The sequence below is a fragment of the Aeromicrobium sp. Leaf350 genome, assembly GCF_916858655.1.
Lineage (GTDB): Bacteria > Actinomycetota > Actinomycetes > Propionibacteriales > Nocardioidaceae > Aeromicrobium.
Genome location: NZ_CAKASL010000001.1, coordinates 1,519,841 through 1,629,887 on the forward strand (window position 1 = coordinate 1,519,841; position 110,047 = coordinate 1,629,887).

At 70.8% G+C, this 110,047-nt stretch carries 116 protein-coding genes, 3 tRNA genes and 1 riboswitch (1 of these 120 only partly in view); of the genes, 57 read left to right on the forward strand and 62 right to left on the reverse strand.

Annotated features, from left to right (window positions below):
- Positions 1-28 precede the first annotated feature (28 nt).
- Entirely contained in the window at positions 29-1,108 is a 1,080-nt protein-coding gene (locus LO931_RS07645) for a glycerophosphodiester phosphodiesterase (RefSeq protein WP_229052689.1), read from the forward strand.
- Here LO931_RS07645 and LO931_RS07650 read toward each other — a convergent pair.
- From LO931_RS07650 to LO931_RS07660, 3 genes are read right to left on the reverse strand one after another with little or no spacing between them, the layout of a single operon-like run.
- A complete protein-coding gene (locus tag LO931_RS07650) occupies positions 1,031-1,834 on the reverse strand; it encodes a crotonase/enoyl-CoA hydratase family protein (RefSeq protein ID WP_229052692.1) in 804 nt (267 codons plus the stop codon). The genes LO931_RS07645 and LO931_RS07650 overlap by 78 nt on opposite strands.
- A gap of 9 nt (positions 1,835-1,843) precedes the next feature.
- Positions 1,844-2,821, reverse strand: a complete 978-nt coding sequence (locus tag LO931_RS07655) for a MerR family transcriptional regulator (protein WP_229052694.1) — start codon at positions 2,819-2,821, stop codon at positions 1,844-1,846.
- Positions 2,766-3,485 carry a hypothetical protein gene (locus tag LO931_RS07660; RefSeq protein ID WP_229052696.1) on the reverse strand — a complete coding sequence of 240 codons (720 nt, stop codon included), beginning with the start codon at positions 3,483-3,485 and terminating at the stop codon, positions 2,766-2,768. The genes LO931_RS07655 and LO931_RS07660 overlap by 56 nt, the downstream gene beginning before the upstream one ends.
- 138 nt (positions 3,486-3,623) lie before the next feature.
- On the opposite strand from LO931_RS07660, the gene LO931_RS07665 reads away from it, so the two are divergent.
- A complete protein-coding gene (locus tag LO931_RS07665) occupies positions 3,624-3,875 on the forward strand; it encodes a hypothetical protein (protein ID WP_229052698.1) in 252 nt (83 codons plus the stop codon).
- 136 nt (positions 3,876-4,011) lie between these two features.
- Here LO931_RS07665 and LO931_RS07670 read toward each other — a convergent pair.
- Positions 4,012-4,094 (reverse strand) — tRNA-Leu (locus tag LO931_RS07670).
- A 116-nt stretch (positions 4,095-4,210) separates the two neighbouring features.
- On the opposite strand from LO931_RS07670, the gene LO931_RS07675 reads away from it, so the two are divergent.
- The 6 genes from LO931_RS07675 (at position 4,211) to pknB (ending at position 11,347) form a co-directional block, all read left to right on the forward strand.
- The gene (locus LO931_RS07675; RefSeq protein ID WP_229052700.1) at positions 4,211-4,933 is read left to right on the forward strand and encodes a DUF3662 and FHA domain-containing protein; all 723 of its coding nucleotides are present in this window, start codon (positions 4,211-4,213) and stop codon (positions 4,931-4,933) included.
- Positions 4,933-5,424, forward strand: a complete 492-nt coding sequence (locus LO931_RS07680) for an FHA domain-containing protein (RefSeq protein WP_229052702.1) — start codon at positions 4,933-4,935, stop codon at positions 5,422-5,424. The genes LO931_RS07675 and LO931_RS07680 overlap by 1 nt, the downstream gene beginning before the upstream one ends.
- A gap of 8 nt (positions 5,425-5,432) precedes the next feature.
- Positions 5,433-6,722 carry a PP2C family serine/threonine-protein phosphatase gene (locus LO931_RS07685; protein ID WP_229052704.1) on the forward strand — a complete coding sequence of 430 codons (1,290 nt, stop codon included), beginning with the start codon at positions 5,433-5,435 and terminating at the stop codon, positions 6,720-6,722.
- Positions 6,719-8,104 (forward strand): FtsW/RodA/SpoVE family cell cycle protein, encoded by a 1,386-nt coding sequence (locus LO931_RS07690; RefSeq protein ID WP_229052706.1) that lies wholly within the window; start codon positions 6,719-6,721, stop codon positions 8,102-8,104. The genes LO931_RS07685 and LO931_RS07690 overlap by 4 nt, the downstream gene beginning before the upstream one ends.
- Entirely contained in the window at positions 8,101-9,570 is a 1,470-nt protein-coding gene (locus LO931_RS07695) for a penicillin-binding protein 2 (RefSeq protein WP_229052708.1), read from the forward strand. Before LO931_RS07690 ends, LO931_RS07695 begins: the two co-directional genes overlap by 4 nt.
- A 64-nt stretch (positions 9,571-9,634) precedes the next feature.
- Positions 9,635-11,347 carry a Stk1 family PASTA domain-containing Ser/Thr kinase gene (gene pknB / locus LO931_RS07700; protein ID WP_229052710.1) on the forward strand — a complete coding sequence of 571 codons (1,713 nt, stop codon included), beginning with the start codon at positions 9,635-9,637 and terminating at the stop codon, positions 11,345-11,347.
- Between the two features lie 33 nt (positions 11,348-11,380).
- On the opposite strand, the gene LO931_RS07705 is transcribed toward pknB, so the two are convergent.
- Entirely contained in the window at positions 11,381-12,109 is a 729-nt protein-coding gene (locus LO931_RS07705; protein WP_229052712.1) for a DUF881 domain-containing protein, read from the reverse strand.
- 114 nt (positions 12,110-12,223) lie between these two features.
- Here LO931_RS07705 and LO931_RS07710 point away from each other — a divergent pair, with 114 nt between their 5' ends.
- Positions 12,224-12,670 (forward strand): cell division protein CrgA, encoded by a 447-nt coding sequence (locus LO931_RS07710; protein WP_229052715.1) that lies wholly within the window; start codon positions 12,224-12,226, stop codon positions 12,668-12,670.
- A 73-nt stretch (positions 12,671-12,743) separates the two neighbouring features.
- On the opposite strand, the gene LO931_RS07715 is transcribed toward LO931_RS07710, so the two are convergent.
- Together LO931_RS07715 and LO931_RS07720 are read right to left on the reverse strand one after the other, a co-directional pair.
- Positions 12,744-13,484 (reverse strand): rhomboid family intramembrane serine protease, encoded by a 741-nt coding sequence (locus LO931_RS07715; RefSeq protein ID WP_229052717.1) that lies wholly within the window; start codon positions 13,482-13,484, stop codon positions 12,744-12,746.
- A 117-nt stretch (positions 13,485-13,601) separates the two neighbouring features.
- Positions 13,602-14,126, reverse strand: coding sequence for a peptidylprolyl isomerase (locus tag LO931_RS07720; protein ID WP_229052719.1), 525 nt, complete (start codon positions 14,124-14,126; stop codon positions 13,602-13,604).
- Between the two features lie 100 nt (positions 14,127-14,226).
- Here LO931_RS07720 and LO931_RS17555 point away from each other — a divergent pair, with 100 nt between their 5' ends.
- Together LO931_RS17555 and LO931_RS07725 are read left to right on the forward strand one after the other, a co-directional pair.
- Positions 14,227-14,349 carry a hypothetical protein gene (locus LO931_RS17555; protein ID WP_255657798.1) on the forward strand — a complete coding sequence of 41 codons (123 nt, stop codon included), beginning with the start codon at positions 14,227-14,229 and terminating at the stop codon, positions 14,347-14,349.
- Entirely contained in the window at positions 14,346-15,125 is a 780-nt protein-coding gene (locus tag LO931_RS07725; protein ID WP_229052721.1) for an enoyl-CoA hydratase/isomerase family protein, read from the forward strand. Before LO931_RS17555 ends, LO931_RS07725 begins: the two co-directional genes overlap by 4 nt.
- Before the next feature lie 24 nt (positions 15,126-15,149).
- Here LO931_RS07725 and LO931_RS07730 read toward each other — a convergent pair whose 3' ends face one another.
- Genes LO931_RS07730 through LO931_RS07745 form a run of 4 tightly spaced genes read right to left on the reverse strand, consistent with a single transcriptional unit; the run spans position 15,150 to position 18,302 of the window.
- Positions 15,150-15,521, reverse strand: a complete 372-nt coding sequence (locus LO931_RS07730) for a DUF3817 domain-containing protein (RefSeq protein ID WP_229052723.1) — start codon at positions 15,519-15,521, stop codon at positions 15,150-15,152.
- Positions 15,518-16,339 carry an SURF1 family protein gene (locus tag LO931_RS07735; RefSeq protein WP_229052725.1) on the reverse strand — a complete coding sequence of 274 codons (822 nt, stop codon included), beginning with the start codon at positions 16,337-16,339 and terminating at the stop codon, positions 15,518-15,520. The genes LO931_RS07730 and LO931_RS07735 overlap by 4 nt, the downstream gene beginning before the upstream one ends.
- Before the next feature lie 3 nt (positions 16,340-16,342).
- The gene (glyA, locus tag LO931_RS07740) at positions 16,343-17,617 is read right to left on the reverse strand and encodes a serine hydroxymethyltransferase (protein WP_229052727.1); all 1,275 of its coding nucleotides are present in this window, start codon (positions 17,615-17,617) and stop codon (positions 16,343-16,345) included.
- Positions 17,618-17,663: 46 nt separating this feature from the next.
- Positions 17,664-18,302 carry a response regulator transcription factor gene (locus LO931_RS07745; protein ID WP_229052729.1) on the reverse strand — a complete coding sequence of 213 codons (639 nt, stop codon included), beginning with the start codon at positions 18,300-18,302 and terminating at the stop codon, positions 17,664-17,666.
- A gap of 314 nt (positions 18,303-18,616) precedes the next feature.
- Here LO931_RS07745 and rfbA point away from each other — a divergent pair, with 314 nt between their 5' ends.
- The 4 genes from rfbA to LO931_RS07765 are packed head-to-tail and all read left to right on the forward strand — an operon-like array spanning position 18,617 to position 23,625.
- Entirely contained in the window at positions 18,617-19,486 is an 870-nt protein-coding gene (gene rfbA, locus LO931_RS07750) for a glucose-1-phosphate thymidylyltransferase RfbA (RefSeq protein ID WP_229052732.1), read from the forward strand.
- A 3-nt stretch (positions 19,487-19,489) separates the two neighbouring features.
- On the forward strand, positions 19,490-20,488 hold the full coding sequence (gene rfbB, locus LO931_RS07755) for a dTDP-glucose 4,6-dehydratase (RefSeq protein WP_229052733.1): 999 nt from the start codon (positions 19,490-19,492) through the stop codon (positions 20,486-20,488).
- Entirely contained in the window at positions 20,489-21,889 is a 1,401-nt protein-coding gene (locus tag LO931_RS07760; RefSeq protein WP_229052735.1) for a bifunctional dTDP-4-dehydrorhamnose 3,5-epimerase family protein/NAD(P)-dependent oxidoreductase, read from the forward strand. It abuts the gene before it with no gap.
- A 26-nt stretch (positions 21,890-21,915) separates the two neighbouring features.
- Positions 21,916-23,625, forward strand: a complete 1,710-nt coding sequence (locus LO931_RS07765) for a D-alanyl-D-alanine carboxypeptidase family protein (protein ID WP_229052736.1) — start codon at positions 21,916-21,918, stop codon at positions 23,623-23,625.
- Positions 23,626-23,698: 73 nt separating this feature from the next.
- Here LO931_RS07765 and LO931_RS07770 read toward each other — a convergent pair whose 3' ends face one another.
- From LO931_RS07770 to arsB, 4 genes are read right to left on the reverse strand one after another with little or no spacing between them, the layout of a single operon-like run.
- Positions 23,699-24,184, reverse strand: coding sequence for a hypothetical protein (locus tag LO931_RS07770; RefSeq protein ID WP_229052738.1), 486 nt, complete (start codon positions 24,182-24,184; stop codon positions 23,699-23,701).
- Between the two features lie 41 nt (positions 24,185-24,225).
- A complete protein-coding gene (locus LO931_RS07775; protein ID WP_229052740.1) occupies positions 24,226-25,518 on the reverse strand; it encodes an FAD-dependent oxidoreductase in 1,293 nt (430 codons plus the stop codon).
- Positions 25,511-25,930 (reverse strand): arsenate reductase ArsC, encoded by a 420-nt coding sequence (locus tag LO931_RS07780; protein ID WP_229052742.1) that lies wholly within the window; start codon positions 25,928-25,930, stop codon positions 25,511-25,513. Before LO931_RS07780 ends, LO931_RS07775 begins: the two co-directional genes overlap by 8 nt.
- Positions 25,927-27,006, reverse strand: coding sequence for an ACR3 family arsenite efflux transporter (gene arsB, locus LO931_RS07785; protein WP_229052743.1), 1,080 nt, complete (start codon positions 27,004-27,006; stop codon positions 25,927-25,929). Before arsB ends, LO931_RS07780 begins: the two co-directional genes overlap by 4 nt.
- A gap of 84 nt (positions 27,007-27,090) precedes the next feature.
- Between arsB and LO931_RS07790 the strand changes: the two genes are divergently transcribed.
- Positions 27,091-27,447 carry a metalloregulator ArsR/SmtB family transcription factor gene (locus LO931_RS07790; RefSeq protein ID WP_229052745.1) on the forward strand — a complete coding sequence of 119 codons (357 nt, stop codon included), beginning with the start codon at positions 27,091-27,093 and terminating at the stop codon, positions 27,445-27,447.
- A gap of 2 nt (positions 27,448-27,449) precedes the next feature.
- A complete protein-coding gene (locus tag LO931_RS07795) occupies positions 27,450-27,953 on the forward strand; it encodes a GNAT family N-acetyltransferase (protein ID WP_229052747.1) in 504 nt (167 codons plus the stop codon).
- On the opposite strand, the gene LO931_RS07800 is transcribed toward LO931_RS07795, so the two are convergent.
- Entirely contained in the window at positions 27,942-29,195 is a 1,254-nt protein-coding gene (locus LO931_RS07800) for an APC family permease (protein ID WP_229052749.1), read from the reverse strand. The genes LO931_RS07795 and LO931_RS07800 overlap by 12 nt on opposite strands.
- A 379-nt stretch (positions 29,196-29,574) precedes the next feature.
- A complete protein-coding gene (locus LO931_RS07805) occupies positions 29,575-29,802 on the reverse strand; it encodes a hypothetical protein (RefSeq protein WP_229052751.1) in 228 nt (75 codons plus the stop codon).
- Positions 29,803-29,888: 86 nt separating this feature from the next.
- On the opposite strand from LO931_RS07805, the gene LO931_RS07810 reads away from it, so the two are divergent.
- Positions 29,889-30,134: a hypothetical protein gene (locus tag LO931_RS07810; protein WP_229052753.1), complete on the forward strand. Its 246-nt coding sequence runs from the start codon at positions 29,889-29,891 to the stop codon at positions 30,132-30,134.
- Positions 30,135-30,247: 113 nt separating this feature from the next.
- On the forward strand, positions 30,248-30,583 hold the full coding sequence (locus tag LO931_RS07815) for a hypothetical protein (protein WP_229052754.1): 336 nt from the start codon (positions 30,248-30,250) through the stop codon (positions 30,581-30,583).
- A gap of 86 nt (positions 30,584-30,669) precedes the next feature.
- On the opposite strand, the gene LO931_RS07820 is transcribed toward LO931_RS07815, so the two are convergent.
- From LO931_RS07820 to gyrB, 5 genes are all read right to left on the reverse strand, one after another.
- Positions 30,670-30,745, reverse strand: a tRNA-Ala gene (locus tag LO931_RS07820).
- Positions 30,746-30,904: 159 nt separating this feature from the next.
- Positions 30,905-30,982: transfer RNA gene (locus LO931_RS07825), tRNA-Ile, on the reverse strand.
- 49 nt (positions 30,983-31,031) lie between these two features.
- Positions 31,032-31,811 (reverse strand): DUF3566 domain-containing protein, encoded by a 780-nt coding sequence (locus LO931_RS07830; RefSeq protein WP_229052755.1) that lies wholly within the window; start codon positions 31,809-31,811, stop codon positions 31,032-31,034.
- On the reverse strand, positions 31,808-34,363 hold the full coding sequence (gyrA, locus tag LO931_RS07835; RefSeq protein WP_255657802.1) for a DNA gyrase subunit A: 2,556 nt from the start codon (positions 34,361-34,363) through the stop codon (positions 31,808-31,810). The genes LO931_RS07830 and gyrA overlap by 4 nt, the downstream gene beginning before the upstream one ends.
- A gap of 47 nt (positions 34,364-34,410) precedes the next feature.
- Positions 34,411-36,417, reverse strand: coding sequence for a DNA topoisomerase (ATP-hydrolyzing) subunit B (gyrB, locus tag LO931_RS07840; RefSeq protein WP_229052756.1), 2,007 nt, complete (start codon positions 36,415-36,417; stop codon positions 34,411-34,413).
- A 243-nt stretch (positions 36,418-36,660) separates the two neighbouring features.
- On the opposite strand from gyrB, the gene LO931_RS07845 reads away from it, so the two are divergent.
- Entirely contained in the window at positions 36,661-37,491 is an 831-nt protein-coding gene (locus LO931_RS07845; RefSeq protein WP_229052757.1) for a phosphatase PAP2 family protein, read from the forward strand.
- A 129-nt stretch (positions 37,492-37,620) separates the two neighbouring features.
- On the opposite strand, the gene LO931_RS07850 is transcribed toward LO931_RS07845, so the two are convergent.
- From LO931_RS07850 to dnaA, 5 genes are all read right to left on the reverse strand, one after another.
- A complete protein-coding gene (locus LO931_RS07850; RefSeq protein WP_229052758.1) occupies positions 37,621-38,145 on the reverse strand; it encodes a DUF721 domain-containing protein in 525 nt (174 codons plus the stop codon).
- The gene (gene recF, locus LO931_RS07855) at positions 38,138-39,274 is read right to left on the reverse strand and encodes a DNA replication/repair protein RecF (protein WP_229052760.1); all 1,137 of its coding nucleotides are present in this window, start codon (positions 39,272-39,274) and stop codon (positions 38,138-38,140) included. The genes LO931_RS07850 and recF overlap by 8 nt, the downstream gene beginning before the upstream one ends.
- A gap of 1 nt (position 39,275) precedes the next feature.
- On the reverse strand, positions 39,276-40,205 hold the full coding sequence (gene gnd / locus LO931_RS07860; RefSeq protein ID WP_229052762.1) for a phosphogluconate dehydrogenase (NAD(+)-dependent, decarboxylating): 930 nt from the start codon (positions 40,203-40,205) through the stop codon (positions 39,276-39,278).
- A gap of 23 nt (positions 40,206-40,228) precedes the next feature.
- Positions 40,229-41,371 carry a DNA polymerase III subunit beta gene (gene dnaN, locus LO931_RS07865; protein ID WP_229052764.1) on the reverse strand — a complete coding sequence of 381 codons (1,143 nt, stop codon included), beginning with the start codon at positions 41,369-41,371 and terminating at the stop codon, positions 40,229-40,231.
- A gap of 425 nt (positions 41,372-41,796) precedes the next feature.
- On the reverse strand, positions 41,797-43,242 hold the full coding sequence (gene dnaA / locus LO931_RS07870; RefSeq protein ID WP_229052767.1) for a chromosomal replication initiator protein DnaA: 1,446 nt from the start codon (positions 43,240-43,242) through the stop codon (positions 41,797-41,799).
- Between the two features lie 354 nt (positions 43,243-43,596).
- Here dnaA and rpmH point away from each other — a divergent pair, with 354 nt between their 5' ends.
- The 8 genes from rpmH to LO931_RS07910 all read left to right on the forward strand — a co-directional run bounded on the left by rpmH (position 43,597) and on the right by LO931_RS07910 (position 48,318).
- Positions 43,597-43,734 carry a 50S ribosomal protein L34 gene (rpmH, locus tag LO931_RS07875; protein WP_229052769.1) on the forward strand — a complete coding sequence of 46 codons (138 nt, stop codon included), beginning with the start codon at positions 43,597-43,599 and terminating at the stop codon, positions 43,732-43,734.
- 76 nt (positions 43,735-43,810) lie between these two features.
- Positions 43,811-44,158 carry a ribonuclease P protein component gene (gene rnpA, locus LO931_RS07880; RefSeq protein WP_255657803.1) on the forward strand — a complete coding sequence of 116 codons (348 nt, stop codon included), beginning with the start codon at positions 43,811-43,813 and terminating at the stop codon, positions 44,156-44,158.
- 7 nt (positions 44,159-44,165) lie between these two features.
- On the forward strand, positions 44,166-44,408 hold the full coding sequence (gene yidD, locus LO931_RS07885) for a membrane protein insertion efficiency factor YidD (protein ID WP_229052773.1): 243 nt from the start codon (positions 44,166-44,168) through the stop codon (positions 44,406-44,408).
- 42 nt (positions 44,409-44,450) lie between these two features.
- Complete coding sequence (yidC, locus tag LO931_RS07890) at positions 44,451-45,356, forward strand: membrane protein insertase YidC (RefSeq protein ID WP_229053112.1); 906 nt, start codon at positions 44,451-44,453, stop codon at positions 45,354-45,356.
- A complete protein-coding gene (locus LO931_RS07895; RefSeq protein WP_229052775.1) occupies positions 45,356-45,829 on the forward strand; it encodes a R3H domain-containing nucleic acid-binding protein in 474 nt (157 codons plus the stop codon). Before yidC ends, LO931_RS07895 begins: the two co-directional genes overlap by 1 nt.
- Entirely contained in the window at positions 45,829-46,449 is a 621-nt protein-coding gene (gene rsmG, locus LO931_RS07900; RefSeq protein ID WP_255657805.1) for a 16S rRNA (guanine(527)-N(7))-methyltransferase RsmG, read from the forward strand. Before LO931_RS07895 ends, rsmG begins: the two co-directional genes overlap by 1 nt.
- A gap of 70 nt (positions 46,450-46,519) precedes the next feature.
- The gene (locus LO931_RS07905; protein WP_229052778.1) at positions 46,520-47,422 is read left to right on the forward strand and encodes a ParA family protein; all 903 of its coding nucleotides are present in this window, start codon (positions 46,520-46,522) and stop codon (positions 47,420-47,422) included.
- Positions 47,419-48,318: a ParB/RepB/Spo0J family partition protein gene (locus LO931_RS07910; RefSeq protein WP_229052780.1), complete on the forward strand. Its 900-nt coding sequence runs from the start codon at positions 47,419-47,421 to the stop codon at positions 48,316-48,318. Before LO931_RS07905 ends, LO931_RS07910 begins: the two co-directional genes overlap by 4 nt.
- 90 nt (positions 48,319-48,408) lie before the next feature.
- Here LO931_RS07910 and trxA read toward each other — a convergent pair whose 3' ends face one another.
- The 4 genes from trxA to murJ all read right to left on the reverse strand — a co-directional run bounded on the left by trxA (position 48,409) and on the right by murJ (position 55,315).
- A complete protein-coding gene (gene trxA, locus LO931_RS07915) occupies positions 48,409-48,732 on the reverse strand; it encodes a thioredoxin (protein ID WP_229052782.1) in 324 nt (107 codons plus the stop codon).
- A 33-nt stretch (positions 48,733-48,765) separates the two neighbouring features.
- A complete protein-coding gene (trxB, locus tag LO931_RS07920) occupies positions 48,766-49,755 on the reverse strand; it encodes a thioredoxin-disulfide reductase (protein ID WP_229052785.1) in 990 nt (329 codons plus the stop codon).
- 68 nt (positions 49,756-49,823) lie between these two features.
- The gene (locus LO931_RS07925; protein WP_229052787.1) at positions 49,824-51,401 is read right to left on the reverse strand and encodes a protein kinase family protein; all 1,578 of its coding nucleotides are present in this window, start codon (positions 51,399-51,401) and stop codon (positions 49,824-49,826) included.
- A 62-nt stretch (positions 51,402-51,463) separates the two neighbouring features.
- On the reverse strand, positions 51,464-55,315 hold the full coding sequence (gene murJ / locus LO931_RS07930) for a murein biosynthesis integral membrane protein MurJ (protein ID WP_229052789.1): 3,852 nt from the start codon (positions 55,313-55,315) through the stop codon (positions 51,464-51,466).
- A gap of 55 nt (positions 55,316-55,370) precedes the next feature.
- On the opposite strand from murJ, the gene LO931_RS07935 reads away from it, so the two are divergent.
- Positions 55,371-56,807: a CCA tRNA nucleotidyltransferase gene (locus tag LO931_RS07935; RefSeq protein ID WP_229052791.1), complete on the forward strand. Its 1,437-nt coding sequence runs from the start codon at positions 55,371-55,373 to the stop codon at positions 56,805-56,807.
- Positions 56,808-56,830: 23 nt separating this feature from the next.
- Here the strand turns inward: LO931_RS07935 and LO931_RS07940 are convergent, their stop codons facing one another.
- Both LO931_RS07940 and LO931_RS07945 read right to left on the reverse strand, forming a co-directional pair.
- Positions 56,831-57,298 carry an ASCH domain-containing protein gene (locus LO931_RS07940; RefSeq protein ID WP_229052793.1) on the reverse strand — a complete coding sequence of 156 codons (468 nt, stop codon included), beginning with the start codon at positions 57,296-57,298 and terminating at the stop codon, positions 56,831-56,833.
- Between the two features lie 5 nt (positions 57,299-57,303).
- A complete protein-coding gene (locus LO931_RS07945; RefSeq protein WP_229052795.1) occupies positions 57,304-57,924 on the reverse strand; it encodes a LysE family translocator in 621 nt (206 codons plus the stop codon).
- A 68-nt stretch (positions 57,925-57,992) separates the two neighbouring features.
- Between LO931_RS07945 and LO931_RS07950 the strand changes: the two genes are divergently transcribed.
- Complete coding sequence (locus LO931_RS07950; RefSeq protein ID WP_229052797.1) at positions 57,993-58,646, forward strand: TetR/AcrR family transcriptional regulator; 654 nt, start codon at positions 57,993-57,995, stop codon at positions 58,644-58,646.
- Positions 58,647-58,656: 10 nt separating this feature from the next.
- Positions 58,657-58,956: a DUF2470 domain-containing protein gene (locus tag LO931_RS07955; protein ID WP_229052799.1), complete on the forward strand. Its 300-nt coding sequence runs from the start codon at positions 58,657-58,659 to the stop codon at positions 58,954-58,956.
- A 246-nt stretch (positions 58,957-59,202) separates the two neighbouring features.
- On the opposite strand, the gene LO931_RS07960 is transcribed toward LO931_RS07955, so the two are convergent.
- Positions 59,203-60,294: an inositol-3-phosphate synthase gene (locus LO931_RS07960; RefSeq protein ID WP_229052800.1), complete on the reverse strand. Its 1,092-nt coding sequence runs from the start codon at positions 60,292-60,294 to the stop codon at positions 59,203-59,205.
- A gap of 44 nt (positions 60,295-60,338) precedes the next feature.
- Entirely contained in the window at positions 60,339-60,938 is a 600-nt protein-coding gene (locus tag LO931_RS07965) for a PadR family transcriptional regulator (protein ID WP_229052801.1), read from the reverse strand.
- A gap of 248 nt (positions 60,939-61,186) precedes the next feature.
- Here LO931_RS07965 and LO931_RS07970 point away from each other — a divergent pair, with 248 nt between their 5' ends.
- On the forward strand, positions 61,187-63,598 hold the full coding sequence (locus LO931_RS07970) for a transglycosylase domain-containing protein (protein WP_229052802.1): 2,412 nt from the start codon (positions 61,187-61,189) through the stop codon (positions 63,596-63,598).
- 77 nt (positions 63,599-63,675) lie between these two features.
- The gene (locus LO931_RS07975) at positions 63,676-64,566 is read left to right on the forward strand and encodes a siderophore-interacting protein (RefSeq protein ID WP_229052803.1); all 891 of its coding nucleotides are present in this window, start codon (positions 63,676-63,678) and stop codon (positions 64,564-64,566) included.
- Between the two features lie 36 nt (positions 64,567-64,602).
- On the opposite strand, the gene LO931_RS07980 is transcribed toward LO931_RS07975, so the two are convergent.
- Entirely contained in the window at positions 64,603-65,046 is a 444-nt protein-coding gene (locus LO931_RS07980; RefSeq protein WP_229052804.1) for an HNH endonuclease, read from the reverse strand.
- Between the two features lie 215 nt (positions 65,047-65,261).
- On the opposite strand from LO931_RS07980, the gene LO931_RS07985 reads away from it, so the two are divergent.
- The 3 genes from LO931_RS07985 to LO931_RS07995 are packed head-to-tail and all read left to right on the forward strand — an operon-like array spanning position 65,262 to position 68,733.
- Entirely contained in the window at positions 65,262-66,941 is a 1,680-nt protein-coding gene (locus LO931_RS07985) for a circularly permuted type 2 ATP-grasp protein (protein WP_229052806.1), read from the forward strand.
- Positions 66,941-67,882 (forward strand): alpha-E domain-containing protein, encoded by a 942-nt coding sequence (locus LO931_RS07990; RefSeq protein ID WP_229052808.1) that lies wholly within the window; start codon positions 66,941-66,943, stop codon positions 67,880-67,882. Before LO931_RS07985 ends, LO931_RS07990 begins: the two co-directional genes overlap by 1 nt.
- On the forward strand, positions 67,879-68,733 hold the full coding sequence (locus LO931_RS07995) for a transglutaminase family protein (RefSeq protein ID WP_229052810.1): 855 nt from the start codon (positions 67,879-67,881) through the stop codon (positions 68,731-68,733). The genes LO931_RS07990 and LO931_RS07995 overlap by 4 nt, the downstream gene beginning before the upstream one ends.
- 124 nt (positions 68,734-68,857) lie before the next feature.
- On the opposite strand, the gene LO931_RS08000 is transcribed toward LO931_RS07995, so the two are convergent.
- The gene (locus LO931_RS08000; RefSeq protein ID WP_229052812.1) at positions 68,858-70,405 is read right to left on the reverse strand and encodes an adenylate/guanylate cyclase domain-containing protein; all 1,548 of its coding nucleotides are present in this window, start codon (positions 70,403-70,405) and stop codon (positions 68,858-68,860) included.
- A 54-nt stretch (positions 70,406-70,459) separates the two neighbouring features.
- Here LO931_RS08000 and LO931_RS08005 point away from each other — a divergent pair, with 54 nt between their 5' ends.
- Positions 70,460-71,560, forward strand: a complete 1,101-nt coding sequence (locus LO931_RS08005) for an aldo/keto reductase (protein WP_229052813.1) — start codon at positions 70,460-70,462, stop codon at positions 71,558-71,560.
- 19 nt (positions 71,561-71,579) lie between these two features.
- Positions 71,580-72,092 carry a DUF664 domain-containing protein gene (locus LO931_RS08010; protein WP_229052815.1) on the forward strand — a complete coding sequence of 171 codons (513 nt, stop codon included), beginning with the start codon at positions 71,580-71,582 and terminating at the stop codon, positions 72,090-72,092.
- A 17-nt stretch (positions 72,093-72,109) separates the two neighbouring features.
- Here LO931_RS08010 and LO931_RS08015 read toward each other — a convergent pair whose 3' ends face one another.
- On the reverse strand, positions 72,110-72,727 hold the full coding sequence (locus LO931_RS08015; RefSeq protein ID WP_229052817.1) for an LON peptidase substrate-binding domain-containing protein: 618 nt from the start codon (positions 72,725-72,727) through the stop codon (positions 72,110-72,112).
- A gap of 152 nt (positions 72,728-72,879) precedes the next feature.
- Between LO931_RS08015 and rpsF the strand changes: the two genes are divergently transcribed.
- From rpsF to LO931_RS08055, 8 genes are all read left to right on the forward strand, one after another.
- Positions 72,880-73,170, forward strand: a complete 291-nt coding sequence (rpsF, locus tag LO931_RS08020) for a 30S ribosomal protein S6 (protein ID WP_229053114.1) — start codon at positions 72,880-72,882, stop codon at positions 73,168-73,170.
- Positions 73,171-73,262: 92 nt separating this feature from the next.
- Complete coding sequence (locus tag LO931_RS08025; protein WP_229052818.1) at positions 73,263-73,808, forward strand: single-stranded DNA-binding protein; 546 nt, start codon at positions 73,263-73,265, stop codon at positions 73,806-73,808.
- 59 nt (positions 73,809-73,867) lie between these two features.
- Entirely contained in the window at positions 73,868-74,104 is a 237-nt protein-coding gene (gene rpsR / locus LO931_RS08030; RefSeq protein WP_229052820.1) for a 30S ribosomal protein S18, read from the forward strand.
- Between the two features lie 16 nt (positions 74,105-74,120).
- Positions 74,121-74,567, forward strand: a complete 447-nt coding sequence (rplI, locus tag LO931_RS08035; protein WP_229052822.1) for a 50S ribosomal protein L9 — start codon at positions 74,121-74,123, stop codon at positions 74,565-74,567.
- 5 nt (positions 74,568-74,572) lie between these two features.
- On the forward strand, positions 74,573-76,192 hold the full coding sequence (locus LO931_RS08040) for an ABC transporter substrate-binding protein (protein WP_229052824.1): 1,620 nt from the start codon (positions 74,573-74,575) through the stop codon (positions 76,190-76,192).
- A 416-nt stretch (positions 76,193-76,608) separates the two neighbouring features.
- Complete coding sequence (gene dnaB, locus LO931_RS08045; protein ID WP_229052826.1) at positions 76,609-78,024, forward strand: replicative DNA helicase; 1,416 nt, start codon at positions 76,609-76,611, stop codon at positions 78,022-78,024.
- Positions 78,025-78,074: 50 nt separating this feature from the next.
- Positions 78,075-78,917, forward strand: a complete 843-nt coding sequence (locus tag LO931_RS08050) for an SDR family NAD(P)-dependent oxidoreductase (RefSeq protein ID WP_229052828.1) — start codon at positions 78,075-78,077, stop codon at positions 78,915-78,917.
- Positions 78,914-79,462, forward strand: a complete 549-nt coding sequence (locus LO931_RS08055; RefSeq protein ID WP_229052830.1) for a TetR/AcrR family transcriptional regulator — start codon at positions 78,914-78,916, stop codon at positions 79,460-79,462. The genes LO931_RS08050 and LO931_RS08055 overlap by 4 nt, the downstream gene beginning before the upstream one ends.
- Before the next feature lie 4 nt (positions 79,463-79,466).
- Here LO931_RS08055 and LO931_RS08060 read toward each other — a convergent pair whose 3' ends face one another.
- The gene (locus LO931_RS08060; RefSeq protein WP_229052832.1) at positions 79,467-79,961 is read right to left on the reverse strand and encodes an FBP domain-containing protein; all 495 of its coding nucleotides are present in this window, start codon (positions 79,959-79,961) and stop codon (positions 79,467-79,469) included.
- 52 nt (positions 79,962-80,013) lie between these two features.
- On the opposite strand from LO931_RS08060, the gene LO931_RS08065 reads away from it, so the two are divergent.
- Entirely contained in the window at positions 80,014-80,583 is a 570-nt protein-coding gene (locus tag LO931_RS08065; RefSeq protein ID WP_229052834.1) for a TetR/AcrR family transcriptional regulator, read from the forward strand.
- A 248-nt stretch (positions 80,584-80,831) separates the two neighbouring features.
- Positions 80,832-82,523: an ATP-binding cassette domain-containing protein gene (locus tag LO931_RS08070; protein ID WP_229052836.1), complete on the forward strand. Its 1,692-nt coding sequence runs from the start codon at positions 80,832-80,834 to the stop codon at positions 82,521-82,523.
- Between the two features lie 111 nt (positions 82,524-82,634).
- Here LO931_RS08070 and LO931_RS08075 read toward each other — a convergent pair whose 3' ends face one another.
- The 3 genes from LO931_RS08075 to LO931_RS08085 form a co-directional block, all read right to left on the reverse strand.
- Positions 82,635-83,684, reverse strand: a complete 1,050-nt coding sequence (locus LO931_RS08075) for an adenylate/guanylate cyclase domain-containing protein (RefSeq protein ID WP_229052838.1) — start codon at positions 83,682-83,684, stop codon at positions 82,635-82,637.
- Positions 83,677-84,078, reverse strand: a complete 402-nt coding sequence (locus LO931_RS08080; protein ID WP_229052840.1) for a Crp/Fnr family transcriptional regulator — start codon at positions 84,076-84,078, stop codon at positions 83,677-83,679. Before LO931_RS08080 ends, LO931_RS08075 begins: the two co-directional genes overlap by 8 nt.
- A 111-nt stretch (positions 84,079-84,189) precedes the next feature.
- A complete protein-coding gene (locus tag LO931_RS08085; protein ID WP_229052842.1) occupies positions 84,190-85,710 on the reverse strand; it encodes a hypothetical protein in 1,521 nt (506 codons plus the stop codon).
- Between the two features lie 4 nt (positions 85,711-85,714).
- Here LO931_RS08085 and LO931_RS08090 point away from each other — a divergent pair, with 4 nt between their 5' ends.
- Positions 85,715-86,386: a DedA family protein gene (locus LO931_RS08090; protein WP_229052843.1), complete on the forward strand. Its 672-nt coding sequence runs from the start codon at positions 85,715-85,717 to the stop codon at positions 86,384-86,386.
- A gap of 17 nt (positions 86,387-86,403) precedes the next feature.
- Positions 86,404-87,282, forward strand: a complete 879-nt coding sequence (locus LO931_RS08095; protein ID WP_229052845.1) for an ABC transporter substrate-binding protein — start codon at positions 86,404-86,406, stop codon at positions 87,280-87,282.
- Positions 87,283-87,346: 64 nt separating this feature from the next.
- Here LO931_RS08095 and LO931_RS08100 read toward each other — a convergent pair whose 3' ends face one another.
- The gene (locus LO931_RS08100) at positions 87,347-88,081 is read right to left on the reverse strand and encodes a PaaX family transcriptional regulator C-terminal domain-containing protein (protein WP_229052847.1); all 735 of its coding nucleotides are present in this window, start codon (positions 88,079-88,081) and stop codon (positions 87,347-87,349) included.
- 65 nt (positions 88,082-88,146) lie between these two features.
- On the opposite strand from LO931_RS08100, the gene LO931_RS08105 reads away from it, so the two are divergent.
- The 3 genes from LO931_RS08105 to LO931_RS08115 all read left to right on the forward strand — a co-directional run bounded on the left by LO931_RS08105 (position 88,147) and on the right by LO931_RS08115 (position 92,265).
- On the forward strand, positions 88,147-89,109 hold the full coding sequence (locus LO931_RS08105; protein ID WP_229052849.1) for a crotonase/enoyl-CoA hydratase family protein: 963 nt from the start codon (positions 88,147-88,149) through the stop codon (positions 89,107-89,109).
- Positions 89,106-90,749 (forward strand): acyl-CoA dehydrogenase family protein, encoded by a 1,644-nt coding sequence (locus LO931_RS08110; RefSeq protein WP_229052852.1) that lies wholly within the window; start codon positions 89,106-89,108, stop codon positions 90,747-90,749. Before LO931_RS08105 ends, LO931_RS08110 begins: the two co-directional genes overlap by 4 nt.
- Positions 90,750-90,810: 61 nt before the next feature.
- Positions 90,811-92,265 carry an NAD-dependent succinate-semialdehyde dehydrogenase gene (locus tag LO931_RS08115; RefSeq protein ID WP_229052855.1) on the forward strand — a complete coding sequence of 485 codons (1,455 nt, stop codon included), beginning with the start codon at positions 90,811-90,813 and terminating at the stop codon, positions 92,263-92,265.
- 105 nt (positions 92,266-92,370) lie between these two features.
- On the opposite strand, the gene LO931_RS08120 is transcribed toward LO931_RS08115, so the two are convergent.
- The 5 genes from LO931_RS08120 to LO931_RS08140 all read right to left on the reverse strand — a co-directional run bounded on the left by LO931_RS08120 (position 92,371) and on the right by LO931_RS08140 (position 96,309).
- Positions 92,371-92,937 carry a hypothetical protein gene (locus tag LO931_RS08120; RefSeq protein ID WP_229052856.1) on the reverse strand — a complete coding sequence of 189 codons (567 nt, stop codon included), beginning with the start codon at positions 92,935-92,937 and terminating at the stop codon, positions 92,371-92,373.
- A gap of 61 nt (positions 92,938-92,998) precedes the next feature.
- A complete protein-coding gene (locus LO931_RS08125) occupies positions 92,999-93,559 on the reverse strand; it encodes a nuclease (protein ID WP_229052858.1) in 561 nt (186 codons plus the stop codon).
- A 54-nt stretch (positions 93,560-93,613) separates the two neighbouring features.
- Positions 93,614-95,512 (reverse strand): ABC transporter ATP-binding protein, encoded by a 1,899-nt coding sequence (locus LO931_RS08130; RefSeq protein ID WP_229052860.1) that lies wholly within the window; start codon positions 95,510-95,512, stop codon positions 93,614-93,616.
- Position 95,513: 1 nt separating this feature from the next.
- Positions 95,514-95,828, reverse strand: coding sequence for a YbaY family lipoprotein (locus LO931_RS08135; protein WP_229052862.1), 315 nt, complete (start codon positions 95,826-95,828; stop codon positions 95,514-95,516).
- A 13-nt stretch (positions 95,829-95,841) separates the two neighbouring features.
- Complete coding sequence (locus LO931_RS08140; protein ID WP_229052864.1) at positions 95,842-96,309, reverse strand: hypothetical protein; 468 nt, start codon at positions 96,307-96,309, stop codon at positions 95,842-95,844.
- Between the two features lie 50 nt (positions 96,310-96,359).
- Here LO931_RS08140 and LO931_RS08145 point away from each other — a divergent pair, with 50 nt between their 5' ends.
- Positions 96,360-96,992: a TetR/AcrR family transcriptional regulator gene (locus LO931_RS08145; RefSeq protein ID WP_229052865.1), complete on the forward strand. Its 633-nt coding sequence runs from the start codon at positions 96,360-96,362 to the stop codon at positions 96,990-96,992.
- Here LO931_RS08145 and LO931_RS08150 read toward each other — a convergent pair.
- From LO931_RS08150 to LO931_RS08175, 6 genes are read right to left on the reverse strand one after another with little or no spacing between them, the layout of a single operon-like run.
- Entirely contained in the window at positions 96,985-99,159 is a 2,175-nt protein-coding gene (locus LO931_RS08150; RefSeq protein WP_229052866.1) for a cation-translocating P-type ATPase, read from the reverse strand. The genes LO931_RS08145 and LO931_RS08150 overlap by 8 nt on opposite strands.
- Positions 99,159-99,395: a heavy-metal-associated domain-containing protein gene (locus tag LO931_RS08155; protein WP_229052867.1), complete on the reverse strand. Its 237-nt coding sequence runs from the start codon at positions 99,393-99,395 to the stop codon at positions 99,159-99,161. The genes LO931_RS08150 and LO931_RS08155 overlap by 1 nt, the downstream gene beginning before the upstream one ends.
- Positions 99,396-99,420: 25 nt before the next feature.
- Positions 99,421-99,714, reverse strand: coding sequence for a metal-sensitive transcriptional regulator (locus LO931_RS08160; RefSeq protein WP_229052868.1), 294 nt, complete (start codon positions 99,712-99,714; stop codon positions 99,421-99,423).
- Between the two features lie 60 nt (positions 99,715-99,774).
- Positions 99,775-100,332: a DUF305 domain-containing protein gene (locus LO931_RS08165; protein ID WP_229052869.1), complete on the reverse strand. Its 558-nt coding sequence runs from the start codon at positions 100,330-100,332 to the stop codon at positions 99,775-99,777.
- Between the two features lie 32 nt (positions 100,333-100,364).
- Positions 100,365-100,913: a DUF4142 domain-containing protein gene (locus tag LO931_RS08170; protein ID WP_229052870.1), complete on the reverse strand. Its 549-nt coding sequence runs from the start codon at positions 100,911-100,913 to the stop codon at positions 100,365-100,367.
- Positions 100,913-101,515, reverse strand: coding sequence for a DUF305 domain-containing protein (locus tag LO931_RS08175; protein WP_229052871.1), 603 nt, complete (start codon positions 101,513-101,515; stop codon positions 100,913-100,915). Before LO931_RS08175 ends, LO931_RS08170 begins: the two co-directional genes overlap by 1 nt.
- Before the next feature lie 78 nt (positions 101,516-101,593).
- Here LO931_RS08175 and LO931_RS08180 point away from each other — a divergent pair, with 78 nt between their 5' ends.
- Together LO931_RS08180 and serA are read left to right on the forward strand one after the other, a co-directional pair.
- Positions 101,594-102,022: a PaaI family thioesterase gene (locus tag LO931_RS08180; RefSeq protein WP_229052873.1), complete on the forward strand. Its 429-nt coding sequence runs from the start codon at positions 101,594-101,596 to the stop codon at positions 102,020-102,022.
- Positions 102,023-102,026: 4 nt separating this feature from the next.
- A riboswitch (ZMP/ZTP riboswitch) is annotated at positions 102,027-102,114 on the forward strand.
- A gap of 59 nt (positions 102,115-102,173) precedes the next feature.
- Positions 102,174-103,418 (forward strand): phosphoglycerate dehydrogenase, encoded by a 1,245-nt coding sequence (gene serA / locus LO931_RS08185; RefSeq protein ID WP_229052875.1) that lies wholly within the window; start codon positions 102,174-102,176, stop codon positions 103,416-103,418.
- Here serA and LO931_RS08190 read toward each other — a convergent pair.
- From LO931_RS08190 to LO931_RS08210, 5 genes are all read right to left on the reverse strand, one after another.
- Positions 103,411-103,854, reverse strand: coding sequence for a hypothetical protein (locus LO931_RS08190; RefSeq protein ID WP_229052877.1), 444 nt, complete (start codon positions 103,852-103,854; stop codon positions 103,411-103,413). The genes serA and LO931_RS08190 overlap by 8 nt on opposite strands.
- A complete protein-coding gene (locus LO931_RS08195) occupies positions 103,851-104,267 on the reverse strand; it encodes a hypothetical protein (protein WP_229052879.1) in 417 nt (138 codons plus the stop codon). Before LO931_RS08195 ends, LO931_RS08190 begins: the two co-directional genes overlap by 4 nt.
- A gap of 91 nt (positions 104,268-104,358) precedes the next feature.
- Positions 104,359-104,802: a hypothetical protein gene (locus LO931_RS08200; protein WP_229052882.1), complete on the reverse strand. Its 444-nt coding sequence runs from the start codon at positions 104,800-104,802 to the stop codon at positions 104,359-104,361.
- Between the two features lie 64 nt (positions 104,803-104,866).
- On the reverse strand, positions 104,867-105,511 hold the full coding sequence (locus LO931_RS08205; protein ID WP_229052883.1) for a hypothetical protein: 645 nt from the start codon (positions 105,509-105,511) through the stop codon (positions 104,867-104,869).
- Positions 105,512-105,520: 9 nt separating this feature from the next.
- Complete coding sequence (locus LO931_RS08210; protein WP_229052886.1) at positions 105,521-106,342, reverse strand: NAD-dependent protein deacetylase; 822 nt, start codon at positions 106,340-106,342, stop codon at positions 105,521-105,523.
- Positions 106,343-106,435: 93 nt separating this feature from the next.
- Between LO931_RS08210 and LO931_RS08215 the strand changes: the two genes are divergently transcribed.
- Positions 106,436-106,639 carry a hypothetical protein gene (locus LO931_RS08215; RefSeq protein ID WP_229052888.1) on the forward strand — a complete coding sequence of 68 codons (204 nt, stop codon included), beginning with the start codon at positions 106,436-106,438 and terminating at the stop codon, positions 106,637-106,639.
- A 5-nt stretch (positions 106,640-106,644) separates the two neighbouring features.
- Here the strand turns inward: LO931_RS08215 and LO931_RS08220 are convergent, their stop codons facing one another.
- From LO931_RS08220 to LO931_RS08230, 3 genes are all read right to left on the reverse strand, one after another.
- On the reverse strand, positions 106,645-107,178 hold the full coding sequence (locus LO931_RS08220; protein WP_229052890.1) for a DUF1697 domain-containing protein: 534 nt from the start codon (positions 107,176-107,178) through the stop codon (positions 106,645-106,647).
- Positions 107,175-108,218, reverse strand: coding sequence for an NADP-dependent oxidoreductase (locus LO931_RS08225; RefSeq protein WP_229052892.1), 1,044 nt, complete (start codon positions 108,216-108,218; stop codon positions 107,175-107,177). Before LO931_RS08225 ends, LO931_RS08220 begins: the two co-directional genes overlap by 4 nt.
- A 192-nt stretch (positions 108,219-108,410) precedes the next feature.
- A protein-coding gene (locus LO931_RS08230) for an NADPH-dependent 2,4-dienoyl-CoA reductase (RefSeq protein ID WP_229052894.1) crosses the window boundary here: on the reverse strand, positions 108,411-110,047 show its 3' portion. Its footprint extends 403 nt past the window's final position; the window shows 1,637 of its 2,040 coding nt (coding positions 404-2,040); its start codon lies beyond the right edge, outside the window; it ends in the stop codon at positions 108,411-108,413.

The following is a 110,047-nucleotide window of genomic DNA, read 5'->3' on the forward strand; positions in this document are numbered from 1 at the left end:
TCGTTGCTCTTTCCGGGGCGATGACGGCATGAGCATCCGTGAGGTTGCTGTACCCGGCCCGGCGGTCGCCGCGCCGTCCGTCCGCCGCGTCGACGTCTTCGCCCATCGCGGGGCCTCCGGCTACCGGCCGGAGCACACGATCGAGTCCTACCGCCTCGCGATCGAGCTGGGTGCGGACATCATCGAGCCCGACCTCGTCAGCACGCGCGACCACGTCCTGGTGGCCCGTCACGAGAACGAGATCAGCGGCACGACCGACGTCGCCGACCGGCCCGAGTTCGCCGACCGGCACGCGACGAAGGTCGTCGACGACCGCGAGGTGACCGGGTGGTTCACCGAGGACTTCAGCCTCGCCGAGCTCCGCACCCTCCGCGCCCGCGAGCGCCTGCCGCAGGTGCGCCCCGGCAACACGCTCTACGACGGCCTCTACCAGGTGCCGACGTTCGACGAGATCGTCGACCTCGCCCGGTCCGAGTCCTTCCGCACCGGTCGCATGATCTCCGTGGCGCCCGAGACCAAGCACCCCTCGTACTTCGCCTCGATCGGCCTGGAGCTGACCGGGCCGCTCGTCGCCACGCTGCAGCGGGTGGGGTGGACGCACCGGCAGGCACCGGTCGCGATCCAGTCGTTCGAGGTCGGCAACCTGCGTGACCTGGCGACACGGGTGCGCGTGCCGCTCGTGCAGCTCACCTCGGCCTCCGGCGCCCCGTACGACCTCGCCGCCTCCGGGGACCGTCGGACGTACGCCGACCTGCTGAGCCCGTCGGGTCTGCGTGAGATCGCGACGTACGCGACCTGGCTGGGTCCGGAGAAGAGCCAGGTCCTGCCGCGCGACGCCGCGGGCGCGATCGGGGCCCCCAGCACGCTCGTCCCGCAAGCACACGCGGCCGGCCTCAAGGTCGTCGTCTACACCGTGCGGGCCGAGCCGCAGTTCCTGCCGACCAACACCGACGTCCGCGGTGAGCTCGACGCGCTCATCGCGGCCGGGGTCGACGGCGTGTTCGCCGACCAGCCGGACCTCGCGGTGGCCTCAGCCGAACGTGCGCGGGCCGAACTCGGGCTTCTCACCCTTGGTGCCGGCCGACCGCGCGATCTTCGTGTTGGGTGACCGGAACATCGTCAGCTGCAGCCGGCGCTCGAGCCGGAGCTGGGCCCGCAGCCCACGACGGGCGGCCTCGTTGAGCAGCGTCTTGCTCGCACTGACCGAGTCGGGCGAACGCTCGATGAGCTGATCGGCGAGCTCGCGCGCGAGCTTGTCCGGGTCGACGTCGCTGCCGGTCGCCAGGCCCCACTCGGCGGCCTGCTCGCCGGAGAAGATCTCGCCCGTCATCGTGAGCCGCTTGGCGAGGTCGAGGGGGATCTGCTCCACGAGCGGGATCGTGCCGCTCATGTCGGGCACGAGTCCCCACTTCGCCTCGAGGATCGACCACTTCGCGTCCGGGGTGGTGAAGCGGAAGTCGGCGGAGAGCGCGAGCTGGATCCCGGCGCCGAACACGTGGCCCCGGGTGATGGCGATGACCGGCACGGGCAGACGGCGCCAGGCCCACAGCGACTGCTGGAACCGGTTCGTGCCGCGCAACGGGTTCGGGATGAAGTTGGCCACGACCTTGCGCGGCGTCTTGTTGACCGACGGGAAGTCGAGGCCGGCGCAGAACGACTTGCCCTCACCCGACAGCAGGACGACCCGCACGTCCCGGTTGCCGGCGATCTCGGCGGCGCTCGAAAGGAGGCCGTCGAGCAGCGGCAGGTCCACCGCGTTCAGCTTGTCGGGGCGGTTCAGGCGCACGTGGGCGACGGGGCCATCGATCGTGGTGATCACCCGGGATTCAGTCATGCGGCGATGCTACTCGCCAGTACGGTCCGCCAGGCGCGCCAGCACGACGTCGACCGTGCCCGCCAGGTTCACCGGTCGGGCGACGCGCGCGGCCGACTCGTGGTGCATCCGCGCCGGCCAGCCCGGGCCACCGAGCACGACCAGGGCGTCGGCGCGGGCCGCCGACGAGACCTGCCAGACGTGGTCGTCGGCCTCCTTGGGCGACGACGACCACAGGGAGACGACGGCCGGGTGCACCGAGGCGATGACGTTCGCCAGCGCTCCGGCCGGCAGACGCGCGCCGAAGGAGTGGCAGGCCACGCCCCGACCGGCCAGCGCCGCCTGCAGGGCGACGACGGGCAGCGAGTGCGGGTCGTCGTCGACCGTCGCGAGGATGACGCCGGCGTGGCTCCGGTCGAGGTCGGGCGAGGCGCGGACGTAGGCCCGCAGCTCGGTCGCGAGCGTGTCGCTGACGAGGTGCTCCGCGTCGAGCCCGATGATGCCGTCGACCACGGCCTGGCGGACGTGGTGAAGCGCTGGCTGGAGGTAGGCGTCCCAGGCGTCGATGACGCCGACCTCCACCACCACGGCCGCGAGCAGGCGTCCGAGCCGCACGCTGTCGAAGCGCGCGGCCGAGGTGAACACGTCCGCCGCGAACAGCTGCGGCGCCTCGAGGGCGTCGTGCACGTCGGCCGACGGGGTGGGGTGGGCCACCGGGGTGGCATCGTGCGTGGCCGCCAGGGTGGCGGCGGTCCGCGGGGCCACGCCTCGACCGATCAGGCCGTGGAGCAGCTCGACGCGCGAGATGTCGGACTCGGAGTAGCGCCGGTGGCCGCCCTTGGTGCGATCGGTCGGACCGAGTCCGTACCGGCGCTCCCACGTGCGCAACGTCGACGGCGAGACGTGCAGACGTCTGGCCACCGCCCCGACGCTCCACGTCAGCGCGCTGCCCTCATCGTGTGCCGGCTCGCCGGGGTGCTCCAGCGTCGGTTCGTCGTGCGTCGTCATGATTCGTGGTCGAGCGTAGGCCGTGGGCCACGAACCGCATCCCGAGCACCGCGAGCACCAGTCCGGCGGCCAGGCCGACGGCATAGGTGACGACCGGTCCGCCCGGCTCCAGGTCCACGGGGAGCGCGGCCAGGACCAACGCGTACGCCGACCAGGTCGCGATGACCGCCGAGCTGCACCACAGCACCACGACGACCGGACCCGACCGGCGCGACCAGCGCCCGCCCCACCGGGCACGGGCATGGGTCAGGAATGCGGTCGCCAGCACCAGCGCCTGGGCCGACAGGCTCGAGTAGACGGTCGCGAACACCCACCCCCGCAGCGGGGAGTCCGCGTCGGTCGCGGTCAGCGTTCCCTGAGGCAAAGCGACCGCGACGGCGACCACGATCGGCAGCAGCAGGCCGGTCGCGACCCACGCGGGCGGCAGCAGCAGCCACGCCGGAAGTCGGCGGCGCGATCCGGTCAGCGCCGCCACGAGGATGACGAGCGTCAGGTCCATCGCCAGCGTCGCGGCGTTGAGTCCCCACATCGCCGCACCGTCGCCGAAGCTCGGGTCGACGATCCCGGTGCGGCCGCCGAGCAGCCAGTGCACCTTGAGCGCGGCATAGGGAAGCGTCACCAGCAGGGCGACGACGGTCAGGACCGAGGGACGGAGACGAGGCATGCCTCCACGCTCGCCTCCCGCGCACCTGCTGGCCATGGGTGACGTCCCCCGTCCGTCCCCGAGACCGACCCTGACCGGACGTGCTGGTGCCGGTCACCGGTCGGGCGGCCCGGCGACGCCGCGGATAGTGTCGAGCGCATGGATCCGGTCGGGATGCTCATCTGGGGCGCGGGCCTCGTGGGCATCGGCGTCCTCCTCGGACTGGCCCACCGCTGGCTGTCGCTCGAGGTGGTCGTGGCCGTGCTCGCGGGGGCCGGATGCCTCGCGATCGGCGTGATGGGCCGGATGGAGGGCGACGACCTCTCGGTGCGCTGGGCCGCCCTGCCGGTCGCCGCCGGCTCCGTCGTCCTGGCCGTGGCGCTCGTGGGATGGGTGCGGCGAGCTGCGTGACTGAGCGCGGCCATCCGGTCCCTGAGGTGCGAGCGAGGACCGAGCGAGCCTCGAAGGGCGCTCCTTTGCACATACCGAAGTGCGCACAGACAACAGATGCCGGGCCCCAAGAACGGGGCCCGGCATCTGTCGTCTGTGCGCGAGGGGGGATTTGAACCCCCACGCCCTTGCGGACACTGGCACCTGAAGCCAGCGCGTCTACCATTCCGCCACTCGCGCGACATCGTTCGGCGCAGCCGAACGGAGACCGAGTCTAGCACCGGCCCGAGGCGTCACAGACCTGGAGTCGATACGATCGACGGAGGTGCACGACCTACTTGCGGAAAGGGGGAGACATGGCCGGAGTTCTTCAGCGGTTCGAGCAGCGGCTCGAGGGCGTCGTCACGAGCGCCTTTGCCCGGGCGTTCCGCAGTGCTGTCCAGCCCGTCGAGATCGCTGCAGCCCTGCAGCGCGAGATCGACAACTCCGCACAGATCCTCTCCCGTGACCGTCGGCTCGTGCCGAACGACTTCACGGTCGAGCTCTCGCCGAGCGATCACGAACGACTCGTCCCGTTCGGTGAGACGCTCACGGGCGAGCTCAGCACCCTGGTGCGCGAGCACGTCCACGAGCAGCGCTACACGCTCGCCGGTGGCCTGACGATCGAGTTCGTCCAGGCCCCCGAGCTCGGCACCGGCCGCTTCCGCGTCCGCAGCCGCACCAACGCGTCCGTCCGCCCTGCGGCCGGCGCCAAGATGAGCGACTCGGCCGCCCGCCGCGCCGAGGCCTACCTCGAGATCGGCGGACAGCGCCACCCCCTGACCCCGCCCGGCCTGGTCATCGGCCGCGGCTCGGAGTCGGACCTGCGCATCGACGACCCGGGCATCTCGAGGCGGCACTGCGAGCTGCGCATCCACGACACGGGTGAGACGGTGCAGATCACCGTGGCCGACCTCGGCTCCACCAACGGTGTCGTCCTCAACGGTCACCGCGTCTCGTCGGCGACCGTCCCCGACGGGTCGGAGATCCGGCTCGGCAACACCACCGTCGTGGTCCGACTCTCGGAGCGTGAAGCCTGATGTCGGAGCTGACCCTGACCCTCATCAAGCTCGGCTTCCTCGCCGTGCTCTGGATCTTCGTGCTCTCGGCGGTCTCGGTCATCCGCACCGACATCTTCGGCACCAAGGCACCCGAGACGCCCGAGGCCCGCGTCGCGCCCCGCACGGCGCGGCCCACCCCCAAGCCGAAGGCCGCCAAGACGCGCCGCCCGCAGCGCGGCAAGGCGAGCCTGCTCTACGTGGTCGACGGTCCCAATGCCGGCCAGAGCGTCCCGCTGGGTGACCAGCCGATCCTGCTCGGCCGCGGCACCGACGCCGCCATCCGCCTCGACGACGACTACGTCTCGACCCGCCACGCGCGGTTCGCGACCAACGGCGCGGAGTGGTTCGTGGAGGACGTCGGCTCGACCAACGGCACCTTCATCGGCAGCCAGCGCGTCACGAGCCCCGTGGCGATCACGCTGGGCGTGCAGGTCCGCATGGGCAAGACCATCGTCGAGCTGCGGAAGTGACGGCCGCCGTGTCGAACACTGGCCTCGCGCTGCGCTACACCGCGCTCACCGACGTCGGCCTGCGCCGGTCGAACAACCAGGACTCGGGCTACGCCAGCTCGCACCTGCTGCTGCTCGCCGACGGCATGGGCGGCGCCGCCGCCGGTGACCTCGCCTCGTCCGAGGCGGTCACGATCATCCGCGCGGTCGACGACGACCGTGGCGGCGACGCGCTGACGCACCTCAACGACGCCGTCGACGCCGCCAACCGCCGCCTCGGCGACCTCATCCAGGCCGACCCCGCCGTCGAGGGCATGGGCACCACGATCGAGGCGATGCTGTGGGACGGCGAGAAGTTCGCGGTCGGCCACGTCGGCGACTCCCGGGCCTACCGGCTGCGCGAGGGGCGGCTCACCCAGCTCAGCGCCGACCACACGTTCGTGCAGAGCCTGGTCGACGAGGGCCGCATCACCCGTGAGGAGGCCCGCCACCACCCGCATCGCTCGCTGCTGCTGCGAGCCATGCTCGGTCGTGACGACTTCGAGGCCGACTACTCCTGGCTGCAGCCCCAGCTCGGCGACCGCTACCTGCTGTGCAGCGACGGCCTCTCCGACATGGTCGAGGACGAGGCGATCACGAGGGCCCTCGCCTCGGCGTCGATCGACGTCGCCGCGACCGAGCTCGTGCGCCTGGCCCTGGAGGGTGGCGGCGCCGACAACGTCACCGTCGTGATCGGCGAGATGGTCGCGGCCGACACCCTCGACGAGGAGTCCGAGCTCGCGTGCGCCGACGGCGTCCCGCAGCTCGTCGGCGCCGCCGCCGAGTCGCCGCAGCCCCGTCGCGGCGCCACGGTCGACGTGCACGACTCCACCGCCAGCTTCTCGGCCGACCCCGAGGAGCTGCGCTACGCACCGCTGGCCCCCTCGCGCTGGCGCTTCGCCCGCTGGGGCGCCGCACTCGTGGTGCTCCTGGTCGCCGTCGGCGCCGCCGGTTGGTACGCCTACCAGTGGACACAGGACCAGTACTTCGTCAGCGAGAGCGACGGCAGCGTGGCGATCTACCGTGGCGTCGACGCCGACCTGCCCTTCATCACGCTCCGCCACCTGGAGTCCACCTCCGACGTCGAGGTCGACTCCCTGCCCTCGTTCCAGCAGGGTCAGATCCGCGACGGCATCGAGGCCACCGACCTGGCCGACGCCGAGCAGATCGTGCGCGACCTCCGGGAGGACGTCGTGCCCGACCCGACCACCACGCCGACCCCGACCCCGGCCGTCCCCACCGAGACCCCGCTCGCGCCCGGGACGACGGTGGCCCCGTGAGCAGCTCCGTGAGCAGCGAGGCCACCTGGGTCCCCCGCAAGCGCCGCGGGGCCGAGCTCGTCCTGACGGTCATGGCCGTCGGCCTGGCGATCTTCGCCTACTGCGCCGTCGGGCTCGGCGCCGAGGGTCGCGTGCCCGCCGGCGTCGTCGGTCTCTCCGTCACGCTCATCGCCGTCGCCGTGGCGGCCAACCTCCTGATCCGGCGGTTCGCCCCGTACGCCGACCCGGTGCTGCTGCCGCTCGTGCTGTGCCTCAACGGCCTCGGACTCGCGATGATCTACCGCATCGACCTGGGCTACGAGGAGCGCCGCGACAGCTGGGCGTCCCTCGCGCCGAACCAGCTCATGTGGACCGCGCTCGGCCTCGTCGCGTTCGCGATCGTGCTGCTGGTCATCCGCGACCATCGCCGACTGCAGACGCTGACGTACAGCTTCGGCCTCGCGGCCGTCGTGCTGCTGATCCTCCCGCTCGTGCCGGGCATCGGCGAGAACATCCGCGGCGCCCGCATCTGGATCTCGCTCGGACCGTTCAGCTTCCAGCCCGGCGAGGCCGCCAAGATCTGCCTGGCCATCTTCTTCGCCGGCTACCTTGCCGAGAAGCGCGAGGCCCTGGCGCTCGCCGGACGCCGCGTCATCGGCATCGACCTGCCCCGCGGTCGCGACCTCGGGCCCATCATCGCGGCCTGGCTCGTCAGCATCGGCGTGCTGGTGCTGCAGCGCGACCTCGGCTCGTCGCTGCTGTTCTTCGGCCTGTTCGTGGTGCTGCTCTTCATCGCGACCGAGCGCCCCGGCTGGATCTTCGTCGGCGGCCTGCTCTTCGTGCTCGGGGCGTGGTTCGGCTACCTGCAGTTCGGTCACGTCCGGGCGCGGTTCGACGTCTGGCTGCACCCCTTCGACAACCCCGACCAGAACTTCCAGGTCATCAGTGCGCTGTACGGACTCGCCCACGGCGGGCTGCTCGGGCGCGGCTGGGGGCAGGGCAGCCCCGAGATCACCCCGTTCGGCTACTCCGACTTCATCGCCGCCTCGATGGGCGAGGAGCTCGGCCTGACCGGGCTCATGGCGATCCTGCTGATCTACGGGCTCATCGTCGAGCGCGGCCTCCGCATCTCGCTGACGTGCCGCGACGCCTTCGGCAAGCTGCTCGCCGCGGGCCTGGCGATCTCGCTCGCGCTGCAGGTCTTCGTCGTGATCGGCGGCGTCACCCGCCTGATCCCCCTGACGGGCCTCACCACACCGTTCCTGTCACAAGGCGGGTCGTCGATCGTCATGAACTGGGCGATCATCGCGATCCTGCTGCGCATCAGTGACCAGACCCGTCGCCCGGCGCCCGCCGTGCAGACCGTCGGCGAGGACGAGGCGACGCAGGTGGTGAAGCTGTGAACACCCCCATCCGACGGCTCGCCGTCGCCTGCCTGGTGCTGTTCGTGGCCCTCATGGGCAACGCGACCTACGTGCAGTACGTGCAGGCCGGCGACCTCAACGCCAAGTCGAACAACAAGCGCGTCATCGACGACGAGTACGCGCGCGAGCGCGGCGCGATCCTCGTCGGCGGCGAGCCGGTCGCCGAGAGCGTCCCGTCCGACGACCAGTTCGAGTTCCTGCGCACCTACCCGAACGGTCCGCTGTACGCGCACCTCACCGGGTTCTTCTCCTACACGTACGGGCGCTCGGCGATCGAGGACACCGAGAACCCGCTCTTGTCGGGCAGCGACAACCGCCTCTTCGTCAACCGCGTCGTCGACCTGATCGCCAACAAGCAGCCCAAGGGCGGCAGCGTCGAGCTGACCATCGACGGCGCGGGCCAGCAGACCGCGGCCGCGGCCCTTGCCGCGCTGCCTCCGGGCACGAAGGGCTCGGTCGTCGCGCTCGACCCCACGACCGGTGCGGTGCTGACGATGGTCTCGCAGCCGTCGTACGACCCGAACGCCCTGGCCTCGCACGACTTCCCGGCCGTCAACCAGGCCTGGCAGACGCTCAACGACGACCCGGCCAACCCCCTCCTCAACCGGGCCACGCAGGAGATCCAGCCGCCCGGTTCGACGTTCAAGCTCGTCACCGCGTCAGCGGCGCTCGAGACGCTCGACCTGAACCCGGGCTCGGTCGTCCAGGGCGGCTCCGAGCTGGCCTTCCCCGGCATCGAGTACACGCTGCCGAACTCCGGCGGCGGCAACTGCGGCGGCGACCAGATCACGCTCGAGCGGGCCCTCAACGTCTCCTGCAACGTCTCGTTCGGCTCGCTCGCCACGCAGATCGGTCAGGGCGCGCTCGACGAGCAGGCCGCGAAGTTCGGCTTCGGCGACCGCGTCATCGAGAGCATCGCGTCGAACGCCAGCCGCTTCACGACCGAGGGCACCGAGCTCGAGCTGCCGCAGCTCGCGCAGACCGGCATCGGCCAGTACGAGGTCGCGGCCACCCCGCTGCAGATGGCCATGGTCGCCGCGGGCATCGCCAACGACGGCGTCGTGATGCAGCCCTACGTCGTGCAGACCGTCCGCGATCCCAGCCTGCGCGTCCTCGACGACGCGGGTGACGGCGAGGAGTACAGCACCGCGCTGACCCCCGATCACGCCACGATGATGCAGCAGATGATGATCAGCACCGTGCAGAGCGGCACCGCGTCGTCGGCCCGCATCAACGGCGTCGAGGTCGGCGGCAAGACCGGCACGGCCCAGCGCGGCAACGGACTCCCGAACCTGGCGTGGTTCGCCTCGTTCGCGACGTCCGGGGACCAGCAGGTCGCCGTCGCGGTCATGGTCGAGTCCGCGGAGGCCACCGACGACATCTCGGGCGGCCGCCTCGCCGGCCCCATCGCCCGGTCGGTCATGGAGGCGTTGCTCGCGCCATGACCCCACCACTTCGTGACCTCGTGGCTTCGGCCCGAATCGCCCTCGACTTTGGGAGAGTGTCCTCATGACGGATTCCGACAGCTCGGCCCTGCTCGGCGGCCGCTACCAGCTCGGTGACGTGCTGGGCCGCGGCGGCATGGCCGACGTCCGGATCGGCCAGGACCTCCGCCTCGGGCGCACGGTCGCGGTCAAGCAGCTGCGACCCGACCTGGCCTCGGACCCCACCTTCCAGGAGCGGTTCCGTCGTGAGGCGCAGTCGGCCGCCGCGCTCAACCACCCCTCGATCGTCGCGGTCTACGACACGGGCGAGGCCCCGAACGAGCAGGGCACCTCGATCCCCTACATCGTGATGGAGCGGGTCGAGGGCCAGACCCTGCGCGAGGTCCTGCGCGACGGGCGCAAGATCCTGCCCGAGCGCGCGATGACGATCACCGCCGACATCCTGGCGGCGCTCGACTACAGCCACCGCTCCGGCATCATCCACCGCGACATCAAGCCCGCGAACGTCATGCTGACGCCGTCGGGCCAGGTCAAGGTCATGGACTTCGGCATCGCCCGGGCCATCGCCGACGCCTCGTCCGCGATGACGCAGACCGCGGCCGTCATCGGCACGGCGCAGTACCTCTCGCCCGAGCAGGCGCGCGGCGAGACCGTCGACGCCCGCAGCGACATCTACTCGACGGGCTGCCTGCTCTACGAGCTCCTCACGGGTCGCCCGCCGTTCGTCGGCGACAGCCCTGTGTCGGTCGCGTACCAGCACGTCCGCGAGGAGGCGCGACCCCCGTCGCAGCTCAACCCCGACGTCTCCATGTCGATCGACCACATCGTCGCCAAGTCGCTGGCCAAGCGGGTCGACGACCGCTACCAGTCGGCCGGCGACATGCGCCGCGACATCGAGCGAGCCATCGCCGGCCAGCGGGTCGACGCACCCACCACGACCGTGCCGCCCGTCGGCGCCACGCAGGTCGCTCCGGCCGTCGCCGCACCGCGCGAGCCGGGCGCTCGCCGTGCCGTCGACGAGGACGAGTCGGGCGGCAAGGGCAAGTGGTGGGCCATCGGCGCGCTCGTCGTGCTGCTGCTCGCCGGCGCCGCGTTCGGCATCTGGAAGCTCACCGAGCCCGAACCGGCCGCCACCCCGACCGTCGAGATCCCCGACACGGCGGGGCAGACCGTCGACGCCGCCACGGGCCGCCTCACCGAGGCCGGTCTGACCGTCTCGGCCGAGCCGCAGGAGCGGGCCGACGCCACCGTGCCGGCCGGCCAGGTCATCGGTACCGACCCGGAGGCCGGCGAGACGGTCGACGAGGGCACCGAGGTGACGCTGATCGTCAGCACCGGGCCCGAACCCTTCGACATGCCGGACGTCCGCGACCTCACCTACGACCAGGCCGCCGCCAACCTGCAGGCCCAGGGGCTCCAGGTCACACGCGAGGACCGCGACTCCGAGCAGCAGAAGGACACCGTCATCCAGTCGAACCCGCCCGCCGGCACCTCCGTGCTGCCGGGGCAGACCGTGACGCTCATCGTGTCGAAGGGTCAGATCCAGGTGCCCGACGTGACGGGCATGGACGTCGCCACGGCGATCTCGACGCTGACGACCGCCGGGTTCGACCCGGCGAAGATCGCCCAGCAGACCGAGGCCACGCTGACCGATCCGCCCGGAACCGTGCTCGAGCAGTCGCTCAGCCCGGGCAGCCGGGTCTCGCCCGACTCCTCGATCGCCCTGACCGTCGCGGCGGCGGTCGGTGACCCGGGCACCGACACCGACGCAGGCTGACCCCAGCCGTCCGGCTGGGCGCGACGCCCGTGCTCAGCCGGCGGTGGGGACCGTGGCGTGGCGCAGGTCGACCTGACCCGTGTACGTGGGTGCGGTGATCGTGCCGTCGACCTCGGTCGACAGGCCCAGGCCGAACTTGCGCACGTACTCGCGGTAGACCTCGACCTGTGAGGACTCGTCGAGCGCGTTCTGCAGGCGTGACGTCGTGCCGATCGCCTCGATGACGTACGGCGGGGAGTACGGGACGCCGTCGACGACGACCGTGCTGCCGACGCACTTGATGCCCGAGGTCGACACGAGGCGCTGACCCTGCAGCGTCACCGCGCGGGCGCCGCCGGCCCACATCGCGTTGACGAAGCCCTGGATGTCCTGCTGGTGCACGACCAGCTGGTTCGGATCGGTGGCGCTGGCGTCGGCCGAGCGCGGGGCGTCGGTCAGCGTGATGCGGAGCCCTGAGCCCTGCAGCTCGACCATGCCGGCCTGTGCGGCCGCGGCGTCGCCGGAGGCGAGCAGCTGGTCGAGCTCGGGAGCGCCGACCGCCGCCGAGAGTCCGGCGATCTGGTCCTCGAGCGAGGAGGCGGACGAGCGCTTGAGCTCGACCTCACGGGCACGGTCCTGCAGCAGGGTCGCGATGTCGCCACCCGCGGGACGCAGGTCGGAGCCCTGCGAGGTGACGGCGCTCGAGACGAAGGCGTAACCGGCCAGGACGCTGACGCACAGCGCACCGATGCGCCACGCGCCCGGTCGCACCGACACCGCCACGTCGACCTCCTCGAGTGCCCCTGCGGGACACCCTGTTCCGCAGTGACTACGCTAGCGGAGGTGCCGGAGCCCGGCCCGACCCACGCCGCACGCCCACCGAGACCGAGGTACCCCGTGAGCAAGTCCCCGTCGACATCCCGTATCCGCGGCGGCTGGTGGCACCCGGCCGCGATCCTCCTGGGCCTGCTCGGCGCCGGCTGGGCGATCATGTGGCTGTTCTGGAAGCTCGACACGAACCTGCCCGGACCCGAGGTGCCGCAGGCCATCACCGACCTCGGCAACTGGAACTGGGCCATCGCGGGCGTGCTCGTGCTCGTCGCCTCGTTCGTCGCCTCGGGCACGGCCCCCGAGCCGGAGCCCGGTGCGACCCTCGGCTGGCGCTACGCCCCGCAGCTCATGATCGCCAGCGCGCTCATCGGGCTGCTGTGGATCGTGACGTTCTACACGATCTCCAACACCGACGTGGACCTGCCGGTCATCACCGACCTCGGCAACTGGAACCTCGTCATCGGCATGGGCTTCATCGTCGCGGCGTTCGGCTTCGCGACCAAGTGGGAGTGAGCGCCTGACGGCGCGACTTACACCGGTGTAACTCTCCACATGTGGGGAGAAGGCTGTGGAAAAGTGTGCTCGGTCAGATGTCGAGGGACAGGGTGCGGAGCACGGCGATCGCGACGGCGAGCACGACGAGCAGCACGACGCCGATGGTCTGGGCGATCGCGCCCTTGCCGCGGGGGGCCACCGAGAGCGCGAGACCGAACAGCACGCCGGCGACGAACCCGCCGAGGTGTCCCTGCCAGCTGATGCCGTCGCGCAGGCTCAGCACCGCGTTGATGGCGATGAGCACCACGAGCGTGCGGACGTCCTGGCGCGCCTTCAGCAGCATGACCAGCGCGAGACCGAGCAGCGCGAACACCGCGCCGGACGCCCCGACCGTGACGCTGCGCGGGTCGGAGAGCAGGTAGACGACGGCACCGGAGAACACGGCCGAGGCGAGGTAGAACGCCACGAACCGCGCCGTGCCGAGGATGTTCTCGAGGAACGCCCCGAAGAAGTAGAGCCCCAGCATGTTGAACGCCAGGTGCAGGAAGCCGGCGTGCAGGAACGCCGACGTCAGGAGCCGCCAGTACTCACCGCCGGAGACTCCCTCGACCACGACGCCGTCGTAGATGACGGGCTGGCCGATGAGCGAGCCGTAGATCTCCAGCTCGCGCAGCGCCGGGAGCGTGCTGAGCAGGTACACCACGACGTTGATGCCGATGAGGCTCATCGTCGCCGCGCCCTCGCGGCCGGGGATCGCACCCCCGGCCACGGTGCGCGGCTGACGAACGGCCTTGGCGCCCTTCGCCAGGCACTCCGGGCACTGGAAACCCACCGAGGCGTCCCTCATGCACTCCGGACAGATCGGGCGCTCACACCTCTGGCACGAGATGTAGGCCTCCCGGTCCGGGTGCCGGTAACAGACGGACGGGCTACTCACGATCGGTCACGCTCACGCGCGGGTGATGCTGACCTTCTCGATCGTCACCGGCTCGAGCGGGCGGTCGAAGCCATCGGTGCGGACGGCCGCGATCGCGTCGACGATCTTCTGGCCCTCCGGATCGGTGACCTCACCGAAGATCGTGTGCTTGCGGTTCAGGTGCGGGGTCGGCGTGACCGTCACGAAGAACTGCGAGCCGTTCGTGCCCGGACCGGCGTTGGCCATGGCCAGCAGGTAGGGACGGTCGAACTTCTTCTCCGGGTGGAACTCGTCACCGAACGTGTACCCCGGGCCACCGGTGCCGGTGCCGAGCGGGCACCCGCCCTGGATCATGAAGCCGGAGATGATGCGGTGGAAGGTCAGGCCGTCGTAGAACGGCTCGGTGCTCACCGAACCGGAGTTGGGATCGACCCATTCCTTGGTGCCCTCGGCAAGCCCGACGAAGTTCTCCACCGTCGCCGGCGCATGGTTCGCGAAGAGCTCGACGGGGACGTCGCCGAGGTTGGTGTGCAGGGTCGCGATCAGCTGGGCGGCCACGTGTGTCCTTTCGGGGGGGAAGTACGCGGCTATTCTCCCACGTCACACCAATCACGCGCCGACTCGGTCCACGGGCGCGTCCCGTCGGTAGGTTGGCGTCATGATCTCCTCCCGCCCGCGACGTGCGCTGCTGCTCCTGGCCGCCGCAGCGCTCGTCGCCGCCGTGTTCCGTCTCGCCACCGCTGACGCCGGCGGCGTCTACGACCCGGCGGACGTCCGATGAGCCCGCAGGTCACCGTCACTCGGGAGGGCGGGGTCGCCGTCGTCACCTTCACCGACGGCGGCGTGAACCTCTACTCGCTGGAGATGCACGACGCGTTCGACGCCGCGCTGGACGCGATCGAGGCCGACCTGCCGCGCGCCGTCGTGGTGCGGGCCGAGGGCAAGCTCGTGTCGGGCGGTGTCGACGTCGCGCAGTTCTTCGCGCGCAAGACCAAGGCCGACACCAAGGCGCTCTACGACCGCATGATGGAGCTGCCCGACCGTTTCGCGGCGCTCGACGTGCCCACGATCTTCGCCGCCCACGGTCTGACGCTGACCTGGGCGCTGGAGGTCGCCCTGGCGTGCGACGTGCTGCTGGCCTCCCCGCGCGCGAAGTTCGGCCTGGTCGAGCGGGTCATCGGCCTGACCCCCACGATGGGTGGCACGCAGCGGTTCGCAGCGCGCGCCGGTGTGGCGCGGGCGAAGGAGTTCGTCTTCACGGGCGACCTCTACGACGCCGCCACCCTCGAGCGCTGGAACGTCGTCAACCGCGTTCTCGACGGCGACGACTTCGACTCCGAGGTCCTCGCGTTCGCCGAGCACCTGGCCGTCGGCCCGACCAAGGCATTCGGCGCCGCGAAGCAGATCCTGCGCCTGCTCGAAACCGAGGGGCTGGCGTCCACCAACACCGGCACCACGGCGATCGCCGCCGAGCTGTTCGACACCGAGGACCTCCACGGCGGCATGGTCTCGTTCCTGGAGAACGGCCCCGGCAAGGCCACGTTCAACGGCCGCTAGAAGGCCGTGGCGGGGGGGACCCTCTCAGCTGGCGGAGGCCGGGGTGCCGGCCTGCACGACGCGGGTCGTGCGGCGCTCGGCCCAGAAGCTGACGACGGGGATGGTCGCGAGCAGCATCGTCGTGATCGTCATCTTCGGCTGCCACCGGTAGCGGCTGGCGATGATCGCGATGAGCACCAGCAGCGCCATGAACAGCACGCCGTGCACCTGGTCGATCGTGAAGATCAGGTCCTCGTTCAGGTTCCACCACGACGTCGGATCGGTGACGCGCTGCGCGACGGCCGCCGTGATGACGAAGATCAGGTTGAGACCGACCACGGTCGCGACGACCTGGTAGGCGCGCAGGATGCCGGGAGTGCTGTGCTGCTCCGACGGGGATCCGGGGTTCTCGCTCACGAGGTCAGGCTATCGACCGGGTCGGAACGCACGGGTTCCGCGTCGTCCGCCGGAGCCGAGCCGCGCTCACGCCGGGCGCGCTCGTTGGCCACGACGTCGCGCCCCATGCGCCACCACATGAAGAGCGCGAAGAGCCCGAAGACCCACCACTGCATCGAGTACGCGAGGTTGCGCATGCCGACGGTCCAGGAGACCTCCGGCTGCGGCACGTCGGCCAGCGCGAGACCTCCGGCCACCTCGGTCGAGGTCGAGATGCCGAACCCGGGGAAGAGCGCGTAGGGCAGCTCGTTGACGAGCGACGGCACCCGGACCGCCGCGATGACGACGGCGTCGGCACCCGAGGTGGTGTCGCCCGGGTCGGCCGGCTCCCCAGGCTCCAGCACGACCCGCATCGACTGCTCGCCGGTGGGCGGCTCCGGGAGCTCGCCCGCCTCGGGGCTGAAGCCCCGCACGACCAGCAGCGCGGTGTCGTCGGCGCCGTCGAGCAGCAGCGGGGTCAGCAGCCAGTACCCGTCGGTGCCGTCGGTGACCCGTCCGGAGACCCAGTGCTGCTCGTCAGCGGGGGCGAACGTGCCGGTGACCGTGACCGGTCGGTGGTTCATGGTGTCGAGGAACGGGTCGCCCGGCGTCCAGACCTCGGCGACCGGCACCGTCGGCACCTCCTGCCGGTCGGCACGCTCGTTCTCCTGGCGCTGGTCGTACGCGCCGAACTGCCACGAGCCACCGACGAAGCAGATGACCGCCGCGACGACTGCCAGCGCGTGCAGCCCCCACATGGGGGGCCGCACCCACAGGCGGAACGTGCTGTCGCGGCGCACGGGTCAGGAAGCGGCGTACGGCGCGACGTCGGGGTAGAGCGGGAAGCGCTCGGCCAGGGCGGCCGTGCGCTTGCGGAGCGAGTCCAGGTCGGCGCCCGGCTTGAGGGCCTCGGCGATGACGTCGGCGACCTCGGTGAACTCCTCGGCGGCGAAGCCGCGGGTGGCCAGGGCCGGCGTGCCGATGCGGAGACCCGAGGTGACCTTCGGCGGACGCGGGTCGTTCGGCACCGCGTTGCGGTTGACCGTGATGCCGACCTCGTGGAGGCGGTCCTCGGCCTGCTGGCCGTCGAGCTCGGAGTTCCGCAGGTCGACCAGCACCAGGTGCACGTCGGTGCCGCCGGACAGCACCGAGACGCCGGCCTCGGCGACGTCGGACTGCGTCAGCCGCTCGGCGATGAGGTGCGCGCCCTCGATCGTGCGCTGCTGGCGCTCGTTGAAGCCGGGCTCGAGCGCCATCTTGAACGCCACGGCCTTGGCCGCGATGACGTGCTCGAGCGGTCCGCCCTGCTGGCCGGGGAACACGGCCGACTGCAGCTTCTTGGCGACGTCGAGGTCGTTGGACAGGATCGCTCCGCCCCGCGGACCACCCAGGGTCTTGTGGGTCGTGGTCGACACGACGTGCGCGTGGGGGAGCGGGCTCGGGTGCAGACCGGCGGCCACCAGCCCGGCGAAGTGCGCCATGTCGACCCACAGGTAGGCGCCGACCTCGTCGGCGATCTCGCGGAACTTCGCGAAGTCGAGCTGGCGGGGGTACGCCGACCACCCGGCGATGACGACCTTGGGACGGTGCTCGAGCGCGAGGCTGCGCACCTCCTCCATGTCGACCAGGCCGTTCTCGTCGACGTGGTAGGCCGCGACCTCGTACAGGCGGCCGGAGAAGTTGATCTTCATGCCGTGCGTCAGGTGGCCGCCGTTGGCCAGGTCGAGACCGAGGATCGTGTCACCGTGGCGAGCGATCGCGTGCAGCACCGCGGCGTTGGCCGTGGCGCCGGAGTGCGGCTGCACGTTGGCGTACTCGGCGTCGAAGATCTGCTTGAGACGGTCGATCGCGATCTGCTCGACCTGGTCGACGACCTCGCAACCGCCGTAGTAGCGGGCGCCGGGGTAGCCCTCGGCGTACTTGTTCGTCAGGACGCTGCCCTGCGCCTCGATCGCGGCCACCGGAGCGAAGTTCTCCGAGGCGATCATCTCGAGGGTGGTCTGCTGGCGGCGCAGCTCGGCGTCGAGCAGCGCGGCGATCTGGGGGTCGGCCTCGGCCAGGCGCGCGTTGTGGTCCATGCCCCGAAGGATATCGGCCGGTGCGTGGCCCCAGGAAACCGATCGGTCAGGGGCGCTTGTGCGTGGCGGCGAGGACGGCCGCCTGCGTGCGCCGCTCCAGGCCCAGCTTGGCCAGCAGCTGCGAGACGTAGTTCTTGACCGTCTTCTCGGCCAGGCTCATCGCCTCGGCGATCTGGCGGTTCGTCATGCCCTCGCCGATGAGGTCGAGGATGCGCCGCTCCTGTGCGGTCAGCCGCGCGAGCGGGTCGTCGCTGTGGCCGTTGCGGATGCGCTCGAGCACCTGCATCGTGATGGCCGGATCGAGCAGCGACTGCCCGTCGGCGACGCGGCGGACCGCGTCGACCAGGTCGTTGCCCCGCACCTGCTTGAGGACGTATCCGGCGGCGCCGGCGATGATCGCGGCGAACAGGGCGTCGTCGTCGTCGTACGACGTCAGGATCAGGACCTTGATCGAGGGATCGGCCGAGCGGACGTCGCGGCACACGTCGATGCCGGAGCCGTCCGGCAGGCGGCCGTCGAGCACGGCGACGTCCGGCTTGAGCTTGAGGATGGCCGGGATGGCCTCGGCCGCGGTGCCGGCGTCACCGACGACGTCCAGGCCCGCGCTCTCCAGCAGTCCACGCAAGCCGTGACGAACGACCTCGTGATCATCGAGGAGAAATACGCGTACTGCCGAGTCGTCCATGTGTCCATGGTGCGGGATCGGAGGGTCAATTGCACGGTCGAGGACCCCCGAAGGTCACGGAACTTGGTCACACGAAGACGCGACCTTCGGCCGCTGTGGGGCCCGGTCAGGCGGTGCCACGATGGGAATCGGCACCCCGTGCCGCAGCAGTCGGCGCAGGCCCCGGACGGTTCTCCCCCGTCCGTCTGCGCCTCGGACCGAGCGTCCTCCCACGCCCGCCCCGCAGCCCCCGCCCCGGCGGGGGCTTCTGCGTCTCGTGCCCCGTGAGGCGCGGACGGTGGGCCGAGGCTCTCGGCATGGCAGGATAGGGCGACGTGAAGGGCATCATTCTCGCCGGTGGTTCGGGCACGCGACTGCATCCGATCACGCTCGGCGTCTCCAAGCAGCTCGTCCCCGTCTACGACAAGCCGATGGTGTACTACCCGCTGTCGACGCTGATGCTCGCCGGGATCGACGAGATCCTGGTCATCACGACGCCGCACGACGCCCCTGGTTTCCACCGACTTCTCGGTGACGGATCGCAGTTCGGCATCTCGCTGACGTACGCCGAGCAGGCCTCGCCCGACGGCCTGGCCCAGGCCTTCACGATCGGTGCGGACTTCATCGGCGACGACACGGTGGCGCTCGCGCTCGGCGACAACCTGCTCTACGGACCCGGCCTCGGCGGCCAGCTGCAGCGCTACAACGACATCGTGGGCGGCGCGGTGTTCGCCTACTGGGTGAGCGAGCCGAGCGCGTACGGCGTCGTGGAGTTCGACGACTCGGGCACGGCCGTCTCCCTCGAGGAGAAGCCGGCCGAGCCGAAGAGCAACTTCGCGGTCCCCGGCCTCTACTTCTACGACAACGACGTGGTCGAGATCGCCCGCAACCTCCAGCCGTCGCCCCGCGGCGAGTACGAGATCACCGACGTCAACAAGGCCTACCTCGACCGCGGCCAGCTGCAGGTCGAGGTCCTTCCCCGCGGCACCGCGTGGCTCGACACCGGCACCTTCGACCAGATGACCGACGCTGCCGAGTACGTGCGCACCATGGAGCGCCGCACCGGCCTGCGCATCGGCGTGCCGGAGGAGGTCGCGTGGCGTCGCGGCTTCCTGACCGACGACGAGCTGCGCGTCCGCGGCGAGAAGCTCAAGAAGTCCGGGTACGGCTCGTACCTGCTGACCATCCTCGAACGGGGGAAGTGACCGATGTCCCGCCTGCTCGTCACGGGGGGTGCCGGTTTCATCGGCTCCAACTTCGTGCACCACGTCCTCGACCACACCGACCACCACGTCACGGTGCTGGACGCCCTGACCTACGCGGGCAACCGCGCGTCGCTCGAGGGCCTGCCCGAGGACCGCTTCGCGTTCGAGCACGGTGACATCACCGACGCCGAGCTCGTCGACCGTCTCGTCGGCGAGGCCGACGCGGTCGTGCACTACGCGGCCGAGTCGCACAACGACAACTCGCTCGACAACCCGCGCCCGTTCCTCGACACCAACATCATCGGCACGTACACGCTGCTCGAGGCGGCCCGCAAGCACGAGACCCGCTTCCACCACATCTCGACCGACGAGGTCTACGGCGACCTCGAGCTCGACGACCCGGAGCGGTTCAGCGAGTCGACGCCGTACAACCCGTCGTCGCCCTACTCCTCGACCAAGGCCGGCAGCGACCTGCTGGTCCGGGCGTGGGTGCGCTCGTTCGGGGTGCAGGCCACGATCAGCAACTGCTCGAACAACTACGGCCCGTTCCAGCACGTCGAGAAGTTCATCCCGCGTCAGATCACCAACGTGATCCGCGGCATCCGGCCCAAGCTCTACGGCGCCGGCGAGAACGTGCGCGACTGGATCCACGCCGACGACCACTCCTCGGCCGTGCTGACGATCCTCGACCGCGGGCAGATCGGCGAGACGTACCTGATCGGCGCCGACGGCGAGAAGAACAACAAGGACGTCGTCGAGCAGATCCTGACGACGATGGGCCAGCCCGCCGACGCGTACGACCACGTCACCGACCGCGCCGGCCACGACCTGCGGTACGCGATCGACTCCACCCGCCTGCGCACCGAGCTCGGCTGGCAGCCGCAGTACCAGGACTTCGAGGCCGGCCTCGGCGCCACGATCGACTGGTACCGCGAGAACGAGGCCTGGTGGGCGCCGGCGAAGGACGCCACCGAGGCGTTCTACGCGTCCAAGGGTCAGTAGGTGACGACCTTCGGTCGCGACCTCGAGGTCCGCACGACCCCGATCCCCGGCCTGCTCGTCGTCGACCTGCCGGTGCACGGCGACGACCGCGGCTGGTTCAAGGAGAACTGGCAGCGCGAGAAGCTGACGGCGCTCGGCGTGCCCGACCTCGGTCCGCTGCAGAACAACATCTCGTTCAACGACGCGGTCGGAACGACGCGCGGCATCCACGCCGAGCCGTGGGACAAGTTCATCTCGGTCGCGACCGGCCGCGTCTTCGGTGCCTGGGTCGACCTGCGTGAGGGCGACTCCTTCGGCGCCGTCTTCACCACCGAGATCCGGCCGGACGTCGCGATCTACGTGCCCCGCGGCATCGGCAACTCCTACCAGTCGCTCGAGCCCGACACGGCCTACACGTACCTCGTGAACGACCACTGGTCGCCCGACGCGGAGTACACGTTCCTGAACCTCGCGGACGAGACCGTCGCGATCGACTGGCCCATCCCGCTCAGCGAGGTCACGCTGTCGGACAAGGACCGGGAGCACCCGCGGCTCGCCGACGTCGTGCCGTTCGCGCCCCGCAAGACGCTCGTCACCGGTGCCTACGGCCAGCTCGGTCAGGCCCTGCGCGCTGCCCTGGGTCACCTGCCTCACGTCGAGCTCACCGACGCCGACGAGCTCGACCTGACCAGCGACCTCACCGACGCCCGCCCGTGGCGCCAGTACGACACGATCATCAACGCCGCCGCCTACACCGCGGTAGACCAGGCCGAGACGCCCGAGGGCCGCGTGCTCGCGTGGAAGGTCAACGTCGAGGCGGTGGCCCGTCTCGCGCGCATCGCCCGCGACCACCGCATCACGCTGGTGCACGTCTCCAGCGACTACGTCTTCGACGGCACGCAGGAGCTGCACACCGAGGACGAGTCGCTCTCGCCGCTCGGCGTCTACGGTCAGACGAAGGCGGCGGGCGACGCGATCGTGGCGACCCTCCCGCGTCACTACCTGCTGCGCACGAGCTGGGTCATCGGTGAGGGCAACAACTTCGTCCGCACCATGGCCTCGCTCGCGGAGCGGGGCATCGACCCGACCGTCGTCGACGACCAGCACGGCCGCCTGACCTTCACCGACGACCTCGCCGCCGCGATCGTGCACCTGCTGACCACGCGCCCGCCGGCCGGTACGTACAACGTGACCGGGGCCGGCGAGATCCGCTCGTGGGCCGACATCGCGAAGCAGGTCTACGAGCTGACGGGCCACGACCCCGCGCGGGTCACGCCGGTCTCGACGGCCGACTACTACGCGTCCGCCACCGGCCCGATCTCACCTCGTCCGACGCACAGCGCGCTCGACCTGGGCAAGATCACCGCCACGGGGTTCACGCCCCGCGACGCGGACGACGCCTTGCGCGCCTACCTGGCCTGACCGCTGATCTGAGCAGGGGACCTCGGATGACCACGACCGACCGGCGCCCCACCGAGGGTCGGCGACGCCGGTCCGCACGACGGCCGATGTTGGTGCTCCTCCTCACCGCCCTGCTCGTCGCGGTGCTTCCCACCGCGAGCGCCTCGGCCGCGACGCGCTACGTGAGCCCGCCGTGGAGCGGGGCGATCTACGCGGAGGACGAGGCCGGCGCCACCCACCTGACGTTCCAGCAGTGGCAGGCGGCCGGTCAGCCGGCGCCCGAGCGGGCCGGTGCCCGCTACGTGAAGACCTCGTGGTCCCCGGTCGTGTGGGGCGTCGCGGACATCGGCGGACCCGACGGTCTCGTGCAGCCGCTGACGGCTGCGCAGTACGCCACCGTGGGGCATCCCGCCGTCGAGGTCGTCGGACACGCGCCCGGATCGCAGTACGTGCGCCACCCGTCGTCACCCCAGGTCGTCGTCCTGCTGCCTGACGGGAGCCGCCGCCAGCTGACGGACGCCCAGTGGCGGGAGGCCGGCTCTCCGGCGGCGGCCGATGCCGACCGCGGGTACTACAAGGCTCCGTGGAGTGCGGCCATCCACGAGGTCACGCGGGCCGGCGCGGTGCGTCAGATCGGGTTCGCCGAGTGGGCGGCCGCGGGCACGCCCACCCCGGCGGCGCCGCGCATCACCTACGCCCGCACCTCGTGGTCGGATCGGGTCTGGGGCCTCATCACGTGGAGCACCGACCCGGCCGTCACGACCGTGCACCAGTCGGCGCCGCTGACGTGGGAGGAGTACGTCGCCGCCGGCCGTCCCGGGGTCGGGGTGGTCGGCCACATCCCTGGCTCGTCCTACGTCGCCTACACCTCGGAGCCGTCCGCCGTCTACGCGATCACCCCCGACGGAGCGCGGCACCGGCTCACCGCGGCGCAGCACGCGGCCGCGGGCAACCCCGCTGTGACGCCCCACCCCGGTGGCTGGGTCAGCGTCCCGTGGGCGCCGGACATCTTCTTCCTGAACGACCTGGGCGCGCCCGGCGGCCAGGCGGTCGACGCCGCGAGCTGGGCGGCGGCGGGGTACCCGGCTCCTCGCTCGGTGACCTCGATCCCCGGTGGCGAGTTCGTGCAGTACCAGTTCAGCTCGCTGATCTACCACCACGCGTACGGACGCTCGATGCGTGTGCCGTACGCCGGATGGGTCGCCGCGGGCGGACCGTCCCCGCGCATCGTGACCCACCCGAACGGCGTCCCGACCTTCGAGGGCCACGTCGTGCCCAACAAGTCCTTCGCCCTGCCGGCCTGGTTCGACCCGGGTGGCATCCACCCGACCGTGTCGGCCTCGTTCGCGGCGATGCAGGCCGACGCCGCCCGGTCAGGCATCTCGCTGCGGATCGTGTCGGGCTACCGCTCGTACTCGTACCAGGCGGGCCTGTACCAGCGCCGGGTGGTGAGCAGCAGCGTCGCCGAGGCCGATCGTTACGTCGCCCGGCCCGGGCACTCCGAGCACCAGACCGGGCTCGCCCTCGACATCAACTCGACCTCGCCCTCCTTCGCGGGCACGCCGGAGGGACGGTGGCTGGCCGCGAACGCCCACCGCTTCGGCTTCGTGATCCGGTACCCGGCCGGCAAGGAGCACGTCACGGGCTTCGCGTACGAGCCGTGGCACGTCCGCTACCTCGACCCCGCGCTGGCCACCCACCTGTACGTCAACGGCCTCACGGTCGAGGAGTACTTCGCGATCCCCTCGCGCTACTGACGCGCCCTTTCCAGGAGCGAGTTACACGCGTGTAGTTCTCCACAGGTGTGTACACAGCTGGGGAGAACTTCGGTCAGCTCTCGCCGTCCCCAAGACCGTCGACGGGCTGCACCTGCACGTCGTCCACCGTGTGGTCCTCGTCGAGCTGCACCAGGACCTGGGACTCGGGGAACTGGCGCGGCGCGGCGAACGCCAGCAGGACCGCGTCGGCGAACACGGCGGACGACACGAGCGTGAGGTCGTCGCGCAGGTCGGTCGGCTCCGCGACCGCCTCGTCACCGACGGCCTCCTCGATCTCGCTCGCGACCTCGTCGCGGATCGCCTGCCACCGGTCAGAACCCAGCTCGAGGAGACGCTCAGTCGTGCCGACGAGGGCGTCGAGGTCGACGTCCTCACCGGCCTCGAGGTCCTCCAGCTCGGGGTCGACGTTGAGCGTCAGCTCCTCGCCGGTCGCGGCGAGGCGCCCCGTGGCGACGACGAACCCGTCGTCGACCTCCGCCGTGGTGATGGCGTCGAGCACGACGAGGGCGTCAGCGAGGGACTGCAGGTCGGAGGTCATGGAACGAGCCTAGGACCCCCACCCCCGGGTGGTGGTCGTCGTCAGCCGCAGCAGCCCCCGGCTGAGGTCTCCTCCTCGAAGGCGCCTGAGCCACCGCACACGCCGGTGTCGGGAAGCGTCAGCTCGACCCGGGCCGCGGCCTCGTGATCGCCCGCGATCGCGGCGGCGACCGAACGTGTCTGCTCGAAACCGGTCAGGGCGAGGAAGGAGGTGGCCCGGCCGTAGGACTTCATGCCCACCGGGTAGAAGCCGGGCTCCGGCTGGGCCAGCTCGGTGGCACCGTGCGGGTAGACCGTGCCGCAGGAGTGCTCGTTCGGATCGATCAGTGGCGCGAGGGCGCGCGGCGACTCCAGCACCGGGTCGAGGTCGAGACGCAGCTCGGTCAGGAACGACAGGTCGGGGCGGAAGCCCGTGAGCGCGACGACCTCGTCGACGTCGTCGACCCGGACTCCGTCGTCGGACGTCAGCGCGAGACGGCCGTCCGGGCCGGAGTCGACGCGGGCGGTGCGGAAGCCGGTGACGGTCGTGACCGTGCCGTTCTCGACGGCGTTCCTCGCCTGCTGACCGAGCTCGCCGCGAGCGGGAAGCTCGTCCTGCCCGCTGCCGGCGAAGGCGGCCCCGACCGCCGGGCGGCGGACGAGCCACGTCACCCGGGTGCCGGGGTGCTGCTCGGCCATCGCGGCGAGTCCGATGAGCACGCCCTTCGCCGAGGCGCCCGTCCCGGCGACGACGACGTGCCGGCCGGCGAAGCGCGCCGCGACGGCATCGACGGTGAGGTCCGGCATGCGGTAGGTGACGCGGTCGCTCGCCTCGGGCTCGCCGATCGCCGGATACCCGTCGCTGCCGAGCGGGTTGGGGCTGCTCCAGGTGCCGGACGCGTCGACCACCGCGCGGGCGGCGACGGCCTCGCGGCCAGCCGGCGTGCGGACGTGGACGATGAACGCCGATGCGTCGCGGCCGGAGGTCACCAGACGGTCGCGGCCCGAACGCGTCACCGCGACGACCTGGTGGCCGAGCCGCACGCTGTCGCCGAGCGCGGCCGCCAGCGGATCCAGATAGGTCTTGACCCAGTCGTGGCCGGTCGGGTGGCGTCGCGGGTCGGGTGCATCCCATCCACGGTCGGCCAGGAGCTTCTCCGCTGCCGGGTCGACCAGCTCGGACCAGGGAGAGAACAGGCGGACGTGCCCCCAGTCGCGCACTGCCGCACCCGCGGCGGAGCCGGCCTCGAGCACGAGCACCGGGACGTTCCGCGTGCGCAGGTGCGCCGCAGCAGCCAACCCGGCGGGCCCGGCCCCGATCACGACCACAGGCAGGTTCGCGGTGTCCTCACTCATGACCGACACCTTCCTGGACGCCGAGGCTCTCGATCAGCCGCTCGACGCGGGCGCGGATCTCGTCGCGCACCTCGCGCACGATCTCGATGCCCTGACCCGCCGGGTCGGTCAGCACCCAGTCCTCGTAGCGCTTGCCGGGGAAGAACGGGCACTCGTCGCCGCAGCCCATCGTGATGACGACGTCGGACGCCAGCACGGCGTCGTCGGTGAGCTTCTTCGGCTGTTCGCCGGCGATGTCGATGCCGATCTCCGCCATCGCCTCGACGGCGACGGGATTGACCTGGTGGCCGGGCATCGAGCCGGCGGACCGGACGGCGATGCGGTCACCCGCGAGGTGGGCGAGGAACCCGGCGGCCATCTGGGACCGGCCGGCGTTGTGGACGCAGACGAACAGGACGGTGGGGATGCTCATGCGGTCTCTCCGGTCGGGGTGAAGTAGCGGCGTGACCAGAGGGCCACGTAGACGAGGCCCACCAGCACCGGCACCTCGATCAGCGGACCCACGACGCCCGCGAGGGCCTGGCCCGAGGTGGCGCCGAAGGTGCCGATCGCGACGGCGATGGCGAGCTCGAAGTTGTTGCCGGCCGCGGTGAAGGCGAGCGTGGCGGTCTTCGCGTAGCCGAGGCGGAGCGCGCGGCCGACGGCCATGCCGAGGGCGAAGGTGATCGCGAAGTAGGCCAGCAGGGGCAGGGCGATGCGGACGACGTCGAGCGGGTTGCTGGTGATCGCGTCACCCTGCAGGGCGAAGAGCAGCACGATCGTGAACAGCAGGCCGTAGAGCGCCCACGGACCGATGCGTGGCAGGAACGTGGTCTCGTACCAGTCGCGCCCCTTGGTCCGCTCGCCGACGACGCGCGTCAGGAACCCCGCCAGCAGCGGGATGCCGAGGAACACCAGGACACTGGCGGTGATGGCGCCGATCGAGAACTCCGCGCTGGTCGTCGAGAGGCCGAGCCACTCCGGCAGAGTCTGCAGGTAGAACCAGCCGAGCGCGGCGAAGGCGACGACCTGGAAGACGGAGTTGATCGCGACCAGAACGGCGGCGGCCTCGCGGTCGCCGCACGCCAGGTCGTTCCAGATCATGACCATCGCGATGCAGCGGGCCAGGCCCACGATGATGAGACCCGTGCGGTACTCCGGCAGGTCGGGAAGCAGCAGCCAGGCGAGAGCGAACATCAGGGCGGGGCCGACCAGCCAGTTCAGCGCGAGCGAGGCTCCGAGGAGCTTCCGGTCGCCGGTGACCCGCCGCGTCTCGTCGTAACGGACCTTCGCGAGCACCGGGTACATCATCACGAGCAGTCCGACGGCGATCGGCACCGAGATCGAGCCGATGGTGAACGACTCCAGGCCGTCGACCAGACCCTCCCACGTGCGTCCGAGCAGCAGTCCGACGGCCATGGCCGCGGCGATCCAGACCGGCAGGAACCGGTCGAGGGTCGAGAGCCTCACGGCGGTGTCAGGGGCGACGCCGGTGGTCGGCTGGGTCATGGGAGTCCTTCATCGAAGTTCGTCGATCCAGTGGAACCCTACCCATTCATCGACGGATGTCAATGTATAGGGCATACTGGGTCCATGGTCACGGAGCTCCCGGTCGTCGACGTCACCGACGCGTGCTGCGCCTCCGTCGTGGGCGAGGCGATGGACGCCGACACGGCAGCCACCCTCGCCTCGAAGTTCAAGGCCATCGGCGACCCCACCCGCCTGCGTCTGTTGTCGCTCGTCGCAGCCCACGAGGGCGCCGAGGCGTGCGTGTGTGACCTGACCGAGCCCGTCGCCCTGTCGCAGCCGACGGTCTCGCACCACCTCAAGGTCCTGGTGGAGGCCGGCCTCCTCACCCGTTCGAAGCGGGGCACGTGGTCTTACTACGCCTTGGTGCCCGGCGCGCTCGACGACCTCGCAGACCTGCTCCGCACACCTCTCACGGTCTGAGCATGGAACCGGTCGCCGTCGACATCCGACCGATCGCGGAACCCGACTGGGACGACGTGCGGCGCATCTACGCCGACGGCATCGCGACCGGGAACGCCACGTTCGAGACGGAGGTCGCAGAGCGCGAGGACCTCGAAGGGCGCTGGGTGACGGGACAGGTCTTCGTCGCCGTGATCGCCAATCGCGTGGTCGGCTGGACGTCGGTCTCGCCGACGTCGACGCGCGCGTGCTACCGAGGCGTCGGGGAGACGTCGGTGTACGTCGACTCCTCGGTGCGGGGGCGTCGGGTCGGTCGACAGCTCGTCGCTCACCAGGTCGCTGCGGCCGAAAAGGCCGGGTTCTGGACCCTGCAGACGTCCATCTTCCCGGAGAACGTCGCCAGCCTCCGGATCCACGAGGCCGCAGGATTCAGGGTCGTCGGTCGCCGCGATCGGATCGCGCAGCTGCACGGGGTCTGGCGCGACACGATCCTGCTCGAGTGGCGCTCGGCCGGCTCAGGTTCCTAGCTGCCGGCGCACGACCGCACGACCGCCGAGACCGAGCGCCAGCACGGCCACCCCCGCCAGGACCGACTCCCACGGAAGCGTCGCTGCCAGCACGAGGCAGCCGACGGCACCGACGACCTGCAGCACCCGCGGGTAGCGACGGTGGTCGGGAGCCTGGCGGTAGGCCGACACGTTGGCGACCAGGTAGTAGAGCAGCACCCCGAACGACGAGAACCCGATCGCCCCACGCAGGTCGACCACCGCGACCACGGCGCAGATCACGACGGCGACGAGAATCTCCGCGCGGTGCGGAACCGCGAAGCGCGGGTGCACGACCGCCAACGTCGAGGGGAGGTCGCCGTGCCGTGCCATCGCCAACGTCGTGCGGCCGATCCCGGCCACCAGGGCGAGCAGCGCCCCGAGCGTCGCAGCCGCGGCGGCCCCGCGGACCCAGGGCCCGGTCCAGTCCCAGCCACCGGCGCGGGCCGCGTCGACCAGCGGCTCGGCGGAGGCGGCGAGCCCGTCAGGTCCGAGCACGGCGAGCACGCTCCAGGCGACGGCCGCGTAGACCAGGAGGGCGATCGTGAGCGAGGCGACCACGGCTCGGGGGATGACGCGTGCCGGGTCGCGCACCTCCTCACCGAGGGTCGCGATGCGGGCGTACCCGGCGAAGGCGAAGAAGAGCAGCCCGGCCGACTGGAGGACTCCGTACACACCGCCGTCGACGGTGAGGGCGAGCGACGGTCCGGCTCCGTCGGACCGCGCTGCCGACGCGGCGACGATCACCAGCCCGAGGACGGCGAGCACCCCGACCACCAGGACCTTCGTGACGGCAGCCGTGCGGTGCACACCGAGGCAGTTCACCGTCGTCACGGCCACCACCGCTGCGATGCCGATCGCCTTCTCCCACCCGTCGGGCGCCACGTAGGCGGCGAGCACCATCGCCATCGCGGCACAGCTGGCGGTCTTGCCGACGACGAATGCCCACCCGGCGAGGAACCCGGCAGTCGGCCCGATCTGCTCGCGGCCGTAGAGATATGTGCCTCCGGCCGAGGGGTACTGGGCCGCCAGCTGCGCCGACGAGGTCGCGTTGCCGAGCGCGACGACTGCCGCGATCACGAGCCCGATCAGCAGACCCCCACCGGCCGCGGTGGCGGCGGGCGCGAACACCGAGAAGACGCCGGCGCCCATCATCGAGCCGACACCGATCGCGATCGCGTCGCCCAGGCCGAGCCGTCGGGCGAGCGGAGCGGGTGCGGTCATCCCGTCATCCTGCTGGACGAAGATGGCCGCCCGGTGTCCACCGTCCGGAGTGGCGGATGGACTCGGTCAGGGTCGGTGATCCCGGCGTGCCGTCGGCGCATGGTCCGGCGGCAGCGCGGGGTTGCCCCGCATACCGAGCACGGCGCCCGCGATCGTCAGCACCCGAGCGACCAGCCAGACGAGACCGCGCAGTGCTCGCCAGGCCAGACCGAGGGTCCTCCTCAGCACCGCTTTCATGCGCACCATCCGATCACGCCGTAGACCTGATCGATCATGGCAGGAAGTTCGCGACTAGCTGGAGCGTTCCGCGGGGTCCCTACGTGCACCCACCGCGAGACCTTGCGCGGTGACTCATCCGCGACGCAGCCGAGCGCAGCGCCTAGCTCGACTGCACCGCGAGGACGACGGTCAGCACCCCGACGGAAGCCGTCATCACGACCATCGCGATACGCATCCGTCGGGCTTGGATCGCGAGGAAGTCATCGCTCGCGTCAAGACGCGCCAGGGCCCGCATGCCCCGGAAGAGGCTCTCCCCGTACCGAAAGAACGCGGCGGTGAACAACGACAGGATGACGACTGGTGCGACCCATCCCAGGGTCTCGAGCATGGACGGAACTCTAGTCTCAAGTGGTGAGCTGAATAGCCGACCGTTCTCCAGATCGACGCCCCGATCTCTGGGCCTAAACTCCAGCCGTGGCTGAATCCGACCTCTCCCAGTTCCGCCAGAAGCTGTCTCCGCATCGCAAGCAGTTCGGGCAGTCCTTCTACATCTCCATCTTCGTCAGCGTCGGGACGGCCATCATCGGGACCGAGGTGGGAACGAGCAGGATGCCGATCTGGCACGTATTACAGGTCTTCTTGGTCGTGGCCACATTGACGTTCGGCGTCCTCTGGCTCTTCAGTGTCCGCTGGAAGGACAGCGAACCTGACCCGTCCTGACCACGGGAGAGCCCCGGCGTGGCGTCGGGGCTTCGACTGCTCGAACGAACCAGGCCGGTGCTGAGAGGATGGGGCCGGGCAATCGTTCGGCGTTCACCGATTACCCTCCGCTCATGCAGTTCTTCCACGTGTCCTCGGTGGGCAACCGTGCCTCCATCGAGTCGTACGGGCTCGATTGGACCTTGATGAACACGGCCCCGGGTATCGCCGGGAGTGCTTCGTCGGAGGTTGAGGGGTGCTTCCTGTGCCGTGACTTCGAAGTCGAGTGGTTCGCGAACGTCATCAACAACACCGGCGGTGCCGTTGACGTGTGGTTGGTGGACAGAGTCAACGCCGATGAGCTGCTTCCGGATCCGGATGGAAGCGGGCATCTTTACTGGCCAGGCCGGATCCCTTGCGATCGGCTCACTCTCGTGCGGACTGTCGACGCTCATCAGCAGACTGACTAGGTGCATCGAAGAGGAGCCCCCCCCCCGACGGGTCCTCGGAGATGAGGTCGACGAGCGACAGCGCTCGGAATCTCAGATGGAGCTGGTGGTGGAGCCTAGGGGACTCGAACCCCTAACCCCCTGCTTGCAAAGCAGGTGCGCTACCAATTGCGCCAAGGCCCCGTGGTGGGTCGAACGCTACCGCGATCAGACCCGGTCGGTGGTCTTCGACCACGGATCGTCGGCGGGACGACGGCCGCGGGCGATGGCCCAGGCCACGCCGGCGACGGTGAATCCGACGGCCAGGATCTTCTTCATGCCGACCTCCAGACGAAGGTGTGGTGGTGGGCCCAGCTGGACTTGAACCAGCGACCTCTTCCTTATCAGGGAAGCGCTCTAACCGAGCTGAGCTATGGGCCCGTAACAGCGATGAACTCTATCCCACGAGCACCGCCGCGAACGAATCGGGTCAGCCCCGATCGCGGAACGTGACCTGCACGCCGCCGACGAGATGGGTCGCCGCGTTGTAGAGCCGCGCCCCGATCGCTGCCAGCGCCGTCATGAGCACGACGTTGATGACCGAGAGCACCAGCGTGAGTCCGACGACGCGACCGAAGCCGAGATAGTTCTCGACGTCGAACGTGCCGTCTTCGCTGCTGAGCACCGAGTTCACGGTGTCGTTGAGGTTGTCCCAGACGCCCGTGACGTTCAGGACGACCCAGAACACCGTGACCGCGACGACCGCCACGATCATGAGGGCCGTCGAGATCACGAACGCGAGCTGCGTGACCGACCACGGGTCGACGTGCACCAGGCTGAGACGCGCCTGCCGGGTGACCGACGACTCGGGGCTCGACTGCGGCATGACGGGCTCCTGCTTCGGCTCGACCGGCTCGTCGGTGACCCGCGGGAAGACCGAGGTCGAGGCCGGGTCGCCCGCGACGGTGCGGGCGTAGTCGGCCGCCGTCATCGGCCGGCTCGGCGGCGTGGTCGAGGTCGAGGTCGAGGACGTCTGGTCGTTGCGCGCCGACGACGAGGTGGTGGCGGTCTTCTTCGCCGCCGGCTTCCGGGCCGGTGCCTTCTTCGCCGCGGTCTTCTGCGGCGACTTCTGGGCCGGCTTGGAGACCGCGCGGTCGGGCGTCACGTCGTCCGCCGGCGGGTCGTCGGCGGGCGGGTTCTCGTCGCGGGACGCACCGTTGCCGGTGGTCGGGGGACGGGGCACGGGGCCGGGCTCCTGGTCCTCGCTCACGCCTCTGCCTCACCCTCCGTCGACTCGGGCGACTCCTCGTCACCCTCCGTGGCCACCGGCTCCGCGTTGCGCGCAATCGTGACGACTCGGTCGTCACCCTTGAACTTCACGAAGCTGACTCCCATCGTGCCACGGCCCGTGGGATTCACGCCGGAGACGAGGCTACGGGTGATCTGGCCATTCGACGTCACACTGATGACGTCGTCGGTGTCGCGGAGCACCAGACCGCCGACGAGCTCGCCGCGCGTCTCGCTGATCTGCATCGCCTTGATGCCGATGCCGCCGCGGCCCTGGAGCCGGTACTCGCCGACGAACGTCTTCTTGGCGAAGCCGCCGTCGGTGACGGTGAAGACGTAGAGCTTCTCCTCGTCCGGCACCTCCTCCTCGTCGAGGGCGGCGTGCCGGGCGCGGATGACCGAGAGCGACAGCAGCTCGTCCTCACCGCGGAACTTCATGCCCGTGACGCCGGAGGTGGCGCGACCCATGGGCCGCAGCTGCTCGTCGTCGGCCCGGAAGCGGATGGCCTGCGCGTGCTTGGAGATCAGCAGCAGGTCGTCGTCGGCACTGACGACCTCGGCACCGATCAGCTCGTCGTCCTCGTCGCGGAAGTTGATCGCGATGACGCCGGCCTGACGCGGGCTGTTGTAGTCGGCCAGTCGCGTCTTCTTGACCAGGCCCTTGCGCGTGGCGAGCACGAGGTACGGCTCCTGCTCGTAGTCGCGGATCGCGAGCACCTGGGCGATCTGCTCGTCCGGCTGGAACGACAGCAGGCCGGCGACGTGGCCGCCCTTCGCGTCGCGCCCCGCCTCGGGCAGGTGGTACGCCTTCGCGCGGTAGACGCGCCCGGCGGTCGTGAAGAACAGGATCCAGTGGTGCGCCGTCGTCGGGAACAGGTGCTCGACGTAGTCGCCGTCGCGCAGCTGGGCACCGCGCACGCCCTTGCCGCCGCGGTTCTGCACCCGGTACAGGTCGGTCTTGGTGCGCTTGGCGTAGCCGCCGGCCGTGATCGTGACCACGACCTCCTCGTCGGGGATGAGGTCCTCGTCGGAGAGGTCGCCGTCGGCGGGGATGATGCGCGTGCGGCGGTCGTCGCCGTACTTGTCGACGATCTCGGCCAGCTCGGTCGAGACGATCGAGCGCTGACGCTCGTCGGAGCCGAGGATGTCGAGGTAGTCGGCGATCAGGCGCTCGAGCTCGGTGAGCTCGTCCATGATCTTCTGACGCTCGAGGGCCGCGAGGCGACGCAGCTGCATCTCGAGGATCGCGTTGGCCTGCAGCTCGTCGATCTCCAGCAGGCCGATCAGGCCCGTGCGAGCCTCGTCGACCGTGGGGCTGCGGCGGATCAGCGCGATGACGTCGTCGAGCGCGTCGAGCGCCTTGGCCAGACCGCGGAAGATGTGCGCGCGCTCCTCGGCCTTGCGCAGGCGGAACTCCGTGCGACGGCGGATCACGCTGATCTGGTGCGTGATCCAGTTCGAGATGAAGCCGTCGAGGCTCAGCGTGCGCGGGACGTCGTCGACGATCGCGAGCATGTTCGCGCTGAAGTTCGTCTGCAGGTCGGTGAACTTGTAGAGGTTGTTCAGCACGACCCGGGCGACGGCGTCGCGGCGGATCTCGACGACGATGCGGCGGCCGACGCGCGAGCTGGACTCGTCGCGCAGGTCGGAGATGCCCTGGAGGCGCCCGGAGTTGACCAGCTCGGCGATCTTGCGCATCAGCGCATCGGGGTTGACCTGGTACGGCAGCTCCGTGACGACGAGCTGGATCCGGCCCTTCGTGTCCTCCTCGATGTTGACGATCGCGCGCATCGTGACCGAGCCACGACCCGTGCGGTACATCTCCTCGATTCCGCTGGTGCCGACGATGAGGCCGTGCGACGGAAAGTCGGGGCCCTTGATGCGCTCGATCAGCGCGGCCTGCAACTCCTCGCGCGACGCACCCGGGTTCGCCAGCGCCCACTGGGCACCCTCGGCGACCTCGCGCAGGTTGTGCGGCGGGATGTTGGTGGCCATGCCGACCGCGATGCCGGCGGAGCCGTTGACGAGCAGGTTCGGGATGCGCGACGGGAGCACCGTCGGCTCGGCGGACCGGCCGTCGTAGTTCGGCTTGAAGTCGACGGTCTCCTCGTCGATGTCGCGCACCATCTCCATCGCGATGGGCGCGAGCTTGCACTCGGTGTACCGCATCGCGGCGGCCGGGTCGTCGCCCGGCGAGCCGAAGTTGCCCTGGCCGAGGATCATCGGCGCGCGCATGACCCACGGCTGCGCGAGGCGCACGAGGGTGTCGTAGATCGCGGTGTCGCCGTGCGGGTGGTACTGACCCATGACGTCACCGACGATGCGGCTGCACTTGCTGAAGCCGCGGTCGGGGCGGTAGCCGCCGTCGTACATCGCGTAGAGCACGCGGCGGTGCACGGGCTTCAGGCCGTCGCGCACGTCGGGCAGCGCACGCGAGACGATCACGCTCATCGCGTAGTCGATGTACGAGCGCTGCATCTCCTCCTGCAGCTCGACGGGTTCGATCCGGTCGCGCTCGATCGGGGTGTCAGTCACGTGTCAGTCCTTCGGGAGGTACCTGGAAGAGAGGAAGCGGGTCGACATCAGATGTCGAGGAAGCGGACGTCCTTGGCGTTGCGCTGGATGAAGTTGCGGCGCTGCTCGACGTCCTCGCCCATGAGGATCGTGAACATCTCGTCGGCCACCGCGGCGTCGTCGAGGGTGACCTGACGCAGCACGCGCGCGTCGGGATCCATCGTGGTGTCCCAGAGCTCGGAGTCGTTCATCTCGCCGAGACCCTTGTAGCGCTGCACCGGGGCCTCCTTCGGCAGACGGCGACCGGCCTCCTCGCCCGCGGTGAGCAGCACGTCACGCTCCCGGTCGGAGTAGGCGAGCTCGTGCGGCGCGTTGGTCCACTTGATCTTGTACAGCGGCGGCTGCGCGAGGTAGACGTGGCCGGCGTCGATGAGCTGCTTCATGAAGCGGAACAGCAGGGTCAGCAGCAGCGTGGTGATGTGCTGGCCGTCGACGTCGGCATCGGCCATCAGCACGATCTTGTGATAGCGCAGCTTCGCGATGTCGAAGTCGTCGTGCACACCGGTGCCGAGCGCGCTGATGATCGCCTGGACCTCGGCGTTCTGCAGGATCTTGTCGATCCGCGCCTTCTCGACGTTCAGGATCTTGCCGCGCAGCGGGAGGATCGCCTGCGTGCGCGGGTCGCGGCCGCCCTTGGCCGAGCCGCCGGCCGAGTTGCCCTCGACGATGAAGACCTCGCACTCCTCGGGGCTGCGGCTGGAGCAGTCGGCGAGCTTGCCCGGGAGGCCACCGCCACCGAGGAAGCCCTTGCGGTTGCGCGCCAGGTCGCGGGCCTTGCGGGCGGCCATGCGGGCGCTCGCGGCGTCGATCGACTTGCGCACGATGGTCTTGCCCTCGGCGGGGTTCTGCTCGAGCCAGGCGCCGAGCTCCTCGTTGAGCACCTGCTGCACGAAGCCCTTGGCCTCGGTGTTGCCGAGCTTGGTCTTGGTCTGACCCTCGAACTGCGGCTCCTCGAGCTTGATCGAGATGATCGCGGTGAGCCCCTCGCGGATGTCGTCACCCGTGAGGCGGTCCTCCTTCTTCTTGATCAGGTTGTTGGCCTCGGCGAAGCGGTTGACCGTCGTGGTCAGCGCCGCGCGGAAGCCCTCCTCGTGGGTGCCGCCCTCGTGGGTGTTGATCGTGTTGGCGAAGGTGTGGACCGACTCGCTGAAGCTCGCGTTCCACTGCATCGCGAGCTCGAGCGAGAGACCGGCACCCTGGTCCTCGCGCTCGATGCTGATGATGTCGCGGTGGATCGGGAGCTTCCCGCCGACGTTGATGTGCTGGACGTAGTCGACCAGGCCCTCGGAGTAGCAGAACTCGACGCGTCGCTCGATCTCGTCGCTGTCGGCCGTGCCGCCCTCGGGATCGTCGCCCGCGTGGTCGCGCTCGTCGATCAGCTCGATGCGCAGGCCCTTGTTGAGGAAGGCCATCTCGCGGAAGCGGGTCTTGAGCGTCTCGTAGGAGTACTCGGTGCTCTCGAAGATCGTCTCGCTCGCGTAGAACACCTGCGTGGTGCCGGTCTCGTCGGTGGCCTCGCCGCGCTCGAGCTCGGCCGCGGGCACGCCGTCGTGGAAGGTCTGCTTCCAGACGTAGCCGTCGCGGCGGACCGTCGTGTGCATCGTGGTGCTGAGCGCGTTGACGACCGAGATGCCGACGCCGTGCAGACCGCCGGAGACCTTGTAGCCGCCGCCGCCGAACTTGCCGCCGGCGTGCAGCGAGGTGAGCACCAGCGTGACGGCCGGGATCTTCTCGATCGGGTGCTCGTCGACAGGGATGCCACGGCCGTCGTCGACGACCTTGACGCCGCCGTCGTCCTGCAGCGTGACGACGATGCGCGTGGCGTGGCCGGCCAGTGCCTCGTCGACGGAGTTGTCGACGACCTCGTAGACGAGGTGGTGCAGACCGCGCTCTCCGGTCGAGCCGATGTACATGCCGGGGCGCTTGCGCACCGCCTCCAGCCCCTCGAGCACCTGGATGTTGCTGGCGTCGTATCCCGTCGAAGCGGGCGTGGCGGGATCTGGAGTTTGGGTCACCTGAACAGTATAGAGGGCTGTTGAGAGCGTCTGAGCGATCACACCCCCGTGTCGGGCCTCGACTCGTCAGACGCACTTCCGGCTGAGAGCCCGTTGAAGGGCCCTTGGAGCGTCTCGCAGGGCCGCGTCCGGACCCCGGATCGAGATCGGCGGAGTTCGGACCGCTCACGGGCGCGGCGACCGACCGATCGGACCGCGCGCCGCCGTCGGTCGATCTTGCCGGGATGCGGCACAGTGGAGCGCATGGCTCTGACGGACCTCGGCACAGCCCCCACGCGCTCTGCGGCGGGGGGTTCCAGTGTGCGCCCGCGCGCGGCTGCGGCCGCAGCGGTCGCGGCCCTCGCCTTCCTCGCGGTGACGGCGGTCGCGCTGTGGACCGCATCGGGCCAGGACCTCGACCAGACGTCGATGACCACGGTGGTCGCCGGGCGCGACACGCAGCTCGCGGTGCTGAGCGTGCTCGGGTACGTCTCGATCGCTGCCGTCGCGATCGTCGCCGCAGGTTCTGTGGCCCTGGCGCTGGTGCGGGGCGAGGTGCGCCTCGCGGTCGCCGCCCTGGGCGTGATCGGCGGAGCCAACCTGACGACCCAGCTGCTCAAGCACGGCGTGCTCGAGCGCTCCGACGTCGTGGGCGGCATCGTCGCGCACAACAGCCTGCCGAGCGGTCACACGACGGTCGTCGCCGCGGCACTCGGCGCCCTGACCCTCGTCAGCCCCACCTGGCTGCGGCCCGTCGTGCTCACGGCCGGCTCTTTCGCCGTGACCCTCACCGGCGCCTCGACCGTCGTGGCCGGCTGGCACCGCCCCGCCGACGTCATCGCTGCCGTGCTCGTCTGCCTGGCCTGGACCGGACTCGCGGCCCTGCTCGTCGGCGGCCGCGTGCGCCGCTCGACCGGGGGTCTCGCGGCGACGTTGATCGGATCCGCGGCCGCGATCGTGTTCCTCATCGTCATCGGCGTGCGCCCCTCGGACGGGTGGGACGGCATCGTCACCTCCGGTCTGGTGCTCGGTGCCGTCGCCCTGGTCACCGCGGTGACCGCCGCGATCATGGACCGCATCTCCCCGGCCCACTAGGTGGCTGGGGCTCCCCCTTCGAGGCTCCTCGTTCCTCGTCGCACCTCAGGGGGCGGATGTCTTGCCGTCCCCTGAGGTGCGAGGAACGAGCCTCGAAGGGGACACCTCCACCGCCGGAGGGCGTCGGGGCTACCCGTACGTGTCTCGGGGGCCGCGGCCGCCGCGGACCGTGCGCTTGCCGTGCTTCCACGACGGGGCCTCGGGGCCGCGCACGTCGATGCGGATGACCGATCCGTGACCGAGCTCCTCGTTGAGTCGCGCGACGATGCGCGGCGCGAGCAGCTGCAGCTCCTTGCGCCACGCGGTGGAGTCGGCGCGGACCGAGACGACCTGGTCGGCGTAGCCGTCGACGAGCGAGTGCTGGGCGATGTCGGGCCCCACGATGGACGACCAGTCGGTGAACACCCGCGAGGCGGCGAGCTGGTCGGTCCAGCCCTGCTGGTCGACCAGGTCACCCAGCGCGGACGAGAGCGACACCGCGTCGTCGCGGTCGTGACGCTGACCGCCGGCCTGCTGAGGCCGGCGCTTCGGCTTGCCGCGACGTCGCGGGTTCTCACCCGGCTCGGTCGCGCGGTACGACTGGGCCATCTGCCGGGCGAGCCGCAGCGGGTCGTCGCGGTCGTCTGCCTTCGCCGGATCGCTGGGGTCAGTCATCGAGGACCTTCCCGTCGGCCACGCGGAAGCGACGGCCCTGGAGCCCGGGCGGGACGTCGCCCGGCACCGCGGCGGTGACGAACACCTGCTCGACGCCCTCGGCCATCGCCGCGAGGTGGTCGCGGCGGCCGGTGTCGAGCTCGGCGAAGACGTCGTCGAGGATCAGGATCGGGTCGTCGGCGCCCTGGTCGGGCGAGCGCAGGTGGTCGAACGAGGCGAGTCGCAGCGCGAGCGCCAGCGACCACGACTCGCCGTGGCTGGCGTAGCCCTTCGCGGGCAGCTCGCCGATGCGCAGCTCGACGTCGTCGCGGTGCGGCCCGACCAAGGTCACGCCGCGGTCGAGCTCGTCGCGCCGGCGCTCGCCGATGGTGCGGAGCAGCAGCTCGCGGCACGCGTCGACGTCGCGCGGGTGCTCGTGGTGCGGCACGCCGGTCTTGGCGACGTAGGTGGCGAACACGTCGCGGCGGGCTTCCGCTGCCGAGGCGGCGACGCCCGCGTGGCGCTCGGCCAGGTGCGGCGCGAGCTCGTCGAGCACGGCGAGCCGGCGGGCGGTGATCTCGCCGCCCAGCTGGGCGAGCTTCTCGTCCCAGACCTCTAGTGTCGACAAATCGACTTGTCGACCTCTGGCCGACTTGAGCAGCGTGTTGCGCTGGCGGAGCGTGCGCTCGTAGTCGGCCTTCACGCCCGCGAGCCGCACCGACTGCATGACCAGGTGGTCGTCGAGGAAGCGTCGCCGGTCCGAGGGATCGCCCTTGACCAGCGCGAGGTCCTCCGGCGAGAACAGCACGGTGCGCACCGTGCCGAGCAGGTCGCGCACCCGCGGGAGGTCGGAGCGGTTGACCCGCGCGCGGTTGCTGCGGCCCGGGTTGATCTCGACCTCGATCAACGCCGACCGGTCCTGCCGCACGACCTCGGCCCGCACGACGGCTCGCTCGGTGCCGGCGCGCACGAGCGGGGTGTCGGTCGAGACGCGGTGCGAGTCGAGTCGCGCCAGGTAGTCGACGGCCTCGACGAGGTTGGTCTTGCCCTGGCCGTTCGCACCGATGAAGGCGATGGGCCCGGCAGCCAGCTCGACGTCGACGTCCGCGTAGGAGCGGAAGTCGTGCAGGGACAGCCGTGCGACGTGCACGTCAGCTCGCCGAGGGCGGCTCACCCGTGCCGGGCTCCGCAGCGGCGCGCACGGCGTGACCGCCGAACTGCTGACGCATCGCCGCGATGGCCTGCATCGCGGGCGACTCGTCCTGGCGCGACTGGAAGCGGGCGAACAGGGACGAGGCGATGACGTGCATCGGCACGGCGTGCTCGATCGCGGCCTCGACGGTCCAGCGACCCTCGCCCGAGTCGTCGGCGTAGCCGCGGATCTTCGACAGGCCCGGATCGTCCTCGAGCGCCTGCACGAGCAGGTCGAGCAGCCAGGACCGCACGACGGTGCCCTCGCGCCACGAGTCGAGCACGGCCGGGACGTCGTCGACGAGATCGGTCTTCTCGAGCAGCTCGAAGCCCTCGGCGTAGGCCTGCATCATGGCGTACTCGACACCGTTGTGGACCATCTTGGCGAAGTGGCCGGAGCCGACCTTGCCGGCGTGGACGAAGCCGCCGGTCTTCTCGGCACCCTCGGCGGCATCGGGACGCAGTGCGTCGAAGACGGGCTGCACCGTCTCGACGTCGGACGCATCGCCGCCGACCATCAGCGCGTAGCCGTTCTCGCGACCCCAGACCCCGCCGCTGACGCCGCAGTCGAGGTAGCCGATGCCCTTGGCGGAGAGCTGCTCGGCGTGCGCGATGTCGTCGGTCCAGCGGGAGTTGCCGCCGTCGACCACGATGTCGCCCTCGCTCAGCAGCTCGGCGAGATTGGTGACCGTGGCGCGGGTCGGGTCGCCAGCCGGGACCATGACCCACACGACCTTCGGGCTGGGCAGGGCGTCGACGAGCTCGGCCAGCGAGCCGACGTCGCTGACCTCCGGGTCGCGGTCGAAGCCGGTGACGGTGACGTCGCGCTCGCGAAGACGCTCGCGCATGTTGCCGCCCATCTTGCCCAAGCCGATGAGTCCGAGGTGCATCGTGCCCTCCAAAAAAGGGGAAGTCAGGTCTGGAGACGAACCGGCATGATCAGGTAGCGGAACGCGCCGTCGGGCTCCGCGCCGATCTCGCCGACACCGCTGATCGCGGCAGGCTTGGTGTGCTGGGTGAAGGCCAGGTGCACGACGGGGTCGGACATCACGCCGAGTCCCTCGAGCAGGTACGAGGGGTTGAAGCCGATCGAGATGTCGGCACCGTTGACGGTGGCCTCGATCGACTCGCTGGCCTGGGCCTCGTCGCCCGTGCCGGCCTCGAGCAGCAGCGTGCCCTCGGAGAACGACAGGCGGATCGGGGTGTTGCGCTCGGCGACGAGCGCGACGCGCTTGACTGCGTCGACGAGCTCGTGGGTCGCGACGAAGGCGATGGTCTCGGGGGTGGCCGCGAACAGCTGGCGGACGCGCGGGAAGTCGCCCTCGAGCAGGCGCGTGGTGGTGCGGCGGGTGCCGTTGCCGACCGTGCCCTCGAAACCGATCAGGCCGTCGCCGGCCTCGCCGGACGAGACCGCGATCGAGATGTCGCTGCCGCCGGCGAAGGAGCGCGCCGTCTCGCCGAGCACGCGGGCCGGCACCAGGGCACGGGCCGACAGGTCGCTGGCCTCGGGGAACCACTGCAGGTCGCGCAGGCTGGCGCGGAATCGGTCGGTCGCCATGAGCGAGATCGTGGATCCCTCGAGCTCGAGCCGCACGCCCGTGAGCAGCGGCAGCATCTCGTCGCGGCCCGCGGCCGCTCCGGCCTGCTGGACCGCGGTGACGAACGAGTCGGCCTTGACCGTGCCCGTGGCGGTGGGCATCTGCGGGAGGCGCGGGTACTCCTCGACCGGCATGGTCTGGAGGCTGAACCGGGCGCTGCCGCACTCGACGCGCACCTTGGTGCCCTCGAGGCTGACGTCGACCGGCTTGCCGGGGAGCGACTTCACGATCTCGCTCAGCAGGCGGCCGCTGACGAGCGCGCGTCCGTCGGCGCTGACCTCGGCCGGCAGCGTGGCCCGCGTCGAGGTCTCGTAGTCGAATCCCGAGAGCGTGAGCCCGTCGGAGCCCGCCTCGATGAGGAGCCCTGCCAGGACCGGGACGCTCGGACGGACCGGGAGACTGCGAGCAGTCCACGCGACGGCGTCGGCGAGGGTGTCGCGTTCGATCCTGAACTTCACGTAGGGGCCTTTCGGACAACGAGCGACGGGTGTCGGTGAGTGCATCCTGCCACGGCAGTGGACACGATCCTAGGCCAGGGCGAGGCCAGAGGGGTCTGTCCACACACCGGGCGCCGTGACCCCTTCAACGAGTTTCCAGGTGTCTATAACGGTAGTAGTAGTGGTAGCACCTGTGGATCCTGTGGAGAAATGACATTCTTCCTGCATCCGCAGCAGATCTGCCGGTGGACGGGCGGTGGACAACCTCGGGCGTCCGCCCCGTGGGCGTGTGGACGGCGCGGGCGGGTTCACACGGCGTTCACATCACGACATCTTGTATCCACCTGAGGTGGAGACTTACCCACAACGCTGTCCCCAAGCTGGGGACAAGAGATTCCGGGCATGGCGAGGCCTCGACGGGGTCTCCCGTCGTCGTCTCGCGCGGCTCAGGACTGGCGAGCCTGCTGCTTGATGCGGTTCGTCAGCTCGGTGACCTGGTTGAAGACCGCGTGCTTCTCGGTCATGAGGGCACCGATCTTGCGCACCGCGTGCATCACGGTGGTGTGGTCGCGCCCGCCGAACTCCTGGCCGATCTTGGGCAGCGACATCTCGGTGAGCTCTCGGCACAGGTACATGCCGATCTGGCGGGCCAGCACGAGGTCGCGCGAGCGGTTCGTGCCGCAGATCTCCTCGATGGAGAACTCCGAGTAGGCCGACGTCTGCGCGATGATCAGCGCACTCGTGACCTCCGGGTCGCCGCCGGCGCTGACCAGGTCCTTCAGGACGATCTGCGACAGGTTCATGTCGACCGGGGTCTTGTTGAGGTTCGCGAACGCCGTGACGCGGATGAGCGCGCCCTCGAGCTCGCGGATGTTGGTCTGCACCTTGGTGGCGATGAACTCCAGCACGTCGGCCGGCACGGTGAGGCCGTCGTTCGCGGCCTTCTTGCGCAGGATCGCGATGCGGGTCTCGAGCTCGGGCGGCGTGACGTCGGTCGTGAGGCCCCACTCGAACCGGTTGCGCAGCCGCTCCTCGAGCGTCTTGAGGTTCTTGGGCGGACGGTCGGACGTCATGACGATCTGCTTGTTCTCGTTGTGCAAGGCGTTGAACGTGTGGAAGAACTCCTCCTGCGTCGCTTCCTTGCCCTCGATGAACTGGATGTCGTCGACCAGCAGGACGTCGATCTCGCGGTACTTGCGCTTGAGCTCGCCGGTGCGGCGCTCGCCGATCGCGTTGATGACGTCGTTCGTGAACTCCTCGGTGTTGACGTAGCGCACCCGCGACGACGGGTAGAGACCGAGGACGTAGTGGCCGATCGCGTGCAGCAGGTGCGTCTTGCCCAGGCCGGAGTCGCCGTAGATGACGAGCGGGTTGTACGCCTTGCCCGGAGCCTCGGCCGTGGCGACCGCTGCCGCGTGGGCGAAGCGGTTGGACGAGCCGGTGACGAAGTTCTCGAAGAGGTAGCGGGGGTTGAGCCGTGCCTCGGCGATGTTGGCGGGGCGGCCCGTGACGGGGGTGGGCGCCGGCCCCCACTGCGGCACGAAGTGGTCCTCGTCGTCGTCCTCGTCGAGGTCGAGCACCGTGTGCCGATTCGGGATCTCGTCGGGGACGAGCGCCTCGGGCGGGCTGATGCTGGCGTCGATCGTGACGACCAGCCGGACCTCGGTGCCGAGCTCACGGCTCAGCGCCTGCTCGAGCACGGGGCGGACGCGCGACTCGAGCTGCGCCCGGGCGAGGTCGTTCTGCACCGCGGCGATGACGATGTCGTTGTGGAAGCTCAGCGGAACGGCGGGGAAGACCCACACGCGGGCACCGGGCGAGAGGCGGTCGACGGCGGCCTGCCAGGCGGCCGAGAGATCAGCCTCCGAGGTAGACGCGGATCCGTCGGACATGTGGCCTCCATTGGGTCCACACGGTTTTCCACATGGTGTGCACGTAGATGGCCCGGACCACTTTGAACTGTGGACAACTTGGTACCGCGGTGACGCTAGCAGCGCGCCGCGGCACCACACAAGCCAGTTCTGCACAATCTGCCAAGTCTCTCGGCGTGTCGTGTGGACGGCTCGTGCTGCACAGGAGTAGGACGGTCGGTTTGACCACTGTCTGAGGACCCCCGTACCGTTGGACAGTCGCGCGACCGTTGGCCGCGTACCCGCGACCCGGAGCCCTCGCAGGCGCCGGCGATGTCGTGGGTGAGCGGTGATCGTCGATTCGATCATTGATTTCCCCTCGAGAAGGACACTCCCGTGAGCAAGCGCACTTTCCAGCCGAACAACCGTCGTCGCTCCAAGAAGCACGGCTTCCGCCTCCGCATGCGCACGCGTGCCGGCCGCGCCATCCTGGCGTCGCGCCGCAACAAGGGCCGCGCGAAGCTCTCTGCCTGATCTCGTGCTGCTGCACAGGGCTGATCTCGTGCTGTCGCACAGCGCTGATCTCGTGCTGTCGCACCGGGCCTGATCGGTGCTCCCCCAGGCGGCGCGGATGCGTGACGGCGACGAGTTCCGTCGCACGATCCGTCGCGGCGCCTCGGCGTCGACCGGAACGGTCGTCACGCACCTGGCGCTGACCGACGAGCTCGGCGTGCGCGTCGGTCTCGTGGTCGGCAAGAAGGTCGGCAACGCGGTCGTCCGCAACCGGGTCAAGCGTCGCATCCGTCACGCTCTGCGCAGCGAGCTCGCGGGGCTGCCCGCGGGCAGCCGCGTGGTCGTGCGGGCCCTCGCCCCTGCGGCCGAGAGCACCGACCTGGCGGGCGACGTGATCGGCAGCCTGCAGCGCGCGTCGCGGCGGTCGTCGGCCGGTCGGGTCTGAGTCCGGGATGCTCCGCCTGCTGCTGATCGGCCTGCTGAAGGCCTACCGGTTCGCCATCAGTCCCCTGTACGGCCAGGTCTGTCGGTACCATCCGACGTGTTCGGCCTACGCCCTCGGCGCCGTCGAGACGCATGGTGCGTTCCGCGGTTCGTGGCTCGCCCTGCGACGCTTGCTGCGGTGCCACCCCTGGAGCCCTGGCGGGTACGACCCCGTCCCCCCGACATCGGCCACGACGCCGGTGTCCCACTGAGGAGTAAACGTGGAGATCTTCAGCGCGATCGGTTCGGCGATCATGACACCGCTGTACTACGCGGTGTCCGCCGTCCTGAAGGCTTGGCACTGGGGGTTCGATCACATCCCGGGCCTGAGCGACGGCTGGGTGTGGGTGCTGTCCATCATCGGCCTGACGATCACGATCCGGGCGATGCTGATTCCGCTGTTCGTCAAGCAGATCAAGAGCAGCCGCAACATGCAGCTCCTGCAGCCCAAGATCAAGGAGCTGCAGAAGAAGTACGGCCACGACCGTGAGCGCCTGACCCAGGAGCAGATGAAGCTCTGGAAGGAGACGGGCACCAACCCGTTCGCCTCGTGCCTCCCGCTCCTGGCGCAGATGCCGATCTTCTTCGCGCTGTTCCGCACGATCGACCAGGCGGCCAAGAAGGGCGCCGACGGCGCCAAGGGATTCCTGACGCGCGAGGACGCCACCTCGTTGAGCCAGTCGGAGTTCCTCGGCGGCCGCATCGCCGACACCTTCATCAACGCCGAGCACCTGCAGACGCAGGTCATCGCGATCTTCCTGGTCATCGTCATGTGCGCGACGCAGTTCCTGACGCAGCGCCAGCTGATGGCCAAGAACATGCCGGCCGACGCGCTGAACGGCCCGTACGCCCAGCAGCAGAAGATGCTGCTCTACATCCTTCCCCCGGTCTTCGCCGTCGGCGGCATCTTCTTCCCGATGGGCGTGCTCTTCTACTGGGTCACCTCGAACTTCTGGACCATGGGTCAGCAGTTCTACGTGATCCGTCGCAACCCGGCACCGGGGACTCCCGCCTTCAAGGCGAAGCAGCAGCGTGACGCTGCCAAGGGCAAGGACGTCGCTGCCGACCCGAGCACCGTGGTCGACGAGATCGTGAAGCCCAAGCCGCGTCAGCAGCCGAAGAAGCAGACTCGCAACCAACGCAAGAAGGGTGGCCGCTGATGAGCGCCGACGCCGCGAAGCTGGAGGCCGAGGGCGACATCGCCGCGGACTTCCTCGAAGGCCTGCTGGACATCGCCGATCTTGACGGCGACATCGACATGGACGTCGACGGAGATCGTGCCGCGGTCTCGATCGTCGGCGGAAGCCTGACGCACCTGGTCGGCTCCGACGGTCAGGTGCTCGACGCGCTGCAGGAGCTGACGCGCCTGGCCGTCTACCGCCAGACGGGCGAGCGCAGCCGGTTGATGCTCGACATCGCGGGATACCGCGAGGGCCGTCGGGCCGAGCTGCGCGAGGAGGCCGCCGGCGCCGTCGCGGCGATCCGCGACGGGTCCGAGCGCATCGACCTGGCTCCGATGTCGGCGTTCGAACGCAAGATCATCCACGACGTCGTGGCCGAGGCCGGGCTGCGCAGTGAGTCCGAGGGCGACGAGCCCCGTCGCTTCGTGGTGGTTCTCCCCGCCGGTGCGTGATGTCCGTTTCACGTGAAACGGAACCTCCCGAGGGATCTGCCGATCTGTTCGGCGACGCCTGGCCCCAGGCGCAGCGCTACGCCGAGCTGTTGAGCACCTGGGGTGTCGACCGCGGCATGATCGGTCCCCGTGAGGTCCCGCGGCTGTGGGAGCGCCACCTGCTGAACTGCGTGGTGGTGACCCCGCGACTCCCCCAGGGGTCGACTGTCGCCGACGTTGGCACCGGCGCCGGTCTGCCAGGCGTCGTGTGGGCGATCGCGCGACCCGACATCCGCATGACCCTGGTCGAGCCGCTGCTGCGCCGCGTCTCGTTTCTCGAGGAGGTCGTCGCCGACCTCGGTCTGACCAACGTCGAGATCGCTCGCTCCCGCGCCGAGGACCACCCCGGTCGCTACGACGTCGTCACGGCACGCGCGGTGGCGGCTCTCGACAAGCTCACGACCTGGTGCTGGCCGCTGGTCGCGCCCGGTGGGGTGCTGCTCGCGATGAAGGGCCGCTCGGCCCCGGACGAGGTCGAGGCGGCCCGTCCACTGCTCGGACGTCTGGGTGTGACCGACGTTCGGATCGAGTCCTATGGTGATCTCGCGGTTCCGACCACGGTCGTCGAGCTGACCCGCTGACCACCCGCTTGACCCCATTGCGCGACCCAGACCAGCGTTTCACGTGAAACCAGAAGAGGAGGTGGAGGAGATGGCTGCTGTGCATCCCGACGACTCGACCCCGCTCGCCCGCGCTGCCGAGGAGCACGTCGCCCTCGCCCGCAAGGTCGACGCCATCGTGCACCTCCCCCGGCCGGAGAAGACCCGGATCTTCGTGGTGGCGAACCAGAAGGGTGGCGTCGGCAAGACGACGACCACCGTGAACCTCGCCGCTGCGATGGCCGTCAAGGGCCTGCGCGTCCTGGTGATCGACCTGGACCCCCAGGGCAACACCTCCACCGCGCTCGACATCCCGCACTCCGAGGGCACGGCCGGCGTCTACGAGGCGCTCGTCGAGGGCGAGTCGATCGACGCGCTCGTGCAGCCGTGCCCGGCCCACGAGAGCATCTCGGTGCTGCCCGCCTCGATCGACTTGGCCGGAGCGGAGATTGAGCTCGTCTCCCTGGTCGCTCGCGAGACGCGTCTCGACAAGGCCCTGCAGTCGTACCTGGCTGAATCCGAGGACGCCGGCGACCGCTACGACTACGTCTACATCGACTGCCCGCCGTCGCTGGGGCTGCTGACCGTCAACGCGATGGTGGCCGGTCGTGAGGTCCTGATCCCGATCCAGTGCGAGTACTACGCGCTGGAGGGTCTCGGACAGCTGCTGCGCAACATCGAGCTGGTGAAGTCGCACCTCAACCCGAAGCTGGCCGTCACCACGATCCTGCTGACGATGTACGACGGCCGCACGAACCTGTCGTCGGGCGTCGCCAACGAGGTGCGCCAGCACTTCGGCAGCGAGGTGCTCGACACGGCCATCCCGCGCTCGGTGCGGATCTCGGAGGCCCCGAGCTACCACCAGACGGTCGTCACCTACGATCCGACGTCATCGGGTGCGCTCTCGTACATCGAGGCCGCACGGGAGATCGCCGAAGAGGGAGTCAGGGCATGAGTGGTCGCCGTAGTCGTGGGCTGGGTCGTGGTCTCGAGGCGCTGATCCCGCAGAGCTCGGACGAGGCGGAGAGCTCCGGTCTGAAGCAGATCGAGGGCGCTCGGTTCGCCGAGATCCCGGTCGAGTCGGTCGAGCCCAACCCGCGCCAGCCGCGCACGGTCTTCGACGAGGAGGCCATGGCCGAGCTGGTCCACTCCATCAAGGAGATCGGGCTGCTCCAGCCGGTGGTGGTGCGCGAGGTCTCCCCCGACCGCTACGAGCTCATCATGGGCGAGCGCCGCTGGCGCGCGCACCGCGAGGCCGGCCTGGAGACGATCGCTGCGGTCGTGCGCGAGACGCAGGACGAGGACCTCCTGCGCGACGCCCTGCTCGAGAACCTGCACCGGTCGCAGCTGAACCCGCTCGAGGAGGCGGCGGCCTACCAGCAGCTGCTCGACGACTTCGGCTGCACGCACGAGGAGCTCGCGACCCGCATCGGCCGGTCGCGTCCGCAGATCAGCAACACGCTCCGGTTGCTCCGCCTGACGCCGGCGGTGCAGCGTCGCGTCGCCGCGGGGGTGCTGTCCGCGGGCCACGCCCGTGCGCTCGTGACAGTCACGAACTCCGAGATCCAGGAGCGCCTCGCGACCCGGGTCGTGGCCGAGGGCCTCTCGGTGCGGGCCCTGGAGGAGATCGTCACGCTGACCGACGACGAGCGGGGATCGACCACCCGCCGTTCCTCCCCGACGCTCTCGGCGCCCCGGGTCGACGACGTGGCCCGCCGGCTCTCGGAGCGCTTCGACACCCGGGTCAAGATCAACCTCGGCCGCTCGAAGGGTCGCATCACGGTGGAGTTCGCCACGATCGACGACCTCGAGCGCATCGTCGAGCTGATGGACCCGTCAAAGCCGTCGTAGCCGGAATGACGGCCAATTCGCGCTGTCAATAGATACACAAATCCCCTTGTCGATTTGTCGACAAGGGGATTTGTGTATCTCGCAGATGACTCAGATGTGCTTGTCGATCTCCGCGAGCAGCGCGTTCTTCGGACGCACGCCGACGATCGAGGAGACGAGCTCACCACCGTTGTAGAGGTTGATGGTGGGCAGGCCGGTGACGCGGTACTTCGCCGGGGTGACGGGGTTGGCGTCGGCGTCAATCTTGACGACGGTCAGCTCCTCGCCCTTCTCGTTGGCGATCTCCTGCAGGATCGGCGCGAGCTGACGGCACGGGCCGCACCAGTCGGCCCAGAAGTCCACGAGCACGGGGCCCTTGGCGTTCAGGACGATCTCGTCGAAGTCGGCGTCGGTGACGGCGTTGATGGTGGCCATGTCAGTTCTCCTGTGGGTAGCTCGGATGGGTGGTCAGTCGATGAGGGCGGCGTCGGGGGCCGGAGCGCCCGCGTGCTCGAGGTTCGCCAGGTAGCGCTCCGCGTCGAGCGACGCGGCGCAGCCGGTGCCGGCGGCGGTGATGGCCTGGCGGTAGGTGTGGTCGACCAAGTCGCCGGCGGCGAAGACGCCGGCGATGTTGGTGGCGGTCGAGCCCTCCTGCACGAGCACGTAGCCCTCGTCGTCGAGGTCGACCTGGCCGCGCAGCAGCTCCGAGCGCGGGTCGTGGCCGATCGCGATGAACAGGCCCGTGGCATCCAGCGAGCGGGTCGCGCCGGTCACGGTGTCGCGCAGCGTGACGGACTCCAGGCTGTGCTCGCCGTGGAGCTCGGCGACCTCGGAGTTCCAGGCGAACTCGATCTTGTCGTTCGCCAGGGCGCGGTCCTGCATGATCTTGGAGGCGCGCAGCTCGTCACGGCGGTGCACCAGCGTGACCTTGCTGGCGAAGCGCGTCAGGAACGTCGCCTCCTCGAGCGCGGAGTCGCCGCCGCCGACGACCACGATGTTCTGCTCGCGGAAGAAGAAGCCGTCACACGTCGCGCACCAGCTGACGCCGTGGCCCGAGAGCTCGTCCTCGCGAGGGATGTCGAGCTTGCGGTAGCCCGAGCCGGTGGCCAGCACGACGGCCTTGGCCCGGTGCGTGGAGCCGTCGCCGAGCGTGACGGTCTTGACGTCGCCGGTGAGGTCGACCTCGGTGACGTCGTCGGCCACGAGCTCGGCGCCGAAACGCTCTGCCTGCGCGCGGAGATTGTCCATCAGAGCCGGGCCCATGATGCCGTCGGGGAACCCGGGGAAGTTCTCGACGTCGGTGGTGTTCATCAGGGCTCCGCCCGCGGTCACCGAGCCCTCGAAGACGAGGGGCTCGAGGTTCGCGCGCGCGGCGTAGATGGCCGCGGTGTAGCCGGAGGGGCCCGACCCGATGATGATCAGGTTGCGGACGCCGATGACGGACGACTCAGTGCTCATGGTCTGCTCTCTGCTGGTGACGCCTGGTTCAACACAGCCTAGTGGCGGGACATTCCCCGCCGGGCGGGTCAGGAGACGCCGTCGACCCTGACCTCGGCGATCTCGCCGCGGAACTCGTTCGGAGCCGCCTGGGGCAGCGACGTCAGCCACACGACGACGTACCGCGTGACCGTGCCCTGCGGGAGGCTGACCGTGACGTCGGTGCCGCCGTCCTGCACCGAGGCGACCGGCGTGAGGCCGTCGATCGAGCGCGGTGCGCCGTCGACGCTCGGCGGAGCTGTGAGGATCTGCAGGCTCGTGGGTGCGCCGACGAGGTTCAGCCGCACGGAGTCGACCTGGCGCGTCGCCCCGAGGTCGAGGATCAGACCGACGCCGTCCTTGAGCCCGCCGAGGTCGGCGCGGTTGCGGTAGGACTGCGTGGCCCAGGTGGTGGACGGATCGCCGTCGACCGCCTGGCCGACCGTGTCGCTGGACTCGCTGCCGTCGCCCTGCGGGTCGAAGTCGATGACGCGCTCGATGGGGAGCACCCCGACATCACCCGTGGCCGACGACTGGCTCGGCTCCGGGTCGGGGACAGGGCCCTGGCGACCGGCCATGAAGGCGATGACCAGCAGGATCAGCAGCACGCCGACGGCGCCGAGCAGCACGAGGCCGCGCTCGCCCTTGGTCAGGCTGCGCGCCTGCGCCTTGCGTCGTTCGAGCGTGGTGGGGGGCTTGGGCGCGAAGGCCTTGGGGCGCGGCCTCGGCGGCTCGAGACCCGGCGGGGGACCGAGAGGCTCGACGACCGGGTCGTACCGCACGAGGTCGGGCGAGGTCGTGGTGCCGCCGGCGGTGTCGTGCGGATCGAGCCGGGAGAGCACCCCGCGCAGCTCGTGCGCGACGTCGGCGGCGGTCGTGATGGGTCGGCGGCCGTGGACGGGCGGGTTGCCGAGGACGCGATCACAGATCGCGTCGATCTCGCGGTCGACGCCGGCGCGCACCTGGCGCGGACGCAGCACGCGACCGTGCTCGGTGGGTGCCGCGCGCAGGCCGTCGACGTGCCCTCCGGGCCACCGCGCGACGAGGCACGCGTAGAGCAGCTTGCCGAGGCTCTGCACGTCGAGCCGCTCGAGCTGGGCCGTGTCGGGCTGGTTCTCGGTGCTGCCGACGGGAGCCAGCGCCGTGGCGACGCCGAGTCCGACGACGCGCACGGCCCCGGACTCCTTGAGGAGGACCTGGTGGGGCGTCAGGCGCCGGTGGTGCTGGCCACGGTCGTGCGCGTTCGCCAGGGCCTCGGCGACCTCGATGACGATCGCCGCCGCGCGCCAGCTCGGCAGGGGAGCCTGCGCGAGCACGGCGTCGAGCGGGAAGGCCCGGGCCCACTCGCGCACGATCATGTGGTGGCCGTGGTCGTCCTGGATCAGGTCGAGCACGCGCAGGAATCGGGGGTCCGAGACGACCGTGGAGCCACGGGCGGCGTCGAGGAAGCGCTCGGCGCGTGGGTCGCTGCTGGGCAGCAGCTCGAGGCCGACGTTGCGCGACAGCACGGCGTCGTGGGCCCGCCAGGTCGTCGATCCGAGGCGCTCGTGCACGAGGTCCTGCAGGTGGTAGCGCTCAGCGATGACGTCACCGGAGACCAGTGTTCGTCGTCCTGCCAATGCCAGCACCCCTTTCGCCGCAGAGTCTACCGGCGGCGGGGTCGTTCCACGTGGATCACCGGGCGCGCGGATCAGCGTCGCGCGCGGACGACCGTGCCGAGCTTGCGCAGCTCGTCCATCCCCGCCAGCCGGCTGCCCAGCAGGTACACCCCGGCGCCGATCACGCCCGCGACGGCCATCCGGACGACCGCGTCCGCGGGACGGGTGGAGTCGATGCCCAGGGCCACCAGCGACTCGCGGGCCAGGAGCATCGCCGCGGCCGCGGCCGCGCACGTCACGGCCAGACGGACCAGGAACCCGACGAGCGAGGCGTCGACGACCGACCCGAACCGGCGGCGGACCCAGATGAGGGCGCAGACCGTGCCGACGAGGTAGGCCGTGCTGAGCGCCACGCCGAGCGCCGGCGCGACGTGCTCGGGAGCCACGTGACGCGTCAGCGTGACCGCGACGGCGATGTTCGTGGCCGCCACGATGCTCTGCACGACGAAGGGAACGCGGGTGTCCTCGTCGGCGTAGAACGCCCTGATCAGCAGGAACATGAGGCTGAAGACCACCACGGCGGGGGCCAGCGCCACCAGCGTGTTGCCGATCGCCTCGCCGCCGCTGCTGGCAGCACCGAGCGAGATGCTGCGCGCGAGGTCGTGACCCAGGCAGGCGATCGCGACGGCCACGGGCACGAGCAGGAACAGGGCGGTGCGGGTCGTCTCGGCGATCGTCCCGAGGAAGCGGTCGTAGTCGCGAGCGTGGGCGAGGGCGGCGAGCGTCGGCATGATCGCGGTCGCCAGGGACACCGTGACCACACCGTGCGGCACCTGGCTCACGATGTAGCCGAGGTTGTAGACCGCCGAGCCACTGCTGGCCTCGCCGCTCGCGGCGCCGGCCAGGTTGCCGGCGGTGCCGAGCCGACTGACCACGATGAAGGCGACCTGGTTGACCACGATCGAGGCCAGCGTCCAGGCGCCGAGCTTGAGGGTGTGGCCCAGGCCGACGCCGCGGAAGTCGAAGCGCGGTCGGTAGTGGAAGCCCGCCGCCCGCAGGTACGGCACGAGCACCGCTGCCTGCACGACGATGCCGAGGGTCGAGCCGATGCCGAGCACGAGCGACTCACCCACGCTGAAGCCGTCGGAGCCGCCCTCGCGGCCGAACATCACCATGTACCCGACGAGCGCCACGCACGCGACGACGTTGTTGACGATGGGCGCCCACATCATCGGCCCGAAGCGGCCGCGCGCGTTGAGAATCTGACCGACGAGCACGAAGGCGCCGTAGAAGAAGACCTGCGGCACGCAGAGGTACATCAGCAGCAGCGCGGAGGAGCGAGGTCCCTCGTTGCCCGCGGCGAACAGCTGCGAGTCGAACACGAGGCGGACGAGCAGAGGTGCCGCGAGCACCAGCACCAGCGTCGCGAACCCGAGCACCAGCAGGCCGAGCGTGATGACGCGGTTGGCGTACGCATCTCCGCCGTCCTCGTCCGATCGCATCGTGCGCACGAGCTGCGGCACCAGCACGACGTTGAAGACACCGCCGGCGACGAGGATGTACAGCGCGTTCGGCACCGTGTTCGCGTTGTTGAAGATGTCGCCGTTGAGACCCGTGCCGATGGCCCAGATGAGCAGGAGGGCCCGCAGGAAGCCGGTGATGCGCGAGACCAGGGTGCCGAGCGCCATCCACGCGCTGGCACGGGTCACGTCGGTGCCGGAGGCGTCCTGCACCCGGTCGACCGGCGCTGCCGGGGTGGATGCCGCCGGCGAGCCGTCGGAGTCCGGGACTGGATCAGGCCCGGGATCCGGCACAGGGTCCTGGACGGGTTCGGGCTCCGCGGACGCACTCGCGTCGTCGAACGGCGGATCCTCGGGCACGGGAGCGGTGCGGTCGCGCGGGCCGTCGAGGCCGCGACTACGTCGCCAGAGGCGGCGCGCCACGGCGATCACCAGCAGCCCAGCGGCCACGCCCATCGTGATCCAGATGATGGTGCTGGTGTTGCTCGAGCGGACGTTGAAGCGCGCGACCGAGCCGATCGGGCTGCCGTCCGGCGTCACGAGCTGGGCGGTCAGTGACGTGGTGTTCTGCTGACCGACGTCGAGCGGGATCGTCACGGTCGTGCGGGAGAGCGCCGGCACGTCGACCGGGGCGACGTCGTCGACCTGCAGCTGCGGGTTGGTCGAGCTCACCCGGATGCCGACGCGGATCGGCTGGTCGGTCGGGTTGTCGATCGTGACGGGCACCTGGCCCTCGCGCCCGGCGAGCAGGAAGCTCGGTGGGCCCTCGATCGTGGGCAGCGAGAGGTCGGCCAGGATCGCGGTGCGGCGCTCCGTCGCCGCGGCGACCACGCCAGCAGGGTCCGAGCGGCGACCGAGTCCGAGGAGGTCGGCGATCAGGATCGCGTCGTCACGGGCGGCCGTCTCGCTCGTCGAGATCGAGGCCAGCTGCGACGACGCGAGCTGCAGCTGGCGGACCGCGTCCGCGGCCGTGGTGTCGGCCTGGGCCCCGGACCCCACGGCCACCTCCGGCAGCCCGGCCATGGGAGACACGTCGAGGGGGCGGGGAGTCAGCAGGCCCGACGCCCAGAGGCCGGCGATGTCGGCCGAGCGCCAGGCGGCGCCCGGGTCCCAGCCCGCGGGCGTCACGACGACGGCGTCGGCCCGCGACTCGTCGGTCTCGTCGCGGTCGCGCTGGGCGAGGTCCCGCTCGGCGAGCAGCTCCTGGCGGATCGTCGCCGCGGTCGCCGTCCCGGGCAGCGAGCCCGACAGCGTGCGGCGCACCAGGGTCGTGGCGCCGACGTCGTCACCCATGGCGGTCACGAGCGAGCCGTCGGCCTCCTCCCACTCGGGCAGGTCCGAGACGTCGACGAGGAGGGGGTGGGTGCCGGCGACCAGGCGCAGCACGCTGCTGCTGAGACCGCCGGTCGGGACCCACGTGGCCGGGGTGCCCGGCACCTCGTCGGCCTGGACGACCTGGGCGGTGAGATCGCTGACGAGGCCGAACAGCTCGGCACCACCGGCGATCGTGGAGAGCGCCGTGACGTCGGGGCTCCCGTACCCGAGCAGGATCGTCGGGACGGTCGTCATGGTCGCGCGGAGCTCGGCCACGAACGTGGTGAGACGTTCGAGGTCGCCCTCCTCCAGGCCCAGGTCCTCCGGGTCGACGGCGTCGTCGCCGTCGTCGCCGTCGTCGGTGAGACGCGAGAGCACGTCGAGAAGCTGCGGGTCGAGCACCAGGGAGGCGCTGCCGGCCGGCATGCTGCGCGCGAGGTCGAGGATGCGACGCAGCGAGCCCGCCGGTCCGGTGGTCTCGACGAGCGCGTCGACGCCGATCAGGGTGCCGTCGGCCGCCACGTCGACCGGGGAGGCGAGCGTGAGGGCCAGCGCTCCCGGAACGCCCGCGGGCGGTGCGTCGTCGGCGACCGTCACCACCGTCGCCGCGCGGCCGATCGGGGTGGTCGATCGTGAGCCGTCGGGCGCCGTGCCGAGAACCTGCACGCCCACGGTGCGCACGCCCGCCGCGGACGTGATGCCGAGCTCGTCCCACGGCACCGTGATGGTGAACGGGGCCGACTCACCCGGATCGAGGGTCCCGATCTCGGCGATCGACTCCAGGTCGACGATGCGTGAGCCGGAGAAGCCCGTGCCCTCGGCGATGCTCTCGACCAGCTCGGCGCGCGTCGTCGACGGCTGGCGGGAGATCGACGCGTAGGCCTGGGTCGTGGTCCAGGCTGCCTCGTTGTCGTTGCGGATCGTCCCGGTGATCGTGACGGGCTGGCCGGGGTCGAGCTCACGCGGTGAGAACGTGTCGATCGTGACCGCGACCTGGGGGTCTTCTGCGGTGTGTCCGGGGCTCATCGGCACCAGCAGGAGGAGCAGCAGGCCCAGCGCAACGGCGACGGCCGCGCGCGGCGTCGGTCGCACAGGACGGGGGCGGCTCACCGGACCATGTTAGGGGTGGCTGCCGGCCCGCGGCCGGGCCGTAGACTCAGGCACCGTGTCCACCCCGTCCGCCGTGCCGTCCGGCCGCCCAGCCGGCAGCACGTCGACCCTGCTCCGCCAGCACCCGGTGCTCGTCCGGCTGGGCGAGCTGTTCGCCGAGCAGGGACACGAGATCGCGGTCGTCGGCGGACCCGTGCGCGACGCGCTCCTCGGGCGTCCGGTCAACGACCTCGACCTGACGACCTCGGCGCGCCCCGAGCAGATCGAGCAGCTCGTGGCGGGCTGGGCCGACGCCGTGTGGGACGTGGGTCGCGAGTTCGGCACGATCGGCCTGCGCAAGGGCGACGACCAGCTCGAGATCACGACGTACCGCACCGACGAGTACGACCCCGCCTCACGCAAGCCCGTCGTCGCCTTCGGCGACACCCTCGCGGGCGACCTGTCGCGCCGCGACTTCACGGTCAACGCGATGGCGGTCGTGCTGTCGACGGGCGGCCTGGTCGATCCCTTCGACGGACTCACCGCGCTGGCTGAGCGACGACTCACCACGCCCGTCACCGCGCAGCAGTCCTTCGACGACGACCCGCTGCGGATGATGCGCGCGGCGCGCTTCGTCGCGCAGCTCGGGTTCGTGGCGGATGCCGACGTCGTCGCCGCCATGACCGCGCAGGCCGACCGGCTGTCCATCGTCTCGGCCGAGCGGGTGCGCGACGAGCTCGACAAGACGCTGTGCGCCGCGGACCCCGTGGCCGGCCTGCGGCTCCTGGTCGACACGGGTCTGGCCGAGCGGGTGCTGCCCGAGCTGCCCGCCCTGCGTCTGACCGACGACGAGCACCACCGTCACAAGGACGTCTTCGAGCACTCGCTGACGGTGCTCGAGCAGGCCGTGGCCCTGGAGTCGCGGCTGGAGAAGCAGCCCGACCTGGTGATCCGGCTCGCCGCCCTGCTGCACGACATCGGCAAGCCCCGCACCCGGCGCTTCCACACCGGCGGCACCGTCACGTTCCACCACCACGACGTCGTCGGCGCCAAGATGACCCGCAGGCGCCTGCGCGAGCTGCGCTACAGCAACGACGTCATCGACCAGGTCGCGCTGCTGGTCGAGCTGCACCTGCGCTTCCACGGCTACGGCTCCGGGGAGTGGACCGACTCGGCCGTGCGGCGCTACGTGCGCGACGCGGGCGACCAGCTCGAGCGCCTGCACGTGCTGACCCGGGCCGACTGCACGACCCGCAACGCCCGCAAGGCGGCCCGCCTGCAGCGCACGTACGACGACCTCGAGCAGCGGATCGCGGTGCTGCGCGACCAGGAGGAGCTCGACTCCATCCGGCCCGACCTCGACGGCACCCAGATCATGGCGATCCTGGGTCTCGAGCCCGGTCGCGAGGTCGGTGAGGCCTACCGCTTCCTGCTCGACCTGCGCATGGACCGCGGACCGCTCGGCGAGGAGCAGGCCACCGAGGCCCTCAAGGCCTGGTACGCAGCTCGCTGAGGGGCGGTCGGTTTTTTCGCACCTCAGGGGGCGGTCGGGCTCACGAGCTCGAAGCGTTCGCAGACGACGGGCATCGCCGGATCGAAGCCGCGGGGGTCGACGGCCGTGCGGCGGAAGAAGGACTCGTGCCCGTCCCGCCAGTGCTGCAGGGTGAGGTCGCCCTCGCCCTCGAGTCGAGCGTGCTCGGCGTCGACGTCGATGAACGGCACGATGCGCACCTGCGTGGTGCGGATCAGCGCGCGAGGTGCCCCGGCACCGTCGAGCAGGATCGAGAGGTCGCCGACCCGTGGCACCGGGTCTCCGTCGGCCTCGACGTCCCACAGCGACGACGCGGTCGCGGTCTTGGTGCCGTCGAGCACCAGCGCCAGCAGCTCGTCGGCGAGGTCTGCGTGGTCGCCGAACGCCCACGCCTCGGGAGCGGGACCGGTGCCGCCGGTGGCTCGCCAGAAGGTCTCGACCGCGGCGTCGTCGGTCGGTGCGAGTGGTTCCACGTGGATCAGGCCTCGACGGCCAGCGCCGTGGCGAAGCCGAGCATCACGACGCCGGTCGTGCCGTCGACGCCGCGGCGCACGCGCGGACGGGTGAGGTGGCGGGCGGCCACCGACCCGAGCTGCACGACCGTCAGCAGCACCACCGTGCCGACCACGACGAGGGTCATGGCGTAGGCCAGCAGCGCCGGCAGTCCCTGGCCCTCGCCGACGAACTGCGGCAGCACGGCGATGTTGAACGCCAGCACCTTGGGGTTGGTGAGGTTGCAGACGAACCCCTGCCGGAACGAGGCGCGGTGCGACACCTTCGGGCCCGTGCCTCCGACGGCCCACACGCTCCCGTCGCGCCGGAACGCGTCACGCAGGGCGTTGACCCCGAGCCAGGTCAGGTACAGCACGCCGGCCCAGCGGATCGTGAGGAAGACCGGCTCGGAGGCCGCGAGCACGGCGCCGAGGCCGGTCGCGGCCAGCACGCCCTGGATCGCCCCGGCCACCGTGATGCCGGCCATGGTCATGAGTCCGCGGCGCCGGCCGCCGACCACGCTGGCGCGCAGGGTCAGGAACGTGTCGGGTCCGGGCGCTGCCGCGAGCACGGTCGCGAACAGCAGGAAGGACAGGTAGGTCTCCACGGAGGGATGCTACGCGGGCGGAGCCGTCGACGGAATGCGTTGCTGGGAGGCCGTGCCAAGATGCGAAGGTGGACCAGCTGCGCACCTACGGCGGACGCCCGGGAGCGGACCGGCGGGACGAGCGTCGGACGCGGCTGCTCGCCGTCGGCAACGAGCTGCTCACCGCGCCGGACGGACCCGGGGGCTTCTCGGTGCGTGGCGTCTGTCGTGAGGCGGGCCTGACGCCGCGGTACTTCTACGAGAGCTTCACCGACGCCGGCGAGCTCGCGCGTGCCGTCTACGACGAGTGCATCGCCGCCATCACGACCCCGGCGCTCGAAGCACTCCGCGACCTCGGGACCGATGATCGTGCTGCGGTCAGGCGTGGTCTGGCGACGCTCGTCGACCTCATCGCCGACGACCCGTCCCGGGGCCGACTGCTGTTCTCGCCGGCGCTCGCGGCCGTGCCCGAGATCGCCGAGCAGCGAGTCGTCTCCACGCGTCTGTTCGTCCGTCTCGTGGGTGTCGAGGCGACGAACCGGAAGGTGCCGGAGCCCTCGGGCCCGGTGCGGGTGGCCGCCGAGCTCCTCGTCGGTGGAGTGGCCCAGGTCGTGAGCGCCTGGCTCGAGGGCCATCTCGACGTCGACCGCGACGTCATCATCGACACCCTGACGACCTCGTTCCTCTCGCTGGGGCCCGCCGTCGAGCCTCGCGGCGGAGGCGTCACCCGGCCCCCCGACTAGGCTGCGGCCCGTGACCCACACCTTCGAGCCTGCCGTCGTCGACGCCGTGCTCGCGCACATGAACGACGACCACACCGACGACTCGCTGCTGATCGTGCGCGCGTTCGGCGTGACCGACGCCGAGTCGGCCACGATGACCGGACTCGACGGCGAAGCCGGCGTGTTCGAGGCGGTCGTCGGCGGCGTCGCGACCGAGGTGCGCGTGCCCTGGAGCGAGCCGATCACCGAGCGTGCGGAGATCCGGCGCGAGGTCGTCGTGCTGTACGACCGCGCCTGCGGGGCCCTCGGCCTGGAGCCCCGCGCGCACTGACCCCTTCGCGTGCGGTACCCCCTTCGAGGCTCGCAAGCTCGCACCTCAGGGGGCGGTCGGCTTTCCTCGCACCTCGGGGTGCTCTCCGGCTCCCGGGAGCTGCCGAGATTTGCTGCCCGATCCACCGAATCCACGCAAGGAAACGGTGGATTCGCCAGCAGATCTCGGCACGCCTCACGCATGGCGAAGGGCCGGACCCCCGGGTGGGGATCCGGCCCTTCGTCAGTCAGTGCGAGCGGGGAAGGCTCAGCGCTCTTCCTCGCCGCGGATGAAGGCCTCGAGCTTCGCGCGACCGAGGTCGTCGGGACGCTGCTCCGGCGGGCTCTTCATCAGGTAGGACGAGGCGCTCAGCAGCGCGCCGCCGATGCCACGGTCCTTGGCGATCTTCGCCGCACGGATGGCGTCGATGATGATGCCGGCCGAGTTGGGCGAGTCCCAGACCTCGAGCTTGTACTCCAGGTTGATGGGGGCGTCGCCGAACGCGCGACCCTCGAGGCGGACGTAGGCCCACTTGCGGTCGTCGAGCCAGGCCACGTAGTCAGACGGGCCGATGTGCACGTTCTTGTCGTGCACCTTGCCCGCGAGCGAACCGGTCAGGTTCGACGTGACGGCCTGGGTCTTGGAGACCTTCTTGGACTCCAGACGCTCACGCTCGAGCATGTTCTTGAAGTCCATGTTGCCGCCGACGTTGAGCTGGTACGTGCGGTCCAGCGTGACGCCGCGGTCCTCGAACAGCTTCGCCATGACGCGGTGCGTGATGGTGGCGCCGACCTGGCTCTTGATGTCGTCACCGATGATCGGGACGCCGGCGTCCTCGAACTTCTTGGCCCACTCGGGGTCCGAGGCGATGAAGACGGGCAGGGCGTTGACGAAGGCGACGCCCGCGTCGATCGCGCACTGCGCGTAGAACTTGTCGGCGTCCTCCGAGCCCACGGGCAGGTAGGACACGATGACGTCGGCCTGCGTGTCCTTGAGGACCTGCACGACGTCGACCGGAGCGGCGTCGGACTCCTCGATCGTCTCGAGGTAGTACTTGCCGAGACCGTCGAGCGTCGGGCCCCGCTGGACCGTGATGCCGGTCGGGGGGACGTCGGTGATCTTGATCGTGTTGTTCTCGCTGCTGCGGATCGCGTCAGCGAGGTCGAAGCCGACCTTCTTCGCATCGACGTCGAACGCAGCGACGAACTCCACGTCGTTGACGTGGTAGTCACCGAACTGGACGTGCATCAGTCCGGGCACCTTGCCCGACGGATCAGCGTCCTTGTAGAACTCGACGCCCTCGATCAGGGACGTGGCGCAGTTGCCCACGCCCACAATTGCCACGCGTACCGAACCCATGGGTTCTCCTTCTGCCGTATCTCTCGTGTTGCCTGTGCTCGGGGTCAAGCCGATTGGCTGGTCGTGTCGGGATCGCCGGCATCGTCGCCGGAGACCGTGTATCCACCTGCACGCTCACGGTCGATGAGCTCGGTCAACCACTGGACCTCGCGTTCGACCGACTCCAGGCCGTGGCGCTGGAGCTCGCGCGTGTAGTTGTCCGCCCCTCGGCGATCCCGGAGGGTCGCGTCGCGGACGTTTTCGAGCCGCTCCTGGAGCCGGCTGCGCCGACCCTCGAGGATGCGGACCCGCGTCGGTGCGTCGGTGCGCGCGAAGAACGCGAACCGGACACCGAAGTTCTCGTCGTCCCACGTGGCCGGGCCGGACTCCTCCATGACCTGGGCGAAGTACTCCTTGCCCTCGGCGGTCAGACGGTAGGCGATGCGGTTGCGGCGGCCACGGATGGCGGCGTCGGGATCGTCGTCGGCGACGATGAGTCCCTGGCGGACGAGGGTCTTCAGGCAGGGGTAGAGCGTGCCGTAGGACAGCACACGTCCCCACCCGAGCAGCGCGATGAGCTGCTTGCGCAGCTCGTACCCGTGCATGGGCGAGTCGTGCAGCAGTCCGAGGATCGCGAGCTCGAGAGCCGCGCCGCGCCGTGCCATGGTCAACCTTCGTTCCGTGAAGTGGATATATCGGAACGATACATCGAAATCGCGTTCCGGTGAACCACCGGGTTCGTGCGGCGTCCATCACGGCGTCACCTCGTGGTCACGGTCGCGTCGCGAGGACGACCGGGCGACCGTGGCGCGGAGGTTTGGTGTCAGTGGGCCTAACAGGCACACTTGAGCGGATCATCACGACCGCCGGATCCCCCGACGGCGGCCGGACGAACGGATGGAGGTGCCCGCTCGTGGCGCGGAGCAGCAACGACAGCGGTGCCCGACGGGCCGCCAAGCGGAGTTCGAAGGGCACCAAGCGCACGGCGAAGCGCGGCGGCATCTTCAAGGCCTTCCGGGCCATCGGCGGCGAGGGCCGCGCGTGGTGGGTCAAGACCTTGCGCTGGTTCGCCTTCCTCGGCGTGCTCGGCTTCGCGATGAGCGCGCTGGCGTTCTTCATCCTGTACCGCTCGATCGACATCCCCGATCCGAACGAGCAGTTCCAGACGCAGACCACCAAGGTCTACTTCTCCGACGGCACGACCGAGCTGGGCGAGTTCGCCGAGCAGGACCGCGAGAACGTGAACCTCGACCAGGTGCCGGCCTCGATGCAGGCCGCGATCATCGCCGCCGAGGACCGCTCGTTCTACACCAACCGGGGCATCGACTTCCGGGGCATCGTCCGCGCGCTGCGCGACAACACGACGAGCGGCCGCATCACGGGCGGCGCCTCGACCATCACGCAGCAGTACGTGAAGATCCTCTACCTGACGCAGGAGCGCACCTACACGCGTAAGATCAAGGAAGCGATCCTGTCGCTCAAGATCCACAACCAGCTCAGCAAGTCCGAGATCCTCGAGGGCTACCTCAACACCGTCTACTACGGCAACGGCGCGTACGGCGTGCAGGTCGCTGCGAAGACCTACTTCAACAAGGACGTCTCGGAGATCACGGTCCCCGAGTCGGCCTACCTCGCGACCGTCGTGAACAGCCCGACGTACTACGACCCGTACACGCCCTCGTGCCTGGCCGACGCCGCGAGCGCCGAGTGCCAGACCGAGACCGTGAGCCGCGACGAGCGCGTCATCCCGCGCTACAACTACGTCATCGACGGCATGGAGAAGTCCGGGGCGATCACGGCCGAGGAGGCCGCGCAGTACAAGGACGTGCTGCCGGCGTTCTCGCCGATCACGGTCAACGACCGCTACGCAGGCCCCAACGGCTACCTGCTCAAGATGGTCGAGAACGACATGGCCAAGCGCGACTTCAGCGACGCGCAGGTGCAGGGTGGCGGTCTGCGCATCGTGACCACGATCGACCCGCGCCTGCAGCAGGCCGCCGTCGACGCGGTCAACGAGGTCTCGCCGGAGGGACTCGAGGGTCTGCACACCGGACTGGCCTCGGTCGAGCCGGGCACCGGAGCGGTGAAGGCGCTGTACGGCGGGCCGGACTTCCTGGCGAGCCAGATCAACTGGGCGACGGCACCGACCCAACCGGGCTCGACCTTCAAGGTCTTCGCGGTCGTCGCGGCACTGGAGGACGGGTTCAGCCTGAAGACCCAGCTCAACGGCAACACCCCGTACCGCATCGGCGGGGGGTCCGTGAAGAACGCCGGCGACTCCGGAGGTGCCTCCTACGGCACCCTCGACCTGCAGAGAGCCACGGCCAAGTCGGTCAACACCGCCTTCATCGACCTCACGGTGCAGATGAGCGACGGCGGTGACGTGAGCGTCGGTGCGCAGAAGATCCTCGATGCGGCGGTGCAGACCGGCATCCCTCAGGCGACCGCCGACGCCATCGATCCGGTCGCCGTCACCTCGCTCGGCTACGCCGGCGTGGCCCCGATCGACATGGCCAACGCGTACGCAACCCTCGCGGCCAGCGGCAACAAGTCCGAGTGGTACGTCGTGCAGAAGGTCAGCAGCGCCGAGGGCTCGGTGCTGTACGAGCGCGTCAACGAGCCCGAGCAGGCGGTGCCGGCGGACGTCGCTGCCGACACGCTGGCCGCGCTCCAGGGGGTCACGGCTGCTGGCGGCACCGGCACCGCCGGACGCACGGTGTGCCCGACCGCCGGCAAGACCGGCACCGCCACGGCCGGTCCCGACGGCGACACCTTCACCTCTGCGGTGTGGTTCGTCGGCGCGACGCCCAAGCTCGCGACCGCGGTCATGTACAACCGCGGCGACGGCAACGACGAGCTCGACGGCTTCCTGCGTCCGGCCTTCGGTGGTGCGTACCCGGCACAGACGTTCAAGGCCTACATGAACGAGGCGCTCGATGAGGGCGACTGCGGCGCGTTCCCCAAGGCGGCGAACATCGACGGCGAGAAGGGTGAGACGTACGTGACGCCCGCCCCGACGTGTGGTCCGACCGAGCAGCTCAACGCCGACCAGACCGGCTGCGAGCCGCGCCCGGTCCCGGTGTGCGACCCGTCGCAGAAGCTCGACGGCACCGGCTTCAACTGCGTGCCGATCACGTGCGAGGACTCCGGTCAGACGGGCACGTACCCGAACTGCACCAGTCCGCCTCCCACACCGTCACCGACGTCGACGGTGCCGCCGGCGGGCTCGGTGATCCAAGGAGTCAACAATCCCGTCGAGTGCACCACGCGGGGCGGCAGCTGGGTGACCAATCAGGGTCCGCCTCGCTGCATCTCCAACGGTTGACGCATCTCACGCTGGGCATGCTCGGGTGAGGAAGGTAAGGTTTCCCTCACCCGAGCAACCCCCACCGTGAGGTCGTCATGCAGGTCCACTCCGCGCGCGTCAGTCGGCGCCGCGCCCTGAGCCCCCATCTCGTCACCGTGACCGTCGAGGTCGACGGCGACTACCCGTTCACGGGTGTGCCCGACGAGTACCTCCGGGTGCTCCTCGCGCCGGAGGGCCACCCCCTGGTGCTGCCGACGGTGAGTGACGACTGGGAGATCACCCAGCCGGAGGGAACCGAGCCGCCCATCTGGCGCGTCTACACGATCTCCGACCACCGCGTCGTCGACGGCACGGTCGAGATCGACCTCGACGTCGCGCTGCACGAGGAGGGCCCGGGCGCGGCCTGGGCGCGCGACTGCCTGCCGGGCGACGAGCTCGGTCTGCTCGGTCCCAAGGGCCTGTACGCCGCGCCGAGCGACGTCGAGTGGCAGCTCCTCGTCGCCGACATCACGGGCCTGCCCGCGATGGCCCGCATCCTGCGGGGCCTGCAGCCGGGGCAGCAGGTGCGCGCGGTCGGCGTGCTGACCGACGCCGGCGACGCGATCGCGCTGCCGAGCCCGGCCGACGTCGATCTCGAGTGGATCGTCGTCGACCGTGACGTCGACGTGACCGAGGCGCTGGAGAAGGTCGTCCTGGAGGCGCCGTTGCCCGGGGCGTCCGACGGCGGCCGGTACGTCTGGTTCGCCGGCGAGGCGCGGGCGAGCCGCTCGGTGCGCAAGCACCTGCGCCGCACGCTGGGCTGGCCGCAGAGCGACTTCTACACCTGCGGCTACTGGCAGATCGAGGCCGAGAAGTGGCGCGCCCGCTACGACGAGGTCGCCGAGAAGGTCCAGCCGCAGCTCGTCGCGGCCCAGGACCTCGCCGGGGTCGACGAGGGCCAGTACCTCGACGCCCTCGAGGACATCTACGAGTCCGTGGGGCTCTAGACCGCGCGACCTGACGCTCTCCCGCTCCCGGAGCGCCTACGCCACGTCGTGCTCGAAGTACGTGGGGCGCCGCGGCACGATCAGCAGCGGCATGCCGGCCTCGGCCGGGGTGCGGTCGGCCTTGCGGTGGTTGCAGCGCAGGCAGGCCGCGACGGCGTTGTCCCACGTGAGCATGCCGCCGCGGCTGCGGGGGATGATGTGGTCGACGGTGTCGGCGTGTCCGCCGCAGTAGGCACAGGCCTTGTCGCGCGCCTTGATGGCCGACTTCGTGCAGAGCTCGGAGCGCCGGTACATCCAACGGGTCACGACGTAGCGCACGAGCCGGAGCACCTTCGGCCGCGGGAACGGGCCGTACGTGCCGCCCGCCTCCTCCTCGATGACCGCGACCTGACGCACGAGCATCTTGATGGCGTGGCGCAGGGAGACGCGTTGCAGCGGTTCGTAGCTGGCGTTCAGCACCAGCACGTGTGCATCGGACATCGTGTGCCTCTCCGAGGCCAAGAGTAGACGCAACCCGGGCGCGTCGGGATGAACTTCGCGTGTCGAGTCTGCCGTCGTTGCAGGGCTCTACCGTCACCCGCCCGTGTCCCGGGACCCCCGCCGGCGCGTCCGGCGGATGCGGCCCCGGTCCATCTCCGGTAGACGTGGAGGACTGAGAAACACGTCTGACATCAACCGGACCTAGGGTGGCGCGAGTGAGCGAGACGAGTCTCTTCGACGAGTACGGCCCGATGGTCGGGTTCGACGAGATGTTCGCCGATCCCGTCGGCGGGCCCCTGGTCCGCGACGAGTACCAGACCATCAACGGCGCCTTCCGCAAGATGGGCGACGACGAGATCCGGGTGCGGGCCGACGCGCTCGCCACGTCGTACCTCGACCAGGGCGTCACGTTCGGCGTCGCGGGCGAGGAACGGCCGTTCCCGCTCGACATCGTGCCGCGCGTGATCGAGGCCGCCGACTGGAAGCACGTCGACCTCGGGGTGCAGCAGCGCATCAAGGCGCTCGAGGCGTTCCTCGCCGACGTGTACGGCCCTGGCGAGCTCTTCGCCGACGGCGTCGTGCCGCGCGAGACCGTCGTGACGTCGCCGCACTACCACCGCGTCGTGGCCGGCCTCGAGCCTGCGAACGGCGTGCGCGTGCACGTCTCGGGCGTCGACCTGATCCGTGACGCCGACGGCAACTTCCGGGTGCTCGAGGACAACGTGCGGGTGCCGTCCGGTGTCTCCTACGTGATGACGAACCGGCGCGCCCTCTCGGCCGCTCTCCCGGAGGTCTTCGCCGACCACCGCATCCGACCCGTGCAGCAGTACTCGCGGATCCTGCTGCAGGCGCTGCGCGCCGCGGCCCCCGCCGGCGTCAGCGACCCGACCGTCGTGGTGCTGACCCCCGGCGTCTACAACTCGGCCTACTTCGAGCACACGCTGCTGGCCCGCACGATGGGCGTCGAGCTCGTCGAGGCGCGCGACCTGGTGTGCCAGGGCGGGCGCGTGCTCATGCGCACGACGCGGGGGCTCGAGCCGGTGCACGTGATCTACCGCCGCATCGACGACGAGTTCCTCGACCCGGCGCAGTTCCGTCCCGACTCGGTGCTCGGCGTGCCCGGGCTCATCACCGCCGCGCGCGCCGGCAACGTCACGATCTCGAACGCGATCGGCAACGGCGTCGCCGACGACAAGCTGCTCTACACCTACGTGCCCGACCTCATCCGGTACTACCTGAGCGAGGAGCCGATCCTCCAGAACGTCGACACGTGGCGACTCGGTGAGGCCGACCAGCGCGAGGAGGTGCTCGACCGGCTCGACGAGCTCGTGCTGAAGCCCGTGGACGGATCGGGCGGCAAGGGCATCGTGATCGGGCCGGCCGCCACCACCGCCGAGCTCGACGAGTTGCGTGGCAAGATCCACGCCGACCCGCGTGCCTGGATCGCGCAGCCGGTCATCTCGCTGTCGACCGTGCCCACCCTCGTGGAGCAGGGCATCCGTCCGCGTCACGTCGACCTGCGTCCGTTCGCGGTCAACGCGGGCGACGAGGTCTACGTGCTGCCGGGCGGCCTCACCCGCGTCGCGCTCCCGGAGGGCGAGCTCATCGTGAACTCCAGCCGCGGCGGCGGCTCCAAGGACACGTGGGTGCTCGCCGATCCGTTCGTCGACCCCAACCCGCTCGACGAGGCGGAGGTCGAGGAGCCCGAGAAGCCGCGCAAGGAGAAGGTGCGTCCGGGCAAGGCCCGCTCCGGTGTCACGCAGTCGCAGTCCCAGGGCGACCAGTCGCTCGGCGAGCCGTTGCAGGAGCAGACGCAGACATTCCCGGAGTACTCGGAACCGGACTTCTCTGGGTCACATCTTTCTGGGCCGAATCCTTCTGGGGAGGTGGAGTGATGCTCAGCCGCATCGCCGAGTCGCTGTTCTGGATCGGGCGCTACCTCGAGCGCGCCGACGACACCGCGCGCATCCTCGACGTCGAGCTGCAGGTGCTCGTGGAGGACCCGACGATCGACGAGGAGCACTCCTGCCGCCAGCTGCTCACGGTCATGGGCGTCGAGGAGTACCCGTCGGTCGTCAACCGCTGGACGATCCTCGACCTGCTGGCCCACAACCCCGAGTCGCCCTCCTCGATCGCGTACGTGATCGACGCGGCCCGTGAGAACGCGCGCGGCGCCCGCGAGACCCTCTCGACCGACATGTGGGCCGCGATCAACACGATGTGGCGCGGCCTGCCGTCCGCGCGGGCGATGCGGTCGGCCGACATGTTCGGGTGGGTCCGCAACCGCACCGCGATGATCGCCGGCATCGCCGACTCCACGATGACGCGCGACGAGGGCTGGCAGTTCTTCATGCTGGGTCGCAGCATCGAGCGCGTCGACATGACCGCGCGTCTGCTCTCGACCGCGTCGCTCGCCGCCGAGGCGCAGCTCGCCTGGCCGACGACGCTGCGTGCCTGTGGCGCGTACGAGGCGTTCATCCGCGCGTACCGCGGGCTGGAGGCCGACCGGCTCGCCGCCGAGTTCCTGCTGCTCGACCGCTGGTTCCCACGCTCGGTCGTCTCGGCCCTGGTCGAGGCGGAGAAGGCCCTTGCGACCCTGGAGGCCGGCGGTCAGCGCACCGGCGGTCAGCGGTCCGGCTTCAGCGACGAGGGCCTGCGACTGCTCGGTCGCGCCCGCACCGAGCTCGAGTACCGGCCGCTGGCCGAGATCGTCTACGACCTGCCCACCGAGATGGAGCGTCTGCAGCGAAGCTGCGCCGCGGCGAGCGAGGCGGTCACGACCCGGTACTTCTCGCTCGCCGAGTCGCGCCAGTGGAGCGAAGGAGCGCTGCTGTGAACGCTGCTCAGCAGGGATATCAGCTGCGGATCCGGCACACCACCGGCTACGCCTACGCCGACGGCTCGAGCGGGTCGTACAACGAGGCGCGCATGACACCGCTGACCACGAGCGAGCAGACGCTTCTGCGCTCGCGGCTCGACATCAGCCCGACCCCCTGGTCGCTGGAGTACCGCGACTACTGGGGCTCCACCGTGACCGCCTTCGAGGTGCACGAGGACCACGACGAGCTCGAGGTCGTCGCCACGTCCACGGTCGAGACCTCCGGGGCCGTGTCCGAGCCGTCGGGCACGGCGTGGGCCGACCTGGCCGGCGTCACCGACCAGTGGTGCGAGTTCCTCATGGCGTCGCCGTGGACCTCCCCGCCGGAGGACCTCCTCGCGGCGCTCGAGCCCCTGCGGGCCGAGTCGGCCACGCCGGCGGAGTTCGTGCGCGCGGTGGGCCGGTTTCTTCACGAGGCGATCGCCTACGTGCCGGGCAGCACCACGGTGGAGTCCACCGCCTCCGACGCCTGGGCCGCGCGCTCGGGCGTGTGCCAGGACTTCGCCCACCTCATGGTCGGCGTGCTGCGGGTCGCCGGCATCCCCTCGCGCTACGTCGCGGGCTACCTGCACCCGTCGTCCGAGCCGCAGGTCGGCGAGACGGTCGAGGGCGAGTCGCACGCGTGGGTCGAGTGGTTCGACGGCGACTGGGTCGGCTGGGACCCCACCAACGACATCGCCCCGGGCGGCCGTCACGTCGTGGTCGCCCGCGGCCGCGACTACTCCGACAACCCGCCCCTGCGCGGCATCTACGCCGCCGGCAGCGACTCCGACATCTTCGTTTCCGTCGAGATCACCCGCCTCCGTTGATGACCCCTCGCGAGAGACTTTGTTACCCCTCGCGAGTGAGTTCGTTTGTGGACAGGAGTGAGCTCGTCACTCCTGTCCACCAACAACGTCGCTCGTGACCACCAACAAAGTCTCTCGCGAGCGGTCATTTGGCGAGGGTGGCGACGTCCGTCGGGGCGGTGCGGCCGCGGAGGGTCACCGGGTCGGACGGGGTCCAGCGGTCCGGCTCGTCCGGCGCGACCTCGGCGGCGGCGTCGACGGTGGCCTGCATGACCAGCACGTTCCCCGGCACGTCCTTGGCGAGGTCGGTCAGCCGCGAGGCGGAGTTCACCGCGTCGCCGATCACGGTGTACTCGAAGCGCGACTCGTCGCCGATGTTGCCGGCGACGACCTCGCCCGTGGCCACGCCGATGCCGGCGCCGACCTCCGGCACCTCCTCGGTCAACCGCTGGGCCATGGCCCGGGCCGCCGACAGAGCTCGCGACGCGTGCTGCTCGTCCGCCACTGGGGCACCGAAGATCGCGAGCACCGCGTCGCCCATGAACTTGTTGACCAGGCCGTGGTGCCGGTCGACCTCCTCGACGACGACGCCGAAGAACCGGTTGAGCACGGCGACGACCTCGGTCGGTGAGTGCTCGGTGGCATACGTCGTGGACGAGACCAGGTCGACGAAGAGCACCGACACGACGCGGGTCTCACCGCCGAGCTCGACCTCGCCACGCGCCGCCGCCTCCGCGACCTCGCGGCCGACGTGGCGACCGAACATGTCGCGGATGACCTCGCGCTCGCGCAGCCCCTGGGCCATGTCGTTGAACCCGGACTGCAGCGTGCCCAGCTCGGTGCCGTCGTAGACGACCACCTCGACGTCGTAGTCGCCGTCGCGCACCTGCGACAGCGCGTCGGTGACCGACTGCAGCGGGTTGACGACGGAGCGGGCCGTGAGGTCGGTGACGAGCAGGCCGAACGCGAGGATGACGCCCGACAGGCCGAGCACGACGATCGCGAACTGGTTCGTGCGCGCCTCCGGCGAGGTCAGCACCACGATCGCGCCGACGACCAGGCCGAGCACCGGGGCCGCGGTACCGAGCCCCCAGAAGATCAGCATCCGGCGCTGCACGCCCATGCGGCCGCGACGGAGGTCCTGCTTGCCGTCGAGCGCACGCGCCGCGACGGGTCGCAGGATGAACTCCGCGATCAGGTAGGCGATCGTGCTGACGACGAGCCCGGCGATCACCACCGCGAACGCCACGCTGATCACGGCGCGCGGCTGGAACACGATGGCGAGCACGGGGTAGATCACGGCGGCCACGCCCCACAGCGCGACCTGCATCGCGCTCAGGCGCCACGGCAGGCGGAGCGCCGCGCGCCGTTCGGCGTCCGAGGGCTCCTCGTCGTTGAGCGCCCAGCGGAGCCCCCGGATCGCGCTGATCGTGCCGTACGTGGCCCCGAACAGCACGGCCACCAGCACGTAGGTGGGCGTCGCGATCGCCATCGCGATGCCGAACTCCCGGTTGATGTCCTCGCCCGGGATGATCACGAGCGTCAGCGCCGCGACGATGACCGCGCCGATCACGTTGGTGATGACCAGCAGGAACGTCAGCAGCACCTGGACCCGGACGCGCAGGCGGCGCGAGCCTTGGTCGACGGGCCCGAGCAGCCACGACCCGAAGGCCGACGAGTGCTGCATCGACATGGGGCGTCCGTCCGTCCGGTGCGCCATCGGGGTGGCGGCGCTAGCGTCGATCCTATGAGCGAGGAGCGTTATTACGCGGACGAAGTTCCCGAGACACATCAGCCGTGGGTAGCCGCGGCCGACCGGTACCAGCACCTGGAGTACCGCAGGGTCGGCGCGAGCGGCCTGCTGCTGCCGCCGATCTCGCTGGGACTGTGGTGGAACTTCGGCGACGACCGGCCGTTCGCGACCCAGCGCGAGATCCTGCGGCACGCCTTCGACCGCGGCATCACGCACTTCGACCTGGCCAACAACTACGGGCCTCCGTACGGCTCGGCCGAGGAGAACTTCGGGCGCATGATGCGCACCGACTTCAAGCCGTACCGCCACGAGCTGGTGCTCTCGAGCAAGGCCGGCTGGGACATGTACCCCGGCCCGTACGGCAAGCTCGGCAGCCGCAAGTACCTGCTGAACAGCCTCGAGGAGTCGCTGACGCGGATGAGCGTCGACCACGTCGACATCTTCTACTCGCACCGCGCCGACCCCGACACCCCCGTCGCGGAGACGATCGGTGCGCTCGACACCGCAGTGCGCCAGGGCAAGGCCCTCTACGCCGGCATCTCGTCGTACTCCCCCGAGCGCACCGCCGAGGCCGTGGCCGTGGCCCGCGAGCTGGGGACGCCGCTCGTGATCCATCAGCCGTCGTACTCGATGCTGAACCGCTGGGTGGAGGACGGCGGGGGTGCCGGGCCGCGGGCGGCGGACAAGAGCCTGTTGACGGTGCTGGGTGAGCACGGGCTCGGGTCGATCGGCTTCAGCCCGCTGGCCCAGGGCCTGCTGACGTCGAAGTACCTCGGCGACGAGCCGGCCGAGCGCGTGGGTCGTGGGTCGTTCACCGACGACGCCGTGACGCCCGAGAACCGCGAGCGCCTGCGCGGGCTGGCGGCGATCGCCGAGGAGCGAGGTCAGTCGCTCGCCCAGCTCGCGATCTCCTGGATCCTGCGCCCGGGCGGCGTGACCTCGGCGCTGATCGGCGCGTCGTCGGTCGAGCAGCTCGACGAGAACCTCGAGGCGGCCGCCAGGACCGACTTCACCGACGACGAGCTGGCCCGCATCGACGATCTCGCGGGCACCGTCGAGTCGATCGACCTCTGGAAGGGATCGGCGGACCTGTGAACACCGTGAGGAGTCACGCATGAACACCGCCCAGCTCCTGGAGGACGGCTTCGGCCGCGTGGTCGACTCGGTCGAACGCACCCTCGACGGCCTCGACGAGACGCAGCTGACCTATCGCCCGACCCCCGAGGCGAACTCGATCGCGTGGCTGGTCTGGCACCTCACCCGGGTGCAGGACGACCACCTCGCGGACGCGTTCGACGTCGAGCAGGTCTACACGACGCAGGGCTTCGCGCAGCAGCTCGGCGAGTGCTTCCCGCACGAGCCCGGCGACACGGGCTACGGCCACAGTGCCGAGCAGGTCGCCGCGGTGCGGTCGCCCGCCGAGCTGCTGTCGGAGTACCTGCAGGCCGTGCACGCGCAGACCGTCGCGCTGACGGCGGACGTCACCGACGCCGACCTCGACCGGGTCGTCGACGAGCGATGGGACCCGCCCGTCACGCTCGGCGTGCGCCTCGTCAGCGTGCTCGACGACGACCTCGAGCACGCCGGTCAGGCCGCCTACCTGCGCGGCATCCTGCCCTCCACCTGACGCACCGGCTCCGGCCGTCAGGAGCCGTGGGTGAACTCCAGGATCTCCAACGCGGCGGCCGACGCCTCGACCGTGCGCTCGAGCAGGTCGCCGATGGTCGTGCACCGCAGGAGCTCGAGCTGGTCGAGCTCGCCCAGCAGCGAGATGCCCGCGAGCTGCCAGCAGCGCTCGACCGGGTCCTCGCCGAGCGGGCTGTCCGGTGCCCACTCCAGGTCGACCAGCTCGGACGCCCGCACCAGGTCGGAGCGGATCGCGTCCTCGGCAGCGAAGAGCGCGATGTCGAGCTCCTCGGACCACACCAGGTCGGGCACGGGCGTGACCTCGGCCTGTGGGAACGGGTCGTCGGGCAACCACTGGTCGACCGTGAAACGTCCTGTCCCGTGGGCGATCATGACGAACGTGTCGCCGTCCGGGGCCACCTGCGCGACGCGCGCCATCGTGCCCAGGTCGAAGCGGGTCTCACCTCCGCCGGCCTCGGTCCCCCGCTCGATCAGCACCACGCCGAACTCGGCGGGCTCGCGGGTCAGCACGACCTCGAGCATGGCGAGGTAGCGCGGCTCGAAGAGGCGGAGCGGGAGCGGCATGCCCGGGAGGAGGGGCCTGGCGAGCGGGAACATCGGGGTCGCGTCCGGCACCCCTCCACCCTAGGGCCCACGGCCGGGCCGCGCTCCCTCAGATTTGGCCGGATTGCCGGGGTTCCCCTAGACTCGCCGGGTTGCCCGTCGGGCAGCACCTCCTGCTACGGACCGTCCGTAGCCGTTCAGACCGAAGGAGGACGCAAGTGTCCTTGCGTCAGTACGAAGTCATGGTCATCCTCGACCCGAGCCTCGACGAGCGGACCGTCGCTCCGAGCCTCGACACCTACCTCAACGTCATCCGTGGTGAGGGTGGATCCGTCGAGAACGTCGACGTGTGGGGCAAGCGCCGCCTCGCGTACGAGATCGACAAGAAGAACGAGGGCATCTACGCCGTCCTCGACCTCACCGCCACGCCCGAGGCCGTCGCCGAGCTGGATCGTCAGCTCGGTCTCAACGAGTCCGTCGTCCGCACGAAGGTCATCCGTCCCGACGCCAAGTGAGGCCCGGGCTGTGGACTGACCCTCGCGGACTGTCCCACGGCTGAGTCACACTCGACTTCGACCACCTCTTCGGGTCCGAAAGGCTGATCCCCATGGCAGGCGAAACCACCATCACGCTCGTCGGCAACCTGACGCGCGATCCCGAGCTGCGCTTCACCCCCGCGGGAGCGGCCGTCGCCGACTTCACCGTCGCCTCGACCGCGCGCACGTTCGACCGTCAGACCAGCGAGTGGAAGGACGGCGACACGCTGTTCATCCGCTGCTCGGCCTGGCGCCAGCTGGCCGAGAACGTCGCCGGCTCGCTCACGAAGGGCACGCGCGTCATCGTCACCGGTGCGCTCAAGGTCCGTGAGTACGAGCGCAACGACGGCGGTCGAGGCACCAGCGTCGAGATGACCGTCGAGGAAGTCGGCCCCTCGCTGCGCAACGCGACCGTCCAGGTCCAGCGTGTGCAGCGCAGTGGCGGCGGTGGCGGTGACTTCGGCGGTGGAGCCGGCGGTGGCGGCGGCGCGAGCCGACCCAGCGGCGGAAACGACGCCTGGGGCGGTCAGCCCTCCGGTGGTTCGGCGGGCGGCGGCAACGCTGCTCCGGCGGACGACCCGTGGGGCGGCGGCGGCTCGTCCGAGCCCCCCTTCTGATCCGGCACCCCCCGGATCCACCACACACACACGTATCTAGCAAGACATCCAGGAGCATCATGGCCAAGCCCGTCATCCGGAAGCCGAAGAAGAAGAGCAACCCGCTCGCGGTCGCCGGAGTCACCACGATCGACTACAAGGACACCGCGCTGCTGCGGAAGTTCATCTCCGACCGCGGCAAGATCCGCGCCCGTCGCGTCACCGGCGTCTCCGTCCAGGAGCAGCGCCAGATCGCCAAGGCGATCAAGAACGCGCGCGAGATGGCGCTGCTGCCCTACACCTCCAGCGGCCGCTGAGCGAAGGAGAGAACAGATGAAGCTCATCCTCACGCACGAGGTCACGAACCTCGGCACGCCCGGCGACATCGTCGAGGTCAAGGACGGCTACGGCCGCAACTTCCTGCTGCCGCGCAACTTCGCCATCCGGTGGAGCAAGGGCGCTGCCAAGCAGGTCGAGTCCATCAAGGCCGGGCGCGACGCCCGCGCCATCCACGACCTCGACGACGCGCGTGCCCTCAAGGGCAAGCTCGAGTCGGGTGCCGTGAACCTGCCGGTGCGCGCCGGTGAGGGTGGCCGCCTGTTCGGCGCCGTCACCGTCGCCGACATCGCCGCGGCCATCGAGGCCGACGCCGGTGCGGTCGACAAGCGTCGCATCGAGGTCGGCAACCCGATCAAGTCGCTCGGCGCCCACTCGGTCTCGGTGCGTCTGCACCCCGAGGTCACGGCCACCGTCAAGCTCAACGTGGTCGCCTCCAAGTAATCGCTGTGAGCATCTCGTCACGACCCGGTCGACACCTGTCGATCGGGTCGTGGCGTCTCACGGTGCCGTTCGTCCTCGCGGCGCTGGTCCTGACCGCCTGCGGCGGCGACCCGGACTCCCTGGAGGTCGACCGCACCGAGGTGCGCGACGGCGGCACCCTGCACCTCGCGGTCGAGGCCATGCCCACGACCTTCAACATCGGCGCCGCCCCGGTGGGCGACACCGCGACCTCGGTCCTGGAGCCCACCCGCGGTGGCGCCGTGGTCCTGGCCGACGACGGCACCTGGAGCGTCGACGAGCGCTACGCGACGTCGGTCGAGGTCGCCTCCGCCGATCCGCTGGCGGTGACGGTGACCCTCAACCCGGAGGCCGTCTGGTCCGACGGGTCCACGATCGACGCGGCCGACATGCAGGCCTACGCCACGGCGCAGATCGCGGCTGCCGGTCAGGCCTCGGCCGACGTCGACACGTGGTCGGTCGTCGCGGGCGTCGACCCGGGTGCCGACGCCTGGACCTACACCGTGCGGTTCACCCGCCCCACCCCCGACTGGCCCGACCTCGTCTACCCGGGTCTCCCGGCCGAGGCCACGCCCGCCGAGGTCTACAACGGGTACGCCGACGCCGCGCCCCCCAGCAACGGACCGTTCGTGGTGGCCGAGATCGACCGCGAGGCCGGACTCGTCCGGCTGGAGCGCAACCCGCAGTGGTGGGGTGAGACCCCGGCCCTCGACGCGATCGAGTATCGCGCGCTCGACGGGCAGGCCCAGGCAGAGGCGTTCACCGATGGTGACCTCGACGCGATCGAGCTCGCTCCTGCGGGTGCCGACTCGGTCGAGGACGGTGTCGTGTCGACCGCTCCCGGGCAGGAGTGGAGCCACCTGACGCTCAACGCCGCCCGGGGTCCCCTCGCCTCCCCGGTGGTCCGACAGGCCGTGGCGCTCGCGCTCGACCGTGACGCCCTGGTCGAGGCCACGGGTGCCGACGCGGCGCTCGCCGGCAGCTTCGTCACCGTCCCCGGCCAGTCGGGCTACACCGACACCGTCGGCGACCTCCTGACTCGCGACGTCGAGCAGGCGCGCGACCTCATCGCCTCGGCCGGCTACACCGCCGACGGCGACGGATGGACGGCGCCCGACGGCTCTGCCCTCGCCCTGCGCCTGCCCGTCCCCGAGGGCAACGAGGCGGCCGCGTCGCGGGCGGAGGCGGTCGCCGGCGACCTGGCCGACGTCGGCATCGAGGTGACGATCGAGCCGCGTCCGGTCGACACCTTCTTCAGCGACGTCGTCGTGCCGCTGGACTTCGACCTCGTGACCTTCCTGTGGTCGACCGACCCCCTCGACACCGCGGCTGCGGTCGCGCGGGTCCTCCCGGTCGACAGTCCCCTCAACTTCACCGGGCTGGCCGATCCGGGGGTCGCGCAGGCCGCCGACGCCCTGCTCCGGTCGATCGAGCCGAAGGCGTTCGCGGCGGCCACGGCAGCCTTCGACACGGCCGTGCTGGCGACGTCGGTCATCATCCCGCTCGTCGTCGAGCCCCACGTGCTGGCGGTCGGCGACGACGTCGTGAACCTCATGGCCCACCGCTTCGCCACCCCGGACTGGACGGTCGTCGGCTTCCGCGCCTAGATGTCCACAGGCCTGGGGGAAAACCCCCCTTCCGGGCCATTTTCGGGGCCTTCGGCGTGTCGTGTCGACATGTCTACGTGGACACGACGGTGGACCGTCATCCACCGCGATATTTCTTCGATCCACACGGGTGGACAGCGTTTGCGCAGGTCAGAGCACGTGTGCTGCGTCACATGCCGGCTCTGTCCACAGGTTGTCCACCACCTGTGCACACCTTCCACGGCGATTTGCACAGCGCCTGATCCGTTCTCCACAGGGGCTGTGGACAAAGGGGGTTCCTGTGGGCCCTTCTGGCTCGACCTGACCCCGTCCGGCCCCCTAGTGTGGGCGCTCGTGTCGGTCGCCGATTCTGACGGTGGCGGCACCTAGGTTCGGTGGGAGAGCCCGAGCCGACGAGCGAGAAAGGACGTGGCGGCGTGAGCGTGTCCGACCTCTACCCGACCGAGTCCGAGGACTCCGCCGGTGGTCGAGTACCCCCGCAGGACGTCGCCGCCGAGCAGAGCGTGCTCGGGGCGATGCTGCTCTCGCGCAACGCGATCGATCCCGCCACCGACCTGCTCTCGCCGCGCGACTTCTATCGCCCCGCGCACGAGTCCATCTTCGACATCGTGCTCGACCTCCACAGCCGTGGCGAGCCGGCCGACGCCATCACCGTCGCTGCCGAGCTGCAGCGCCGAGGCGACCTGGCCCGGGTCGGTGGGGCTCCGTACCTGCACACCCTGGTCGCCGGGGTCCCCACGGCCGCCAGCGTCAACTACTACGCCGCCATCGTCCGCGAGAAGGCCGTCCTGCGGCGCCTGGTCGAGGTCGGCACGCGCATCCAGCAGATCGGCTACGACCAGACCGGCGAGGTCGCCGACCTCGTCGACCAGGCGCAGGCCGCCGTGCTCGACGTCGACGGTGCCAGCGGCGCCGACGACTACCGGTCGATGGCCGACCTCATGCCGGAGGCGATCCAGGAGATCGAGGACATCGCCAGCCGTGACGGCGAGATGGCCGGCGTCGAGTCGGGCTTCCCCGAGCTCGACAGCTACACGACCGGGTTCCGCCCGGGCCAGATGATCGTGGTGGCGGCCCGACCCGGTGTGGGCAAGTCCACGATCGGCCTCGACTTCGTGCGCGCCGCCTCCATCAAGGGCGACACCCCGAGCGCCATCTTCTCGCTCGAGATGACGGCCGCCGAGATCGCGATGCGTCTGCTGTCGGCCGAGGCGAAGGTCAGCATCTCCCACATGCGCGGCGGCTCGGTCAACAAGTTCGACTGGGACGCCATCAGCCGCACCATGCCGCGCGTCATGGGAGCGCCGATCGTCATCGACGACTCGCCCAACATGACGATGCCCGAGATCCGCTCGAAGGCCCGCCGCATCCAGAAGGAGCACGGGCTCGGCCTGGTCGTCATCGACTACCTCCAGCTCATGACCTCCGGCAAGCGCGTCGAGAACCGTCAGGTCGAGGTCTCGGAGTTCAGCCGCCAGATGAAGCTGCTGGCCAAGGAGCTCCAGGTCCCGATCATCGCGATCAGCCAGCTGAACCGTGGTTCCGAGCAGCGCACCGACAAGACCCCGCAGCTGTCCGACCTGCGTGAGTCCGGCTCCATCGAGCAGGACGCCGACATGGTCATGCTGCTGCACCGCCCCGACATGCACGGCGGCGGCGAGTCCGAGCGTCCCGGCGAGGCCGACATCATCCTGGCCAAGAACCGATCGGGCCCGGCCGGGGTCAAGGTCGCCGTGACCTTCCAGGGCCACTACTCCCGCTTCACGCCCATGGCGCGCGACGTCGGCAACGAGGCCGCGGCAGGCGCTGCGGCCGCCGGCGACTTCTTCTGATCCGACACGCCAAACGAGACGTAGCGTCTCGTTTGGCGTAGGGTGGGGACATGACCTCCTCACGACGGACCTGGTGGATCACGGGAGCCTCGCGCGGCCTCGGCCGTGCCCTGGCCGAGACGGCCGCAGCGCGCGGCGACCTGGTCGTGGCAACGGGGCGCGACGCCGCGACCCTGCCGAGCGGTGACGGCCTCGTGCCCATGACGCTCGACGTGCGCGACGAGGCGGCGGTGGTCGCCACGGCCGAGCGCATCGTGGCCGAGCACGGTCGTGTCGACGTCGTCGTCAACAACGCCGGGTACGGACTCGTCGGCGCCGTCGAGGAGCTCACCGACGATGAGCTGCGGGGCATCCTCGACACCACCGTGCTCGGATCGGCGCGCGTCGCCCGGGCGGCGCTGCCCCACCTGCGCCGACAGGGCTCGGGCCACCTGCTGTTCGTCTCGACGACCGGAGCCGTGGGCACGATGCCGTTGCTCGGCGCCTACAACGCGGCGAAGTGGTCGCTGGAGGGCATGGCGCAGGCCCTCGCGGGCGAGGTCGCGGGCACCGGGGTCCGGGTCAGCATCCTCGAGCCCGGCGGCATCGACACGGACTGGGGAACCAGCAGCATGGCCTTCGCCGATCCGCTCACGGCGTACGACGCACTGCGCGAGACGCTGTTCGGCACCGCGGTCGTGCCGTGGCCGGTCGAGGGCACCGGCGGCGGCACGCCTCCCGCTGAGATCGCGGCCGCGATCGTGGCGCACGTCGACGACGAGAGCGACGACCGACTTCGCGTGCTGCTCGGCGACGACGCCCCGGAGCAGGTCGCCGCCGCCCTGCACGCCCGCCTCGAGGACTACCAGCGCGATCCGCGCTTCGTTGCGGCGCTCGCCGAGGTCGCACCGTGAGCGTGCGGGTCTCCACGCGCGACCGGGTCCATCGCGCCGTCCTGGAGCTGGTCGCCGAGGTCGGGGTGCCGGGGCTCACGATGGAGGGCGTCGCCGCACGCGCGGGGGCCGGCAAGCAGACGATCTACCGCACCTGGGACTCGCCGCTGCATGTGCTGCTCGACGCGCTGCTGACCGCGTCCCAGGACGCCGACGGTCGGGTCGAGGTGCCCGACACAGGCGATCTCGCGACCGACCTGCGCGTGCTCGTCGACGGGATGGTGGCCGAGCTCACCGACCCGCCCTCCGACGCGATGATGCGTCACGTCGTCGCGCTGCTGCCCGACCGTCCAGGGCTCGGCGAGGAGCTGCAGGAGCGGTTGCTGCGCCCGCAGGTCGCGGCGATCGAGGCCCGGTTCGAGCGGGCCGGGGTCGCCGAATCGGGCCCGGCGGCCGAGCTGCTGCTCGGACCGGTCTTCCACCGCTGGCTGCTGCGCACCGGCCCCTTCTCGGAGCAGTGGATCGCGACGCACGTGCGACTCGTGGTGCAGGCGCTGTCGACCTAGGTGCTCAGGCCTCGTCGAGCACGCGCGCCACGAACTGCCCCACCCGCTCGCCGAGCTCCTCGACCCGCAGGTCGGGGGCGCCGGAGACGGAGCGCTGGTGCGCCTTGAGCGGTCGTCGAGCGCGCAACGAGCAGTCGAAGTCGGCGCAGACGTAGACGCCGACGCTGTTCCCCGCTCGGCCTCGCGACCCGGCGCGCGGTGCCACCACCAGTCGGCAGCCGCCCTCGGCGTCCTGCGTGTGGCACCAGTCGCAGAGACTCGCGCGCGGCGGGCCGCCCTGCTCACCGAGGCGCAGCTCGATCGCGACGGTCTCCGCCACCAGGGGCGGCGGCACGACCAGATAGGCGCGCAACGGCGCCTTCGGATCGGTCCAGGCCAGGAAGTCGCGCTGCTCGACCTCGGCCGGCGGCCAGGGCCTGGGGAAGGTCACCGCCGCCGCCCGGCTCCGCGAGGAGTTCACGAAGGCGCGTCGCACGTCGGGCTGCTCGATCGTGTCCATGACCCAAACCTACACCCTGTAGGCAAACGTGTTACTGGTGTAGGTTCGTCCCATGCCCCGCGCAGGACTGACCCCCGACCAGCTCGTGCTGGTCGCGGCGGCCCTGGCCGATCGCGACGGTCTGGACCGGGTCACGGTCTCGTCCGTCGCGCGACAGGTCGGCGTCAAGCCGGCGAGCGTCTACGCCCACCTGGACGGTGCCGACGACCTGCTGCGCCGCGTCACCCAGCTCGCGCTGACGGAGATGGCCGAGCGGGCCGCCGACGCCGTAGCGGGACGGTCGGGACGCGACGCGCTCGAGGCCTGGGCCGGCTCGTTCCGCACCTACGCCTTCGCGCACCCCGGCCGGTACGCCGCGAGCCATCGTCCGCTCGGGCGCACCGAGGCGCTCGCTGGAGCGGGCCCTCGCCACACCGCGCTCTCGGCGACGATCCTGCGCGGGTACGACGTCCCCGAGCACGACCACCCGCACGCCGTGCGTCTGCTGGGCAGCACGATCCACGGATTCCTGGACCTCGAGGCGGCCGGCTCCTTCGACCACAGCGCCCCGCCCGCGGCCGACTCCTGGCCGCGCGTGGTCGACGCCCTCGACGCCCTCCTCCGCACCTGGCCCACCCCCTGACCCCGGGTGCGGGATGGGCGACTAGCTCACCGCCCGCGGGGGACGGGCGGCGGACGTGGTCGGGCTCCGTTAGGCTGGGCGGCATGTTCACAGGATTCGTCTCGATGGCGTGCACCGCCTCGATGCGCCTGCGCCTCGCCGCCTGACGGCGCGCACCCGAGACACCTTCGCCTGCTCGCCGCTCCGGCCTTCGCCGGGCGGCTCCGTCGTGTCCGCCCGGCTCACCCCACGAGCTCGGGAGCTTTCCTGTGTCCATCGACCCCGTCGGCCTGTCCGACCATGATTCCGTCGGCCTGTCCGACCACCTCCACCACCTGCCCGCCGGCGACCTCGCCCAGATCCGCGCGGAGTCGCTCACGGTCGTCCGTGGCGCGCGGACGCTGTTCACCGACCTGTCGGTGACCGTCAGCGCCCGATCACGCCTCGCCCTCGTGGGCGAGAACGGTCGCGGCAAGACCACCCTGCTGCACCTGCTGGCCGGGACGACCGGTCCCGACGACGTGCCCGAACGCGGGTCGGTGCACCGCATCGGGACCGTCGCCCTGACACGCCAGTCGATGGACGTCGGGTCCTGCGAGACCGTCGGCGCGCTCGTCGACGAGGCGCTGGAGTCCTCGCGTGCGGCCCTGCGGGCTCTCGACGCTGCCACCCACGCGCTGAGCGAGGGCCTGACCGGAGCGGACGAGGCGTACGCGTCAGCCCTCGACGCCGCGACGCGTCTGGACGCGTGGGACGCCGACCGGCGCGTCGACGCCGCACTCGAGGGCCTCGGCGCGTGCACCGACCGCGACCGTCCACTGGCCACGTTGTCGGTGGGGCAGCGGTATCGCGTGCGCCTGGCGTGCGTGCTCGGCGGCAGTCATGACCTGTGGCTGCTGGACGAGCCCACGAACCATCTCGACGCCGACGCACTCGCGTACCTGACCCGACGCATCCGCGACCACTCCGGAGGCGTCGTGCTGGTGAGCCACGACCGCGCGCTGCTGCGCGACGTCGCACGGGAGTTCCTCGATCTCGACCCGAGCGAGGACGGCACGCCGCGCCTGCACGCGGGCGGGTACGAGGCGTGGCAGGACGGCCGTCGGCGCGACCGGGCCCGCTGGGAGGAGGACCACGCGGCGCAGGAGGCCGAGCTGCGTCGCCTGCAGGACTCCGTCCAGCAGGCGCGCGACCGGCTCAGCTCGGGCTGGCGACCGGAGAAGGGGACCGGGAAGCACACGCGTCAGTCGCACGCCCCGGGAGTGGTCCGAGCCCTGCGGCGTGAGCAGGAGCTGTTGGAGGCCCACCGCGTCTCGGTACCGCCTCCTCCACCGCAGCTGCGGTGGCCCGAGCCACGGGTCAGGCCCGGCGTGCCGCTGGCGCGCTGTGAGAGCGTCACGGTGCGGCACCGGTTGGATGCGCCGGTCACGCTCGACCTCCACGGCGGCGACCACCTCGTGGTGACCGGACCCAACGGCGCCGGCAAGTCCACCCTCCTGCAGGTCCTGACGAGGGTGCTCGAGCCGGACTCCGGGCGGGTGCGACACCTGTCGGGCGCGCGCATCGCGCACGTGGGACAGGAGGCCCCCGCCTGGCCGGGCGACCACACCGCGGACCGCCTGCACGAGGAGCACGTCGCTCGCCTGGCAGCACACGGTCTGCTCCGCCCCGGTGACGCGGTGGGACTCGGTGCGACGGGCCTGCTCGACCGGGAGGCACGACGTACCCCGGCCGGGCGCATGTCCGAGGGTCAGCGACGTCGCCTGGACCTGGCGCTGCACCTGGCGGGCCGGCCGAACCTGATCGTCCTCGACGAGCCGACCAACCACCTGGCGGCCTGGCTCGTGGACGAGCTCACCGCCGCGATCCGCGCGACGTCCGCCGCGGTCGTGGTCGCGACGCACGACCGCCAGCTCCTCCGTGACCTCGACGACTGGCCCCACCTCACCCTCGGGCAGTGAGCTGGCGTCCATCGCCCGTGCAGGCGGTGAGTGAGTCGCCCTTCAGCGGTCGGGATGGGCGACTAGCTCACCGCCCAGGGTCGGGGTGGGCGACTAGCTCACCGCCCGGGGTCAGCGGCGGGGCTTGGGGTGCTTGAGCGACCAGAGCTCGAGGTGCTCGTAGCCCTTGACCGAGGCCCGGGGCGCGCGCCGCACGCGGAACCGGTCGTCGTCGCGCACCAGCGCCGCGAGCTCGGCGTCGATCAGCGCGCGCCCGGGCCGCGAGACGGACGTGAGCCGGGCGGCGATGTTCACGACCGGCCCGTACACGTCGCCGAGACGCGACAGCACCGTGCCGTACGCCGTGCCCACGCGCACCTGCGGGTAGCCGTCGGCCGACCCCTCGCCCTCCACGTCGTCCGCGCCGCGGTCGACCAGCGCGAGCGCCAGCTCGGCCGCCGCGAACGGGTCGCCCAGCGTGTAGAGCACCTCGTCACCGATCGTCTTGACGACCTGTCCCCCCGCCTCGACGACGAGCTCGGACGTGATGCGCTCGAACGTCTCGACCATCGCCGCGAGCTCGGTCGTGCTGAGCCGCCGACTCTGCGCCGTGTAGCCGACGATGTCGACGAACCCGACGGCGAGCGGGGTGGACCGGCTGTCGGTCGAGCCGGAGAGCATCAGCCGGCTCGCGGCGCTGACGAGGTGCCGCCGCCAGATGTAGGACTGCAGGCGCTCGACGACCGGGACGATCTCGGTCAGCAGCTCCAGCGGCAGCTCGTCGTCCGGCGCGTCGACCAGCGTCGCGAGCAGCAGTCGGGTCTGCCAGTCGGCCATGCGCGAGAACGTGGACCCCATCGTGCGCACCAGGGCCGGCAGCACCTCGGGATCCAGGACGCGCAGCTCGACGAGCTCCTGCACGTCCTCCAGTGCTGCGACGTCGGCCGCGGTGAAGGCCGCCTCGTCGTCGCCGGTCTCGGCGAACCCGAGCGAGCGCCACATCTGCTGCGCCTGCTCCAGCGGCACCCCCGACCGCTCGGCGACCTCGTGCCGGGTCAGGGCCGGGCCGTCGTCGCCCAGCAGGTACGACCCCGCCACCTCGATGAGGATGGCGGGGTCGAAGGCGTGCGCGCGGGCACCTGAGTCGGTCCCGGCGCCGGGGTCGTCCTGCGGATCAGTCACTCGCGAGGCGGTCGGCGGCGGCCTGCTTGAGGGCCTCGCCGAAGCTCGGGTTGTCGTTGCTGAGGGCGGCGATCGCCTCGTCCGTGAAGTGCAGCGCCTTGAGCGGCGAGAGCGCGAAGACCGACGCGCTGCGCAGCTTGCGGTTGACCAGGGCGATCTCGCCGATGACCGCGCCCGGGCCGAGCTCGGCGATGTCGGCGTTGTCCTTGCGGATCACGACGTCGCCTTCGAGGATGATGTAGGCCTTGTCGGCCGGGGTGTTCTCCCACATGAGCGACCAGCGGGCCGGCACGTTGACGAGCGTCCCGTGCGTCGCGAGCGCCTTGACCGTGGTCTCGTCGAAGTCGGTGACCGCCTTCAGGGTCTCGACGACCGAAGGGTCGAGCTTCGCCATGGGTGTTCCTCTCGTTGCCGGACCCGAGGGTCCGGTTCTGCCCTCCCCGCCGTGATCTTGTCATTGCGGCCCGACACTGGCAAGCGACCGTCCGCCGCCTGTCACGGCGAGTTACTGATACGTCACGAGGTCGGGCCTCGGAGCGACCCCCCACGTCTGTTCCGGGGTCAGCATCGGGAGGTCCTCGTGGACGAAGTTCTTCCAGCCCCAGGCGATCGACGGGGCGGCTCCCTGCCGGATCACGTTCCACGTGCCGACCTTCGCCCCGGGGGAACCCTGCCCGTCGACGTGGATGACGACCTGCAGCTCGGGCCGGTCGCTGCGGACGAGCTGGCGGTCGGTGATCATCGACGTCGCGAACTGGTGCAGGACGAACAGCTTCTGGGGCAGGTCCTCCTCGCGGGTCAGCTCGGCGAGCCAGGCCGCGACCGCGTCGGCCTCGGCCCCGGTGACGGACCCGAACTGGCGCAGGTGCACCTGGTCAGGGGCCAGACGCCACTCGGGATCGAGCGCGAGTCCGACGTGCGGCTCGCGGAGCAGCTCCTCGTAGCGCTTCGCCTGGGTCAGGAAGTCCGTGCGACCCGGCTGGAGGTCGAGGATGACGTACAGCCCCGCGTCCCGGGCCGCGTCGACCCACGGCCGCAGGGTCTCCACCGGGACCTCGCGCGAGTAGTCGCCGTCGGGGCCGATGTCGGCGTCGGCGATCGTCGAGATGAGCTCGAAGGCTCCGACGACGGGCCGGTCGCTGATGGCCGCGTACTGGTCGACGACCTGTTGCGTGCGCACGACGGAGGCCGCCGGGTCCTGCTCGCCCAGCATCCCGAGGGCCGGGATCCCTGGCGATCCGTACAGCGCGACGACGTGGCGACCGGGGAAGATCGTGTGTCCGCCGCCGGGCTGCTCGGGCTGGTTGCGCACGACGTCGAGGGTGTACTGCGGCTCGACCCACCCGGTACCCAGCACGATGGTCGGCCGGTCGCCGAGCTCGCGCAGCTGGTCGGCCACAGCGGGGTCGGTGCGCGGGTCGCCGCCGGGCACCGCCACGACGTCGCCGGCGCCGGCCGTGGCGAGCGACAGCACGTCTGCTGCCGGGTCGAGGGTCAGCACCACGGCTCCCTCCGCCGCCTCCACGGGCTGCGGCTCGGTCAGGTGCTCGGACAGGCTCGCCTCGAGCGCCGTCGCCTCGACCGGGACGACCTCGCCGACCAGGTCGGGCAGGGGCGTTACCGGTTCGCCGACGAGCAGCACCGTCGCGGTGTCGAGCCGCGTGAGCTCCTCGGGAAGTCCGGCGGCCTCGGCGGGCAGCACCGGCACGCCGTGCTCGCGCGCCAGCTCAGCAGCCGGAGCCGCCTGGTCGGCGGTGGCCACCACGACGACCTCCGAGCGGGTGAACAGCAGCTCCGAGACGGCCAGTGCGCGATCGGTGGGCGCCGCGTCGTCGACCAGGGTCATCGCGTCGCCGGGCTGCTGCGTCGTGACCTGGTCGGCCTCGGTGGTCGTGTCCTCGCCGCCCCCGCCGGTGCAGGCCTGAGCCACCACGAGCACGAGGACGATCGTCGCCGCGACAGCGCTGCGGCGCGCGGGACCCCCTCGTCCACGGCCGTGCCGCAGTCGCGCCCCCGTTACGCTCATCGCTGTGACGTTACTGGATCTGGCCGCGGCCGACGTGTCGAGCACGACGGAGGTCGACGGGCTCGCCGGCGTCATGGTCGACCTCATGGACAAGCTGGGCCTCGCCGGCGCTGCGATCGCCGTGGGCCTGGACAACCTGTTCCCGCCGATCCCCAGCGAGATCGTCCTGCCGATCGCCGGCTTCGCGGCCAGTCAGGGCATCTTCTCCCTCGAGGGGGCGCTCTTCGCGACGACGGCCGGCTCGGTCATCGGTGCGGTGGTCCTGTACTGGCTCGGCCGCGCGTTCGGCCGCGAGCGGTCGATGTGGGTCTTCGAGAAGACGCCGCTGCTGAAGGTCTCCGACCTGGAGCGCACCGAGGCCTGGTTCGCGAAGCACGGCTCCAAGGCGGTCTTCTTCGGCCGGATGGTGCCGATCTTCCGCAGCGTCATCTCGCTGCCGGCCGGGGTCGAGAAGATGAACTTCGGGCTGTTCCTCGCCCTCACCACCGCGGGCAGCCTGATCTGGAACTCGATCTTCGTGATCGCCGGCTACCGCCTCGGCTCGGACTGGGAGAAGGTCGAGCCCTACGCCGACCTGTTCCAGAGGGTCGTCATCGTCGCCGTCCTGGTCGTCGTGATCACCTTCGTGGTGGTGCGTCTGCGCGGCCGGCGCCGCACCGACGACGCCGCGGCCTGACGAGCCGACCACTCGCCGTGCGCGTCGTCTCCCTGCTGCCCTCGGCCACCGAGATCGTCTACGCCCTCGGGGCGCAGGACCGCCTCGTCGGCGTGACGTTCGAGTGCGACGAGCCGGCCTCGGCCCGCGCCGACCACCGCGTCATCGTGTCGGGACGCGACACCTCGGCGATGGACGTCGCCGCGATCGACGCCTACGTGCGAGCCGAGCTCGCCGCGGGGCGTGACCTCTACACGCTCGACGAGGGCGCGATGGCCGACCTCGCGCCGGACGTGATCCTGACCCAGGACCTCTGCCGTGTGTGTGCCGTGCCCACCGGACAGGTCGACGCCGCACTGACCCACCTGCAGTGCCGAGCGGACGTCGTGACGCTCGACCCGATGACGCTCGACGACGTCGTCGCCTCGGTGCTGACGGTCGGCGACGCGCTCGGCTCGACCGACGAGGCGAGGCTCGTGACCACGCGCCTGCGTGAGCGTCTCGCGGCCGTCGCCGCCGCGGTGGCCAGACGCCCGCATCCGCGCGCGGCGGTCGTCGAGTGGGTCGACCCGCTCTTCACGGGCGGTCACTGGATCCCCGACCAGGTGGCGGCCGCGGGCGGCATCCCCGTCGGGATGCACGCGGGCACCGCGTCCGGACCCGGCTCGTGGGACGCGCTCGCCGCGACCGAGCCGGAGGTGGTGCTCGTGGCGCCGTGCGGCTACGGCCTCGAGGGTGCCGCCGAGCAGGCGGAGGTGGTGGCCCGCCACCTCCCGAGCGCCCAGGTCTGGGCGATCGACGGCAACGCGGTCGTCGTGCGTCCGGGCCCCCGCGTCGTCGACGGCGTCGAGGCGATCGCGTCGGTCCTGCACCCGGGCGCGGTGGCGGCGAGCGACCTCGTGCGTCGCATCAGCTGACCCGGGTGGCTGAGGAGCCCCCTTCGAGGCTCGCAAGCTCGCACCTCAGGGGGCGGTTGGGGGCTCAGGCGATCGCGAGGTCGCGGAGCTCGGCGCGGTAGTCGGCGTAGGCCGCCCGCAGCCGCGGGCCGGGCCAGTCGGCCGGCAGCAGCTCGCGCGGCAGCAGGGGGTCGTCCGCGAGATGGCGGACGACGTCGCTCGCGGCCCGGAGGCGCGCCGCCGGTTCGTGGGTGCCCTCCAGCGTGGACAGGAGTGCGTGTCCCTCCCGGGCCAGCGAGGCGAGGTCCCACAGCTCGGCCGCGAGCTCGTCGGCGGGGCCGTCCGGGCGGGCGTGGAAGGTGCGCACGACGAGCTCGTCGCCGACCGGCGAGGAACGGCGGAGGTTGGCGGGCCGCATCCACGTGCCCTCGCGCAGCTCGGCGAGGCGTGCCCGCACGAGCGTCTGACGCAGCGCCGCCCGTTCGGGGCCGGTGCGGCCGGCGACGACCACGACGGCCATCTCCCAGTCACCGTCCCAGGTGGTCTCGGCGTCCAGCACGCCCTCGTCCTGGCGGTGCTGACGCTCGACGAGCCGCTCGCCCAGGACGTAGTCACCGTCGGCCCGCTCGAGGTCGCCGGACGCGATCGCCCGGGTCAACGCCACCCGCAGCGTCGCGGCGGGCACGCCGAAGTGCTCGCCGGCGCGGGTCAGCTGGGCGGGGCTGAGGCGGGCGGGGTGCGCCCCGAGCAGCAGCGACAGGGCGACGGATCGTGCCGTCAGGGGTCGCGGGTCGGCAGCACGCGGGTCGGGGACGCTCATCGCGGTCACTGTCCCATGATTACAACTCTCGACACAACTGGTACAGATTGTGTAACGTGCCGCGCATGGCAGACCTCGACGCGACCGATGCAGCACCGTGGCGCCGCACGTCCGACGACCCGGTCGTGGACGGTGACGCGTCCAGCCGCTGGCAGGCCGAGCGCGAGTACCGCACGCTGACCTACGAGGTCGACGGCCGCATCGCCCGGATCACCTTCGACCGGGCCGAGCAGGGCAACGCGATCACGCCGGACACGCCGCTCGACCTCGCGCACGCCGTCGAGCGCGCGGACCTCGACCCCCGCGTCCACGTGATCGTGGTGAGCGGCCGGGGCAAGGGCTTCTGCGGGGGCTACGACCTCGCCGCCTTCGCGGAGCAGGCCATCCCCAACCACGATCCCGAGCAGACCTGGGACCCGATGGTCGACTACGCGATGATGAGCCGCTTCACCCGCGGCTACGCGAGCCTGCTGCACGCCGACAAGCCGACCGTCGCCAAGATCCACGGGTTCTGCGTCGCCGGCGGCACCGACATCGCCCTGCACTGCGACCAGATCCTCATCGCGGCCGACGCCAAGATCGGCTACCCGCCGACCCGCGTGTGGGGCGTCCCGAGCGCCGGCCTGTGGGCGCACCGTCTCGGCGACCAGCGGGCCAAGCGCCTCCTCCTGACGGGCGACTCGCTGTCGGGCCGCGAGGCCCTGGAGTGGGGTCTCGCGATCGAGGCGCCCGAGCCCGAGGACCTCGACGCGCGCACCGAGCACCTGCTCGCGCGCATCGCCGCGATGCCGGTCAACCAGCTCATGATGGTCAAGCTCGCGCTCAACTCGGCACTCGTGGCCCAGGGCGTGGAGAACAGCCGCATGATCTCGACCGTCTTCGACGGCATCTCCCGCCACACGCGGGAGGGCTACTCGTTCGCGGCCCGGTCGATGGAGGTCGGATTCCGCCAGGCCGTCGCGGAGCGCGACGGGCCTCCGTTCGGCGATGCCGGACCGTCCACGAACAAGGGAGAGGACCCCCGATGACCACGTCGCACCAGACCCACGAGGTCCAGAACCAGGCACCGCCGCTGGTCGGCCACAGCACGGCCGACGACCCGGCGCTGCGCGAGGGCGTCGAGCGCGAGGGAGCCGGCTGGGCCCTGCCCGAGATCGACGAGCTCGGCCGCCTCGCGGGCACCGAGGAGGCCCGGTCGTGGGGCCGCCTCGCCGAGCGCGTGCCCCCGCGCCTGCACACGCACGACCGCTACGGGCACCGCATCGACGATGTCGAGTACGTCCCCGAGTACCACCGGCTCATGGAGACGGCGGTCGGCCACGGGCTGCACGGCGCGCCCTGGGCCGACGACCGCGCCGGGGCGCACGTCGCCCGTGCCGCGAAGTTCATGGTGTGGTCGGTCGACGCGGGCCACGGGTGTCCCATCTCGATGACCTACGCCGCGATCCCGGCCCTTCGCGCGAACGCCGGACTCACGTCGCAGCTCGAGCCCCTGCTGACGAACCGCGAGTACGACCCGGTGCTCGCCGACCCGTTCACCAAGCGCGGCCTGATCGCCGGCATGTCGATGACCGAGAAGCAGGGCGGCTCCGACGTCCGCGCGAACACGACCACGGCCGCGCCGCAGTCGGACGGCACGCACACGCTGGTGGGCCACAAGTGGTTCACGTCCGCGCCGATGTCGGACCTGTTCCTCACCCTGGCCCAGACCGAGAACGGCATCTCGTGCTTCGCGGTGCCGCGAGTGCTGCCCGGCGGAGAGCGCAACGCGATGCGCTTCATGCGGCTCAAGGACAAGCTCGGCAACCGCTCCAACGCGTCCTCCGAGATCGAGTACGACGGTGCGACCGGGTGGCTCGTCGGCGAGGAAGGTCGCGGGGTCCGCACCATCGTCGAGATGGTCAACATGACCCGCCTCGACTGCGTGATCGGCTCGTCCTCCGGCATGCGTACCGCGGTGGCGCAGGCGGCGCACCACGCCCGGCACCGCTCGGCCTTCGGCGAGAGGCTGATCGACCAGCCGGCGATGCGCAACGTCCTGGCCGACCTCCAGGTCGAGTCGGAGGCGGCGACCACGGCGATGCTGCGCCTCGCCGGCGCGAACGACCGGGCCATCCGCGGCGACGAGAGCGAGGCGGCCCTGCGTCGCATCGCGCTGGCCGTCACGAAGTACTACGTCTGCAAGCGCGCACCCATCGCCGCCGGCGAGGCGCTGGAGTGCCTCGGCGGCAACGGCTACATCGAGGACTTCGACCTCGCGCGCATCTATCGCGAGATGCCGCTGCTCTCGATCTGGGAGGGCTCGGGCAACGTCGCCGCCCTGGACGCGCTGCGGGCCCTCGCCCGCGAGCCGCACACGCTGGACGCCTTCTTCGCGGAGGCCGAGCTCGCCCGCGGCGTCGACGGCCGGTACGACGACGCCCTCGACCGGCTGGCGAAGGAGCTCACCTCCTTCGACGACATCCAGCTGCGGGCGCGTCGCGTGGTCGAGCAGATGGCGCTCGTGTTCCAGGGGTCGCAGCTGCTGCGGCACGCGCCGAGCGCCGTGGCCGACGCCTTCTGCGCCTCGCGACTGGACCGCGACTGGGGCGGCGCGTTCGGCACCCTGCCGACGGGGCTCGACCTCGCCCCGATCCTGGAGCGCACGCGCACCGGCTTCGACGACTGAGTTCGGGCGGACGGAGCTCGTCGACTGTCGGGTCGTGGCACCGCGTCCTAGTCTCGGACTCATGAGTGCTCACGACGCCCTGCCCGAGGTTCCCCAGCAGCTCTTCATCGGCGGGAGCTGGCGCGACGCGACCGGCGGCGGCACCTTCGCGGTGGAGGACCCGGCGAGCGGCGACGAGATCGCCCGCGTCGCCGACGCGACGGTCGAGGACGGCGCGGCCGCTCTCGACGCGGCCGTGGCTGCGCAGAAGGACTGGGCTGCCACCCCGCCGCGCGACCGCGGCGAGATCCTGCGGCGCGCCTTCGAGATCGTGACCGAGCGCACCGACGAGCTCGCGACGATCATGACGCTCGAGATGGGCAAGCCGCTCTCGGAGAGCAGGGCCGAGATCGCCTACGGAGCCGAGTTCCTGCGCTGGTTCTCCGAGGAGGCCGTGCGCATCGCGGGCCGCTACTCCGTGGCCCCGAACGGTGCGACGCGCCTGCTCACCCTCAAGCAGCCCGTCGGCCCGGTGCTCGCGATCACTCCCTGGAACTTCCCGCTCGCGATGGGCACGCGCAAGATCGCGCCGGCGATCGCCGCCGGGTGCACCATCGTCGTGAAGCCCGCGGGCCTCACGCCGCTCACGATGCTGTGGCTCGCGCAGGTGCTGAAGGAGGCGGGGCTGCCCGACGGCGTGCTGAACGTCGTCACCACCAAGAGCACCGGCAAGGTCATGGGTCCGCTGATCGCCGATCCCCGGTTGCGCAAGCTGACCTTCACGGGGTCGACCGAGGTCGGTCGCTCCCTGGTCGAGCAGAGCGCCCAGGGCCTGCTCCGCGTCTCGATGGAGCTCGGCGGCAACGCCCCGTTCCTCGTCTTCGACGACGCCGACGTCGATGCCGCCGTCGACGGCGCGATGCTCGCCAAGATGCGCAACATCGGCGAGGCCTGCACCGCCGCGAACCGGTTCATCGTGCACGAGTCCGTGGCCGAGGAGTTCTCCACCAAGCTCACCGAGCGCATGCAGGGCCTGAAGGTCGGTGCCGGTCTGGAGGACGGGGTCGACGTCGGCCCGCTCGTCGAGGAGGCCCAGCGCGACAAGGTCGCCCAGCTCGTCGCCGACGCGATCGGCAAGGGCGCGACGGTGCGCACCGGTGGCGTCGTGCCGGAGGGTCCGGGCTGGTTCTACCCGCCGACGGTGCTGACCGACGTGCCGCTCGAGGCCGACCTGCGCACCGAGGAGATCTTCGGTCCGGTCGCGCCGGTCTTCACGTTCACCGAGGAGGCCGACGCCATCGCGATGGCCAACGACACCGAGTACGGCCTCGTCGCGTACGCCTTCACCCGCGACCACGCCCGCGTGATCCGTGTGTACGAGGGCCTGGAGACCGGCATGGTCGGCATCAACCAGGGCATCGTCTCGAACCCGGCGGCGCCGTTCGGTGGCGTCAAGGCCTCCGGCTTCGGCCGCGAGGGCGGCACCGAGGGCATCGAGGAGTACCTCGAGACCAAGTACGTCGGCCTGGCGTTCTGACGCACCGCCGACGAAGCTCGGGGGATCGTCGTCGTCATGACGACCGCAATCCCCGGAGCTGTGTCGATCCCGCGTCGAACGGGGCATGACCTCGACGGAAACACCTCAGCGAAGGTCGTCGTCGGGATGGCTCGCCCCGGGGTCTGCCTTCGCCGCCCGGAACGCGCGATCTCCGAGGAGCACCGAGATGGCTGCTCGGCTCGAGCCAACACCCATCCAGTCGGGGTCGACATCGCTGCCCATGAACCACGTGTGGTCAGCCGGCCACGCGAGAGCTATCCGAGCCGATGACTCGGGACACCCGACAGCATCCCGCCACCCCGAGAGGTCGGCGATCGAACCCTCGAACAGGACGTACGTGCGGTGAGGGATCGAAAAGGTCCGGGGCGGCGGCAGTGAGGTGTCGGACCATCCGTCCCACAGGGCGAAGTAGCAGCGGCGGCGAGAGTTGGTCGTCTGCGCGAGCATCTCGAGCACCCCACGCTGCTGAGTGATCTCGTCGAGAGTGGGGCGATGCCCAGGCTCGATGGCAGCGGTCGACCTCGACATGTAGGGAACGCGCGCGTACCCGGCAAGACCAGGTGGACCGAACCTGGAGATTCGCGACCAGTCGGCGGTCGCGTGGACGATCCAGTCTGCAGCGGACACGTCGTCGCACAGCGTCAGGCCCATCCGACGCACGTTATCGACAAGTTGGCGCCTGGTCGATCGTGGTGCGGCTCGCCGCGGCCCTCTACCCCAGGAACTGGGCGGGGTCGAACTCGTCGATCGGGATGACGCGCAGGCGCGGCAGCGTCTCGGTGAAGGCGTGGACGTCGTACTCCAGGTCGAAGACCTCGAGGCCCTGCGCCTGCAGCTCGGTGTAGCCGAGGTTGCGGAACTCGTTGAACGCCAGCAGGCCGGTGCGTCGCGTGCCGATGAGCGGCGCGAGCTGGGGGATGAAGTCGCCGTCGTTGCTGACGAGGACGACGTCGCCCTCGCGGCGGCCGATCTCCTCGAGGGTGCGCTGGATGCCGAGGTCGACGACCTTCTGGTCGGGCGCGCCCGACAGCGGCACCGGTGTGTAGCCGAGCGAGGTCAGCGCCTGCACGAACGGCATCGGGAGCTCGCCGTGCACGGCGAGGAAGAACAGGGCGGTGACGGGCTGGCCCCAGTGCTCCTCAGAGAACGTCAGCAGGCGGTCCCAGCGCGGGCGCTCCTGCGGCTGGGGGCGTCGACCGAGGATGGAGCCGCCGAGCGTCGCGTCGATGTTCTCGCCGTCGACGAGGAGGTACGTGCGCCCGGTGCTGTCCATGCCCTCGAGCCTAACGCCGATCCGCTCACGATTCAGACCACCGGAAGGCCTGGCTCAGGCGTCGGTGCGCTCGGCGTGCAGGCGGGCGTAGAGGCCCCCGGACGCCAACAGCTCCTCGTGGGTGCCTGACTCGACGAGCCGGCCGTTCTCGACGCCGAGGATCAGGTCGGCACGGCGCACGGTCGAGAGCCGGTGGGCGATCGCGATGGTCGTGCGATCGGCGGCGGCGCGCTCGAGCGCCTCCTGCACGACCCGTTCGGTCTCGGTGTCGAGGGCACTCGTGGCCTCGTCCAGGATCAGCAGCGGCGGGTTCTTGAGCAGCACCCGCGCGAGGGCGATGCGCTGCTTCTCGCCCCCTGACAGGCGGTATCCGCGCTCGCCCGTCAGCGTCGCGTAGCCCTCGGGGAAGCTCATGATCCTGTCGTGGATGTTCGCGTCGCGCGCGGCCTGCACGATCTCGTCCTCGGTCGCGCCCGGACGCGCGTACGCGAGGTTGTCGTGGATCGTGCCGTGGAACAGGTAGGCGTCCTGCGTGACCACCCCGACGGCGCGCGAGAGCGACGAGAGCGTCAGGTCGCGCACGTCGTGCCCGTCGATCAGCACCGCGCCGCGGGTCACGTCGTAGAGCCGGGGGACGAGGTACGTCGCGGTGGTCTTGCCCGATCCCGAGGGTCCGACGATCGCGGCGAACTGCCCCGGCTCGAGGCGGAAGGAGATGTCGCGCAGCGCCCAGGAGTCGTCGGCGTCGGCGCGGGCGTCGAGGACGGACTCGTGCTGCGGCTCCAGCGGACGTCCGGCGAGCGATCGCGGCGCGGGGTACCGGAACCAGACGTCGCGCAGCTCGATCGCGCCGCGGGGACGTTCCAGCTCGACCGCACCGGACTTCTCGGTGATGGTCGGCTGCAGGTCGAGGTACTCGAAGATGCGACGGAACAGGGCGAGCGAGGTCTGCACGTCGAGCGTCACGCGCATGAGCTGCAGCAGCGGCATCTGCAGACGGGCCTGCAGCGTCGTGAAGGCGACGAGTGTTCCCGCGGTGAGCGCGTCAGCGCCTCCGGGCACGCGCCCGGTGACCAGCAGACCTGCCAGCAGGTAGATCAGCGCGGGCGTGATGGCGAAGAAGGTCTGCACCGTGGCGAAGAAGGTGCGCCCGGTCATGGCCTGCGAGACCTGCAGGCGCACCTGCTGCTGGTTCGCGTCGCGATACCGCACGACCTCGGTCTCGCCGCGGTCGAAGACCTTGCTCAGCAGGATGCCCGAGACGCTGAGCGCCTCCTCGGTGATCGCGGTCATGTCCGACAGCGACTCCTGGGTCTTGCGGGCGATGACCTGGCGCCGGCGACCGACCCGCAGCTGCACCACGATGAAGATCGGCATCAGCACGAGGGTCAGGAGCGTGAGCTGCCACGACAGCAGCACCATCGACACGACCGCCGCGAGCACCGTGACCGAGTTCTGCACGATCGTCGTGGCGGTGTCGGTCAGGACGGTGCGCACGCCGGCGACGTCGTTGGCGAGGCGCGACTGGATCACGCCGGTCTTGGTCGCCGTGAAGAAGGCCAGCTCCATCGTCTGCAGGTGCGCGAAGAGCTCGCCGCGCAGGTCGGCCATCGCCGAGTTGCCGATCGTGGAGGTCAGCCAGTTCTGGGCGATCGAGATCAACGCCGTGACGAGCGGGATGACGCACATCGCCGCGACGAGCCACGTGAGCACGTCGAGCTGCACCCCTCCGCCGTCGGTGGGGAACAGCGCGTTGTCGAAGACCGCCTTGGTCAGGAACGGGATCAGCGACGTGAGGGCCGCCGACGCGATGACCGCGACCAGCACCAGCACGAGCTGGGTGCGGTACGGGGCGAGCAGGCGGGCGACCCGCTCGAGCACGGGCCCGGCCTCGGTGTCGCGAGCCTCGTCGGGGTCGATGTGGTTGACGCCGTCGGTCGGCCCAGGGCGCACGTCAGTCGCCGTCGACGCGCTCGAGCACCGTCTCGGTGGCGTTGCCGGCGGCGGACACCGGCGCGAGCTCGGGCGTGCCCCACACGCCGACACCCGTGCGCAGCATGGCCCACACGAGGAGGCGGTCGGGATCGGCGACGAGCTGGGGATCGATCGTCACGGCCCAGTCGACCGGCGTCATCTCGACGTCGAACGCGGCGGCTCCGTGCACCTCGCCCTCGGCGTCGACCACCTTGACCGTGGCCACCGCCCCCGCGGGCAGGTCGATCCGCTCGCGGACGACGAGGGTTCCGGTGACGGTGAGGAGAGCGGTCATGCCTCGAGCGTAGTCAGGACAGGATGATCGGCAGCACGACCACGAGCGGGACGAGCACGACGATGGCGGCGATGATCCCGATGAACGCCCCCGCGCCCTTGCGCTTGACCTTCTCGTAGCCGATCGAGCCGGTCGTGAACTGGTGCCACGGTGCGGCGTAGAAGACCGGGACGTCCTGGCCCGGCTGCAGCGTGAACTGGATGCTGGCCTGGCCGTACGTGCGCAGCCACGTGTTCGACAGCTCGATGCGCACGGGTCCGGCGGGCACCGGGATCGGGTTCGCGCCGTACCGGACCTTCACGGGGTAGCCGTTGATCGACGCCGTGGGCGTGATGACGTTGGACGTCATGACCGAGCCCTGCACCGTCAGGTGCACGGTGCCCATGGGGGCGTAACCGCCCTGCGGCGAGGTCGGCGGCTGGGGCGGACCGGGCGGACCGGGCGGACCGGGCGGGCCGGGCGGGGAAGGCGGCTGCGTCATGCGAGGAGCGTAACCAAGCGGACGGCTGGGTCCGGCCCTAGATTGACGGGGTGCCTCCGAGACCCCCCGTCCCCGATGGGAACCAGCGACGTGAGGCCCGACGCCAGCTCCTGCTCGACTCGTCGCTGGAGCTCTTCGCGACCCGGGGGTACCTCGCCAGCCCGATCGAGGACCTGTGCCGGGCCGCCCACGTCAGCACCAAGAGCTTCTACGGCATCTACACCTCGCGCGAGGACTGCTACCTCGACCTGATGCGCCGCACGACCGACGCGATGCTGTCGGTCATGAGCGAGGCCGTGGAGCAGGAGAGCTTCGAGGACGTGACGGCGGCGGAGCACCGGTTGCTCGCGGTCTTCGCCCACGAGATGGGCGACGACCCGAGGGTCGCGGCGGTGCTCTTCGGCCGAGGAGCCGCGACGACGTTCACCGTCGAGTCGCACCGTCGCCTGCACCGCCGGCGCACGGCCGACCTGCTCGACCTGGCGTGGCGGCTCGGAGGGGCCACCCCGCCGCAGCCGGAGGGCGTCGCGACCGGCGTGGCCGGTGCCTTCTTCCACATCGTCAGCGACTGGGTCGAAGGCGCCGAGCGGCTGGAGGACCTCGAGACGGACGAGCTGCTGACCCGGCTGCTCGCGTTCTACGAGGTCGCGGCGGCCGGCATCCGGCGCCCCGGCCTCAGCTGAGCCTCGTCGACCGCAGCCGCAGCGAGCTGCCGACGACGAAGACCGAGCTGAACGCCATCGCGAGTCCCGCGACCATCGGGTTGAGATAGCCCGACATCGCCAGCGGGATGGCCGCGACGTTGTAGGCGAAGGCCCAGAACAGGTTGCGGCGGATCGTCCGCAGCGTCGCGCGGGCCAGCCGCACCGCCTCGGGCGCCTTGCGCAGGTCGCCCTCGACGAGGGTGAGGTCGGACGCGGCGATCGCCACGTCGGTGCCGGTGCCCATCGCGATGCCCAGGTCGCTCGCCGCGAGGGCGGCGGCGTCGTTCACGCCGTCACCGATCATCGCGACCACGCGTCCCTCGGCCTTGAGGCGCTCGATCGTCCGCAGCTTGTCGTCGGGCGTGACCTCGGCCTCGACCCGCTCGATGCCCACCTGGGCCGCGACGTCCTCGGCCACGGCACGGTTGTCGCCCGTGAGGAGCACGGGCTCGAGCCCCAGCGCACGAAGCTCGGCGATCGCCGCGGCGGAGGTGTCCTTGACCGTGTCGGCGACGGTGATCGTGCCGAGGAAGCGGCCGCCGTGCTCGACCGCGACGACGGTGCCGACCTCCCCGCCCAGGGCCCGGGACCCCTGCCCCACCCACGAGCTTCGTCCCGCTCGCGCCGGCTCGCCGTCGACGACACCGCTGACGCCCTGACCCGCGTGGTTCCGGAACTGCTCGAGCGTGCCGTGCTCGGCCTGGCCGGCGATCGCGCGGCCCACCGGGTGCTCCGAGCCGTGCTCCAGCGTCGAGGCGACGTGCAGCAGCTCGTGCTCGTCGACGCCCTCGGCGGGCTCGACGGCGACCACGCCCATGACGCCCGTCGTGACGGTGCCGGTCTTGTCGAGCACCACCGTGTCGATGCGCCGGGTCGACTCCAGCACCTGTGGACCCTTGATGAGGATGCCCAGCTGGGCGCCGCGACCGGTGCCGACCATCAGAGCGGTCGGCGTCGCGAGGCCGAGGGCGCACGGGCAGGCGATGATCAGCACCGCGACCGCGGCGGTGAACGCCTGCAGCAGGGAGCCGCCGAGCAGCAGCCACGCGCCGAAGGTGAGGACCGCGAGCACCATGACGCCCGGCACGAACCACGCGGACACGCGGTCGGCCAGGCGCTGCACCTCGGCCTTGCCCTCCTGCGCCTCCTCCACGAGTCGGGCCATCTGCGCCAGGCGGGTGTCGTCACCGACCGCGGTGGCTCGCACGATGAGGCGGCCCGACACGTTGACCGTCGCGCCCGTGACCTCGTCACCCACGCCCTTGTCGACCGGTGCGGACTCGCCCGTCAGCATCTGCTCGTCGACGGTGGACTCGCCGTCCACGACGACCCCGTCGGTCGCGATGCGCTCCCCCGGGCGGACCGTGAACTCCTCGCCCACTCCGACGTCGACCGCGGGCTGCAGCTCCATCAGCGCGCGCAGCGCGGCGCTCGACCGTCCCTTGGCGGCGGCCTCGAGGTAGTGCCCGCCGAGCACGAAGACCGTGACGGCTGCGGCGACCTCGAGGTAGATCTCGTGCGAGCCGGAGCCCTGCGCGAGCCAGGTCCAGCGCATCGTCATGCCGATGTGACCGGCCTCGCCGAGCACGAGCGCCCACACCGACCACAGGTACGCAGCGCTCACGCCCACGCTGACGAGGGTGTCCATCGTGGCGGCACCCTGGCGGGCGTTGAGCAGCGCGGAGCGGTGGAACGGCCACGCACCCCAGGCGACGACGGGCGTCGCGAGCGCGAGGCAGATCCACTGCCAGTAGTCGACCTGCAGCGCCGGGACCATCGACAGCAGCACGACCGGGACCGCGAGCACGGCCGAGCCGATCAGACGGCGACGCATCGACGCGACGCCGTGGAGCCCCCCGTGCAGCCCGCCGTGATGGTCCCCGTCGTGCGGGCCGTGGTCGGCACCCTGCCCGGCGGAGCCCCCGGGTCGGCGGACCTGGGCGGTGTAGCCGGTGCGCTCGACGACGTCGATGAGCTGCTGGACGTCGACGTCGGCCTCGGCGCCGTCGGTGATGTGGACCGTGGCGCGCTCGGTCGCGTAGTTGACCGTGGCCTCGACGCCCTCGATCCTGTTGAGCTTCTTCTCGACGCGGGCGGCGCACGCCGTGCAGGTCATGCCCCCGATGTCGAGGCGGGTGGTGCTCATCAGGCCAGCGGCAGTGAGCCGGGTCGGGCCAGCTCGTAGCCGGCCTCGTCGACCGCCGCCGCCACCTCCTCGCGGCTCAGCGCGCGATCGCTCACGACGTGCACGTCGGACGTGCCGCCCTTCACGAGGTCGATCGTGACGTCGGTGACGCCCTCGAGGGTGGTCAGCTCGTCGGTCACGGCGGCGGTGCAGTGGCCGCACGTCATGCCGTTGACCTGGAAGGTCTGGGTGCTCATGGGATCTCCTGGGGGATGGCGGGGGTCAGGAGCGGACGAGGCGCGCGATGGCGTCCGACGCTTCCTTGACCTTGATGTCGGCCTCGGGGCCACCGGCTCGGGCCGCGTTGACCACGCAGTGCGCGAGATGCTCGTCGAGCAGCTTCAGCGCCACCGCCTCGAGGGCCCTGGTCGTCGCGCTGACCTGGGTCAGCACGTCGATGCAGTACGTGTCCTCCTCGACCATGCGCGTGAGGCCGCGCACCTGGCCCTCGACGCGCTTGAGGCGCTTGAGGACGGCGATCTTGTCGTCGGAGTAGCCGGGCTGTTCGTCTGCCATGGCTCGACCATACCCCTAGGGGGTATCAAACTCAAGCGGCGGCTCCGGTGGCGGGGTCACCTACCCGAGCAGGGCCTTCATCTCGGCGATCTCGGTCTTCTGGACGTCGGCGATCTGCTCGGCGAGCTCGCGCACGTCGGGATCCTTGCCGTCGGCGACAGCCGTCTCGGCCATCGTCACCGCGCCCTCGTGGTGCGCGATCATGCCCGTGAGCCAGAGGGAATCGAACTCGGCGCCGGTGGCGTCCGCGAGCTCGGCCATCTGCTCGTCGGTGAGCATGCCCTCCATCTCGTGGTGGTCTCCCCCGCCGTGGTCACCATGCCCGTCGCCGTGCCCGCCATGGTCCGAGCCCTCGGACTCGCCCCACTCCTCGAGCCAGCCGTTCATGAGCTCGATCTCGTCGTGCTGGGCCGAGCCGATCTGCTCGGCCAGCGCCTGCACCTCCGGCGACGCGCCCCGCGCGGGGTCGAGAGCGAGGTCCGACATCTCGACCGCCTGCTCGTGGTGCGGCACCATCTGCTGGGCGAACGCCGTGTCAGCGTCGTTGTGGCTGCTCGAGCCGCAGGCGGCGAGCAGCACGGCAGCGGCGGCCAGGACGAGTGTCTTCGTTCCACGCATGCGGGAGACCATACCCCCTGAGGGTATGTCTGTCAGATGGCGAGCTCAGCCAGGTCGTCGATCCAGGCCTCGCACGTGTCGAGCAGCCCGGTGGCCAGCTCGCGCAGCCCGACGTTCTCGCCGACGTCGATCACGGTCTCGGCCGAGCTGGCGATCGCCTCGAGGCTCCCGGCCACCACGTCGATCCAGAGCACGTCGAACTCGGCACCCTCGAGCTCCTCGAGGCGCTGCCAGTCGTCGCTCCTGTCCTGTGACGACGAGGTGAGCACCGTGCTGGACATGGTTGGCCGGAGCTCCCACTCCTCGGCGTACGCGGCGAGCTCGTCGCGCACGTCACCGAGCTCCTCGACGATCTCCGAGGCGAGGCGCTGCAGCTCGACGGAACCGGCGCTGTCGTCCGCAAGCTCGGCAATCTGCCGCAGGGTCCCGAGGGTGCCGGACGTGATGCCGACGTAGATCTCGTCGGCCTTGATGCGGTCGGCACCGGCGTGCGGCGGACCGTCAGGATCCCCGTCCTCCGCGCCGCAGGCCACGAGCGTCAGGCTCAGCGCGAGGCCGACGAGCAGGCGGAGCGCCCTCATCAGCGGAGCTCGGCCTCGAGGTCCTGGAGCACGTCCCGCCATGCCTCGTTCGCGTCGACCCACTGCTCGACCGCCGTGCGGAGCCCGGCATGGCTCCCGTCGTCGAGCAGGTCGGCGGCGTCCCGGCGCTGTGTGCCCGTGCGCTCGATCACCACGTTGACCCAGTACGCGTCGAACTCCAGGCCGTCCAGGCCCTCGAGCACCTCGTAGTCCTCGTCGCCGCTGTACGTGCGCGGTGAGACCTGCGCCGTGCTGGCGGCGCTGTCGTAGACCGTCGGCTCGAGGTCCCACTCCTCCTCCCAGGCGCTGAAGTCGTCCAGCAGGCCGTCGGCGGCGGCCACGATCTCCTCGGCGACCTCCACCACCTCAGCGGTCTCGGAGTCCTCGACGGCGAGCTCGGCGAGCCGCTTCATCTCGCTGACCGCCAGCGACTGGTCGAGCACGTAGTCCTCGTCGGTCTTCGTGGGCTGCTCGTCCGACGACGTGGACTGGTCGGGGCTGCACCCGGCACCGCCGGGCTCCGAGCAGGTCTCGTCCTCCCCGCACGCCGCGAGCCCCAGCACCACCAGTGTCGCGACCAGCGCCGCTGCTCCACGTCTCATGGGTCGACGGTACGGACCCGGGAGCCTCGTGGCGAGGGAGAGAGGTCCCCTCCGCAAGGGCCTGGGTACGCTCGCGACATGTCTGACGTTCCCGGCCTCGACGGCCTCCTCGGGGTCGAGCACCTCGAGCTCACTGCCGACAAGGTCGTCGTGCAGTACACGATCGGCGAGCAGCACCTGCAGCCGTTCGGCATCCCCCACGGCGGTGTCTACTGCGCGGTGCACGAGTCGACCGCCAGCACCGGCGGGCAGATCTGGCTCGGCGAGAAGGGGGTCGTCGTGGGCACGAACAACAGCACCGACTTCATCCGCCAGGCCAAGGTGGGCGACACCATCACGACCGTCGCGACCCCGATCCACCGAGGCCGCACGCAGCAGCTGTGGCGCCTCGAGACGACCGACGCGGACGGCAAGCTGATCGCGCAGGGCCAGGTGCGTCTGGCCAACCTCGACCTCCCCGTCCCACCGGAGGCGCTCGCGCGCTACCGGGCCATGACGCAGGAGTAGGCTGGGCCTGCCCGGCGACTGGCGTTGAGGTGGGAGACCACCAGGGAGCCGGGCAGCTCACGACATCGGGACCGTTCGCCTGGGCCCACGAGTCAGCCCCTGACCACCGTCAGCCCTGACCCGGGAGGCCCCCTACATGACGATGACGACGATGACCCACGACACCACACTTCCTGCCCGCCGCCTCGACGACGCCGACGTGCGCGTCCTGCTGCTGGAGAACATCCACGCCGACGGCCGCGACTTCCTGCGCGGCAAGGGCTACCAGGTCGAGACCCAGGACGGGGCGCTCGGCGAGGACGACCTCATCGAGGCCATCCAGGGCGTCCACCTGCTCGGCATCCGCTCGACGACCTACATCACGCCCAAGGTCCTCGAGCACGCCCCGGACCTGCTCGCCATCGGCGCGTTCTGCATCGGCACCAACCAGATCGACCTGGCGGCCACGTCCCGCGCCGGCATCGCGGTCTTCAACGCGCCGTACTCCAACACGCGCTCGGTCGTGGAGCTCGCGATCGCCGAGATCATCTCGCTCGCGCGGCGCCTGCACGAGAAGTCCACCGACATGCACCGCGGCGTGTGGAACAAGTCGGCCGCCGGCAGCCACGAGATCCGCGGACGCACGCTCGGCATCGTCGGCTACGGCAACATCGGCAGCCAGCTGTCGGTCATCGCCGAGGCCCTCGGCCTGAAGGTCATCTTCTTCGACATCGACGACAAGCTCGCGCTCGGCAACGCCAAGCGCTGCTCCACGCTCGAGGAGCTGCTCGGCGAGGCCGACGTCGTGACGCTGCACGTCGACGGTCGTCCCGGCAACGCCGGCTTCTTCGGCCCGGAGCAGTTCGACGCGATGAAGCCGCGTTCCCTGTTCCTCAACCTGTCCCGCGGCATCGCGGTCGACACCGAGTCGCTGCGCGGGCACCTGGAGTCGGGTCACATCGCCGGCGCCGCGCTCGACGTCTTCCCCGTGGAGCCGAAGCGCCAGGGCGACCCGTTCAGCTCCGAGCTGCAGGGCATCCCCAACGTGATCCTGACGCCGCACGTCGGTGGCTCCACCGAGGAGGCCCAGCAGGACATCGGCCGCTTCGTCGCCTCGAAGCTGCGCTCCTACGCGTCCTTCGGTGGCACGTCCTTGAGCGTGAACTTCCCGGAGATGAACCTGCCGGCCGATCCCGCCAAGAAGCGCGTCGCCTACGTGCACGAGAATGCCCCGGGCGTGCTCGCGCGCATCAACACGCTGCTGGGCGAGCACGAGGTCAACATCGAGGGGCAGCAGCTCGCCACGCGCGGCGAGCTCGGCTACGCCGTCACCGACGTCGCGACCGACGTCGGCCCCGCGGTGCTCGCGGCGCTCGCGGCGCTGCCCGAGACGATCCGCGTCCGCCAGCTCAGCTAGTCGGGCGGCTCGCCGACGCGCGAGGCGATGGCACGAGCAGGGCCAGGGCTCCGGCGGCCGTGGCGACGACCGTGCCGGCCAGGGTCATCCAGAGACCCCAGGCGGCCTCGCGCGTCCGCGTGCCTCCGACCTCGTACTGGGCGACGTCGGCGGCGGTCGAGGTGACGATGCTGAACGCTGCCAGCGCCGTGAACAGCAGGGCCAGGTAGGCGAGCGGCAGCACGACCCAGCGGACCGCGGCGGCGACGTGGGGCGGGCCGAACCCGAGCACCCCGGCCAGGGCGACCAGCACCGCGAGGGCCAGCGGCACGGTGCCCACGCTGTTGATCCCGGCGTAGGAGGTCTCCTCGATCGTGCTCCACGGACCGACGCAGCCGATGATCACCATCGTGGTGCCGACCAGGGCCAGGGCAGCCATGAGGCGGAGCTGGTTCATGACGCGGTCCGAGGCGTGCGGGCCAGCACCATCATGATGCTGCCACCGAGCAGGGCGACGGCGCCGGCCACGACGAGCCAGATGCCCCAGCTCACCGCCATGGCGCTGCTCGCGCCAGCAGCGTCGAACAGGCGGGCGCCGAGCGACTGCTGGAGGTGCATCGCCGTGAGGCCGAGGACCAGCAGGGCGAACGGAAGCACGAACCAGCGGGTGAACCTCGAGACGGCAGCCGTCGTGAGGGTCGCCACAGCGACCAGCGCGGCCGCCGCGGCCGGGTACAGCAGGAGGTAGCCGTTGCTGCTGACGCCGGTGCGGGTGTAACCGTCAGCGACGGCCCAGGGGCTGAAGCAGCCCACGACCACCAGGACGACGCCGACGAGCGCCACGGTCGAGGCGGTGCGGATCTGGTTCATGCCTCGACGGTAGGTGCGGTCGACCGGGATCGCGACGGGGAGCGCTCTCCGGAACAACGGCCGTCGTGACGAGGCGCCCCGGGTCACCGGATCAGCTGGGACGCGGCGCGGCGTCGCCACGAGGCGACGGCGCGAGGGCCGCACCGATCCCGCCGATCGTCGCCACGACGGCCCCGACCAGGCTGATCCAGACCCCCCAGGCGTTCTCGCGGGTGAGCGGTGGACCGTCGATCCCCTGAGCCACGTCGGCGGAGGTCGAGGTGGCGACGTCGATGATGATGACGACCGTCAGGAGCACGAGGAGCGCAGCGACGGGGAGCAGGAGCCACCGCGCCGCAGACGCGACCGCTCGTCCCACCAGTCCGCTCGCAACCACGACGAGCGCGACCAGGCCGGCGAGGGCCCAGGCGGCCTCCGAGCCGCTCAGGCCCGGGTAGGTCCGGTCGCCGATGCTGCTCCACGGTGCGAGCGCGCCGACGATCCAGACGACGGCGCCGAGCGCCATGACCCCCGTGGCGATCCTGAGCTGGTTCATGCCATGACGGTAGGTGCGCTCGGCGGGTGCCGCGACGGGGAGGGCTCCCCGGAACAACGGCGGTTCAGGCGCTGGGCGGTGGCGGAGGCGGCCCCTGTGGGGGCGTCGGGACCTGCGGGGCGCCGGTCGATCCGGGGTAGGCCGGGCCCGTGGTCGGCCAGGCCGGCGCCTGCGGTGCGGGCTGCGGCGGGTGCGCGCCGGGGTGCGGCGGGTACGGCTGGGCCTGCGGCGGGTACGGCTGGGGATACGGCTGCGGTGAGTACGGGGTGGGGACCCACGGCGTCGCCAGCAGCGGGCGCGGCATCGGCGCGATCGTGAGCAGCAGACCGGCCACGACCGCCGTCACGGCACCGATGAGCACGACCCACAGACCCCATCCGACCGTGAGGCCGAGCGACGAGACGCCCAGCTCGGAGGCGAACTCGTTGCCCGAGCTGCTGATGTCGACGACGTCGATGATCGCGACGAGGAGGGCCAGGAAGCCGAACGGCAACACGAACCACCGCATCACGCGCGCCACGGACAGGGGGGCGAAGACCCCGCCGGCGAACCCGCCGATCAGGACGGCGAGCACCAGCGTGATCACGCCGTCGCCCTCGAGACCGCCCTTGGTGAAGCCACCGAAGGACGCCCACGTGCCGACGCTGCCGATCAGGACCAGCAGCGCGCCGAAGGTCGCGAAACCGGCGAGCACCCGCGTGATGAGCATGCCGAGAGCCTAGGCGGTGGCGTGCGACCCGAGGCGCTGATCCAGGCAGTCCGCCAGGGTCTCCGCGACGCCGGCCTCCACCTTCACGGTGGCGAGCGCGTCGCCGCGCGTCGTGCCGCGGTTGACGATGGCGACGGGGATGCCGCGCTTCGCCGCCGCCCGCACGAAGCGCAGGCCGCTCATGACCTGCAGCGACGACCCGAGCACCAGCAGCGAAGCCGACCGCTCGACGAGGTCGAAGCAGTGGGCGACCGTCGGCTTCGGCACGCTCTCGCCGAAGAACACGACGTCCGGCTTCAGTCGACCGTCGCACGTCGTGCAGGTCGCGACGACGAAGTCCTCGGTGTCCTCCAGCAGCACGTCGCCGTCGGGCGCCATGACCGCCTCGCGTTCCGTCCACCCGGGGTTCAGCTCCGTGAGACGCACCTGCAGGTCGGTGCGGGGAGTGACCTCCCGGCAGTCCAGGCAGATGACGCGGTCGATGGCGCCGTGCAGCTCCACCAGGTCGCGGTGGCCTGCTCGGCCGTGCAGCCCGTCGATGTTCTGCGTGATGAGGCCGGCCAGGCGGCCCTCGGCCTCGAGCCCGGCGAGCAGCTGGTGCGTCGCGTTGGGATCGGCCGCGTGCATGCGGCTCCAGCCGACGTGGGCGCGGGCCCAGTAGTGCCGCTGGGCCTCCGGGGTGGCCGCGAACTCCTGGTACGTCATGGGCGTGCGCGGCGTGCTGTTCGGTCCGCGGTAGTCGGGGATGCCCGAGTCGGTCGAGACGCCCGCGCCGGTCAGCACGAGCACGTCGCCCGCGTCGACCATCAGCCGAAGGGTCGGGGTGCTCATAGGTCAAGAGTAGGTCGCCGGTTCACCCCTGCGGCCGGTGCGAACTGTCGGTGGCGCGCGCCACGATGGAGGAACGGCACACGAGGGGGACCCATGGCGCACACACGACACGACGAGGGCCAGGACGCAGGCTGCGCCGAGCAGGAGCGCACCGGCGACCACTTCGTCTGGGGCGTCATCATCGGCTCCACCACGGGTGCCGCGCTCTGGACCATGTTCGACGTCTGGTGGCTGGCCGGCATCGGCATGCTGGCCGGCATCGCTGCCGCCTCCTGGATGGACCAGTCCGACCGCTGAGGGCGTCAGGCCGTCAGGTCGAGGAGCTTCTGCACCGTGTTGAGGTTGCGGGCGGTGCCCTTGACGCCGAGCCTGCGCCCGATCGTGGCGTCCTTCATCTGTGGTCGCCCGGCGCCGTCGGCGTAGCGCACGTGCATCTCACGACCCACGACCTCCCAGAGGTCGTCACCGGTCGGCACCTCGTGGGCCGCCGCGAGGGCCTCGGCCGTGGGCGCCTCCGTCAGGAACGTGACGTACGAGAACTTCGGCTCGACCACCTCGAACGGGTGGGCGGCCAGCGCCGCGGCGACCTCCTCCCGTGAACGGCTGATGACCTCGCGGAAGAAGCCGAACCGCGCCTCCACGGCCTTCTCGAGGGCGCGGTCGAACGCCTCGGGGTCACCCGGCGGCACGCAGAGCAGGTTGCCGGACGCGATGTAGGTCGAGACCTCGGTGCCGCCCAGCTCGGCGGCCACCTCCCGCAGCTCGGCCATCGGGAGCTTCGCGCCGCCCACGTTGACCGCGCGCAGGAGGTGCAGCCGCACGGGCGCCCCGCTCATGCGCGGCTCGGGTCCTCGCCGACCTGCACCAGCAGCTTGCCGACGTTGCGCCCGGTCAGCAGACCGCGGAAGGCGTCGACCGCGTTCTCCAGGCCCTCCACGACGTCCTCGCGGTACTGCACCGTGCCGGCACCGACCCAGCCGCCCATCTCGCGCAGGAAGTCGGCGTGGTGCTCGGCGACGAACTCGTCCTGGATGAAGCCGCGGATCGTCAGGCTCTTGGTGAGCACCCGGCGCAGCAGCGCCGGGCCCGGCTCGGCGCCCTCGCGCGGCTCGGTGGCGTTGTAGTCGGCCACGAGCCCGCAGACGGGGATGCGCCCGTAGGTGTTCATGCGGCGGACCACGGCCTCGCCCACGGTGCCGGCGACGTTCTCGAAGTACACGTCGACCCCGTCGGGGGTGGCAGCCTTGAGCTGCTCGACGAAGTCGGGTGCACGGTGGTCGAGCGCCTCGTCGAAGCCGTAGACGTCGCGCAGGATCTTGACCTTCTCGGCGCCGCCGGCGATGCCGACCGCCCGGGCGCCCTTGGCGCGCGCGATCTGGCCCACGGCGGAGCCGACCGGTCCGGCGGCCGCGGCCACGACGACGGTCTCACCCTCCTGCGGCTTGCCGATCTGCAGGAGCCCGGCGTACGCGGTGAAGCCCGGCATGCCCAGCACGCCGAGCGCGGTCGAGATCGGTGCGGTGGCGGGATCGAGGCGGCGCGTCTGGCGGGCCGGGACGACGGCGTGCGACTGCCACCCGGTGAACGCCAGGACGTACGTGCCGACCGGGCGGGTCTCGGACCGCGACTCGACGACCTCGCACACCGTCGAGCCGACCATCACGTCGCCCAGCTCCACCGGCGCGGCGTACGACTTCGCGTCGCTCATGCGGCCGCGCATGTAGGGGTCGAGCGAGAGGTAGATCGTGCGCAGCAGCACGTCGCCCTCGCCGAGCGCGGGGACGTCGACCGTGTCGATCGTGAAGTCGTCGTCGGCCGGCTCGCCCACGGGGCGACGGGCGAGGCGGATCTGCGTGCTGGTCGTGGAGGAGCTCATTCCCCGACGGTACCGAGCCCCCCGACCCCCACCCCTCCGCGGTTTCCCACGAGACCCCCTACGACTTCGTCGTGGGAGGTGCCCCCACGTCGGAAACTTCCTGGGTTCACCCAGGAATCCCGCGTCGCGCGCACGAAGTTTCGTACGCTCGACGCGGGATTCGAGCGGTCTCGTGGGAAACCGCAGGTGGCGCTAGAGGCGGGCGGCGAGCTCGGTGGCCTGCTTGATCGCGCGCTTGGCGTCGAGCTCGGCGGCGACGTCGGCGCCGCCGATCACGTGGTGCGTCACGCCCGCCTCGGCCAGCCCGTCGACCAGGTCGCGCACCGACTCCTGCCCGGTGCACAGCACGATCGTGTCGGCCTTGACGAGGATCTCGACCGGTTCGGCCTTCTCGTGCTCGCGCTGGGTGAGGTGCAGGCCCTCGTCGTCGATGCGGTCGTAGGTGACGCCCTTGATCATCTCGACGCCGGAGTCCTTGAGCGTCTGGCGGTGCACCCAGCCCGTGGTCTTGCCGAGCCCCTTGCCGAGGTCCGACGTCTTGCGCTGCAGGAGGTAGACCTGGCGTCGCGGCGGTGCGAGCACCTTGGTGCCGAGCCCGCCCCGCTCGCCGCCGTCGACCTCGAGCGACGGGTCGACGACGCCCCACCTCTCCTGCCACTCCTCCACCGACTCGTCGGGCTCGTGCAGGAGGAACTCGCTGACGTCGAAGCCGATGCCACCGGCGCCGAGCACCGCGACGGTCCGGCCGACGGGAGCGCCCTCACCGATGACCTGCTGGTAGGTGACGACGCTCGGGTGGTCGATGCCCGGGATCGACGGCACGCGCGGCTCGACGCCGCTGGCGACGACGACCTGGTCGAAGCCGACCAGGTCCTCGACGGTGGCGCGGCGGTTCAGGTGCACCTTCACGTCGCGCACCTCGAGCATGCGGCGGTAGTAGCGCACGGTCTCCTTGAACTCCTCCTTGCCGGGGATCTCCATCGCGAGCTTGAACTGCCCGCCGATCTCCGGAGCCGCCTCGAAGAGCTCGACCTCGTGGCCGCGACCGGCCAGCTCCACCGCTGCCGCCAGGCCCGCGGGCCCGGCGCCGACGACGGCGATGCGCTCGACCGTGCGGGTCGGCAGCAGCACCAGCTCGGTCTCGAAGCCGGCGCGCGGGTTGAGCATGCAGGTCGCGCGCTGGTTCTTGAAGGTGTGGTCCAGGCACGCCTGGTTGCAGGCGATGCACGTGATGATCTCGTCGGCGCGGCCCTCCTCGGCCTTGCGGACGAAGTCGGGGTCGGCCAGCAGCGGGCGGGCCATCGAGATCAGGTCGGCCTGGCCCTCGGCCAGGATCCGCTCGGCGACCTCGGGGGTGTTGATGCGGTTCGACGCCACCACCGGCACCGAGACGGCGGCCTTCAGGCGAGCCGTCAGCGGCGCGAACGCGGCGCGCGGCACCGACGTCACGATCGTGGGCACGCGGGCCTCGTGCCAGCCGATGCCGGTGTTGATGATGCTGACGCCGGCCTCCTCCAGGAGGTGCGCGAGCTCGATCGTCTCCTCCCACGACTGCGCGTCGTCGACGAGGTCGAGCAGGCTCATCCGGTACAGGATGATGAAGTCCTCACCCACCATCTCGCGCGTGCGCTTGACGATCTCGACCGGGAACCGCATGCGCTTGGCCGCGGAGCCGCCCCAGGCGTCGGTGCGGGTGTTGGTGCGGGCCGTGATCATCTGGTTGATCAGGTAGCCCTCGGAGCCCATGATCTCGACGCCGTCGTACCCGGCGCGGCGGGCGAGCCTGGAGGCCTTCGCGAAGTCCGTGGCGGTCTGGTCGACCTCCTTGG

Excerpts from the sequence above, each read along its gene's own strand:
- LO931_RS07645 (WP_229052689.1), top strand. The coding sequence starts at position 29 with ATGAGCATCCGTGAGGTTGCTGTACCCGGCCCGGCGGTCGCCGCGCCG.
- LO931_RS07650 (WP_229052692.1), bottom strand. The coding sequence starts at position 1,834 with ATGACTGAATCCCGGGTGATCACCACGATCGATGGCCCCGTCGCCCAC.
- LO931_RS07655 (WP_229052694.1), bottom strand. The coding sequence starts at position 2,821 with ATGACGACGCACGACGAACCGACGCTGGAGCACCCCGGCGAGCCGGCA.
- LO931_RS07660 (WP_229052696.1), bottom strand. The coding sequence starts at position 3,485 with ATGCCTCGTCTCCGTCCCTCGGTCCTGACCGTCGTCGCCCTGCTGGTG.
- LO931_RS07665 (WP_229052698.1), top strand. The coding sequence starts at position 3,624 with ATGGATCCGGTCGGGATGCTCATCTGGGGCGCGGGCCTCGTGGGCATC.
- LO931_RS07675 (WP_229052700.1), top strand. The coding sequence starts at position 4,211 with ATGGCCGGAGTTCTTCAGCGGTTCGAGCAGCGGCTCGAGGGCGTCGTC.
- LO931_RS07680 (WP_229052702.1), top strand. The coding sequence starts at position 4,933 with ATGTCGGAGCTGACCCTGACCCTCATCAAGCTCGGCTTCCTCGCCGTG.
- pknB (WP_229052710.1), top strand. The coding sequence starts at position 9,635 with ATGACGGATTCCGACAGCTCGGCCCTGCTCGGCGGCCGCTACCAGCTC.
- LO931_RS17555 (WP_255657798.1), top strand. The coding sequence starts at position 14,227 with ATGATCTCCTCCCGCCCGCGACGTGCGCTGCTGCTCCTGGCCGCCGCA.
- LO931_RS07725 (WP_229052721.1), top strand. The coding sequence starts at position 14,346 with ATGAGCCCGCAGGTCACCGTCACTCGGGAGGGCGGGGTCGCCGTCGTC.
- glyA (WP_229052727.1), bottom strand. The coding sequence starts at position 17,617 with ATGGACCACAACGCGCGCCTGGCCGAGGCCGACCCCCAGATCGCCGCG.
- LO931_RS07745 (WP_229052729.1), bottom strand. The coding sequence starts at position 18,302 with ATGGACGACTCGGCAGTACGCGTATTTCTCCTCGATGATCACGAGGTC.
- rfbB (WP_229052733.1), top strand. The coding sequence starts at position 19,490 with ATGTCCCGCCTGCTCGTCACGGGGGGTGCCGGTTTCATCGGCTCCAAC.
- LO931_RS07765 (WP_229052736.1), top strand. The coding sequence starts at position 21,916 with ATGACCACGACCGACCGGCGCCCCACCGAGGGTCGGCGACGCCGGTCC.
- LO931_RS07770 (WP_229052738.1), bottom strand. The coding sequence starts at position 24,184 with ATGACCTCCGACCTGCAGTCCCTCGCTGACGCCCTCGTCGTGCTCGAC.
- LO931_RS07775 (WP_229052740.1), bottom strand. The coding sequence starts at position 25,518 with ATGAGTGAGGACACCGCGAACCTGCCTGTGGTCGTGATCGGGGCCGGG.
- LO931_RS07780 (WP_229052742.1), bottom strand. The coding sequence starts at position 25,930 with ATGAGCATCCCCACCGTCCTGTTCGTCTGCGTCCACAACGCCGGCCGG.
- arsB (WP_229052743.1), bottom strand. The coding sequence starts at position 27,006 with ATGACCCAGCCGACCACCGGCGTCGCCCCTGACACCGCCGTGAGGCTC.
- LO931_RS07790 (WP_229052745.1), top strand. The coding sequence starts at position 27,091 with ATGGTCACGGAGCTCCCGGTCGTCGACGTCACCGACGCGTGCTGCGCC.
- LO931_RS07795 (WP_229052747.1), top strand. The coding sequence starts at position 27,450 with ATGGAACCGGTCGCCGTCGACATCCGACCGATCGCGGAACCCGACTGG.
- LO931_RS07800 (WP_229052749.1), bottom strand. The coding sequence starts at position 29,195 with ATGACCGCACCCGCTCCGCTCGCCCGACGGCTCGGCCTGGGCGACGCG.
- LO931_RS07805 (WP_229052751.1), bottom strand. The coding sequence starts at position 29,802 with ATGCTCGAGACCCTGGGATGGGTCGCACCAGTCGTCATCCTGTCGTTG.
- LO931_RS07815 (WP_229052754.1), top strand. The coding sequence starts at position 30,248 with ATGCAGTTCTTCCACGTGTCCTCGGTGGGCAACCGTGCCTCCATCGAG.
- LO931_RS07845 (WP_229052757.1), top strand. The coding sequence starts at position 36,661 with ATGGCTCTGACGGACCTCGGCACAGCCCCCACGCGCTCTGCGGCGGGG.
- LO931_RS07850 (WP_229052758.1), bottom strand. The coding sequence starts at position 38,145 with ATGACTGACCCCAGCGATCCGGCGAAGGCAGACGACCGCGACGACCCG.
- gnd (WP_229052762.1), bottom strand. The coding sequence starts at position 40,205 with ATGCACCTCGGACTCATCGGCTTGGGCAAGATGGGCGGCAACATGCGC.
- dnaA (WP_229052767.1), bottom strand. The coding sequence starts at position 43,242 with ATGTCCGACGGATCCGCGTCTACCTCGGAGGCTGATCTCTCGGCCGCC.
- yidD (WP_229052773.1), top strand. The coding sequence starts at position 44,166 with ATGCTCCGCCTGCTGCTGATCGGCCTGCTGAAGGCCTACCGGTTCGCC.
- yidC (WP_229053112.1), top strand. The coding sequence starts at position 44,451 with ATGACACCGCTGTACTACGCGGTGTCCGCCGTCCTGAAGGCTTGGCAC.
- LO931_RS07895 (WP_229052775.1), top strand. The coding sequence starts at position 45,356 with ATGAGCGCCGACGCCGCGAAGCTGGAGGCCGAGGGCGACATCGCCGCG.
- rsmG (WP_255657805.1), top strand. The coding sequence starts at position 45,829 with ATGTCCGTTTCACGTGAAACGGAACCTCCCGAGGGATCTGCCGATCTG.
- LO931_RS07905 (WP_229052778.1), top strand. The coding sequence starts at position 46,520 with ATGGCTGCTGTGCATCCCGACGACTCGACCCCGCTCGCCCGCGCTGCC.
- LO931_RS07910 (WP_229052780.1), top strand. The coding sequence starts at position 47,419 with ATGAGTGGTCGCCGTAGTCGTGGGCTGGGTCGTGGTCTCGAGGCGCTG.
- trxA (WP_229052782.1), bottom strand. The coding sequence starts at position 48,732 with ATGGCCACCATCAACGCCGTCACCGACGCCGACTTCGACGAGATCGTC.
- trxB (WP_229052785.1), bottom strand. The coding sequence starts at position 49,755 with ATGAGCACTGAGTCGTCCGTCATCGGCGTCCGCAACCTGATCATCATC.
- LO931_RS07960 (WP_229052800.1), bottom strand. The coding sequence starts at position 60,294 with ATGGGTTCGGTACGCGTGGCAATTGTGGGCGTGGGCAACTGCGCCACG.
- LO931_RS07965 (WP_229052801.1), bottom strand. The coding sequence starts at position 60,938 with ATGGCACGGCGCGGCGCGGCTCTCGAGCTCGCGATCCTCGGACTGCTG.
- LO931_RS07975 (WP_229052803.1), top strand. The coding sequence starts at position 63,676 with ATGCAGGTCCACTCCGCGCGCGTCAGTCGGCGCCGCGCCCTGAGCCCC.
- LO931_RS07980 (WP_229052804.1), bottom strand. The coding sequence starts at position 65,046 with ATGTCCGATGCACACGTGCTGGTGCTGAACGCCAGCTACGAACCGCTG.
- LO931_RS07990 (WP_229052808.1), top strand. The coding sequence starts at position 66,941 with ATGCTCAGCCGCATCGCCGAGTCGCTGTTCTGGATCGGGCGCTACCTC.
- LO931_RS08000 (WP_229052812.1), bottom strand. The coding sequence starts at position 70,405 with ATGTCGATGCAGCACTCGTCGGCCTTCGGGTCGTGGCTGCTCGGGCCC.
- LO931_RS08005 (WP_229052813.1), top strand. The coding sequence starts at position 70,460 with ATGAGCGAGGAGCGTTATTACGCGGACGAAGTTCCCGAGACACATCAG.
- LO931_RS08010 (WP_229052815.1), top strand. The coding sequence starts at position 71,580 with ATGAACACCGCCCAGCTCCTGGAGGACGGCTTCGGCCGCGTGGTCGAC.
- LO931_RS08025 (WP_229052818.1), top strand. The coding sequence starts at position 73,263 with ATGGCAGGCGAAACCACCATCACGCTCGTCGGCAACCTGACGCGCGAT.
- rpsR (WP_229052820.1), top strand. The coding sequence starts at position 73,868 with ATGGCCAAGCCCGTCATCCGGAAGCCGAAGAAGAAGAGCAACCCGCTC.
- rplI (WP_229052822.1), top strand. The coding sequence starts at position 74,121 with ATGAAGCTCATCCTCACGCACGAGGTCACGAACCTCGGCACGCCCGGC.
- LO931_RS08050 (WP_229052828.1), top strand. The coding sequence starts at position 78,075 with ATGACCTCCTCACGACGGACCTGGTGGATCACGGGAGCCTCGCGCGGC.
- LO931_RS08060 (WP_229052832.1), bottom strand. The coding sequence starts at position 79,961 with ATGGACACGATCGAGCAGCCCGACGTGCGACGCGCCTTCGTGAACTCC.
- LO931_RS08065 (WP_229052834.1), top strand. The coding sequence starts at position 80,014 with ATGCCCCGCGCAGGACTGACCCCCGACCAGCTCGTGCTGGTCGCGGCG.
- LO931_RS08080 (WP_229052840.1), bottom strand. The coding sequence starts at position 84,078 with ATGGCGAAGCTCGACCCTTCGGTCGTCGAGACCCTGAAGGCGGTCACC.
- LO931_RS08085 (WP_229052842.1), bottom strand. The coding sequence starts at position 85,710 with ATGAGCGTAACGGGGGCGCGACTGCGGCACGGCCGTGGACGAGGGGGT.
- LO931_RS08100 (WP_229052847.1), bottom strand. The coding sequence starts at position 88,081 with ATGAGCGTCCCCGACCCGCGTGCTGCCGACCCGCGACCCCTGACGGCA.
- LO931_RS08105 (WP_229052849.1), top strand. The coding sequence starts at position 88,147 with ATGGCAGACCTCGACGCGACCGATGCAGCACCGTGGCGCCGCACGTCC.
- LO931_RS08110 (WP_229052852.1), top strand. The coding sequence starts at position 89,106 with ATGACCACGTCGCACCAGACCCACGAGGTCCAGAACCAGGCACCGCCG.
- LO931_RS08115 (WP_229052855.1), top strand. The coding sequence starts at position 90,811 with ATGAGTGCTCACGACGCCCTGCCCGAGGTTCCCCAGCAGCTCTTCATC.
- LO931_RS08120 (WP_229052856.1), bottom strand. The coding sequence starts at position 92,937 with ATGGGCCTGACGCTGTGCGACGACGTGTCCGCTGCAGACTGGATCGTC.
- LO931_RS08125 (WP_229052858.1), bottom strand. The coding sequence starts at position 93,559 with ATGGACAGCACCGGGCGCACGTACCTCCTCGTCGACGGCGAGAACATC.
- LO931_RS08135 (WP_229052862.1), bottom strand. The coding sequence starts at position 95,828 with ATGACCGCTCTCCTCACCGTCACCGGAACCCTCGTCGTCCGCGAGCGG.
- LO931_RS08140 (WP_229052864.1), bottom strand. The coding sequence starts at position 96,309 with ATGACGCAGCCGCCTTCCCCGCCCGGCCCGCCCGGTCCGCCCGGTCCG.
- LO931_RS08150 (WP_229052866.1), bottom strand. The coding sequence starts at position 99,159 with ATGAGCACCACCCGCCTCGACATCGGGGGCATGACCTGCACGGCGTGC.
- LO931_RS08155 (WP_229052867.1), bottom strand. The coding sequence starts at position 99,395 with ATGAGCACCCAGACCTTCCAGGTCAACGGCATGACGTGCGGCCACTGC.
- LO931_RS08160 (WP_229052868.1), bottom strand. The coding sequence starts at position 99,714 with ATGGCAGACGAACAGCCCGGCTACTCCGACGACAAGATCGCCGTCCTC.
- LO931_RS08165 (WP_229052869.1), bottom strand. The coding sequence starts at position 100,332 with ATGCGTGGAACGAAGACACTCGTCCTGGCCGCCGCTGCCGTGCTGCTC.
- LO931_RS08170 (WP_229052870.1), bottom strand. The coding sequence starts at position 100,913 with ATGAGGGCGCTCCGCCTGCTCGTCGGCCTCGCGCTGAGCCTGACGCTC.
- LO931_RS08175 (WP_229052871.1), bottom strand. The coding sequence starts at position 101,515 with ATGAGACGTGGAGCAGCGGCGCTGGTCGCGACACTGGTGGTGCTGGGG.
- LO931_RS08180 (WP_229052873.1), top strand. The coding sequence starts at position 101,594 with ATGTCTGACGTTCCCGGCCTCGACGGCCTCCTCGGGGTCGAGCACCTC.
- serA (WP_229052875.1), top strand. The coding sequence starts at position 102,174 with ATGACCCACGACACCACACTTCCTGCCCGCCGCCTCGACGACGCCGAC.
- LO931_RS08190 (WP_229052877.1), bottom strand. The coding sequence starts at position 103,854 with ATGAACCAGCTCCGCCTCATGGCTGCCCTGGCCCTGGTCGGCACCACG.
- LO931_RS08195 (WP_229052879.1), bottom strand. The coding sequence starts at position 104,267 with ATGAACCAGATCCGCACCGCCTCGACCGTGGCGCTCGTCGGCGTCGTC.
- LO931_RS08200 (WP_229052882.1), bottom strand. The coding sequence starts at position 104,802 with ATGAACCAGCTCAGGATCGCCACGGGGGTCATGGCGCTCGGCGCCGTC.
- LO931_RS08205 (WP_229052883.1), bottom strand. The coding sequence starts at position 105,511 with ATGCTCATCACGCGGGTGCTCGCCGGTTTCGCGACCTTCGGCGCGCTG.
- LO931_RS08210 (WP_229052886.1), bottom strand. The coding sequence starts at position 106,342 with ATGAGCACCCCGACCCTTCGGCTGATGGTCGACGCGGGCGACGTGCTC.
- LO931_RS08215 (WP_229052888.1), top strand. The coding sequence starts at position 106,436 with ATGGCGCACACACGACACGACGAGGGCCAGGACGCAGGCTGCGCCGAG.
- LO931_RS08220 (WP_229052890.1), bottom strand. The coding sequence starts at position 107,178 with ATGAGCGGGGCGCCCGTGCGGCTGCACCTCCTGCGCGCGGTCAACGTG.
- LO931_RS08225 (WP_229052892.1), bottom strand. The coding sequence starts at position 108,218 with ATGAGCTCCTCCACGACCAGCACGCAGATCCGCCTCGCCCGTCGCCCC.